This is a genomic window from Allobosea sp. RCC_152_1 (assembly GCF_041360765.1).
Lineage (GTDB): Bacteria > Pseudomonadota > Alphaproteobacteria > Rhizobiales > Beijerinckiaceae > Allobosea > Allobosea spartocytisi.
The window spans coordinates 389,831-503,346 of record NZ_JBFUPU010000003.1; the positions used below are offsets into that span (position 1 = coordinate 389,831).

A 113,516-nucleotide genomic window follows, 5' to 3' on the forward strand; every position below is an offset into this window, starting at 1 on the left:
GCGGGCATAGGCCGAGCGCGATTCGGCAGCGGCACCGAGCGCCGAGATCTGCACCAGCCGGTCGATTCCCGCCGCAGCGCAGGCCTGCGCCACAGTGCGCGCGCCATTGGCCTGGACGGCGGCGAAGCTCTGCCGGCCGCGCTCGTTCATGATGCCGACGAGGTTGACGACCGCATCCGCGCCCTTGACCGCCGCAGCGACCGAGGCGGGATAGCGCAGATTGGCCTGCACGGCATGGATCTGGCCGACCGTGCCGAGCGGCTGCAGGAAGCCTGCGAGATCGGGCCGGCGCACGGCGACGCGCACCCGGTAGCCGCGCTTGACCAGGGCACGCACCACATGGCGCCCGACGAAGCCGGAGCCGCCGAAGACCGTGACGAGTTGCTGAGCCGGGGCTTGAAGGGCCATCGGGAAAGCTCCGTTTAGAATGCTTCTGCCCTCCTAGATCATGTTCCGCGAAAGTGGAAATCCCTTTTGCGGCGATGCAGCGCAGAACGGCCATGCCGGCATGCGGATGCATGGTCCATCGCGGGCCTAGAGCCGGGAAAGCCGGCTTTCCGGCGGGTGCCGGGCCGCAGCGGACCGGCGATTTTCAACAGCCGCATGACGAAGCCGACACAATTCTTTCCGGATGCCGTTGACAGCGCGATCAGCCCCCCGTAAACGAGCCGCCGTTGCCCAGGTGGCGGAATTGGTAGACGCACCAGCTTCAGGTGCTGGCGCTCGCAAGGGCGTGGAGGTTCGAGTCCTCTCCTGGGCACCACTCATCTACCAGAGTGGTGGTTTGTCAGCACCTTAGCTGATATCAATGGCTTAGTGGACGCCCGAGTTATACGACCGGGTGATCCACATGGTCCTAGCAATGGCCAGGCCGTTCAAGCATCCCAAAACAGGCGTCTATTGGTTTCGCAGGGTCGTCCCAAAGGACCTGCGGGCGACCGTTGGAAACGCGAGGTTCTTCGTTCGCTCCGGACAAAGGACCATACCGAGGCCCGCGCTCTTCACGCGAATATCGCGGCCGAGGTTGAGAAGCACAGGGGAGCGCTCCGCTCGCCGGCTGAAGCCCTGCACAGAAGCAAGTCATCGCCCTTGCCGGCGTCTTCTATCTGGAGCTGACAACCGAACTATCCGACGAGCCCGGCAGTCCTTCCGTTCGGGAGCACTGTCTTAGGATCGAGCGGCAGGCTTGCGACGCTGGCAAGCTGGAGCAGTGGCTTGGTCCGGAGGTGGATAAGTTGCTGGCCCGACACGGCCTCAACATCGAAGCGGCCCCCGAGGGCGGCTCCTTGTCGCCATCAGCGAAGCATCCGAGCAAGCCGCCGCGCAACTCAAGCGGAATGCCGAGGACGACTATAGCCCCGCCCCGAGGGCTTCCCGGTTCCCCGAATCGAAACCAGCGGAGGAGCCTAAAACTACCAAGCCAGCCGGCAAGACCAGCCTGACAGGCATCCTTGCGGATTGGTGGGAGGAAGCGCAGGCGACTGGCCGGAAGCCGAGCACCTGTGAGAGCTACAGCAACACCGTGGACGGCTTCGTTGCCTTTCTCGGGCATGCCGCCGCGCTGGCAGAGCTGAAAGCCGGGGCATCTCCAATCTCCGGATAGGCGCTTCCCGTTGTCAGTCAGCCGGCTCCAACGGCGATTCCGCTCGGTGAGAGGGTCGTTGAAAAGACGATTGCCCCGAAGGCACAGGACATCCGGTTTTTCCTCGGGACGGCCAATCCTCCCAACGTGAAGGCCCGCAACGCCCTCGGTGCTGCACTCGATAGCGGTCGTTCACTTTGGGATGACGTTCACTTCGCCTTTACCGCGATCATGGCAACCTCTCCGATCACGCGAGCCGGGTTCCGGATTTTCGTTTCTGATTGGATCTATGAACTATTACAATGTCATAGGTTTGCTGAACACGAGTATGGCTGCGATATTCTGTATCGCACTGCTAACGATATGGCGAAACAATCGCGCCCTGAAATATATAGGGGTGCTCGGCCTATCCTATGGGATTCGGTCGCTGTGCTTCGGCATTTTCTACTTTGCCTTCTCCCTTGAAAATCCGGTTTTGCGATATTCGGCGAACATCTTCCTCCTGTTCGCGATCATGCTGCTCTCTATCGGCTTGTCCAATCGGCGCTTACGACAGCCTCGCTACGGCGCTCTCCTTGCTATCGCTGCGATCACGCTCGGACCGCTCTACTATTATCAGTTCATCGAACCGAACCTGCTCGCCCGCGTCATCATCCTCAATTCTGGGCTGGCCCTGCTCAGCCTCGTGATGTTGTGGGATGTCGCGAGGGCGCCGCGCCGCTCGCCGGTCGAGCAGGTGCTCCTCGGGTTGTTGCTCGTATCTTGCGCAGGCTATCTTCTTCGCCCGCTCTTCCTGATCGCGTCAGGGGCCTCCGGCGAGCGGTTCGAAGATTCCTACTGGCTTGTCGTTTCGATTTCCGATGCTCTTATCTGCGCGATGACTGCTGTTGGTGTGCTTGCGGTTATTGCAAGCGACGTGATGGATGAAATCAAGACTGATGCACTGATCGACACCCTGTCCGGATTGTTCAATCGCCGCGGCTTCGAACCGCGCGCACTAAGAGCATTAGCCGAGCGGACGGCCGGCAACCCGCCTGCCATGATCCTTACTGATCTCGACCACTTCAAATCGATCAACGATCTATTCGGCCATAGCGGCGGCGACCTGATCATTCGGAGGTTTTCCGAGGTTCTCAAGCAGAAGGCGCCCGGCGATGCGATCATGGCGCGTCTTGGTGGTGAAGAATTCGCAATCCTGTTGCCTTCGAACGCGAGCGCCTCTGCCTACCAATTGGCGGAAGAGATAAGAACAGCGTTTAAACAAATCGCATTTGATACCGTAGCGGGTGAGGCACACCCGACGGCCAGTTTTGGCGTCGCGATTGCGCGGGAGGATGAAGGCCTCCCGTCTTTAATCGAGCGAGCCGATCATGCCCTCTATAGGGCAAAGGGCAACGGTCGAGATCGCGTTCATCTTGCCGAGTAAGCCACACTAATATGCCATCTCAGAGGGCTACTGCAAACGCCGGACCGACTGTCCGCTATCGGGCGAAGCCGACATCGACCGGATCGATCTCGTCTTCGATCGCGCCGCACCTGGCCACGCCGGGCCTCAAATTGGGATGCTCGCTTCACGGAATGTCGAATCACGCCCGACACGATCCCATGCTTCCGTTCCCCGAGAGGTCGCCCACGCTCCCGCCCGGCGCGCCGTTATCGGCATCCCGACCAGCCAAACCCGCGGATAGGCCTATGCCCGTCCGGTTGCCGCGATAGGCTGCGGGACATGGCACGAGACCTGCCCTGCACGCGGCTCTGTGGGCTGACGGCGATGAGCATGGACATCTGATGGCGAAAATGCTCGAAAGAGCCGGGCATGGCCGCAGGGGCGCGGCGAGAGCCGTTTTTGTTCTGCTGGCCATCCTGCTGCCGTCGCAGGCGGCCTGGGCAGCCGATTGGCGCTACTGCTATGCCGGCTCGGATCGGGAGCAGCGCTTCTACCTGTCGCAGCCCTTCCAGACGGCGCGGAGCCTCGACGCCCTGGAGCGCGCCTGGGAAGGCTGGCTGACGCAGCAGGGCCTGCCGCATGAGACGACGGGTTGCCCGCGCAGCTCCGACCGCCCCGGCATCGAGGAGACGATCCAGGCCGCCATCCGCTACAACCGCACGGTCGGACGCAGCGCCGTCGAACTCAATTGGCGGGCCGACTGAATTTCGTCAGGCAAGCCCGAGGCTGCGCTGCTCGAACATGCTCCCCATCACCGCGCGATGCTCGACAGGTCGCGCAGCGAGGATACCGGCATGATCGGAAGGATGATCCGCGAGGCACGCTGCCCGTCGCAGAAGACCGTGTTGCAGGCGATCCGCCGCCGGCGCCCTCGCCCTTCCGGATCGAAGGTGTTGGGATTGACGTCGAATTTCGGGAAGTTCGAGGAGGAGATGTCGAGCCTGATCCGATGCCCGGCCTTGAACAGCGCCGCCGTGGCGAAAGGCTCGATGGCGATGCGGAACGGAACCTCCGTTTCGATCGGCTCCGGCTTCTCCCAGGAGTTGCGATAGCGGCAGCGGAAGATGCCGTCCGTCAGGTTGAGCGCGAAGCCGGTGGGGTAGTCCGCGGAGGGCGGATGCATGTCGACCAGCTTGGCGGTGAAGTCGGTATCGGGCGCGTCGGAGGCGACCCAGAGCTCGACCGTGATAGGCCCGATCACGGCCATGTCCTGCTCCAGAGGCAAGCTCTCGAAAGCGAGCACGTCGCGGCGCGCGATCAGCGGCATGCCGGCAGCGCGCGAGCCGAAGAAGCGCGGCCCCTCGCGCTGGTCGAAACCGCCGCCCTCGAAGATCGGCTGGCCGCTCGTCAGCGCGCCGCCGATGGTCGGCACCGGATCGGCCGGGTCGAAATCATAGCTCAGGGGCGGGGCGTCGTGAGCCGGCTGCTCTTGCGACAGCACGCCATTGCCGTGGAGATACCAATCCTGCAGCTGCGTGCCCAGCAGCGGCCAGGCCGAAGCCTCGATCCAGCGGCCGCCCTGCACGAGCCGCCCCTCGGCGTCCTTCTCGCCGGAGCCGCCGCCCATCAGGAACAGGCGCAAGGTGGGATCGGCCTCGAGGCCGTTGGGTTCGTCCCTGAGCCAGCGATCGAACCAGCGCCGGCGGAAATCGAGCCAGCTCGTGCCGACATTGCCGTCGAAGGGCGCGGCCTCGCCGAAGGATACGTCGCCGGCAAAGGTGGATTGGCGGTTCCCGTGCAGGCCGGGGCCCATGATGACGTTGACGTGGCGGCGGCCCGCTGCGCTCAAGCCGGCGAAATTGTCGAAAGTGGTCTTCACATAGACGTCGTACCAGCTCGACATCAGCATGATCGGGATGTCGGGAACCGCGTCGTAGAAGCCTTCAAGCCACAGCCCCGGCCGCTTCCATTCGGGGCCGAAGGTCCCGGCGCGCCACTGGTCGAGCAGATAGGTCTCGTATTCGGGCACCCAGCGCACCGGCGAGCGCCCCTCGCTCCATGGCATCACGCGGAACCAGGCATGCAGGTCCTCGGCCGCGAGGCCGGCGGCGACGACGGGGTCGGCGAGCGCGTCCGGGCTTTCCTGCGCCCGGTTATAGGCCCAGGTCGCCTGCTTGAGCTCGAAGGCACCACCCTGCCGGATGCCGCAGAGGAAGGCGTTCGAGAAGCCGCCGGAATCGAGGATCATGCAGGTAAGGCCGGGCGGCGTCAGCGAGGCCAGCGCCGCCTGGGTATGAGCGGCATAGGACAGGCCCATCGTGCCGATCTTGCCGTTGCACCAGGGTTGCGCGACGAGCCAGGCGCAGGTGTCGTAGCCATCCTCGGCATCGGAGATGTATTTGACGAACTCGCCCTCCGAGCCGTAGCGGCCGCGACAATCCTGATAGACCACCGCATAGCCGGCCCGGACGAAATGGGCGGCCACGTCGGAGCGCGCCATCGGGCTGGCCTCGCCGCGGCCGATCTCGGCGCGCGAGCGCTCGGCCTTGCCATAGGGCGTGCGCTCCATCACGACGGGAAAAGGACCCGGGAGAGCGCGGCCGTCCCGCGCCGGAAGATGGATGTCGGTGGCGAGCCGGACGCCGTCCCGCATCGTCACCATCACGTCCTTCAGCGTCACGACATCGCCGGCAGCTTCCGCCGCAGGCGAGCGTTCGGAAGCGGCCGAAGCACCGCCCTTCATCGACAGGGTGCTCATTTCGCCAGTCCCGCGCGCGCCGCCGAGGTGTCCTCGGCCATGTTTGGCTCATAGGTGATGTTGGCCTTCGAGGCCCAGGCGATCTTCTGCCAGTAGAGCGGGACCACCGGCAGCTCGGCGAAGACCATCTTCGTCGCGGCCTGGATCGAGGCGATCCGCTTGCCCTCGTCGAACTGCGTCAGCGCTTCCGCCAGCGCCTTGTCGAAGCCCGGATTGGAATAGCGCGCGCGGTTGAAGCCACCGGTTCCGGCCTTGGGGTCGGCGGTCATGAACAGGTTGCGCAGGCCGGGGCCGGCGGTCGGCGTCGTCGTGCCGAAGGAGAAGATGAAGGCGGAGAAGCTTTGGCGGCTCGCGGCGCCGGCATAGACATTGTAGGGCTGCGCCACGACGCCGTTCACCTTGATGCCGCCGCGCGCGAACATCTGGCCGATCGCCTGGGCGATGTCCTTGTCCCCGGCGAAGCGGTCGTTCGAGGAATGGATGGTGATGCCGAAACCGTCCTTCAGCCCGGCCTGCTGCAGCAGCGCCTTAGCCCCGGCGAGGTCGTAGGCGACGGGCTGGAGCGCGGGATCGAAGCCTGCCACGCCGCCCGGCACAAGCTGGCCGGCCGGGACTCCCGCCCCGTTGAGCAGCCGCTCGACGATCGCCGGCACGTTGATCAGCTTGGCAAGAGCCTGCCGCACCCGCAGATCGCGAAGCGGGTTCGGCTTCAGCGGCTTGCCCTCCTTGTCGGTGACGAAGGGGCTTTCCTCGCGCGCCGTGTCGAGGGCCAGATAGATCAGCCGGGCCGAGGGGATCGCATGGACCTTGAGCCCCGCCGTCTTCTCCAGCACGGGCAGATCGGCGGGCGGGACGCCGTCGATCAGGTCGACCGCGCCTGAGCGCAAGGCCGCGACGCGGGCGGCGTCATTGGCGATGAACCGGATCGTGACCGTCTCGAAGGCGGGTTTTTGTCCCCAATAGCCGTCATTGCGCGTGAGGACCACGCGGTCCCCCGGCACCCATTCCTTGAACCTGTAGGGGCCGGAGCCGACCAGCCCCTCACCCTTGTTGTAGTCCTGCAGGCTCTTGCCCTCGGCGGCGGCCCTTTCGAGGATGTAGACGAAGCCGATCCTCTCCATCAGGTCGGGCGTCGGGACATCGGTCTTCACCTCCAGCGTCGTCGCATCGAGCGCCTTGACCGAAGCCACGCCGGAGACGTTGTTGGAGAAGGGCGCCGGGCTGTTGGGGACATTCCGGGCGCGCTCCAGCGAGAACACGACATCGTCGGCCGTGACCGGCTTGCCGTCCTGGAAGCGGGCGTCCTTGCGCAGGCTGACCCGCCAGGTCGTCGGATCAAGCGCCGCCCAGCTCTCGGCGAGGCTGGGATGCATGCCCAGATGCGCATCCGTCTCGACGAGCCGGTCGAAGATCTGCATCGCGATGTTCTGGTTGGGCCCGGTGCGGGAAAACAGCGGGTCCATCGCCGAGGGTTCGCTCGCCGTGCCGATGACGAGGTCGGTGGCCCACGCCGATCCCGGCGAGGCGAGGCTTGCCAGCAGCGGGAGGAGCGCGGCGAGGCGGTGCTTGCGGGTCATCGAACTCTCCTCTTCAGGCGCCACCGGCCGGCAGCGGCACGGCCGGGGCGTCGTTGAGATGGCAGGCGCTGAGATGCCGTTCGGCGACCGGCTTCAGGAGCGGCCGGGCCTGCGCGCAAGGCGCGAAGACGCGCGGGCAGCGGGGGTGGAAGGTGCAGCCGGGCGGCGGATACAGCGGCGAGGGAATCTCGCCCCGGATCGGGGTGAAGCTGCGGCGCCGCTCCTTGACCGAGGGCAGTTCGCGCAGCAGCGCCGTCGCATAGGGGTGGTTCGGCGCGGCGAAGAACGCCTCGGCCGGCGCGGTCTCGACCACGCGGCCGAGATACATGATCGCAACCCGATCGCTGACGTGCTTCACCACGCTGAGATCATGGCTGATGAAGAGGTAGGTCAGGCCGAGCTCGGCGCGCAGATCCATGAACAGGTTGATGACCTGCGCCTGGATCGAGACGTCAAGGGCGGAGACCGATTCGTCGCAGACGATCATCCGCGGCTTCACCGCGAGCGCCCGGGCGATGCCGATGCGCTGGCGCTGGCCGCCGGAGAACTGATGCGGGTAGCGCTTGCGGTAGGAAGGGTCGAGGCCGACCTTCTCAAGCAGTTCGGCGACATAGTCGTCGACCTCGCCGTGCCGGATCAGGCCGTGGACGCGCGGCGCCTCGCCGACGAGATCGATGACACGCTTGCGCGGATTGAGCGATGACATCGGGTCCTGGAAGATGACCTGGACGGCCAGGCGCATCTCCAGAGCCTCGCTGCGCGACAGCGAGGCGACGTCCCTGCCCTGCCAGAGCAGGCTGCCCTCGGTGAGTGGCAGGAGCCCTGCCAGCAACCGGCCGAGCGTGGACTTGCCGCAGCCGGACTCGCCGACGAGACCGAGCACCTCGCCTTGCCGGATGGCGATGTCGACGCCCTCCACGGCATGGACGACCTCCTCGGAGACGTTGGCACCGAGAGCCCTGGCGAGCTTCTCCGCCGCATCCAGGCCACGGGAGAAGCGCCGAACCAGACCGCGCCCTTCGATCAGCACCTCGCTCATGCCGCAACTCCGGCCGGCAGCGGATGGTGGCAGCGGAAGCTGTGATCGCCGCCTTGCAACACGGGTTCCTGCTGGCAGATCTCCGTCGCGGCGAAGCAGCGGGTGCGGAAGGCGCATCCGCCCGGCCGTGCCAGCGGAGAGGGAGACAGGCCGGGGATCGGGCGCAGCTTCTCGCCCCGCGCCGCGTTGGCAGGCAAAGCATCCATCAGGCCGCGCGTATAGGGATGAGCCGGCCGGTCGAGCACGTCGTCGGTATAGCCGGTTTCGACGATGCGGCCGGCATACATCACCGCGATACGGTCGGCGAGACTGGCGACAACGCCAAGATCATGGCTGATCCAGATCAGCGCCATGCCGAATTCCGTCGCCAGCCGGCGCACCTCGAACAGGATCTGGCTCTGGATGGTGACGTCGAGCGCCGTCGTCGGCTCGTCGGCGATAATGAGGTCGGGCCGGTGGAGCAGCGCGATGGCGATGGCGACGCGCTGGCGCATGCCGCCGGAGAACTGGTGCGGATAGGCCTTCAGCCGCTCCTCCGGAGAGGGAATGCCGACGAGGCCGAGCGTGTCGCGGGCCCGCTCGCGCGCTTCCTTCCAGGGGACCGCGTCATGGGCGAGCACCGCCTCGACCATCTGCGTCTCGATGGAGAGCACGGGATTGAGCGTCATCATCGGGTCCTGGAAGATCATCGCGATCTTCTTGCCGCGCAGGCGCCGCAGGCGCTCGCTCGGCAACCCGACCAGATCCTCGCCCTGGAACAGGATGCGCCCGCCCGCGACCCGGCCGGGCGGCTCGATCAGGCCGAGGATCGAGAAGCCGGTGATCGACTTGCCCGAGCCGGATTCCCCGACGAGGCCGAGGATCTCGCCACGGTCGATGCTGAAGGAGACGCCGTCCACGGCGCGGACCAGGCCGGCGCCACTGCCGAACCGGGTTTCGAGATTGTCGACGACGAGCACCGGGGTCATGGCTCAGCGCTCCGCCAGACGGGGGTTCAGCACTTCGCGCAGGCGGTCGCCGACGATGTTGATGCTGAAGACGAGGATGAGCAGCAAAAGCCCGGGATAGACGCTGATCCAGTACTGGCCGGAGAGCAGCACCTGATAGCCATTGGCGATCAGCAGCCCGAGAGAGGGCTGCGTGATCGGCAGGCCGATGCCGAGGAAGGACAAAGTCGCCTCGGCCGAGATCGCATTCGCGACCTGGAGCGTGCCGATGACGATCAGCGGCGAGAGGCAGTTCGGCAGGAGGTGGCCGAAGAGCATGCGCGGCCGCGACAGGCCCAGCATGCGCGCCGCCTCGATATAGTCCTTGCCCTTCTCGACCAGCGCCGCAGCGCGAACGGCGCGCGCGAACATCGCCCATTGCACCAGCACGAGGGCGAAGATCACCTTGCCGACCCCCTGCCCGAGAATGGCGAGCAGCATCAGCGCGACGAGCAGCGTCGGAAAGCCCAGCATCAAATCGACCAACCGCATGATCAGGCTGTCGATCCGCCCGCCGAAATAGGCGGCCGAGAGGCCGAGCACGGTGCCGACAAGCAGCGCCACGAGACCGGCGAGGACACCGACGAGAAGCGAGGTCCGCAGGCCGTAGATCATCGCCGAGAGCATGTCGCGCCCCTGCACGTCGGTGCCGAACCAGTAGGCGGAACCGGTCATGCTCTCCGAGCCGGGAGGCAGCTTGGAATCCAGGATGTCGAGCGTCGACAAATCGTAGGGGTCCTGTGGCGCAAGGGCCGGGCCGAAGAGGGCGGCCAGGATGAGCGCGATGCAGACGCAGGCGGCGATCGTCGCCTTCGGGCTCTTCAGGATGCCCGCCAGCGAGCGGGCAAGCAGGCTGTCGGCGTCGGGGCGCAGCGCCGCGAACAGGGCAGGTTTCGCGAGAGCCATCAGTTCCGCCCCAGCCGGATGCGCGGATCGAGGATGGAATAGAGCACGTCGACCGCAAAGTTCAGCAGGATGAAGAGGCTGACGACGACGAGCAGATAGGCGACCACCACCGGGCGGTCGAGCCGCATGATCGAGTCGATCAGCAGCTTGCCGATGCCGGGCCAGGCGAAGATCGTCTCGGTGACGACGCCGAAGGCAATCAGCGAACCGATCTCCATGCCGATCACCGTGACGAGCGGGATCATGATCGTCTTCAGCACATGCACCAGCACGACCCGGCGCTCGGTGAGGCCCTTGGCCCGGGCGAATTTCACGAAATCGAGCGGCATGGTCTCGCGCACGCCGGTCCGCGTCAGACGGATGACGAGCGCCAGCTTGAACAGAGCGAGATTGATCGCCGGCAGGATGAGGTGGCGGATGCCTTCCCAGGAGGCGAAACTGGTCTCGATGCCGAAGATGTGCCCGGTCGGGCCGCGCCCGCTCGAGGGCAGCCAGCCCAGCCAGACCGAGAAGATCATCACCAGCATCATGCCCTGCCAGAAATTCGGCAGGCTGAAGCCGAGGATCGACCCGGTCATGATCGTCTCGTCGGTGACGGAGCGCGGCTTCAGGCCAGCGATCAGGCCGAGCGGAATGCCGAGCACCAGCGCGATCAGGATCGCGACCAGAGCGAGCTCCAGCGTCGCCGGTAGGCGTTCCAGGATCAGCGAGATCGAGGGCTGGTTGAACACGAAGGAGCGGCCTAGGTCGCCGTGCAGCGCATTGCCCAGGAAGGCGAGGAACTGGACGGGGAGCGGCTTGTCGAGGCCGAGCGAGGCCTCGACCTGCGCCCGCTCGGCCGCGGTCGCGTCGGGCGCGATCAGCATCTCCGCCGGGTCGCCGATGGCGTAGACGCCGATGAAGACGATGACGGCCGTCGCGGCCAGCACCAGAATGCTCTGCATCAATCGTCGGATGACGAAGACGGTCATCGAAGGCTCCCGGCGTCCGGCACGGCGGCGTGATCGCCGTTCACGTGTCCCGGCGACCATGGGCGGCGCCGGAAACGCGCGCAACCGTATGCGCAAAGCGCATCGGGCTATGCCGTCGCCTCCGCCTCCAGCCGGCTCTTCAGGATCTCGATGAAGGCCTCGGCAGAGCGCGACATCGGCGCGCCCTTGAGGGTGACGATGCCGTAGGCGCCGTGGATGCACGGGCTGAAGGGACGCTGCTCGATCGGCAGATGCCGATAGAGCCCGGCGATGAGCTCGGGCACCACGGCGACTCCGAGCCCGCGCGCGACCAGCCCGCAGGTGGCCTCGACCGAATGGACCTCGATACGCACGATCGGAAAGACGCCCGCGCGCCGCAATTGCCGCTCGAAGGCGAGACGCGCCGGCCGCTGGCGGCCGAGCATGATGATGCCGTGCCCGGACAGGTCGCGCGGCGTCAGGCTCGCCCTGGCGGCCAGCGGATGGCCTGCCGGCATGATGCAGACGGATTCGGAGCGCACGATCTCGCGGGCATCGAAGCCCTTGTCGCGCGGCGGCAGGCCGACGAAGCCGATATCGGCGACGCGCGCCAGGATCATCTGCTCGATGGCGTCGTAATGGCCGCCGATCAGCTCGATCGAGGCGTCGCGACGCTGCGACAGATAGGTCTCGATCACCTCCGGCATCAGCGTCGCGATGAAGGAATGCGGCACCGCCACCTTGAGGAAGCGCTGGCCGACGGTGCCCGCCCGCAGATCCTCGGTATAGCGCTTCAATCGCGCGACGAGAGAGGTCAATTCGCCGACCTCGTCCATCAGGGCGAAGGCCTCCGGCCGGGGAAGCAGGCGCCCCTTGCTGCGCTCGAAAAGCTCGAAGCCCAGCTCCTCCTCGAGCTGCGCGAGCTGGCGGCTGACCGCCGATTGCGACAGGCCGAGCGTCGCGGCGGCGGCGATGGTCGACCCGCCCGCCATCACGGAGCGGAATATCTCGATCTGCCGGATCTTCATGGGCTGGTGTTCACAGGCTGCGGCGGCACGAGGTCACGCGAAATCGTCTTGATCCGAAAGCGATGCCGGTGCTCGCCGGCCGATCAGCAAACCGGACAAATTGGGTTGGTGTCAAAGTCCGCGCTGCACGCCCGTTCCAGATGGGCCAGAACCGCGCGCCTATCGCACCTCATTGACATAGATATGGGCAGCCGTCGTGGCGCGATGCCAGCCGAGGATGGTGGGCACGCCCGCCTGGTCGTAGGCGACCTCGTCGATGGTCAGGATCGCCTCTCTGCCGCCGAGCTGGAGCAGCGCGATATCCTCGTCGCTGGCGAGATCGGCCGTGATCTGCTCGCGCACGGCGGAAATCCGGATGCCGTAGCGCTCCACCAGATGGAGATAGAGCAGCGGCGGCAGCTCGGCAGGATCGCGCGGCAAGCCGGGCAGCCTTTCCTCCGCCATCACCAGCTTGTCATGCATCACGGGGCGGCCATCGACCTGACGGATGCGATGGATCTTGAGCACGCCGCCGGTCCTGATCCGCAGTGCCTCGGCCTGCGCCTCCGTCGCCGGCTGCGCCTCGATGCTCAGGAACTGGCTCGTCGAGCGCACGAGGCTGCCATCGGCGCGGTGCAGGCGGAAATACTGGAAGAAGAAGCGCAGGCTGTGATGCGGCGTGCGCCCGGTCACGACCGTTCCGGTCTTGCGGCGGCGCGTGAGCAGGCCCTCCGCCACGAGATCGCTCATCGCCCGGCGGACCGTGCCGACAGCGATGCCGAAACCCTGGGCCAATGCGGTCTCGTTGGGCAGCACCATACCGGGCGGCCACTCGCCGACGAGGATGGCCTCCGACATGTGCCTCTTGACGCGCTCATAGAGCGGAGCGGCCTCGCCGGCACCGAAATTGGGCAGGATCGGCGGCCCATCGGCGCCGTTGCCTGTTCCGGCGGCAGCACGCGTCGGTTTTTTGGCATTGACAGAAGGCATGCCGTTCGGTCCTATTTCTATATAGTTTATATGAAAGAAGAGGATCCGCAAATGGCGCAGCCAACTGCGGCGTTTCAGTGGTTCCATCGCAGATCGTGCCAGCGCTGGACAAGCGCGGCGTGGCGGAGCTGAGGCATGTCAGGGACCACCTCCCCGCGGCAGGATGCGTCGGCGCTGGCCCAGGCCGGCGACTGGATTTCGGCCCATGCCGAAGGTGCCATCGCGGACCTCGGCCGGATGATCGCGGTCGACACCTCCTTCCCGCCCGGCCTGGGCTATGACGACTTCGCCGGGCTGATGGAAGAGCTCGTCGCGCCGCTCGGCTTCGCGACCGAGCGCGTCACCGTGCCGGAAGCGCTGTGGCAGGTTCCGCACGGCCCGGCCGCCGGCCCGCGCACCAATCTGATCGCCCGCCGCGCCAGCGGGCGGCCGGTCTGCGGCCTTTATTTCCACGTCGACACCGTGCCGGCCGCGGCCGGCTGGAAGACCGATCCGTTGCGGATGGAGCGCGAGGGCGAGTGCCTGATCGGCCTCGGCGCCGCCGACATGAAGGGCTGCGTCGCCGCGGTGCTGCTGGCCCTGCGGGCGGCCGAAGCCTGCAGCGTCCCGCTCGCCTACGACCCGATGCTGCTGCTTTGCACCGACGAGGAAGGCGGGCTGTACCCCGGCATCCGCTACCTCGCCGAGCAGGGCCGGCTCGAAGGCCACATCGTCAACTTCAACGGCAGCGCCGAGGCGCGGATCTGGGCCGGCTGCTTCGGGCTGTTCAACCTGCTGGTGCGAATCCATGGCGAGGCCGTTCATGCGGGCGAGGGTAACCGCCGCGGGCTCGGGCACAACGCGATGGACGGAGCGCTGCCCCTGCTCAATGCACTCGCCGCTCTGAAGGCACGGATCGCCTCGCGCGCATCGGCTCTGCCGCCGCCGCCCGGCAAGCCGCCGCTCACGGGACAGCTCAACGTCGCCACGATCAAGGGCGGCACCTCAGGCGGCCAGGTTCCCGCCCTTGTCGAGATGACGCTGAACCGCCGCTACGCGCCGGAAGAATCCTTCGAGGCCGCCCTGGCCGAAATCGAGGAGACCATCAGGCGCGCCATCGCCTCCGTCCCGGGCCTGACCGTCGAGACGGCCCTCGTCGGCCATCTCGCCCCGACGGACGATCCGGGCGGGCCGCACTGGCCGCGCTGGCAGGCGGCGGTTGGCTCCGGCTTCGGCTATGCGCCGGAGGAGTTCCGCCGCTGGGGCGCTGCCAGCGCCTCCGATTTCGGTTGGGTCCAGCGCGCCACCGGGCACAGGGAAGTCCTGCTCGGCGGCCTCGGCCGGCCCTCCCGCAATATCCATGCGCCGGGCGAGCACACCACCAGCGGCGACATCGTCTCGCTGGCGCAGGCCGTGTTGAATTACCTCGCCGCCGATTTCCGGCCCGACATCAATCCCGATCTGAGCCCGTCCCTGAGCTGAAGGAGCGTTCCATGCCGAGCATCCATCGTCGCGATTTCCTCGCCGCTTCCGCCGCTCTGAGCGGCCTCGCCCTGTCCGGCGTCCCGGCCTTCGCGCAGACGCCGCGCCGCGGCGGCACGCTGCGCGTCAGCGTCGACCAGGCGGTCTCCAAGCTGAACCCGCTCGTGACCCGCGTGAACCCGGAATATCTCGTCGCCGAATTGCTCTATTCGAGCCTGACGCGGCTGAAGGTCGATATGAGCGCGGAGCCCGACCTCGCGGAGTCCTGGACGAATTCGGCCGATCTCACCGAATGGACCTTCGTGCTCCGCAAGGGCCTGACCTTCCATGACGGCTCGCCTTGCACGGCCGCCGATGTGGTCGCAACCTTCGAGGCGATCCTCGACCCGAAGACGGCTTCGCCCGCCCGCCAGAATATCGGGCCTGTCGCGAAAGTCGCCGCCAAGGACGAGACGACGGTCGTCTTCACGCTCTCGGCGCCCTTCGCCGACCTGCCGGTGACGCTGGCCTATCTCAACGCCAAGATCGTTCCCGCCGCCGTCATCAAGGGCGGCCTTGAAAAGCTCGACCGCCAGGCGATCGGCACCGGCCCGTTCAAGCTCGTCTCCTTCGAGCCGGAGCGACAGGTCGTCGTCACCCGCAACGACGCCTATTACGACAAGGCCCGCCCCTATCTCGACAAGATCGAGGTCCTGGTCTTCCCGGATGTCAGCGCCGAGGCTTCCGCTCTGATCTCCGGCGACACCGACCTGCTCGGCACCACGCCGCCGACCGAGTTCGGCCGGCTGCAGAAGGCCTCCGGCGTCAAAGCGCTGCGCCTGGCCTCCGGCCAGTTCTGCAACGTCAATTTCGGCTGCGACCAGAAGCCCTTCAACGATGTCCGCGTGCGCCAGGCCCTGGCGCTCACCGTCGACCGCGCCGCGATGGTCGACTTCGTGACGGAAGGCTTCGGCTCGCCCGGCAACGACACGCCGCTCAACCCCGCCTACCGCTTCTATGCCGATTTGCCGGCCAAGAAGGCTGATATCGCCAGGGCCAAGGCACTGCTCGCCGAAGCCGGCTACCCCAAGGGGCTCGAAGCGACGCTGATCGCCTCCGACCGGCCGGGCCAGCGCACGCAGCTTGCCGTCGCGCTGCGCGAGATGGCCAAGCCCGCCGGCTTCGACATCAAGGTCGAGACCATGCCGCACGCGACCTATCTCGACCAGGTCTGGAAGAAGGGCTCGTTCTATGTCGGCTTCTACAACATGCAGGCGACGGCCGACGCCATCTTCTCGCTGCTCTACACCTCCAACGCCGCCTGGAACGAGACGCGCTGGAACAACGCCGCTTTCGACAAGCTGGTCTCCGAGGCCCGCACCACGATCGACGACGCCAAGCGCCGCACGCTCTACGCCGAGGCGCAGAAGCTGATGTATGAGGAGGTGCCCTCGATCATTCCGGCCTTCTTCGATCTGCTGGCGGGGCAGCGCGATTGGGTGGAGGGCTATGAGCTCCACCCGCGCGGCTCGGTCTACCGGCTCGATTTCGTCTCGCTCGGCGCCAACGCGCCGAAGCGCGGCTGAGCGGAAACGGGCAGCGGACGTGTCGCCGGCCTATATCCTCAAGCGGATCCTGCTGATCGGCTACACGCTTCTCGTCGTGTCGCTGATCGTCTTCGCGATCACCCAGATCCTGCCGGCCGATGCCGCCGTCATGATGCTGGGCGAGAATGCGACGCCGGACGCGCTGGCGGCGCTGCGTCTCAAGATGGGGCTGAACGACCCCATCTGGATGCAGTACCTGCACTGGCTCGGCGGGGTCGTGCGCGGCGATTTCGGCGTCTCGATGCGCACCGGCCAGCCGGTCGCACCGGCGATGATCGAGGCGCTCGGCCGCTCGCTGCTGCTCGCCCTGTTCTCGATCGGGCTGATGCTGGCGGTCGCGATCCCGCTCGGCATCGTCGCGGCGGTGCGCCGCGGCCGCGCGGCCGATCTCGGCGTCAGCTTCCTCTCCTATATCGGCGTCTCCTTGCCGGAATTCGTCACGGCGACGCTGGTCGTTCTGGTGCTGGCCGATTGGCTGCAATGGCTGCCAGCGACCGGCTATGTGCCGCTAACCGAAGACCCGCTGCGCGGGCTTAAGCATCTCGTCCTGCCGGTGCTGACGGTGTCGATGATCCTGATCGCCCATGTCTCGCGCATGGTGCGCTCCGAGCTCGTCGACGTCCTGCATTCCGACTACATCCGCGCCGCCCGGCTGAAGGGCCTCTCGAAGCGGCAGGTGCTTTTCAAGCATGCTTTGCGCAACGCGCTGCTGCCGACGATCACCATCGTCGCGCTCGATGTCGGCTACCTGCTCGGCGGCGTCATCGTGGTCGAGGAGATCTTCGCCCTGCCGGGGATCGGGCGCCAGCTCATCGTGGCGATCCAGGCGCGCGATCTGCCCTCGATCCAGGCCGGCGCGCTGATCATGGCGACGACCTATGCCGTCGCCAATTTCCTCGCCGACATCGCTTACGCCTGGCTCGACCGGAGGATCCAGTATGATTGAGATCCTCAAGCGCATGCTGCGCTCGCCGCAGGGCGCGCTCGGCATCGTCATCGTCGGGCTGATCCTGCTCGTCGTGATCGTCGGGCCGTGGTTCGCCCCTTACGACCCCGAGAAGATGGCACCGCTGATGCGCTACAAGCCGCCGAGCGCCCAGTTCTGGCTCGGCACCGACCAATATGGCCGCGACATCCTGAGCCGGCTGCTGCACGGCGCCCGCGCCACCGTCGTCCTGGCCATTCTGGCGACGGCGCTGGGCACGCTGGTCGGCGCCGTCATCGGCACCGTCTCGGCCTTTCTCGGCGGGCGCAGCGACGAGGCGATCATGCGCACCGTCGACGCGATCATGTCGATCCCGAGCCTGCTGCTGGCGCTGCTGATCGTGAACCTGCTCGGCAAGAGCAGCCTCAACGCGCTGCTCGCCATCGCGCTCGCCTTCGCGCCGGGCATGGCGCGGGTGACGCGTTCGGTCGCGCTTTCCGTGCGCAAGCAGGACTATGTCAATGCCGCCATCGCGCGCGGCGAGAGCGCGGCCTTCATCGTCGGGCGCGAGATGCTGCCGAATGTGGTGGCGCCGATCATCGTCGAGATGACCATCCGCGTCGCCTTCGCGGTGATGCTGTTCGCGACGCTCTCCTTCCTCGGGCTGGGGGCGCAGCCGCCGGCTTCCGAATGGGGGCTAATGGTCTCGGAGGCGCGCCGCTTCATGCATCTGAGCGCCTGGATGATCTTGTGGCCGAGCCTTGCCGTCGCGCTGGTCGCGATCGGCTTCAACCTGCTCGGCGACGGGCTGCGCGACGCGCTGAACCCGAGGAGCTGAGCGATGGGTGCGATTCTCGACATCGCCGGCTACGGCCTCGACTACGCGACGCCGGCCGGCTTCACCCGCGCCCTCGACGACGTATCCCTGTCGGTGGCCAAGGGCGAGGTGCTCGGCCTCGTCGGCGAATCCGGCTCCGGCAAGACCTCGCTCGCCTGGGCGATCATGCGCTATCTGCCCCAGAGCGCGCGCGAGGTGGGCAGCATCGCCCTGACGGGCCAAGACCTGCTCAAGGCGTCCGAGACCGAGATCGATGCGATCCGCGGCAAGCGCATCGGCATGGTCTTCCAGGACCCGAGCACCTCGCTCAACCCGACACTGCCGCTCGGCGAGCAACTGGCTGAAGTGCTGGTGCGCCATCGCGGTCTGACGCGGAAGCAGGCCTGGGCCGAGGGCGAGGAGCGCCTCGCCCATGTCGGCCTCAAGGTGCCCCGGCAGATGATGCGGCGCTATCCGCACGAAGCTTCCGGCGGCGAGAAGCAGCGCGTCGTTATCGCCACCGCCTTCGCCTGCCAGCCGGAATGCATCATTTTCGACGAGCCGACGACCGCGCTCGACGTCATCACCGCCCGGCAGATCCTCGACCTGTTCAAGGAATTGCAGGCCGAGACCGGCGTCGCCTCGCTCTACATCTCGCACGACCTCGCGCTGGTCTCGCAGATCGCCACCAAGGTCGCGGTGATCCATCGCGGCAGGATCGTCGAGCAGGGCGCGCTCAGTGAGGTCTTCGCCCGGCCGCAGGACGCCTATACGAAAAAGCTGCTCGCCGCCGTGCCGCGGCCGGACCATCGGCTGGTCGAAACGCAGACTCCTGAAGCCGGCAAGCCGCTGGTCGAGGTCGAGAAGGTCAGCGTGCTCTATGGCCGCAAGCCCTTCCTCGGCAGCCTGCTCGGCCGGGCGAATACGCAGTTTACCGGCAATCGCGAGGTCAGCCTGTCGGTGATGCCCGGCGAGATCCTCGGCATCGTCGGGGAGTCCGGCTCGGGCAAGTCGACGCTCGCCAAGGCGATGACGGGCCTGAACCGTTTCGAGGGAGAGATCCGCTTCGCCGGCCGCCGTATCACCGGCCTCTCCGACATGGACCGGAGCTATCGCCGCGACGTCCAGATCATCTTCCAGCACCCGGATTCCTCGCTCAATCCGCGCCAGCGCATCCGCGAGATCCTGTCGCGGCCGCTCGCGCTCTATGGCGAGCTGGGGGCGAGGCGGGATGCCGCGAGGATCGGCGAATTGCTGGAGCAGGTCCGGTTGCCGGCAGCTTACGCCGAGCGTTACCCGCACCAGCTCTCCGGCGGCGAGAAGCAGCGCGTCGCCATCGCACGGGCCTTCGCCTCGAAGCCGAAGCTCGTGATCTGCGACGAGATCACCTCGGCGCTCGACGTCTCCGTGCAGGCCTCCGTGGTCGAATTGCTGGTCGACCTGCAGAAGCGCTTCGGCACGGCCTATCTCTTCATCACTCATGACCTCAATCTGGTGCGCCAGATCGCCCATCGGATCGCGGTGATGTACCGCGGCGACCTCGTCGATCTCGTCGATATCGCCACGCTCTCGACCGGGCCCCTCCACCCCTACACCCAATCTCTGCTCGAAGCCGTGCCCGCCCCGGCCACGGCCGCCGCCTGACATCAGAGGCCACACGCATGAATCCGCGCGACCTGATCCATTCGCTCGACGAGAAGGCCTGCCTCGCGCTCCTCTCGGACTGGGCGAAGCACAAGAGCTATTCGGAGACCGAGGGCGAGAAGGCGCTGGTCCGCCACGTCGTCGGCCAGATGAAGGCGATGGGCATCGAGGCGGAAGAGCAGCCCTTCGACGAGGGGCGCCGCGCCAATGCCATTGGCCGCTGGAAGGGCACGGGCGGGGGCAAGAGCCTGCTGTTCAACGGCCATCTCGACACCAACCCGGCGACCGAGGGCTGGACCGTCGATCCCTGGGGCGGCCTCGTCGACGATGAGTTCATCTACGGCATCGGCGTCTCCAACATGAAGGCCGGCGATGCCGCCTCCTATTGCGCGGTCAAGACGCTGCTCGATGCCGGGGTGAAGCTGAAGGGCGACGTGATCCTGACCTATGTCGTCGGCGAATTGCAGGGCGGCGTCGGCACCGTCGCGGCGATCCGCAACGGCATCCGCGCCGACTATTTCGTCAACAGCGAGCCGACCGACGTGCAGGCCGTGACCATGCATGCCTGCGCCTTCTCTTTCGTGATCGAGCTCACGGGCAATACCCGCCACCTCTCCAAGCGCGAGCAGGCGGTCGACGCGATCATGGCCGCCTGCGACCTGATCCCGCGCCTCAACGCCATGACCTTCTCCGGCGCACCGTCGCCCGAGCATGAATCGATCAACCGCGTCCATGTCGGTGTCGTCCACGGCGCGCTCGGCAAGGAGCTGCACGAGTGGCGCGCGCCGCAGGTGGCGGATTATTGCAAGCTCAAGGGCTCCGGCCGCTATGCGCCCGGCCAGACGCAAGAAGGTGCGCTCGGCGACATGCAGCGCGAACTTGCCGCGCTGGAACAGCGCTTTCCGGGGCTGAAGACGTCGATCCGCATCGAGAAGAAGGAAGGGCATCAGTCGATGCCGGCCTTCGAAGTCGCCAAGGACGCCCGCATCGTCAGGACCGTCAACGCGGCCTATGAGGCGGTGCGCGGCGAGAAGCAGCCGACGGGCGCGATCAAGCCGCCGGGCTTCTTCGGCACCGATGCCGGCCATCTCTATGCCGAGGCCGGCATGGAGGGCATCGTCTGCGGGCCGGGCGGGCGCTACAACACCATGCCCGACGAACGTGTCGAGATCCGTGATTTCCTCGACATGGTCCGCATCTACATGCTGACCATCCTCGACATCTGCGAAGTCGCGTGAGCCCGCTCTTCCCGCGCGAGGAATTCGTCGCGCGGGTGGCCAAGGCCCGCGCGGCGATGGCGGAGGCCGGCGCGGAGCTTCTGCTGGTCGACCATGCCGAGTTCCTGGCATGGCTGACCGGCTACACCGTCTCGGAGACGATGTATCGCGCCGCCTTCCTGCCCCGCCAGGGCGAGCCCTGGTTCGTGCTGCGCGAGCTCGATGCCGGCCCTTGCCGCGACGCCTGCTGGTTTTCCGATGTCGTCGGCTTTCCGGACACGGCCGAGCCGCAGGCCGTGATGGTCGAGGAGCTCCGCCGTCGCGGCTTCGCGAAGGCCCGCATCGGCGCCGACCACGCCTCCTATGGTTTCACGGCCGCGGCGCGGGACCGCTTCGCGGCGCTGTTGCCGGATGTGCGCTTCATCGATCTGCCGCGGGCGAGCGACCTGCTCCGAGCGGTGAAGTCGCCGGCCGAGATCGCCCTGATCGCGGAAGCCGCCGGCATTGCCGACAAGGCGATGGCCGCCATCGCCGCGCAGGCCCGACCCGGGCTTTCGCCACGCGCGGCGGCGGCGATCGCAGCGGCCTCCTTTCTGGAGAACGGCGCCGATACCGGCGAGACGGGGCCGATCCTGCCGGGCGTCGGCGATCATGAATTCCTGCACGGCGTCATGACCGCCGATCCGCTGGCGGATGGCGATATCCTGCATGTCGAATTGATCCCGAAGCGCCGCAATTACGGCGCGAGGCTGATGCGGCCGGTGCTGATCGGTGCCGACCGGCGCGGGCTCTCGCCCCTCGCCGAGCGCCTCGTCGCCTTGCAGGACAGGCAGTTCGCGGCGATGCGGCCCGGCACCCTCGCCTGCGAGGTCGATGCGGTCCTGCGCGAGGCCGTGCTCGCCGAGGGCCTGCGCCCGGCCTATGACAACGTCACCGGTTACACGCTGGGCCTCTACGGCCGCACGCCCCGGACCAGCGACTTTTCGCGCGTCTTCCTGCCCAATGCCCGCTGGCGGCTGGAGGAGGGCATGGTCTTCCACATGTATGTCTCCGCCGCCGGCCTGGGCTTCAGCGAGACCGTCGTCGTCGAGGCCGAGGGCGGGAGGCGGTTGACCTCGACGCCCCGCGCGATGCTGACAAGCCGTCTGCGCTGAGGCGCGAACGTCACAGCCCCCCGAGATGGCGCGGCAGCCAGAGCGCAAGCTCGGGCCAGGCGAGCAGCAGCGCGATCAGCACGAAAGGCGCGACCAGGAACGGCAGGACCCCGCGATACATCGCGCCCAGGCCGATCTCCGGCGCCTGCGTGCGGATGACGAAGAGGTTCATCCCGACCGGCGGGTGGATGAGCCCGATTTCGACGACGATGACCAGCAGGACGCCGAACCAGATCGGATCGTAGCCCGTCGACAGCACGAGCGGCAGCAGCACCGGCACCGTCACCAGCACCATGCCGATCCCTTCGAGGAAGCAGCCGAGGAAGACGTAGAAGGCGACGAGCAGCAGCATGACCGCCAGCGGCGGCAGGCCGAGGGCATTGATGCCCCGGACCACGGATTGGGCCATGCCGGTCTGGACGACGAAGTAGGAAAAGATCGTCGAGCCCAGCACGATCAGGACGAGATTGGCGGTGATCCGCGTCGTCTCTGTGAAGGCCGTGCCGACATCGCCGGGCTTGAAGCCACGCCGCAGCAGCCCGAGCAGGAGCGCACCGAAAGCGCCGACGGCGGCGGCCTCGGTCGGGCTGAACCAGCCCAGATAGATGCCGCCGAAGGTGACCGCGAACAGCAGCACGACGTCCCAGATCGAGAGAACCAGGCGTAAGGACTGGGCCCGCCCGTCCGTCGGCAGGCGCGGTGCCGCCTCGGGCCTGAGCCTGACCCAGATCGCGACGGTGGCGAGGTACAGCGCGGTCAGAACGAGGCCGGGAATGAGCGCTGCGGCGAACAGCTTGATGATCGAGAGCTGCGCGATGATGCCGTAGATCATCAGGATCAGCGATGGCGGGATCAGGATGCCGAGCGTCCCGCCGGCGGCGACCACGCCCGCGGCGAGCGCAGGCGAATAGCCCGCTTTCAGCATCTGCGGGATCGAGATCCGGCTCATCGTCGCCGCCGTCGCCAGCGAAGAGCCGCAGACCGCGCCGAACGCCGCCGAGGCACCGACCGCCGCCATGGCGAGCGAACCGCGCATGCCGGCGAAGACGGCATTGCTGGCGCGGAAGAGATCGCCCGAAAGCCCGGCCATGGTCGCGAGCGCGCCCATCAGCGTGAACAGCGGCAGCACCGAGAGCGCATAGGCCGAGGAGAGTTCGAGCGGCACCGCGCCGAAGACGAGCCGCGCCTTGGCGAAACCGTCGATCGCGGCATAGCCGACGAAGCCGACGAGGCCGAGCGCGACCGCGACGGGGATGCGGGCGAGGATCATGCCGACGAGCGTCGCCATGCCGATCAGGCCGATCGAGGTCGCGCTCATGGGGTAGCCTCCTCGTGGCGGTGGAGGGTTGGGGCCTGCGTCTCGGCGCCCGGCGGCTGCAGGGCGGCCCTGATCTGCGCCCCGATCCGGCGCAGGACGACGAGCATGGACACGACGAGGGCCAACTCGATCGTCAGCAGCAAGGTCCAGATCGGAACCGGCAGATCGGGCTTCTGATCGCCGAAACGATAGGCATCCGCGAGCGGCTGCCACAGCGTGGCAGCCAGCAGGCCGAGGAAGGCCAAGGTCGCGATCTCCCCGATCAGGGTCATGCGCCCGAGCGTGCGCGGGCTCACCATCGTGTCGAAGAGATCGACCTTGATCAGTTCGTCGCGCCGGAAGCACTCCGGCAGCGCGAGAAAGGCGACGAGCACCAGCGTGACCTCGACGAGATCGAGCGTGCCGTGGATCGGCCGGTTGAAGGCGAGGCGCCCGCCGATGTCGAACATCGTCCAGAACAGCATCACGGCGAGGGCTATCGCGCCGCAAAGGGTGAGAAGGCGGGCGGGATCGAGCCGCGAACCCGCGCGACCGTTCACTGCGCCCTCCCCACGGCGGCGCGCAGCCGCTCGTAGAAGCCGCGCGCCTTCGGGTTCTTCGCTTCGGCCTTGGCCAGGAAGGTCGCGGCCAGCGGCTTGGTCTTCTCCTCGAAGGCGGCGCGCTCGGCCGGCGTCAGGTCGAGGATATCGACCTTGGCCGCACGCAAATAAGCCTCGCCCTCATCCTCCGCCGCGTCATAGAGCGCGCCGATCTTGCGGGCGGCTTCCGGGCCGGTGGTCTCGTCGATGAGCTTGCGCAGGTCCTCCGGCAGCGATTTGTAGCGTTCGGCGTTCATGACCAGCGCGAAAGTGCCGGCGGAAGCCTTGACCGGCGTCACCGACTTGATGCTCTCGGCCATCTGGAAGGATTTGGCGGCCTCGTAGTTGAACAGCATCCCCGCGATCGTGCCCTTGGCGAGCGCGTCCGAGAGTTCGGCCGGCGCGACGGCGGCGGGGCTACCGCCCCAGGCCTCGATGATCGCCGAGGCGATCGGCCCGTTGTGCCGGATGCGCAGGCCGCGCACGCCTGCGGGATCGCGCACCGCGCCCTTGTTGAAGAACAGGCTCACTGTCGGCGTCGCGATGAAATAGAGCAGCTTGGTGCCCTCGTGCTCGGCGGCGAGATCGTCGGCCATCCCCGTCACGATCGCGGATGCCTCTGCCGTGCTGATCGCCTTCGAGGCAGCGCCCTCACCCCGATTGAAGACATAAGGGAGCTGGGTGATCTCGGTCAGCGGGAAGCGGCCAGGCAGCGCGCCATGCAGGAAGAAGGCGATATCGGCGACGCCGGTGCGGGCGAGGTCGTATTGCCGCGGCATCGGCCCCATCTGCGCCGCCGGGAAGATGGTCAGCTTGAGCCGACCGTTCGAGCGCTTGGCGAGTTCCTCGCCCCATTCCTCCAGTTTCTTGTGAAGCTGATGGTTCGGCGGCAGGTAATGCGAGACCTTGAGCTCGATGGTTTGCGCGAATGCCGCCACCGACAAGGACAGGCTGAACAGCGCACCCAGCAGGGCGCCCACCACTCCTCGTATCATCGTTTCCTCCCCGGTTGTTTTATCGTTGGGTCTTCAGGCTGCCGTCGCGGATACCGGCGTGACGGCTCCCTTTTCGATGGTGCCGGTGACATGGGCGAGCAGCCCCGCCGCATCGGCCGGCAGGGCGTCGCCGCGCCAGGCGACGTGCTGGTCGGGCCGGATCAGGGCGAAACGCGCGCCATAACGCGCCGGCAGACGCCGGTCGGCCGGAGCGAGAACCGTCAGCGGGATGTCCAGAGCCGCGGCCCTGGCAGAGAAATCCGCCGCCTGCCCGGCCTCGCCCGCCGTGACCAGCAGCGTGAACCCATCTCCGAAATGGTCATAGAGCGACGAGTCGTCGGCCAGCCAGAGATGCGGGGCAAGGCAGCCGGGATGGGCCGAGGGCACATAGAGCATGAAATGCTCCGGTGGCGGCTCGCTGCCATCGGAAACGATGATCGGCGAATCCTCGTAGCGCGAGCCCAGCACGATGCCGAGCGTCCGGAATTCGCGCAGCTTGGTCGCCTCGATGATCTCGCCGACCTCGCGGCGCGTCGCCTCGCCGAGTGGCCCCGGATCCTCCAGCCCCGGCCGGACGAGCTGGTTGCTGAGCACGCCGTAATTGATCACCGCTTCCGCGATGGTGCGCTCATGCACCTTGCGCCGCTCGGCCTCGTAGCTCGCCAGCAGTTCCGGCCCGCCCCAGCCCTGGAGCGTGGCCGCGAGCTTCCAGCCGAGATCAACGGCATCGCCGATGCCCATATTCATCCCGAAGCCGCCGAAGGGCGGATGCAGATGGCAGGCATCGCCCGCCAGGAAGACGCGGCCCTTGTCGTAGCGATCGGCGACGAGCTTGTGCGCCACCCAGGGATCCTTGCCGACGATCTCGATTGCGAGGTCATGGAGGCCCGTGCCTTGCCTGATCAGCGCGACCGGGTCGACGCTCGCCGGATCGACATCGTTGGCGAGCTTGGTGACCATGAAGAACCACAAGCCCTCGCCGTCCATCGGGCCGAGCAGCGAGGGCAATTCCTCATTGACCATCCAGTACATGATCGCCTCGCCATGCGCGTGGCGGCGGGCGAGGTCGGGCGCGCGGAAGATGATGTTGTAGTTGCGCGAATAGGCCCGGTCGCCGGTCATCACCGCGCCGATCGCGTCGCGGACCAGGCTGCGCGCGCCATCGGCACCGATCAGGTAGGAACTCCTGACGCGGCGGACCGCCCCGGTCACGAGATCCTTCAGCTCACCCGTGACGCCGCTGCCGTCCTGCTCGAAGGCGGTCAGTTCGGTGCTGAAGCTGATCGTCACGCCGGGCAGCGAGGCGGCATGCTCACGCAGGACTTCTTCCAGCACATATTGCGGCACCCATTGCGCCGATTCCGAATAGAGGTCGTTGCGCGCCGGGCTGCCGTTCAACGCATTCTCGAAGCGCGCGAGCCCGGGGCCGGTCATCCGCGTGGCGAAGACGACGTTCGAGGGATAGTCGCGCGGGATCGGCGAGACCTCGCGCAGCCTGTCCGCGATGCCCCAGCGACGCAGATGCTCGCGCGTGCGGACATTCGTCGTCTTGGCGCGCGGCGCATAGCCGACGCGGTCGTTGCGCTCGACCACGAGGCAACGGATGCCGCGGCGGCCGAGCTCGATGGCGGCGGCCAGCCCCACCGGGCCGGCGCCAGCAATCAGCACGTCGACATCCCAACCGCTGTCTTTCACCGCGCGCTCCTTCTGTCCTGCGCCGCACCGCCCGCCCGTTCAGGCGGCGCTCCGCACGGCTTCTTCCTGGGCAATGGGGTTGACCAGCAGGCCGATGCCCTCGACCTCGACCTCGCAGACATCGCCCGGCTTCATGAAGAGCGGCGGCTTGCGCGCCACGCCGACGCCGGCCGGCGTCCCGGTGACGATGACGTCGCCCGGCTCCAGCGTGATCGCCTCGCTGATGATCGCAATCAGGCTCGCCACGTCGAAGACCATGCTGTCGGTCGAGGCGCTCTGGACGGTCTGGCCGTTGAGCCGGGTCTCGAGCTTCAATCCCCTGGCGCCCGGCGGCAATTCATCGGCCGTGACCAGGGCCGGTCCGAAGGCGCCGGTTCCGTCGAAGTTCTTGCCGACGGTCCATTGCGGCGCCTTGAACTGGTATTCGCGCACCGAGCCTTCGTTGAAAACGGCGTAGCCGGCGACATGGTCGAGCGCACGGGCCTTGGGAACATGCTTGGCGCGCCGGCCGATCACCGCCGCGATCTCGCCCTCGTAATCGAGCTGATCGGAGAGGTTCGGGCGGATCATCGGTGCGCGGTGGCCGATCAGCGTCGTCGAGAAGCGGCCGAACAGCGTCGGATAATCCGGCTGCTTGAAGCCGCTCTCGGCCGAATGGTCGGCATAGTTCAGGCCGACGCAGATGATCTTGCCGGGGCGGGGCAGCACCGGCAGGAAGGTCGTCCGCTCCGGGTCGAGCAGCGCCGATGAAGGCGCCTTGTCGAGCGCGGCGGCGATGGCCGCCCGCGCCACCTCCCCGCCCTCGACGAAAGCGAGCATGGTCTCCGGCAGGCCGGAACCGGCTTCCGAGAGATCGATGAGATCCTGGCCGCGATAAGCCGCGAGCCGGGCCTTGCCGTCGCGAAGAATGGTGGCGAGACGCATGAAGGCTCTCCTTCCAATGGGGTAAAAGGCATCGGTCGCCACTGCGGCCGGAGCGGAAGCGATCGGTGTCAGGCTTCGCCGAAAAGCACGGCGAGGCGTCGCTCGGCGAAGCGCCAGGCCCCGTCCGGCTCCTTGCGATAGCGGTCGGCGTATTCGCAGATCAGGAACGGCGCGGCCGCACCCGGCCCCGGCCCGTCATGGCGATAGAGCGTCAGCACGACGCAGCCGTGCGCCGCATCGGACGAGACCGGCTCGATCAGGATGTTGCTCTGGACATGGCGGGAGCGGCGCTCGCGCATTGCGGCACGTTCCGCACCCCATGTCGCGATGGCGGCACGCCCGAGCTTGTCCGGGCCGACGCCATAGAGCCCGGCATCCTCCGTGAAGAGCGCGCCGATGCGATCCGCCTCGCCATGGTCGATCAGCCAGGCATGGCGCTGGATCAGATCCTCGATCGCCGCACGATCCTCTGGGTTCAACGACAGCGTCATCGCGGACGAACCTCCGCCCGCCGTCAGACCGGCAGCCCGAGATCGGGCGGCGCGCCCGCCGGCTCGTAGTCGCCCTTGCGCATGCCGGCATGTAGCGCATCGAAGCCCGAACCCGCCCTATGGGCCTGGTAGACGCGCTCGGGGTCGAAGAAGGTGCCGATCGGATTGGCCTTGAAGTCCGTCGAGGTCCGCATCCACTCGCTGGACTGCTTCCAATCGCCGTAGGTATCGCATTGCAGCTCGACGAAATTGCCCTCGGGATCGCGGTAATAGATCGAGATCGTCATACCGTGGTCGAGGCTGAAGGCCGGCAGGATGCCCTCGTCGCGCAGCCGGGCATAGGACGACATCAAATCGTCGAAACTCTCATATTCGAAGGCGCTGTGATGCATGCCGTTATGGCTGCGCTTGTCGGGGTCGTCGCCGAGACCGGGCGCCGACAGGAAGGCGACGCGGTGATTGGCCGCGTCATTGGTGGTCCAGGCATTGTTCGCATCCTGGAAATTCGGCGTGACGCCGACGACTCGGCCATACCAGGCGACCATTTCGGCGAGCCGGCTGGTCTTGAAGGTGACGTGATGGAAGGCGGGCTTGATGATGTCCATGCGTTCCTCCTGCGGTGCCATTCTTCCCCGGAGGGCGCGGCGCCTGCGTTTTCGGTGGAACAGAGCTAGCGGAGGGAGATATACCTGAACAGATGACAAGAATGCCGGAGCGATAATCATCTGATATCGCTCGAGGCCCTTCGCGAGGGAGACGCGAGGATGAAGCTTCATCATTTCGAGGAGGTCGTCGCGATCGCCGAACGCGGCAGCGTCCGGGCGGCATCGCGCCATCTGCGCGTGGCGCAGCCGGCGCTGACGCGCAGCCTCGCGCTGCTCGAACGCGAGCTGGGCGCGCCGTTGTTCGAACGCCGCGCGCGTGGCGTCGTGGCCACCCCTTTCGGCCAGGCCTTCATCACGCGTGCGCGTTCGATCCTGTCGGAGATCCGGCGCACGCGCGAGGAGATGGAGCAGTTGCGCGGCGCCGGCGCCGGCACCGTGACGGTCGGGCTTTCGATCGCCGCGCATCTGGCGCTGCTGCCGTCGAGCCTGCGGCCCTTCCGCCAGCGCTATCCGAACATCAAGCTGCATATCATCGAGGGCTTCTATCCCACGCTCGAAACAAGGCTGCGGGACGGCTCCGTCGATTTCTACATCGGCCCGGAGGGAGGGGCGCAATCTGTCCCCGAGCTCAGCCTCGAAGTGCTGTTCCAGAACCGGCGCGTCGTGCTCTGCCGGACCGGGCATCCGCTGGCGGGCGCGACCTCGCTGCGCGATCTCGTCGGGCAGGATTGGGTGACGACATCGATCACGGCAGACGACAGCGCCGAGATCAACGCGTTCTTCGCGCGCCACGACCTGCCGGCGCCGCATCTGGCCGTGCGCAGCCAGTCCGCCCTGACCTTGCTGACCTGTCTCGCCAACACCGACCTGCTCGCGATGGTGCCGGGCCAATGGCAGGATTTCGAGATGACCGGACAGGCCCTGACCACGATCAAGATCGCCGAGACGCTGACGGCTCCGGCGCTCGTGGTCGTGCGCCGGGCCGATCTGCCGCTCACGCCAGCAGCGCTTCACCTTCTCGACCTGATGCGGCGGGCGACGTCCCGGCTCGAGCCACCCGGCAGGTTATCGCGCCCGACAGGAGACGCGGCGATCTAGAGCATTTCCGCGTTTCTCCGAATCGCAGAGATGCTCTATCGCATTTTCTTCACGCGAACCGGTGTCCACTTCGCTCGAAAATGCTCTAGCGGGCGAGCAGAAGTGCCGTCAGCTCCTCGGGCGTTGTCGCGAGCGCGCCCGCCTTCGCGGCCAGGAGCGCGTCGGGATGGGAAAGGCCCCACCCGACCGCGATGCAGTCGATGCCGGCGCGCCGGGCCGCCTCGACATCGCGAACCTCGTCGCCGACGGATATCGCCTGCACCGGCATCAGCTTCAGCTGCTTCAGCACGCGCTTGAATTTCGCCGACTTGCCGAAAAGCGACGCCCCGCTCTCATAGACATCGATCAATGCGGCCGATCGGCCGAGCAGGGCGCGGACATTCTCTTCGCTATTGGAGGTGACGATCGCCAGATGCAGCCCCTGCCCCTTCAACAAGGCCAGGAGGCCACCGACCCAGGCATAGAGCTCGATCTGATCCAGATTCTCGGAGGCCAGGCTGCGCATATGCCTCGCGATGATCGGCAGTTTCCATTTTGGAACGCCGAGCGTCTCCAGAATCTGCAACGGCGTCTGCCGCCGGAGCTGCTCGCGCTCCTCTTCCGTCGTTTGCCGAAAGCGATAGCGCTGAGCGACCTCGTTGAGGACGCCATAGAACCACTCCACGCTGCTCGCGAGGGTTCCATCGAAATCGAAGATGACCAAGGTCTTCGGCGTCATTCAGGCCGCTTAAATGCTGCAGTGCGACTTAGCAACAATCGATGTGACGCAGGTACCCGCCGCACCCTCGCCATCGCATCGTCGCTCGAGGCGCTCCGGCCTTCCCGCACGCCTGCGAGAAGCTGGATCATGCGCTCGTCGGTCGTACCGACAGCCGAACGATCTCCGGCTCCGGTTCCCGGTCGCTTTCGTCCTTGAGGCGCGTGCCGGTCACGTTCAGCGCGAAAGCGCGCTTCATCAGCCAGGCGATCTTGTAGGCCGCCGCTTCGCTGTCGAGGCCGCCCGGACGGATATTGGACACGCAGTTCCGGCTGGCGTCGCTCAAGCCCCGCCGCGGCGACAGGGTGAGATAGGCGCCCAGGCTGTCGGGCGCGGAAAGGCCGGGCCGCTCCCCGATCAGGACGAGGCTCATGCGTGCCGCCAGCCGCTCGCCGACCTCGTCTCCCAGGGCGACACGGGCGCCTTCCGCCAGCACGACCGGCGCGACGCTCAGCCCCAGATGCCTACAATAAGCCAGAAGATGCGCGACGAGAGGCGGCGCATTGCCGGCCACGGCACGTGAGGACAGGCCGTCCCCGATGACGATGACCAGATCGCAGCCATGCTCCCCCGCGCCGTCGAGCCGTGTCGCGCTGTCCTGATCCAGCCGCCGGCCGAGATCGGGACGCCGCAGATAGAGATCGCGCTGCGTCGCATCCGACCTGACCCGCAGGCAGCGGCTTCCGAGCGCCTTCACCTCGGCTTCGAGGGCGTCGATATCGAGGGCGATATGGACCGCGTCGCGCGCGGCCGCATGGGCCATCTGGAAGCGCAGAACCTCGCGGGTTGGCAGGCTCGCGCCGACGCGGCCGAGCGCGACCCGGGCCGGGGTCAGCTCGGCGAGCCGCGACCACAGGGCATCGGCCTTCTTTCCACGCTCCATCTCGCCACGGTCGCGCTCGCTCATGCCGCCAGACCGATCGAGCGGGAGAGCAGCGGCAGCGCCCCCGGCTCGGCACGCAGCCGGCCGGTCGCGTCGGTGATCCCGACCTGCTGCAGCCAGGCCTCGAACTCCGGGGCGCGGCCGAGCCCCAGCAGCTCCCGGACGTAAAGCTGGTCGTGGAAGGAGGTCGACTGGTAGTTCAGCATCACGTCGTCGGCACCCGGCACGGCCATGACGAAGTTGATCCCCGATGTCGCCAGCAGGGTCAGGAGCGTATCCATGTCGTCCTGATCGGCTTCGGCATGGTTGGTGTAGCAGATGTCGCAGCCCATCGGCAGGCCGAGCAGCTTGCCGCAGAAATGGTCCTCGAGCCCGGCCCGGATGATCTGCTTGCCGTCATAGAGATATTCCGGGCCGATGAAGCCGACGACGGTATTGACCAGGAGCGGCGAGAAGGCGCGCGCCACCGCATAGGCTCGCGCTTCCAGCGTCTGCTGGTCGACGCCGTGATGCGCCCCGGCCGAGAGCGCCGAGCCCTGCCCCGTCTCGAAATACATGACGTTGTCGCCGAGCGTGCCGCGCTTCAGCGCGAGGGCGGCCTCGCGCCCTTCGGCCAAGACGGCCAGATCGACGCCGAAGGAGCGGTTGGCCGCTTCGGTTCCCGCGATCGACTGAAAGACGAGGTCGATCGGCAGGCCCTTCTCGATCAGGCCGATCGTCGTCGTCACATGGGTCAGGATGCAGGATTGGGTCGGTATCTCCAGCTTCCCGATGATCTCCTCGAAGAGCCGCGCCAGATCGGCCATGACCTCCACCGAATCCGAGGCCGGGTTGACGCCGATGACCGCGTCGCCGCAGCCATACATCAGCCCGTCGACGACGGAAGCCGCGATGCCGCGCCGGTCATCGGTCGGGTGGTTGGGCTGCAGGCGGACGGAAAGCCTGCGGGGCAAGCCGATCGTGTTGCGGAACCGCGTGACCACCCGGCACTTGCTCGCCGCCAGGATGAGATCCTGATTGCGCATCAGCTTGGAGACGGCGGCCGCCATCTCCGGCGTGATGCCTTTCGCCAGCGCAGCCAGCATCCGGGTATCGGCGCTCTCGGAGAGCAGGAAGTCGCGGAAATCGCCGACCGTCATATGCGCGACCGGCGCGAAGGCCTGGGCATCGTGACGATCCAGGATCAACCGCGTGACCTCGTCGCTCTCATAGGGAACGAAGGTCTCGGTGAGAAAGGCCTTGAGCGGCACCTCGGCGAGGCAGAGCTTCGCCGCCACGCATTCCTCCGCCGAACCGGCGGCGATCCCGGCGAGCATGTCGCCGGAGCGCAGGGGCGTGGCTTTCGCCATCACCTCCTTCAGATCGGCGAAGGCCCAGTTCTGATTTCCGACCGCCATGCGGTAGGCCATGGCCTCACCTCGCTTCAGAGACGTCCGGACGCGGGCGGCCGAGCTGCGTTCTGGCCGGCATCCATCCTACATGAAGAGACTTAGCACGAAGAATGCCAGCTTTCGGCGGTGAGCGACCGGCCGCAACGCCCGATGCCGGGCCTTGCCCGCGGGACGGCTCAGGCTCCGGAAACGACCGCATAGGCCCGGAAGACGGCCCCGTAGAAGCAGCCGGAGGCCACGAGCACGAAGCCGTGCCAGATCGCATTCTGGAACGGCAGGCTTTCCCAGACGTGGAAGATGACGCCGATCGAGTAGAGCAGGCCGCCCGCGAGCATGAGCCACAGGCTGGTTGCCGGCAGCTCGGCGATGCTCTGCCACAGCAGGATGCCGCTCCAGCCGATGACGAGATAGAGCACGATCGAAAGCCGATCGAGACGGCCGGGAAAGGCGAGCTTCAGCACGACGCCCAGGACCGACGCGGCCCAGACCACGGCGAGCAGGATCTGCGCCATGAGGCTCGAGCCGAGCTTCATCAGGAAGGGCGTATAGGTTCCCGCGATCAGCACATAGATCGCCGAATGGTCGAAGCGCCGGATCAGCCACTTCATCGGCGAAACCGGCCATAGATTGTAGATCGCCGAAACGATCAGCACGGCCAGCAACGCGGCGCCGTAGATCGCGACAGGGACGAGATCGGCCGACGGCGCCGCCACGAGCACGCGCAGGATGAGTGCCGTCACCGCGGCGAGGCCAAGCGCGATCCCGAGCGCATGGACCACGCCATCGGCCCATAGCTCGGCGCGGCTGACATCGAAGCGCCCATGTCTCGGTTGCAGCAAATGATGCCCTTTCACGATCGCGCCATGCTGCGCGAATCCGGGGCAGAGCGCAAAGCGTCACTTTGACCTGTGTCGGCGCAGGCTTCGATCAGTCCAAAAGCGGGGCGAAATGCTCCAGCGACGGGCTTCGCGAGGCCCGGCTCGTCGCCACGCGCTCCTGCGACGGCTCGACGCTGTAGCGTTTCGCCATCTTCAGGATGTGGTTCGAGAGCGCCTCGAGCGCCGCCGGCAGATCATCCTCTTCCAGCCTGGCGATGATCTCGAAATGCTCGGCGCTCGCTTCGCCGCGGATCGCATCCGTGGAGCGGTGCGAGCGCAGCGCCGCGACCTTTCCCGAGACGAGCCGATAAGCATTGATCAGGTAGCTGTTGCCGCTGTTCTCGATCGACACGCCATGGAACGCCGTATCCCCGTGAGAGCTGCGCAGATGATCGCCGGCGAGGACGGCCTCCTGCATGCCCTGCGCGGCCGCCTTCAGCGCGGCGAGCGTCTCGTCACGCCGGCGCCGCATGGCCAGACGTAGCGCCTCCGCCTCGATCATCAGCCGGAACTCGCAGAGATTCTCGATGTCCTCCTTTGTCGGCAGGAAGACGAAGCTGCCGCGCTGCGGCTTGATGTCGATCAGCCCCTGCTGCTCCAGCGCCGTCAAGGCTTCGTGCACCGGGCTGCGGCTGACGCCGAGCCTGGTCGCGAGCTTGTCCTCCGAGAGCGCATCGCCCAGCTCGACCTCGCCGTCGACGATCGCCTGACGCAGGCGTTCGGTCACGCGCAAGGTCAGACCTCCCCGCTGTCTTGCACCCACCTCGCCACATCTCCTTCCTGGCCACTGGGGCCGGGCGATGCCCGGCCTGTCCCCGGCGGCACGCCTCGGCGCGCGGTATCCGCCGCTAGAGCCGGATGATTTCAAATGGGATCACGAGGTGATCCCATTTGAAATCTGAATCCGTCTCTCACCTAAGAGTTGGAGCAGGATAGTCGCGAAAAACCGGTTCCCACTTTTTCGCATCCTGCTCCGAACCTAAAGCGAATCGAGGAAATTGCGCGTTCCGGCGATGCCCCGGCGCGCCTTTTCCACAAAGCTCAGCGACGCGTCGCCGCGATGCGGCGTCTCGACGCTGATCGCGATGTCCGGCGGCAACTCCGCCATCAGTTCCCCCAGCCACAGGCCGCCCTCGCCCGGGATCATGCGCGCGCCCCGCGCCTCGGCGATGCAGCCGGCATCGTCGGAAGGCTGGCTCGCGGGAGCGTCACAGAGCTGGAGATAGAGCACCTTGTCCCGCAGCGCCGCGACCGCCGCCGGCCCGCCGCCGGAGCGCGACAGATGCAAGGCGTCGAGCAGGATGCCGACATTCTTGCGTCCTGACGCGGCGGCGAGCTGCGCCGCATCCTCGATGGTCGCCGCGGCGCGCCAGCGCATGAACTCGATCGCGATGGCGATGCCGTGCCCGCCGGCGACATCCGCGATCCGCCCGAGATTGTCGGAGGCCCGCGACAGATCGGGATCCTCCGAGGTGATCTGCATCAGCGGCATGCCGAATTCCGCCGCCGTCTCGATGACGGGCAGCCAGGACTCAATCGCTGTGTCCGCTCGGAGGGTGAAGACCTCGCCATCGAGAAAGCCGATCCCGAGATCGGCGGCCGTCGTCCGGATCTCGCGGATCAGCGCCTTGTCGCCGACGATGGGATGCGCAAGCTCGAGCCCGAGCGGCGCGATCAGCCTGAGGCCGGCCGCGTCGTAGCCGGCCACCGCGGCGCAGCGGACATGCTCGACCGGCGGGCAACCCTGGACGGTGAGATAAGCCAGCGACAGGCTGTGCTGCTTGTACATGCCGTCCTCAATAGGTCGCGCGGCCGCCCGAGACGTCGAAGACGGCGCCGGTCGAGAACGAGCACTCCTCCGACGCCAGCCAGCCCGCCAGCGCCGCCACCTCCTCCGCCTGCCCGAGTCGGCCGACCGGAATCTTGGACACGACATAGGCCCTGAATTCGGGCGTGAGCTGCTGGAGCATCTCGGTCTCGATCGCCGCCGGCGTCACGCAGTTCACCCGGATCTGCGTGGTCGCGAGCTCCTTGCCGATCGACTTGGTCAGGCCGATCACGCCGGCCTTGGAGGCGGAATAGGCGACCGCGTTGGGGTTGCCCTCCTTGCCGGCGATCGACGCCATGTTGACGATGCGGCCATAGCCGGTCTTGAGCATCTCGCGCACCGCCGCCTGGCAGCAATGGAAGACGGCGTCGAGATTGAGCGACATGACGAAGCGCCAGCCCTCGCTGGGATACTCCGCGAAGGGGGCCAGCGGCCCGTTATGGCCGGCGCAGGTGACGAGGATGCCGAGCGGGCCGAGTTCTCCGACGACGCGGGTCGTCGCATCCGCGACCGCCTTCTCGTCGGTCACGTCGACCGCATAGCCCCTGGCGCCCGGCAGCTTCGCGGCCGCAGCGACGGCGCGGTCGCCGTCAATGTCCCAGATCGCGACCTTGTGGCCTTTCGCGGCCAGGCGCGCAGCGATCGGAAAGCCCAGCCCGCCTGCCCCTCCCGTCACGATCGCGACGCGCGGTGTCTCGCTTCCCTGCATTTCATCCTCCCGGGAGCCGGGCCCTTCTGACAACGGGCACTTGACTCATTCGACATACTAACATTCTAGTAGGTTAGTTGGAGAGGAAACGAGCTCCTTGTCAAGCGGCCGATTGCAGAGCCCGCAGGCAGGAGCGTCTGAGAGACGGGTACGATGGGACTGAAGGGATCAGCTTTCCTCGCGATCTGGCACGATATCGCCGAGGGCGGACATGAAGCCTATATCGAGTGGCACACGCGCGAGCACATGCCGGAACGGCTGTCGATTCCCGGCTTTCGCACGGGCAAGCGCCTGCATGCGCCGCAGGCAGACCGCCATGTCTTCGGGACGATCTATGCGGCCGATGATGTCGAGGTCTTCCGCTCCCCGGCCTATCTCGAACGGCTGAACCATCCCACGCGCTGGACGGCGGAGATCGCGCCGAGCTTCCAGAATTTCCTGCGCGTCGCCTGCGACAGGGTCGCGTCGGCCGGGACCGGCGACGGCGGCAGCATGGCGACGCTGCGCTTTGATTTCGCGGAGGCCGGCAGCGGCGCAGTCCTGCGACAGGCGGCGCAGAGCCTCGTCGAGGCCATGCTCGCCCTGCCCGGCGTCGCCTGCGTCCATCTCGGGGTCGCCCGCAGCGAGGTTTCCGGCGTCCGCACCCGCGAGACGGAGCTGCGCAGCGCCATGGCGGAGAGAGGCTTCGACGCCGTGCTGCTGCTGGAAGGCGCTTCCCGGGCGGGGATCGAGGCGGCCCTGCCCGAGGCACAGCAATTGGCGACGATGACGGGAGCGCTCGTCGCGCCGCGTGTCGACGTCTACGAAACCGCCTTCAGCCTCACCAGCGAGGATATGCAGGCGCAATAACCGCGCACAGGCTCGCGCGGGATGAACGACCCCGAAAGCCGGATTCAGCTTCCAGGCTTTCGACGAGGGGGCAAGAGATCGAAGCGGCGACGCTTCGAGGTCAGGCAGCCGGCCCAAGAAGCCGGCGACATATCAGCACATCAGAGGAGGATTCATGTTGGGCGTTTCTTCACTTCGCGCCGCCGCATTTGCCTTGGTGGCAGGGCTCGGCTTCGTCGGCGCCACCGCGCAGGCCGACGCCCAGTCGCTCGAAAAGATCAAGAAGGCGGGCGTCATCCGCATCGGCGTGATGGGCGAGCAGGCTCCCTGGGGCTCGATCGACGCGAGCGGCCAGAACATCGGCTACGACGTCGATGTGGGCCGGCTGATCGGCGAGGAGCTCGGCGTCAAGGTCGAGTTCGTGCCGAACGCCGTGGCCGCCCGCATTCCCAACCTGCTGACCAACAAGGTCGATCTGCAGATGGCCGTGATGGGCATGTATCCCGACCGCGCCAAGGCCGTGCAGTTCTCGAAGCCCTATTCGGGCCTGAAGATCATCCTGCTCTCCAGCAAGAAGAACAAGATCGAGACCATCGAGGATGCCCGTAACCTGCGCATCGGCGTGCCGCGCGGCGCCGCGCAGGACAAGTCGATCACGACGCTGCTCGGCGACATCCCCAATATCCGCCGCTTCGACGACGACAGCTCGACGATGCAGGCCCTGGTCTCCGGCCAGGTCGATGCGATCGGCGGCAACACGACCTACAAGATCAATCTCGACAGGGCCTCGCCCGGCAACGACTACGAGCAGAAGCTGGTCTTCAACGAGCAATGGCAGGGCATCTGCACCAAGCTCGGCGATGCCGAGATCAATGCCTGGCTCAACCAGTTCATCGACAAGGTCGCGGCCGATGGCCGACTCGCGAAGATCAGCGAGAAATGGCTGGCCCAGCCCCTGCCGAGCTTCCCGGCTGCCGTCGAGGGCGTGCCCTTCACCGTGAAGTGACGGGCCGCACCGAGCGCCACCCGACCCCCTTGAGACGAGGCGCGACCGCATCCATGCGGCCGCGGCCGGCTGCCGATCTCGCCAGGAACCGCCATGCGAACGATCTTCATCCTGAACGGGCCGAACCTCAATCTGCTCGGCCAGCGCGAGCCTGAGATCTACGGCCGCACCACCCTCGACGAGATCCGGGGCTGGTGCGAGGCCGACGCGGCCGAGCTCGGTCTTGCCATCGACTTCCGCCAGTCGAATTTCGAGGGTGAGATCATCGAGGCGGTCCATGCCGCGCGGAAGGATGCCGCCGGCATCATCATCAATCCGGCGGGCTATACCTTCACCTCGATCGCCATACTCGACGCGCTCAAGATGTTCGATCGCCCGAAGATCGAACTGCACATCTCGAACATCCATCAGCGCGAGGCGATCTACCACAACTCGCTGGTCTCGAAGACGGCCACCGCCGTGATCGCCGGGCTCGGCGCCTATGGTTATCGGCTCGCATTGCGCGCCATGGCGGAGATGACGCGATGATCCGCATCGCCCTGCTTGGAGCGGGCCTCATCGGCCGCGAGCACGCGGACCTGATGGCGTCGCATCCCGACATCGCCATCGCCGCCATCTGCGACCCCTCCCCTGAGGCCGCGAAGCTGGCCGAGCGGCTGTCGGTGCCGTACCGGTCCGACTATGTCGCCATGCTCGACGAGTTGCGCCCAGACGGCGCGATCATCGCGCTGCCGAACCAGCTCCACGCCCCGGCAGCGCTGGCCTGCATCGAACGCGGCATCGCCTGCCTGATCGAGAAGCCCGTTGCGGAAAGCATCGCTTCCGCCGCCCGGATCGTCGAGGCGTCCGAACGCACCGGCGTGCCGGTGCTGGTCGGCCATCAACGCCGCCACAGCCCCGACATCCGCGCGGCGAAGCAGGCGATCGCGGCCGGCGAGCTCGGCGACATCGTCGCCGTCAACGGCATGACGCTGTTCGACAAGCCGGCCAACTATTTCGACGTCGCCTGGCGGAAGAGCGCCGGCGGGGGCGTGCTGCTCATCAACCTGATCCACGACATCGACATCCTGCGCCATCTGGTCGGCGAGATCGACAGCATCCGCGCCTTCACCTCCCATGCGCGCGGCTTCGCGGTCGAGGATGGAGCGAGCCTCTCGATCCGCTTCGCCAATGGCGCGCTGGGCAGCTTCATCATCTCCGACAACGCCGTCAGCCCCTGGGCCTGGGAATACAGCTCCGGCCAGGCGCTCTACCATCCCACGCAGCCGGAGCCTTGCCTGTTCCTGGCCGGGCGCAAGGCTGCCCTGTCGGTCTCGGACATGTATCTGTGGCGTCACGAGCGCGACGACGAACACTGGCAGCACCCGCTGGCGCGACATTACCGCGGCGCTGCCGGCCTGCCGACCTATGTCGCCCAGCTTACCCATTTCGCCGCCGTCGTCAGGCGGGAGCAGCAGCCGTTGATCACCGCCCGGGACGGCATGGCCACGCTGGCCGCGACGCTCGCGGTCGATCTTGCCGCCCGCGAAGACCGCACGGTCACGCTGGCGGAGATGCTCGCACAAGGAGGAACAGCCCCATGACCGGCACGATCGCAGCCACGACCAAGACGATCCAGGGCGAGGTCATTCCGGCTCTGGGGTTCGGAACCTTCGAGATCACCGGCCCTGCCGGCGAGGCGGCGATCCGTACCGCGATCGATCTCGGCTACCGGCAGATCGATACGGCGATCCGCTATGGCAACGAGGCCGAGGTCGGGCGGGCGATCCGCGCCTCCGGCGTACCGCGCGGCGAGCTCTTCGTCACGACCAAGATCTGGTTCAACGACCTCGCACCGGAGACCGTCCATCGCCGCGTCGACGAAAGCCTCGACCGGCTCGGGCTCGACCAGGTCGACCTGCTGCTCGTCCACTGGCCGGCGAAGGATGTTCCGCTGGCTGAGACGCTGGCAGCCTTCGCCGAGGAGAAGCGGAAGGGACGCACGCGATTGATCGGCGTCAGCAACTTCCCAGTCGCGCTGCTCGACGAGGCGCTGGAGATCCACAAGGCCGAATTGTTCTGCAATCAGGTCGAGTATCACCCCTTCCTGTCGCAGGAGAAGCTGCTGGCCCGGATGCGGCGCGCCGGCATGCTGCTGAACGCCTACCAGCCGATCGCGCGCGGCAAGGTCTTCGACAACGATCTGCTCAATGCGCTCGGCCGCAAATACGGGAAGTCGGCGGGACAGGTGACGCTGCGCTGGCTGGTCCAGCAGGATGGCGTCGGCGCGATCCCGCGCTCGTCCAAGCCCGAGAACATGCGGGCCAATCTCGAGATCTTCGATTTCGAGCTGTCGCCGGAAGACATGGCTGCGATCCACGGGCTTGCGCGCGGCCAGCGCTATTCCAGCTTCGAGTGGGCGCCCGCCTGGGATGACTGAGACAAAGCGCACCGCAAGGGAAGAACGATGACTCTCGACTTCAGCGTCGTGGCCGACGCCTGGAAATCGCTGCTGTTCGGAGCGCTGGGAACCTTGTTCCTGGCCTTTTCCGGCATGGTCATCGCCATGGTCGTCGGTGTCATGGGCGTGGTCATCCTGCGGATGCAGATGCGGATCCCCTCGCTGCTGGTGACGCTCTTCGTCGAGATCATCCGCAACACGCCGTTTCTGGTGCAGATCTTCTTTCTGTTCTTCGCGCTGCCGCTCGCGGGCGTCCGCCTGAATCCGACGGTCACGGCCATCCTGGCGCTCGGCGTCAATGGCGGCGCCTATGCGATCGAGATCATCCGCGGCGGCGTCGAGAGCATCCCGAAGGGGCAGACGGAAGCCGGCCTGGCGCTCGGCCTGCACAAGCATGAGGTCTTCCGGCTGATCGTGCTCATCCCGGCGCTGCGCGCGATCTACCCGTCGCTCGCCAGCCAGTTCATCCTGCTGACGCTGACCACGGCGATCTGCACCTCGATCTCCGCCTATGAACTGACCTCGGTCGGCCAGCGCATCGAGGCGGAAACCTTCCGCAGCTTCGAGGTCTATTTCACGCTGACCTCGATCTATCTGGTGATCTCGCTCGTGACGATGTGGCTGCTCGCGGCGCTGGGTCGCTGGGCCTTCAGCTATCCGCAGCGCTGAGGAGGCAGGACATGGGCATCCAGGAACTGACCTATCTGCTGCAAGGCCTGCTCTGGACCTTGTTCCTCACCGTCATCGGCTTCGTCGGCGGCATCCTGTTCGGCATCGTCGTCGCGGTGCTCAGGGTTTCGCCTTCGCCCTGGCTGCGGATTCCGATGATCTGCTGGATCGGGGTGTTCCAGGGCACGCCGCTGCTGATGCAGCTCTTCGTCGCCTATTTCGGCCTGCCGCTGCTCGGCTTCAACTTCCCGGCCTGGGCCGCCGTCTCGGTCGCGCTGACGGCGCATGCCTCGGCCTTCCTCGGCGAGATCTGGCGCGGCGCGATCCAGGCCGTGCCGTCAGGCCAGAGCGAGGCCGCCAATGCGCTCGGCCTGCCCGGCTGGAGCCGGATGGTCGACGTCGTCATGCCGCAGGCCTTCAAGCTCTCGCTGCCGGCGACCGTCGGCTTCCTCGTGCAATTGCTGAAGGGGACGTCGCTCGCCGCGATCGTCGGCTTCATCGAATTGACCAGGGCCGGCACCATCGTTTCCAACCAGATCTACAAGCCCTTGCTCGTCTTCGGCGTGGTGGGCGCGCTGTACTGCGCCATGTGCTGGCCGCTCTCGCTCTGGGGCCGCAGGCTCGAGCAGCGAATGGCGGCCGGGACGGCAAAATGAGGGAGATCGACGTGACCCGGACCCATGACAGCACCAGCCGTGCCGCCCAAGAAACCGCCGCTCCGATGATCGAGATGCGGCAGGTCGAGAAATTCTACGGCCCGTTCCATGCCCTCAAAGGCATCGACTTCTCGGTCACCAAGGGCGAGAAGATCGTGCTTTGCGGCCCCTCCGGCTCGGGCAAGTCGACGCTGATCCGCTGCATCAACCATCTCGAACCGATCGCGAGCGGAGAGATCGTGGTGGCAGGCCACCGGCTGAGCGACAGCCAGGACGCCGTCGATGCCGTACGCCGCGAGGTCGGCATGGTGTTCCAGCAGTTCAACCTGTTTCCGCACAAGACGGTGCTGGAAAACTGCATCCTCGCGCCGATGCGGGTGCGCAAGCTCTCGCGCGCCGAGGCGGAAGAGACGGCCCGGAAGTACCTGGAGCGGGTGCGCATCGGCGACCAGGCGGCGAAATACCCGGCCCAGCTCTCCGGCGGCCAGCAGCAGCGCGTCGCGATCGCGCGCGCCTTGTGCATGGAGCCCAAGGCCATGCTGTTCGACGAGCCGACCTCGGCACTCGATCCGGAAATGGTCAAGGAAGTGCTGGACACGATGGTGTCCCTGGCGCGCGACGGCATGACCATGATCTGCGTCACCCATGAAATGGGCTTCGCGCGCCAGGTGGCCGACCGCGTGATCTTCATGGCCGATGGCGAGATCGTCGAGGAGAACGCGCCGGACGCGTTCTTCTCGAACCCGCGACACGAGCGCTCACGTGCCTTTCTCGGGGAAATCCTCGCGCATCATTGAGCAGATGCGCCGGACATTGGCGGCCTGCCCGCATTCAGTCGCGGCTCGTTCCCGCATGGCGGCACTAGGCGCGCCGGGTGAGCGATGTTACAGCCCCGGTCACATTGGGCAGTCCGCTACCTGAATTCGGAAAGAACAAATGTTGCTTCGAGTCGGCACCCGCCGAAGCCCGCTGGCGATGGCTCAGACCAACTTCGTCATCGGTCTGATCAAGGCGGCATTCCCGGAGATCGAATTCGAGATCCGATCGGCTTCGACCGTCGCCGATCGCGACAGGGTGTCGGAATTCCACCAGTTTCGCATGGTCGGCGTCTTCACGACCGAGCATGAGGAGCAGCTTCTTCGCAACGAGGTGGACTTCGTCGTCCATTCCCTGAAGGACCTGCCGACGACCCTGCGCGACGGGCTCGTGCTCGCCGCCGTGCCCAAGCGCGAAGATCCGCGCGACGCTCTCTGCGGCGCGACGCTGGAAAGCCTGCGTCCCGGCGCACGGGTCGGCACCGGCTCCTTGCGCCGGCGCGCGCAGATCCTGAGCCTGCGGCCGGACGTGACGGTCGTGCCGATCCGCGGGAATGTCGGCCCCCGGCTGGCCAAGATCGAGGGGGACGACGCCCTCGATGCCGTGATTCTCGCCGAGGCCGGCCTGAGGCGCCTCGGCCTCGCCGATGCGACGACCGAGACGCTCGATCCCCATGCCTTCCCCTATGCCGTCGGCCAGGGCGCCCTCGGCATCGAGGCGCGCGCGCAGGACAGCGACATCCTCAAGGTGCTGCAGGCCATCCAGTGCCCGCAGACGCGCGCCGAAGTCGATGCCGAGCGCGCCATGATGCATACGCTGGGAGCAGGCTGCAGCCTGCCGGTCGGGGCCTGCGCCAACTGGAAGGACGGCCGGCTGACGCTGCAGGCTCAGGTCACCTCGCTCGACGGGCAGGAGCGCATCATCGCCACCGAGGAAGGGCCGGCGGAGACAGCGGCCGATCTCGGCGTGGCGACCGGCGAGACGCTGAAGACACAAGGCGGCACCAGGATCCTGGAAACCAGCTACCGGGAATTCAACAGCCACTTCAAGCTGTTCAAGTCCTGACACGACCCGCAGGCCCGTCCGGCCATCGGCATCGCAGCCTTTTCGAACCTCGCGATATCGCGCCATCCGCGTGATGCTGTCGATGGCGGCTGCCGCGAGCCCCCTCTTCCATAACCAATCAGAATACGCCCCACCCGATTTCGACTTGGACAGCCTGGGATCGCAGCGCCCAGACTGGAGCCAAGAAACAAAGTCGAGGGGATTGCATGATCAGGAACTCTGTCGTCGGGCTCGCCGGCCTGGTGCTCGCCGCCTGCCTGCCGGTCGCGGGCATGGCCCAGGAGACCGTGCTGCGCGTCGCCGGGGACGGCAACGTCTCGACGCTCGATGCGCACCGCGCCAGCTCCACCAGCGACAAGACCGTGATCGGCTGGATGTATAACGGCCTCGTCCGCTTCAAGCCCGGGAGCGCCGATCCGAAGGATATCGAGCCGGATCTGGCCGAGCGCTGGGAGCAGTCGCCGGACGGCAAGGTCTGGACCTTCCATCTCCGCCAGGGGGTCAAGTTCCATGGCGACTGGGGCACGCTCTCGGCGGACGATGTCGTCTATTCGTTGCAGCGCTCGGCCGACCCCAAGCGCTCGACCTTCTCCTCGGATTTCGCGGCGATCGAAAAGGTCGAGAAGCTCGACGACCTCACGGTTCGGGTCACGCTGAAATATACGGACGTCAATTTCCTCGGCCGCGTCACGAACTACCATGGCGGCAACATCGTCAGCCGCAAGGCGGCCGAGGAGCTGGGCGACAAATTCGGCACGAATCCCGTCGGCACCGGCCCCTTCACCTATGTCGAGCAGGTGACCCAGCAATACGTCAAGCTCGCCGCCAACCCGAACTATTTCCGCGGCAAGCCGAAGATCGACAGCATCGTGATCCGCGCCATCCCCTCCGACAGCGCCCGCGAGCTCGCCTTCACCTCCGGCGAGGTCGATCTGATCTATGCCAAGCGCGAGCAGCGCTGGGTCGATTCCGCCCGCAAGCGTGCGGGCTTCAATGTCGAGATCTTCCGGCCCGGCGAATACCGGCTGCTGCACCTCAACCAGAGCCAGCCGCCGCTGGACGACATCCGCGTGCGCCGCGCCATCGCCGCCGCGGTCAATGTCGACGATCTCGTGCGCTATGTCGGCAAGGATGTCGGCCCCAAGGGCTGCTCGATCGTGCCGCCCGGCTATCTCGGCGAGGACTGCTCGGTCCGCTACGACTTCAATCTCGCCAAGGCCAAGGAACTGCTCGCCGAGGCCGGCCACAAGGACGGCGTGACGATCAAGGCCATCGTCTCGAACATCTCGGCGCAGCAGCCGATCATGGAGATCATCCAGGCGCAGCTCGCCAAGGCCGGGATCAAGCTCGAGATGCAGGTCGTCGACCACGCCACCTATCAGAGCCAGACGCGCAAGGACCTGAGCGGCCTGGTCTTCTACGGCGCGGCGCGCTTCCCCATCGCCGACACCTATCTCAGCGAGTTCTTCCATTCGCGGGCGACGGTGGGCACGCCAACCGCCGCGACCAATTTCTCGCACTGCAAGGTCGCCGACAAGGAGATCGAGGAAGCACGCACCGCGCCGGATGCCGACACGCAGAAGGCCCTGTGGAAGGAGGCGCAGCGCAAGATCATGGAGGATGTCTGCGCCATCCCGCTCTTCGAGCTGCGGCAGGTCTGGGCGCGCAGCGACCGGCTCGATCTCGGCTACGAACTCAAGGGCGCGATGAACCTCGCCCCGCCGATCACCGAAGCCACCACGCTGAAGCCGCGCTGAGGCGTCCGAGCCGGGAGCTCCGCCGTGGAGATCGTGCGACACCTCGCGGCCTCTATCGGCGCCGCCCGCCGCGAGCCCCTGACGGCGGAACTGCGGGAGGCGGCCTGCCGCAGCGTGCTCGATCTCGTGGCGGCCGCGGCCGCCGGCATCGCGGCGCCAGGCCCGCGCGCGGTTCGGCAGGTCGCGCGGGTGACCATGGCCGGCGGCGCCCTGCCCGTCTGGTTCACGGGGCAGAGCTCAGGCCTTGCCGGCGCGATCTGGTGCAATGCCTCGGCTTCCGCCGCACTCGATCTCGACGACGGGCACCGGATCGCGCGCGGCCATCCCGGAGCCGCGATCATCCCGGCCGCCTTCGCAGCGGCACAGGAGGCAGGGGCCACGACGGACGAGCTGCTGCAGGCGATCGTCGTCGGCTACGAGGTCGGCGTCGCGGTCGGCGCGGCGCGACGCTTCTATGCCAATACCGGGATGTGGTCGGGCTACGGCGTTGTCGCGGCCCTCGGCTTCCTGAGGCGCACGCCGGCGGAGCAACTCGCGCATGGTTTTGCCATCGCCGGCATTAGCGCGCCCAACCAGCTCCATGCCGGGGCGGGGCCCGCCTTTCGCGTGCAGGAAGGCAGCGACGTCAAGGAAGGCATTCCCTGGTCGAGCGTGACGGCCGCGAACGCGCTGCTGCTGGCCGAGGCGGGACATACCGGCCCTCTGGCGCTCCTCGACAATGACGAGCATTTTTTGCTCGAAGGGCTGGCGGAGGGTCTTGGCCGACAGCATTACATCGCGCGCAACTACATGAAGTTCCATGCCTGCTGCCGGCATGTCCATGCGCCGGCCGAGGCACTGCTGGACCTCCTCGCCGAAAACCGCATCGACCCGCGCCGCATCAAGGCCATCGAGGTCGCGACCTATAGCGGCGCCCTGCGTCTGGCGAACCGGCCACGGCCCCAGAGCTTCACCGATATCCAGTTCTCGATTCCCTATTGCCTCGCCCTGCTCGCGATCGACGGGCCGGAGGCGCTGCTGCCGCTGACGGAAACGGCCGTCGACCGGCCCGAGATCGTCGCCCTCGCGGAAAAGGTCTCGCTGAGTCTCGACCCCGCACTCGACGCCCGCTTTCCGGCGCAGACGCTGTCCCGCGTCACCATCCACATCGAGGGACGCTCCTTCGCCTCGCCCGTCACCGCGCCGCGCGGCGAAGCCTCGGATCCGCCGTCCTGGGCCGATCTCGAGGCCAAGCTGGAACGGGCCTGCCGGCTCGTCGCCACATCGGCGCAACGACAGATGTTGCTTGCCGCGCTTCGCCGCCTGCGCGACGGCGATCACGCTCCGCTGCTGCAGGCCTTCGCGACCCTGAGGCTCAGCCCGGCGTAAGGATCGTCTGCGAAATCTCGGCCGCCACCTCGCGCGCACCCCGCAGAAAGGCATCGACCAGCCGGGCGTTGCGGCTGTCGCGGATGCGGCAGAGCTGGAAATGGAGCTGAACGCCCGGCTCGAAGCGCCGGATGGCAAGCTTGTCACGCAATCCGCCGACGATCAGCGGATGCACCAGCGAGACGCCCGTTCCCGCGGCGACGAATTCGCAGAGCGTGGGCGAGACGTTCGCCACCATGACGATGTTCGGCACGACGCCATGGGCATCCAGGACCCGGCCGATGCTCCGGCTGGTATGGCTTTCGGGATCGAAGGAGACGAAGGGAACGCCTTCGAGGTCGCGAGGCGTGATCACCTCCCGCGCCGCGAGCGGATGGTCGAGCGGCAGGATGCAGACGACCGGATGCGCCATGAGCGGCTCCGCCACGATATAGGGATTGTCGATCGGCGCGACGATCAGCCCGACATCGAGCTTGCGGGTGACGAGCCCGTCCGCGATCCATTGCGAGCTGCGCGACTGCACCGAACAGAACACCCCGGGCTGCGCCTCCAGGAAGCGCGAGGTCGCTTCCTGGATGAAGGAGCCCGACAGCGCCGGCATGACGCCGATCAGGAGCCGGCTCTGCTCGTCGCGGCGGATGGCCTCCACCGCATTCTCGACCTGGCGCACGCCCGCGAAGATGCGGTCGATCTCCTCATAGAGCCGCATGCCGCGCCGCGACGGCGCCAGCCGCCCCTTCACCCGATCGAAGAGCTGCAAGCCCGTATCGGCCTCGAGATGGGCGATCAGCTTGCTCATCGCGGGCTGCGAGATGTTCATCATCTCGGCAGCGCGGCTCACCGTGCCGTATTCGATGACCGCCTTGAAGGCTTCGACCTGACGCAGGTTGAGCCGCCGAACCATCGCATAACCCTGAAGAATAGGAACCAGCAAAAAACGACTTTGACGAAATACAAGATGGCTCCCTAACGTCTCAGCCGGCAAGGGAAATTCACATGCGGCCTGACATCGTCGTCATCGGAGGGGGAACGGTCGGGGCAGCCATCGCCTACGGCCTGGCGAAGCGGCGCCAGAACGTGCTGCTGCTCGACGGCGACGATGGCGACTTCCGCGCGGCCCGCGCCAATTTCGGCCTGGTCTGGCTGCAGGGCAAGGGGCTCGGCATGCCGGCCTATCAGGCCCTGACACGCCGGAGCATCGCGCTATGGCGCGGCTTTTCCGATGCGCTCGAAGCCGAGACGGGCGGCGATCTCGCTTACGAGCAGAATGGCGGCCTCGCCTTCTGCCTCGGGGAGGAGGCCTTCGAGAAGCGCCGCCTCGACCTGATGCGCCTGCACAACCAGCGCGGCGACGGCGAGCCGGACTGGGAGATGCTCGACCGTCCGGCGCTGGAGCGCCTGCTGCCCAAGGCCGGGCTCGGTCCCGACGTGACGGGCGCGAGCTTCGGCCGGCATGACGGCCACGCCAATCCGCTGCGGCTTCTGGCGGCGCTGCATGGCGGGCTGGTCCGCCTCGGCGGCAGCATCCGCCATCGCGCCCGCGTCGAGCGGATCGAGCGGGCCGGTGCGGATTTCCGTCTCGTGCTCGACGGCGAGACATTGACGGCGCCGCGCATCGTCATCGCCGCCGGGCTCGGCTCGGTGGCTCTCGGCCGGCAGGTCGGGCTCGACGTGCCGGTGCATCCGGAACGGGGCCAGGTGCTCGTCACCGAGCGGCTCGCCCCCTTCCTGCCCCTGCCCGCCAGCGGCCTGCGCCAGACCGCGGAAGGCACGGTAATGATCGGTGCGACCAAGGACGAGGTCGGCTTCGATGCCTCGACCACCACCGAAGCCGCCTCCTCGCTGAGCCGCAAGACGGTCCGGACCATTCCCGCGCTCGCGCATGTCGGGCTCGTCCGGCAATGGGCGGGCCTGCGGATCATGACGCCCGACGGCTACCCGATCTACGCGCAATCGGAGAGCCATCCCGGCGCCTTCGTCGCGCTCTGTCATTCCGGCGTGACGCTCGCGGCCTTCCACGCCGATCCCCTCGCCGAGGCGATCACGGCCGGTTCGCTCCCCGAAACCTTTTCTCCCTTCCACCAGAGACGCTTCGATGTTCCGCAAGCTGCATGATCCAGGGCCGTCCGCCGTCACGGTCCATATCGACGGGCGCCCGGTCCGGGCCGAAGCCGGAGAGAGCGTCGCCGCCGTGCTGCTGCGCCAGCCCGAAGGCTGGAACCGGACCACGCCGGTCTCGGAAAGCCGCCGCGCGCCTTATTGCATGATGGGCGTCTGTTTCGAATGCCTCGTCGAGGTCGATGGCCAGGGCTCCGTGCAGAGCTGCCTGACCCCGGTGCGGGACGGGATGTCCGTGACCCGCCAGCAGGGACGCCGGAGCCTCTCGGCATGAGCGATCAACACACCGATCTCCTGATCGTCGGCGCGGGGCCGGCCGGCATGGCCGCTGCCGTGACAGCCCGCCGCCATGGCTTGTCCGTGCGGGTGGTCGACGATCAGTCGGCGCCCGGCGGCCAGATCTGGCGCGCCATCGAGACTGTCGCTGCGACGCCGCGCCTGGCGCGGCTGGGAGAAGCCTATCGCGCCGGCGTCGACCGCGCCGCCGCCTTCCGCGCCTGCGGCGCCCTCTACGAGCCGCAGAGCCAGCTCTGGCAGATCGAGCCGGGGTTTCGCGCCTTCCTGACCCGCGACGGCCGGGCGCGCAGCGTGACGGCCGAGGCGATCATCCTCGCCACCGGCGCGCAGGAGCGCCCGGTGCCCTTCCCGGGCTGGACGCTGCCGGGCGTGCTGACGGTCGGCGCGGCGCAGATCCTGCTGAAGACCGCCGATTCCGTCCCGAACAAGCCGGTCTGGATCGCCGGCTGCGGGCCGCTGCCACTGCTCTACATGACGCAGCTTCTGGCGGCGGGCGGCAAGATCGCCGGCTTCCTCGACACCACGCCGCGCGGACGGGTCGGCGCTGCGCTGCGCCATCTGCCGCAGGGGCTCGGACGCTTCGGCGACCTCGTCAAGGGCCTGTCCTGGTCGCTGGCGCTGAAACGGGCCGGCTTCCCGATCATCCGCCATGTCGCGGAGCTGCGTGCCGAAGGCGACGGGCGTCTCGAAAGCCTGCATTACCGCACGCAGGACGGCCGGGAAGGCGATGTCGCCGCCGAGGTGCTGCTCGTCCATGAGGGCGTTGTGCCCAATATCCATGCCCCGCTCGCGCTGGGCTGCGCGGTCAGATGGGATGCCGGCCAGCATTGCCAGATCCCCGTGCTCGACACCTGGGGCGAAACCTCTCAGGCAAACGTCTTCGTCGCCGGCGACGGCGCCGGCATCGGCGGGGCCGAGGCGGCCGAGCCGCGTGGGCAGCTCGCGGCGCTGCGTGTCGCCACCAAGCTCGGAAAGCTGCGGGACGATGCGGCCGAGGCCGCCGCGCGCACGGAGCAAGCCGCGCTGTCACGCGCGCTCGCGCTGCGGCCTTTCCTCGATGCTCTCTACGCGCCGCGGCCGCAGGTCTTCGCGCCCGCCGACGAGACGCTGGTGTGCCGCTGCGAGGAGGTCACGGCCGGCGAATTGCGCATCCGCGCTGCGCAGGGGCGGCCCGGGCCGAACCAGCTCAAGGCCTTCACCCGCGCCGGCATGGGCCCCTGCCAGGGGCGGCAATGCGGCTACACCATGGCCCATATCGTCGCGGCGGTTCAGAACCGACCTGTCGAGGAGGTCGGCTTCTACCGGATCCGGCCGCCCTTGAAGCCCGTGACGCTCGGCGAACTCGCCAGCCTCGACGAGCAGGAGCCGGCGGCATGAGCATCGAGGCCTTCGATGTCGCGGTGGTGGGGGGCGGGCTGCACGGCCTGTCCGCCGCGCTGCATCTGGCCCGCGCCGGCCGCCGCGTCACGGTGATCGAGCGGCGCTGGACGGGCCGGCACGCCTCGGGCGCCACGGCTGCCGGGGTGCGCACCCTCAACCGCGACATCGCGGAGGTGCCGATCTCGCTCGAGGCCATGGCGATGTGGCATCGCATCGCCGAGATCGTCGGCGACGATTGCGGCTTTCACGCCCGTGGCCAGGTCAATGTCGCGGAACGCGACGAGCATATGCCGGCCCTGCTCCAGCGCGAGGCGAAGATGCGCGCGCTCGGGCATAGTCATGAGGAGCTGGTCGATGCGAAGGAGCTGCGCCGCCTCGTGCCGGCGCTGAGCCCGCATTGCGTCGGCGCGCTGGTCGCGCGACGCGACGGCGCGGCCGATCCGCACCGGACCATCCTCGCCTTCCGCCGTGCCTGCGAGGCCGAGGGCGTCGTCATCGCCGAGGGCTGCGGCGTCGAGGCGGTCGACCGGCAGGGCCCGGACTGGCTGCTCGCCTGCGGCGATCGCCGCTTCCGCGCGCCGGTCGTGGTCAATGCGAGCGGCGCCTGGGCGGCTCGGCTGGCGGCCTTGTTCGGCGACGACATCGCGCTCGGCGTGCGCGCCTCGATGATGATCGTGACCGAGCGCCTCGCGCCGCTGCTCGCCCCCGTGGTCAGCGTGGTCGGCCGGGCGCTCTCCTTCAAGCAGTCGGACCAGGGCACGCTGGTGATCGGCGGCGGCCTGCAAGGCGCGGCCGATCTCGACCGGGAAAGCAGCACGGTGAATTTCAGCGAGCTGGCCAAGGGCGCGCGCGCGTCGAGCGATCTCTTCCCGGCCGTGCACGGGGTCCGCATCGCCCGTTGCTGGACCGGAATCGAGGCGCAGACGCGCGACCGCCTGCCGGTGATCGGCGCCTCGCCGAATGCGCCCGGCCTCTTCCATGCCTTCGGCTTCTCCGGGCACGGCTTCCAGCTCGTCCCGGTCGTCGGCTCGATCCTGGCCGAGCTCGTCGTCGAAGGCCACACCCGGCGCGAGATCGCGGCCTTCGCGCCGCAACGCCTGATGCAGGAAAGGGCCGCGGCATGACGAGCTTCGTTGTCAGGCGCCTCCTGCTCGCCATTCCCACGCTGTTCGTGATGCTGACGGCGATCTTCGTGCTGGTCAGGCTCGTGCCGGGCGATGCCGCTTCCGTCATCCTCGGCGATCAGGCGAGCGCCGCCTCGCTCGCGGCGCTGCGCGAGAAGCTCGGCCTCGACCAGCCGGTCCATGTCCAGTACCTCGCCTTCATCGGCAAGGTGCTCACCGGCGATCTCGGCCAGTCCCTGAGCAGCGGCCGCAGCGTCATCCAGGAGGTGCTGCTCGTCCTGCCCTCGACCATCGAACTGACGGTCGCCGCCGTCGCCATCGGCCTCGTCTTCGGCCTGCCGCTCGGCGTCGCCGCCGCGCTCAGCCGCAATGGCTGGATCGACTATGTCGCGCGCGTCGTCTCGCTGGTCGGGCTCTCCTTCCCGGCCTTCGTCTCCGGCATCCTGATGCTGATCGTCTTCGCCATCCAGCTCGGCTGGTTCCCGGTGCTGGGCAATACCAGCGGCTCGGGCGACCTGACGGAGCGCCTGCGCGCGCTGGCGCTGCCGGCGCTCAATCTCGGCATCATCATGACGGCCTATGTGATGCGGGTGACGCGTGCGGCGATGCTCGGCGTCCTCACCGAGGACTATATCCGCACCGCCCGCGCCAAGGGGGTGAGCCCGACCCGGCTCGTCGTCACCCATGCGCTGCGCAACAGCCTGATCCCGATCATCACGGTGGTCGGGCTCTATTTCGGCACGCTGATCGGCAATTCGGTGCTGACCGAGATCATCTTCAACCGGCCGGGCCTGGGCAAGCTGATCATCGGCGCGCTCAACGCCCGCGACTACACGCTGCTGCAGGGGCTGATGATCATCTTCGCCATCTGCGTGATCATCGTGAACACCGTGACGGACATGGCCTATGGCCTCGTCGATCCGAGGGTGAAATACACATGAGCGCCGTCGCCTCCACGACCATCGAGATTCGGCCGGGCGGCCTCTGGCTCGCCTTCAGCCAGAACAAGCTCGCCTGGATCGGCCTCGTCCTGCTCGGCCTGATCGTCTTCGTCGCGGTTTTCGCGCCCTGGCTCGCGCCGCACGATCCGCTCGAGCAGAACATCGTCGCGCGGCTGGAGCCGCCTTCGGCCGAGTTCTGGCTCGGCACCGATTCCTATGGCCGCGACGTGCTCTCGCGCCTGATCTACGGGGCGCGCATCTCGCTCTTCGTCGGCTTCGTCGCGATCCTCATCGCCATGCTGATCGGCACGGCGATCGGCGTCATCGCCGGCTATATCGGCGGCCTCTTCGACCAGCTCGTCATGGGTGTGCTCGACGTGCTGCTGGCGTTCCCGACCCTGCTGCTCGGCCTGATGATCGCGGCGATGCTGGGGGCGAGCCTGGAGAACCTGATCATCGCCATCGCGGTCACCGAGATCGCGCCCTTCGCCCGCGTGGCCCGCGCCCCGACGATCACGCTGCGCCAGCGCGACTTCGTCGAGGCGAGCCGCTCCTATGGCTGCGGGCCGTTCCGGATCATGACGCGGCACATCCTGCCCAACATGCTGTCGGATGTGGTGGTGATGAGCTCGCTCTGGCTGGCATCGGCGATCCGCACGGAAGCCTCGCTGAGCTTCATCGGGCTCGGTGTGCCGCCACCGGCAGCGACCTGGGGTGGCATGATCCGGGAAGGCTTCGAGAACATCCTGGACGCCTGGTGGCTCGCGGTCTTTCCGAGCCTCGCGATCCTGGCAACGGTGCTCGCGCTCAACCTGCTCGGCGATGCCCTGCGCGACGCCTCGGACCCGCGCTCCCGCTCACGGTGAGGGCAACGGCTTCGCCGACTGGCGAACCACCTCCGATATCTCGCGGAGCTGGGGGGCCAGCGGGCTCGTCCTGCGCCAGACCATGCCGATCGTGCGGGAGGGCTGGGGCGCCTCGAAGCGGACGATGGAGACGGAAGCCGAGCGCGTCTCGACCGCCACGGCCATTTCCGGGATCAGGGTGACGCCGAGACCGGCGTCGACCATCTGGACCAGCGTCGACAGCGAACTCGCATCCAAAAGGTCACGCGGCTGCGCGGCACGCGGTCTGGTATTGCAGAAGGAGAGGGCCTGATCACGGAAGCAATGCCCCTCCTCGAGCAGCAGCAGCCTCATCTCGCGCAGCGCCTCGCGGCTCGGGGCGGGCTTCCCGTCATCCGCGCGCGGGCGGAGGAGGACGAAGCTCTCGGTGAAGAGCGCGACCTCGGTCAGGGACGGCTCCGACACCGGCAAGGCGACGATCGCCATGTCGAGGCGCCCCTCGTTCAATTCCTCGACCAGCTTCGGCGTCAGCGTCTCGCGCACATGGAGGTCGAGGCCGCCATGCAGACGGGTGAGATCGCCGATGAGGTTCGGCAGCAGATAGGGCGCGACCGTCGGGATCACGCCGATGCGCAACCGCGCGACCTGCCCGCCGCGGGAGGCGCGGGCATAGCCTTCCAGCTCGTCGAACGAGCGCAGGATCTCCCTCGCCCGCTCCGCGATTCCCTCGCCGAAACGCGTCAGGCGAACCTGGCGCCCGCCTCTCTCGAAGAGATCGGAGCCGAGCTCGCCCTCGAGAACCTTGATCTGCATCGACAGGGCCGGCTGCGAGATCGAGCACGCCTCGGCCGCGCGTCCGAAATGACCGTGCCGCGCCAGCGCCTCGAAATAGCGAAGCTGCTTGAGTGTCAGGTTCGTCATAATTTCAACTTATCGATGCAATCAGAAAATCGGAATTAAAATAATGAAACCGCTTTGCTAAGAGGCTAGCAGCGAAGAGGGGTGCAGCAGATGTCACGACCGCCACGCACCGCGAAGGCCAGCGCTGTTTCGGCCCCCGGCTTCCGCCGGCCCGCTCGCGTGCCGTGCCCCGCCTTCGCTCGGCAAGCCCGTCCGGTTCGGATGCCCCGATCGCCCGACGCCCTTTCGCCCCACTGATCCTGACAGGAGGAGCCGCTCCCCGAGGGCAAGGCTCCGATCGTCATGGAACCATGCCTTCAGCCCAGCCAAGCCCGGAGAGACACATGAACGCGAAGACTGAAGACAGCACGGGCAAATGCCCCGTCGCCCATGGCGGCGGCGCCCGGCAGAATCGCGACTGGTGGCCGAGCCAGCTGCCCGTCGACCTGCTGAACCAGCACTCGGCCAAGTCCGATCCGCTGGATCAGGCCTTCAGCTACCGCAAGGCGTTCGAGAAGCTCGACTATGAGGCGCTGAAGAACGACCTGCGCAAGCTGATGACCGAATCGCAGGATTGGTGGCCGGCCGATTTCGGCCATTACGGCCCGCAATTCATCCGCATGTCCTGGCACTCCGCCGGCACCTACCGCCTCGCGGACGGTCGCGGCGGCGGCGGCCGTGGCCAGCAGCGCTTCGCCCCGCTCAACAGCTGGCCGGACAATGTGAACATCGACAAGTCGCGCCGCCTGCTCTGGCCGATCAAGCAGAAATACGGCCAGGCCATCTCCTGGGCCGACCTGATGATCCTGACCGGCAATGTCGCGCTGGAGACCATGGGCTTCCGCACCTTCGGCTTCGCCGGCGGCCGCGAGGACACATGGGAGCCCGACAATGACGTGAACTGGGGCGCCGAGACCGCCTGGCTGACCCATCGCCCGCTCGACACATTCGACGCGCCGCTCAGCGCCACCGAGATGGGCCTGATCTACGTCAATCCGGAGGGCCCCGGCGCCAATGGCGATCCGGTCTCGGCCGCGCATTTCATCCGCGAGACCTTCGCCCGCATGGCGATGAACGACGAGGAGACCGTCGCGCTGATCGGCGGCGGCCACACCTTCGGCAAGACGCATGGCGCTGCGCCGGAATCCCACAAGGGTCCTGATCCCGAAGCCGCCGAGCTGGAGGCGCAGGGTCTCGGCTGGGCCAGCAATTACGGCACCGGCCATGGTGCCGATGCGGTCGGCAGCGGCCTCGAGGTCACCTGGACGCAGACCCCGGCGCAGTGGAGCAACCACTTCTTCGAGAACCTGTTCAAATACGAATGGGTTCAGACCCGCAGCCCCGGCGGCGCCATCCAGTGGGAGGCGAAGGATGCCGAGGCGGTCATCCCCGACGCCCATGACCCGTCGAAGAAGCACAAGCCGACGATGCTGACGACCGACCTGTCGCTGCGCTTCGACCCGGTCTACGAGAAGATCTCGCGCCGGTTCCTGGAGAACCCGCAGGCCTTCGCGGAAGCCTTCGCCCGCGCCTGGTTCAAGCTGACCCATCGCGATCTCGGCCCGCGCTCGCGCTATCTCGGCCCGGAAGTGCCGAAGGAAGAGCTGATCTGGCAGGATGTGGTGCCGGCCGTCGATCATCCGCTGGTTGGCGAGGCCGATATCGCCGCCCTCAAGGAGAAGATCCGGGCCTCCGGCCTCACCGTCTCCGAGCTGGTCGGCACGGCCTGGGCCTCGGCCGCGACCTTCCGCGGCGGCGACAAGCGCGGCGGCGCCAACGGTGCGCGTGTCCGGCTCAGCCCCCAGAAGGACTGGGAGGTCAACCGGCCTGCCCAGCTCGCCAAGGTGATCGAGGTGCTCGACGGCATCCGGCGCCAGTTCAACAAGGAGGCCGACGGCGACCAGAAAATCTCGCTGGCCGACCTCATCGTGCTGGCCGGGAATGTCGGCGTCGAGCAGGCGGCGAAGGCCGCCGGCCATGACGTCAGCGTGCCGTTCACGCCGGGCCGCACCGACGCCAAGCAGGAGCAGACGGACATCCATTCCTTCGCGGTGATGGAGCCTGTCCTGGACGGCTTCCGCAACTACCAGAAGGCCGGGGCGAAGGTGCCGGCCGAGGTGGCGCTGATCGACCGGGCACAGCTGCTGACGCTGACCGCGCCGGAGCTGACGGTGCTGATCGGTGGCCTGCGCGCGATCAACATCAACGCCGATGGCGGGACGCATGGTGTGCTGACCAACCGGCCGGGCGCGCTGACGAACGACTTCTTCGTCAACCTGCTCGACATGGGCACGCAGTGGAAGGCCGCCTCCGAGGCCAAGGACGTGTTCGAGGGCACCGATCGCAAGACCGGCGCCGCGAAATGGACCGGCACCCGCGCCGACCTCGTCTTCGGCTCGAACTCGATCCTGCGTGCGCTGGCGGAGGTCTATGCCAGCACGGACGCCAGGGAGAAGTTCGTGAAGGACTTCGTGGCGGCCTGGACGAAGGTGATGAATCTCGACCGTTTCGACATCGCCTGATGCAACGACGCCCGGCCGCCATCCTGCGGGCGGGCGCTCACGCGAACCGGTCCGTCATTCGCTGAACGGACCGGCCTCTCGCAGGATCGCGCCGTCGTCCCGGGCTTGCCCCGGTACGACGGCGTTTTCCTGAAAACGCCCCGGCCTTCCAAACGCGCCCCGGGGATGCAGCCCGCCGGCAAAGATTTTGCGCGGCCGGGGATGGACGGCGGGCACCGTCTGCGCGAAATTTCAGCATGCAGCCCTTGCAGATATTTTAAGCTTGAAACATTATGCTCCGGCGCGAGCCAAAGAAGTCCGAGGGAACCCGGCCGCGCCTCCTTTTTCGCTCGTTCGTCCCGGGAGGGCATCGATGACGACTCTCAAATTCGCACTCGCGCTCGGTTGTGGCGCGCTGGCCCTCTCCATGGCCTCGGCCCAGGCGCAGGAACCGATGAAGATCGGCGTGGTCAGCGTCCTGACCGGCCCCGGCGCCGCTCTCGGCCAGCAGGTCCGCGACGGTTTCCAGCTCGCGGTCGACAAGAATGGCGGCAAGCTCGGCGGCGTGCCGGTCAAGATCACCGTGATCGACGACGAATTGAAGCCCGACGTCGCAGTCGACCGGGTGCGCAGCTTCGTCGAGAGCGAGAAGCCGACCTTCGTCGTCGGCCCGGTCTTCTCGAACATCCTCGGCGCGATCGCCAAGCCCGTGCTCGATTCCGGCGCCTTCCTGATCAGCCCGAATGCCGGCCCGTCCACCATGGCGGGCAAGGCCTGCAACAAGAACTTCTTCGTCACCTCCTACCAGAACGACCAGGTGCACGAGGTCCTCGGCAAATACGCGCAGGACCAGAACTACAAGCGGGCCTATATCATCGCGCCGAACTATCAGGCGGGTAAGGACTCGCTCGCCGGCTTCAAGCGCTACTTCAAGGGCGAGATCGTCGATGAGGTCTACGCCCCGCTGAACGCGCTCGACTTCTCGGCCGACCTCGCCAAGATCGCCTCCACCAAGCCCGACGTCGTCTTCGCCTTCCTGCCCGGTGGGCTCGGTGTCAACTTCGTCAAGCAGTGGTCGCAGGCCGGCCTGCAAGGCAAGATCCCCTTCCTCTCCGCCTTCACGGTCGATGAATCGACCCTGCCGGCGCAGCAGGATGCGGCGGTCGGGCTCTATGGCGGGATGACCTGGGCGCCCAACATGGACAATCCGCAGACGAAGGACTTCGTGAAGGCCTATGAAGCCGCCTACAAGATCGTGCCGGGCTCCTACGCCCAGCAGGCCTATGATGCGGCGATGCTGATCGATTCCGCCGTGAAGGCGGCCGGCGGCACCGGCAATGCCGACAAGCTGCGCGACGCCATCAAGAAAGCCGACTTCACCTCGCTGCGCGGCAAGTTCAAGTTCAACACCAACGGCTTCCCGATCCAGGACTTCTATCTCGTCAAGGTCGCCAAGCGCGCGGACGGCAAGTTCCAGACCGAGATCGCCGAGAAGGTGTTCACCGACTACGCCGATCCGCACGCCAAGGATTGCGGGTTGAAATAAGGCGCCTCGGCGCCACATCCGCCACCGTCATCCCGGACAAGCCGCGAAGCGACGCCGATCCAGGATCCATCGAAGGGCAGAGTCCTGCAAGGAATGCGCTCTACGATGGATTCCGGGCCTTCGCTTCGCTACGCCCGGAATGACGGTCGAGGTTGATCGCGACGGCAGAGCGAGCCACCGATCCCATGACCACAAGCCTCCTGATCGTCCAGCTCCTCAACGGGCTCCAGTTCGGCATCCTGCTGTTCCTGGTCGCGGCCGGGCTGACGCTGGTCTTCGGCGTGATGGACTTCATCAACCTCGCCCATGGCGTCCAGTACATGCTCGGCGCCTATCTCGCCGTGACCTTCGTCGGCCTGACCGGCTCCTTCATGCTCGGACTCGCGCTTGCGCTCGCCGCCGCGCTGCTGCTGGGTCTGGTGCTGGAATTCCTCGTCTTCCGCCATCTCTACGAACGCGACCATCTCGACCAGGTGCTGGCGACCTTCGGCCTGATCCTGCTGTTCAACCAGGCGGTGAAGATGATCTGGGGCGCGGCGCCGCTTTCCGTGCCGGTGCCCGAATTCCTGTCGGGCAATGTCCGGCTGATGGACGGCATCCTCTATCCCGTCTACCGCTTCGCGCTGATCGGAGCAGGCCTGGGCGTCGGCGCGCTGCTCTGGTTCGTCGTCGAGAAGACGCGCACCGGCATGCTGCTCCGGGCCGGCGCCTCCAACGCGCCGATGGTCTCGGCGCTCGGCATCGATATCCGCAAGCTGTTCATGATCGTCTTCGCCTTCGGCACCATGCTCGCGGGCTTCGCCGGGGCGATGGCGGCGCCGATCCTCTCGGTCGAGCCCGGCATGGGCGACACGGTGCTGATCCTGGCCTTCGTCGTCATCGTCGTCGGCGGCATCGGCTCGATCCGCGGCGCCTTTGTCGGCGCGCTGATCGTCGGGCTGGTCGACACGCTCGGCCGCTCCTTCATGAACGACCTGCTGCGGCTGTTCATGGCGCCCGCCTCGGCCCGCGCAACGGGAGCCGCCCTCTCCTCCATGCTGATCTATCTCGTCATGGCGGCGGTGCTGTTCGTGCGGCCCGAGGGGCTGCTGCCGGCCAAGGGGCGCTCGTGAGCGCGGTCACGACATCCGCGGCCATCGGGCGCCCGGCGCTGCCCGCTGCCCGCCGGCTCGCGCCGCTCGTCATCCTCGGCCTGCTCGCGCTGCTGCCGCTGGCGACTGCGCTCGGCCTGCCCGCGCATTGGCTGACATTGGTGACGCGGGCGATGATCTTCGCCATCGCGGCGCTCTCGCTCGACCTCATCCTCGGCGTCGGCGGCCTCGTCTCCTTCGGCCATGCCGCCTTCATCGGGATCGGGGCCTATGGCGCCGGCATCCTGATCACCGAGGGCCAGACCGAGCTCCTGATCGCGCTGCCGGCCATCCTGCTCGTCTGTGCCGCCTTCGCGGCGGTGACCGGCTACGTCTCGCTGCGCACGCGCGGCGTCGCCTTCATCATGATCACGCTCGCCTTCGGGCAGATGGCCTTCTATTTCGCGCAGGCGCTCTCCGCCTATGGCGGCGATGACGGGCTGACGCTCTACGAGAAGAGCACGCTGCTGGGCCGGGAAATCTTCGCCAACCGTACCGGCTTCTACTACATCGCGCTCGGCACGCTGGCCTTCTGCTACTGGCTGGCGCGGCGGCTGGTGGCCTCGCGCTTCGGCCGCGTGCTGCGGGCCGCGCGCGAGAACGCCGTGCGCGTCACCGTCACCGGCTACGATGTCGACCATGTCCGGCTCGGCGCCTATGTGATCAGCGGCATGATGGCGGGGCTGTCCGGCTTCCTGCTCGCCAACCAGACCGATTTCGTCAGCCCTGCCTTCATGTCCTGGCAGCGCTCGGGCGAATTGATCTTCATGGTCGTGCTCGGCGGCGTCGGCTCTCTCCACGGAGCCATCGTCGGGGCGCTGGCCTTCCTGATCGCCGAGGATGTGCTTTCGGCGTGGACCCAGAACTGGAAGGCGATCTTCGGGCCGCTGATCGTGCTCTTCGTGCTGTTCACCCGGGGCGGCATCGCCGGCCTCATGACCAAGCTCAGAGGGCGCCGCGATGGCTGAGCCGGCGCTCGCACTGAAGGGGCTCGCCAAATCCTTCGGCGCGCTCAAGGTCACCGACGGGGTCGACCTGTCGATCGCGCCGGGCGAGCTTCACGCTCTGATCGGCCCCAATGGCGCGGGCAAGACGACGCTGGTGCACCAGATCTCCGGAACGCTGCGGCCGGATTCCGGCGCGATCCTGTTCGGAGGCACGGACATCACCCATCTGCCGCCGCAGAAGCGGGCGCGAGCGGGACTCGCCCGCACCTTCCAGATCACCTCGACCATCGCCTCGCTTTCGGCGCTGGAGAATGTCGCGCTCGGCGTGCAGGCGCATAGCGCTCACCCGCTCTCCCTCTTCCGCGACGCGGCGCGCGACGAGGCGCTCAATGCGCCCGCCTGGGAGGCGCTGGAGGCGGTCGGCCTGACCGAGCGCGCCCATGCTCCCGCCGGCAGCCTCTCGCATGGCGAGAAGCGCGCGCTGGAGATCGCGATGGCGCTGACCCTCAAGCCAAAGCTCATCCTGCTCGACGAGCCCCTGGCCGGCGTCGGGCATGAGGAGGGCGAACGATTGATCGCGCTTTTGAAGAGCCTTAAGGGCCGCTTCGCCATGCTGCTGGTCGAGCACGATATGAGCGCCGTCTTCGCGCTCGCCGACCGCGTCACGGTGCTGGTCTATGGTGGCGTCATCGCCTCGGGCGAGCCGGCGACAGTGCGGGCCGATCCGGCCGTGCGGCAGGCCTATCTCGGCGAGGAGGTCTAGCGATGCTCCACGTCGAAGGGCTCGATGCCGGCTATGGCGAGGCGCAGATCCTGTTCGGGGTCGATCTCTCCGTCGGCGAGGGCGAGGTGGTGACTCTGCTCGGCCGCAACGGCATGGGCAAGACCACGACGGTGCGCGCCATCATGGGCCTCTTGCCGGCCAAGGCCGGACGCATCGCCTTCGGCGGCCGCGACCTGACCGGCGCCCCGCCCTTCCGCGTCGCTCAGGCCGGCATCGGCCTGGTGCCGGAAGGCCGGCAGATCTTTCCAACGCTTTCGGTCGAGGAGAATCTGATTGCGACCGCAGCAGATCGTTCCGGCAAGAAGCGCTGGGACTTGGAGCGGATCTATGCCTTCTTCCCGCGTCTCAGGGAAAGGCGAGAGAATCGCGGCAACCAGCTCTCCGGCGGCGAGCAGCAGATGCTGGCGATCGGCCGGGCGCTGATGACCAATCCCAAGCTGATCATCCTCGACGAGGCGACAGAGGGGCTCGCGCCCCTGATCCGCGAGGAGATCTGGAACTGCCTGACGGCTTTGAAGGCGGAAGGCGAATCCATTCTCGTCATCGACAAGAACGTCGATGCGCTGGTCCGGATCGCCGACCGCCATGTCGTGCTGGAGAAGGGGCGCGTCGTCTGGCGCGGCACCAGCGCCGAACTGCGCAGCGACAGCGCCGTGAAGGACCGCTTCCTGCATTTTTAGCAGCAGCGACCGCCAACCGCCGCCCGGTCCGCTGGCCGGCTTGATGAGGAGAGCAAGATCATGAAGCCGCTGACTGCCGGCGTGACACGCGCCAATGAAGGCCTGGACGCGATTTCCTGGAACATCCTCGGCCAGACCTATGTACCGAAGACGCTGTCGCAGGACAGCTTCTCCTGGCACGCGACCTTCCCGCCGGGCACCTTCGTGCCGCCGCATATCCACACGACGCAGGACGAGTTCGTCTACATGCTGGAGGGAAGGCTCGATCTCGTGCTCGACGGGCAGGAGAGCTTCGCCACCGCCGGAGACCTGATCCGCCTGCCCCGCAATGTGCCGCATGGCCTGTTCAACAAGAGCGACGCGACGGTGAAGTGCCTGTTCTGGGTTTCGCCGACCGGCCGGCTCTACGATCTGTTCTGGGGCATCCATTCCATGGCGGAGCAGAAGCCGGCGGATGTCGTCGCGCTCTCGGCCAAGCACGAGGTCGATTTCCTGCCGCCGCCGCCCGAAGGCGCCTGAGCCGGCACATTCCCGTGAAAAGCATCGCCTCGCCGGCCGATCGCCCCCTGGCCGGCGATGGCCCGTTAAGGATAATCAATCGTTAAGCGTGAGCGCGCGGATCTGATCTGCTTAACTGCCCCTGCAACCTTGGGTCGTTGTCTTTCGGGGAACGCAACAGCGATGGATACCGAACGTCGTCGCGCGCCGCGCCAGCGCACGCTGCTCGGCGGGATCGTGGCCTTCAACGGCCGGCGCTCGACACTCGATTGCACGATCCGGAACCTGTCCGGCAGCGGCGCGCTGATGGCCGTGCCGGATGCCGTTGCGCTGCCGCCGTCCTTCGAGCTCGAAATCCCTTCGCGGCAGCGTCAGTATTCGGCACGCACGGTCTGGCGCAGCGGCGAGCGGATCGGCATCGTCTTCACCGATCCGGCCGAGGCCGTGCCGCTCGACCTGATGCGCCGGCTCAAGGCTTGCGAAACGGCGAATGCCAGTCTGAAGACCCGCATCCGCCAGCTGACCGAGGCCGGTTGATCAACCCTTGCGGGTTGCCAGTTGCTCGGCCGAGAAGCCGGCCTTGCCGGCATAGGACTTCACGATCTGCTCGCGCCTCGCGTAGCTCAGCACACGCTCGACATCGTCGAAACCGTTCGGAGCCAGCGCCTCGACCGCGTCGATCACCCGCTCCGGCCCGCCGACCCGGTTCATCGCCACCACCTCCGCCGTCGCCGGCAAGCGCTCAGCCTCATAGGCCGCGAGTGCCTGGCGCGGATGCTCGGCCCTGGCCAGCCGGTCGGCGAGGCAGCGCGCATCGAGGATCGCCTGCGAAGCGCCGTTCGAGCCGACCGGATACATCGGATGGGCGGCATCGCCGAGCAGCGTGACGCGGCCATGGGTCCAGCGCGGCAGCGGGTCGCGGTCGCACATCGGGTACTCCCAGAAGGTCGCAGTCGCCCGGATCAGGCCGAGGATGTCGAAGCCCGGCACGCTGAAACGGCGCGCGAAGGGCAGCACGTCCTCGAGGCGGCCCGACTTCGACCAGGCCTCCTTCGGCGGCGGCCGCTCGGGATCGCCATTGCGGATGTTGACGACCCAGTTGGTCAATCGCGTCTGTGGCGTCGCCCCCTTGCCGATCGGGTAGAGCACAAGCTTGCCGGCCATGCCGCCGGCGATGATCATGCTCTCGCCGTCGAGGAAGATCGGCCAGTCGCAGGCGCCGCGCCACATCTGCACGCCCTGCCAGCACGGCGGCCCCTGGTTCGGGAAGTAGAAAGCCCTGACCGCCGAATGGATGCCGTCGGCGCCCACCAGGATGTCGCCGCGCGCCGTCTCGCCAGCCTCACCGAAGCGGGCATCGCTGAAATGCGCGGTGACACCGCCCTCATCCTGCAGGAAGCCAAGCAGGCGCCGGCCGGTGCGGATCGCATCCTCGCCAAGCCGCTCGGCGACCGCGTCGCGGATGAGGCGCTGAAGCCTCCCGCGATGGATCGAGAATTGCGGCACCGGCGCGCCGGCATGCAGGCCGCGCGGCTCGCGCCAGACCGCCTGTCCGAAGCGGTTCATATAGATGAGTTCGCGCGTGCGAATCCCGGCCTCGTCGAGCGCCGGCAGCAGGCCGAGCTCGGTGAGCTCGCGGATCGCGTGCGGCAGCGTGTTGATCCCGACACCGACCTCGCGGATTTCCCCCGCCTGTTCGTAGACAGTCGCGCCGATGCCCCGTGCATGCAGCATCAGCGCCAAGGTTAACCCGCCGATGCCGCCGCCAACGATGATAACCCGCATGCACCGTTCCCTGATGTGCCCATTGTCCTGGGTCTGATATTTTAAGTTTGAAATATCTCTTTTCGATTTGTCAATTGCCGCCGGGCGCGGCGTTTCCGATCCACAGCCGCAATCGGCATCGACCGAAATCGGACAGCGAAGACGGAACAACGCCCCGGCGCTCCGACGTTGTTTTTCATCGAATTGTCACGTCGGCCACAGATAAAGCCGATGTTGGCTGGACGATGGCTCGGACTGTGTCCCGGCGGCTGTCGGTCGAACCGCGCGCCGTCTTCTTTCAACCCGTCACGCATAGAGTTGACAGCATGTCTCCCGACAATCTGGACCGCATCAAGGACGAGATTCTCGACAGCTTCGACGAGGAGCTGGAATTGCAGCTCGAAGATGACCGCCTCGACGAGCTCGTTGCGGAAGGGCTGGAAGGCTCGGGCGGCAATACGCTCGACCGCAAGGTCTATTTCCGTGAGCTCTTCCGCCTGCAGCACGAGCTCGTGCGCCTGCAGGATTGGATCCAGTACAAGAAGCTCAAGGTCGTCGTGCTGTTCGAAGGGCGCGACTCCGCCGGCAAGGGCGGCGCGATCAAGCGCGTGACGCAGCGTCTCAACCCGCGCATCTGCCGCGTCGTCGCCCTGCCCGCCCCGACCGAGCGCGAGCGCAACCAGTGGTATTTCCAGCGCTATGTTCCGCATCTGCCGAGCGCCGGCGAAATGGTGCTGTTCGACCGCTCCTGGTACAACCGCGCCGGCGTCGAGCGGGTGATGGGCTTCTGCACCCCCGAGGAGCTGGAGGAGTTCTTCCGCTCGGTTCCGGATTTCGAGCACATGCTCGTGCGCTCCGGCATCATCCTGATCAAGTACTGGTTCTCGATCACCGACGAGGAGCAGGAATTCCGCTTCCGCATGCGCATCGAGGATCCGTTGAAGCAGTGGAAGCTCTCGCCGATGGATCTGGAGAGCCGCGTCCACTGGGAGGACTACACCCGCGCCAAGGAAGAGATGCTGGAGCGGACCCATACGGAGCATGCGCCGTGGTCGGTCGTGCAGGCGGTCGACAAGAAGCGCGCCCGCCTCAACATGATCTCGCATCTGCTCGGCCAGATTCCCTATGAGAACGTGCCGAAGCCCGAGATCGTGCTGCCCGCGCGCGTGCGCAATCCGGATTATCTGCGCCATCCGGTGCCGCCGGAAATGTATGTGCCCGAGGTTTTTTGAGGAAGCGCGCCGGCTGCGCACCGACTAGCCCGGTACGCGAACCGTCATGGCGAGGAGCAAAGCGACGAAGCAATCCAGGGCAGCCAGGTGAAACCTCTCACTCGGTCCTGCTGGATTGCTTCGCTCCGCTCGCAATGACGGGCGTGTAAGCTCGCGACGCCCTTACTCGCTGAGAACCGCCTCAGCCCTTCGGGAAGGTCAGCGGCGAATAGTCGGTGACGGGGCGCTTGGCCCAATCATATTCCGGCGCGGCGGCCTCGGTGCGCTTCTGCGCCTCGTGCAGGCGGCGGGCGGCATCGGGGTAGTCCATCGTCAGCACCGTGCCGTCGGCCACGACCAGCCGACCATCGACATAGACGCGGTCGACGGCACGCTCAGCGGCCGCATAGACCATGCTGCGCACGGGGTCGCGGCGCGGCTGCATCATCGGATGGGCGAGATCGACCATGACGAGGTCCGCCTTGCAGCCGGCTTCCAGCCGCCCGATGTCGTCGCGGCCGAGCGCGGCGGCGCCGGCCGTGGTCGCAGCTTCGAAGATATCGGTTGTGGTGAGCGTGCGCGGGCTCTCCGCCATCAGCCGGGCGACATAGCCGGCATGGCGCATCTCCTCGAGCATGTTGTGCGGATAGGTGTCGGTGCCGAGCCCGATGCGGACGCCGGCCCGGCGGTAGCGCCCGAAATCGTCGAGCGCGATGCCACGGCGCATGAAGACCGTGGGGCAATGGGCGACGGTCGTGCCGGTCTCGGCGAGCAGTGCGAGGTCGCGCCGGCTGTGCCAGGCGACGCGCGGATAGTCGTCAAGGAAGATGGCGTGGCCGACGATGCTGGTATCGCCGAGCACGCCGAGCTTCTCGAGCCACTGGATCGGCGAGACGCCGTGGCGGCGGGTGATCTCGTGGAACTCCACCGTCGATTGCGCGGCATGGATCTGCCAGCGCAGCCCGCGGCGCCCGGCTTCGGCATGGCTTTCCTTGATCAGCCCCTCGCTGCAAGTGTCGATCTGGGCGGGGCAGACCATGCCGAAGAGCCGGCCGGAGGGATGGTTCTGCGCCTGCTCGATCACGTCGAGGGCCTGGGCCATGGCTGCCTGCCCGGCCTTCTCGTCCCATTCGTATTCGACGACATGGCCGTTCCTGGTGAACCAGCGGGCCGAGCGGAACATCGGCGACAGGCAGACGCGCAGGCCGCTATTGGCCGCGAGGTCGAGCCAGCCGGGATGGGCGACCGACAGGTCCGCGACCGTGGTGACGCCCGACAGCAGCAATTCCGAATAGGCAACCTCGACGCAGGCCGGCACCGCCTCGGCATCCGGCCGCAGGATCGGCATGAACTCGTAGAGCGAGGAGTTGTAGAGGGCGGGCGAGCCGAGCTCGTCGAGGAAGCCCTTGTTGAGCGGCTCGCTCGACGGGTGCGAATGGATGTTGACGAGGCCCGGCATGACCATACGCCCGCGCCCATCGACGGTTTCGTCGGCCTGCCCCTCATAGCGCTTGCCGACGAAGCTGATCGCGCCATCCGCGAAGGCGACATCGGCATCGTGCAGATAGACGTGGCGGGACGCTTCCGCATCCCAGGCGACAACGATGTCGGCGTTCTTGATGACCGTGATCGTCATGGTGTTCTCCTCCGCTCCCAAAGGCATGGCGCAGGCTGGTTTTACGGAACGGCGCCGTCATTCCGGACAAGCCGCGACAGCGGCGCCGATCCGGAATCCATCGTCAAGCGCAGCGCCCTTCGATGGATTCCGGGTCAAGCCCGGAATGACGGCTCGTTTCCGCGGAGAATCAGCCTGCGCTCGAAAAAAACTCAGCGCTTCAGCTTGATGTCGAGGCCCTTGTAGAGCCCGGCACCGTAGATGCCGTGGGCGCGGACGCCCTCGACCCGGTCACCCGCCACGACCCAGAGCGGCTGCGAGGCCAGCGGCACCCAGACATTGGCGTCGGTGAGCTGCATCTGGACGGCGCCGATCGCCTCCTTGCGCTTGGCCGGATCGACGGCGGTCGCGGCTGCCTTGAGCAGCTCGTCCGTCTTCGGGTCCTTCCAGTTCATGCGGTTCGGCGTCGGCACCTGCCGGCTGGCGAAGTAGAGGTTCAGCGCCTCCGTCGCCGTGACATATGGGTAGGACATGTAGAAGGCGTCGAACTCCTGCGTCGCCAGCTTGCCCCAGGCGACGGTGGCGTCCCAGAGCTGGATCTTGAGGTCGATGCCGATCTTGCGCAGATCGGCCTGCATCGCCTCGGAGATGCGCGGGTTCACGTCGTTGCGGATGCCGTAGACGATGAAGGTGGCCTTCTGGCCGTCCTTCTCGCGGATACCGTCGGCGCCCGGCTTCCAGCCGGCTTCGTCGAGAAGCTTCGCCGCCGCCGCCGGATCGTGCTTCGGCATCTTCGCGGCCGTGTCCTTGTCGTAGTCGAGCACGGCCGGATTCAGCAGCGATGGCAGCGCGGTGCCCTTGCCGAAGAAGATCGCCTTGGCGATGGCCTGCTTGTCGGTGGCCATGTTGACGGCCTCGCGGATCGCCTTGTCCTTCGAGACGGGCTTGTCGACCTTGAAGCCCATGAAGACGTCGTAGATGTAGTTTTCCTGGCGCTGCACGGTCATGCCGGGGATGCGCTGCATCGTATCGAGCGCGATATAGGGCATGTAGTAGGTCACGTCGGCCTGCTTGGCCTGGATCGCGGCCATCAGCGTATTCGGCTCGGGAATGACCTTCCAGACGATGTCCTCGATCTGCGGCTTCGGGTCCTTGTAGATCGACGGACCCCAATTGTAATAGTGGTTCTTCTTCAGCACGATTTCCTGGCGCGGCGTCCACTTCACCCAGCAATAGGGGCCGGTGGCGTTGAAGCCCTGCACGCCGAAATTCGCCCCGAGCTTCTCGACCGCGTTCTTGTCGACGACCGAGGCGAAGGACAGCGCCATTTGGAAGAGCAGGTCGCTATAGGGCTCCTTGAGCTCATAGATCAGCGTGGAATCGCCCTCGGCACGGATGTCCTGAACCGGGCCGCCGCGGAAGGAGACCGGCGACTTGTTGGCCGGATCGACCCAGCGCTTCAGTGAATAGACCACGTCGTCGATGGTCATCGGCCGGCCGTCGCAGAACTTGACGTCCTTGCGGATCTTAAAGGTGTAGGTCTTGCCGTCCGGCGACACCGTCCAGCTCTCGGCGAGGCCGGGCTTGATCGTCTTCATGTCGAAATCGACCGTCACCAGCGTGTCGGCCATCATGTAGATGACCTCGGCCGCCGCCGTCGCCGTGGTGCGGATCGGGTCGTAATTATCGGCGTCGATCACGCGCAGGATCGAGAGCGGCGCCTTCTGCTGTGCGATGGCGGGCGCAGCGGCCAGAACCGCACCGGCGGCGCCGGCGAGAAGCAGAGCGGAAAACTTGATCATCGAGCAGGTCCCCTTTTTTTGATGGTGTCGGATTCTATTTGCGCAGCTTCGGGTCGAGGGCGTCGCGCAGCGCATCGCCGAGCACGTTGAAGGCGAGCACGACCACGAAGATCGCCAGGCTCGGCAGCACCGAGACATGCGGCGCGAAGAACAGGAAGTTGCGCCCGTCGGCGGCCATCGCGCCGAGCTCCGCCGTCGGCGGCTGGGCGCCGAGCCCGAGGAAGGAGAGCGCCGCGCCGAGCAGGATCACCTGCCCGAAGCGCAGCGTGACGAAGACGAAGATCGCCGAGAGGCAGTTGGGCAGCACGTAGCGCAGGATGATGTGCAGATCCCGCAAGCCGAGCGAGCGCGCGGCCTCGATATAGCCCTGCTGCAGCACGACCAGCGCCGAGCCGCGCACGACGCGCGCCATCAGCGGCACCGTGGCGATGGCGAGCGCGATGATGACCGAAGGCAGGCCCGGCCCGAAGATCGCGGCGATGGCGAGGCCGAACAGGATGGCCGGGAAGGACAGGAGCACATCCATCAGCCGCATCAGCACGCCGGAAATCTTCGGGTAATAGGCGGCTGCGAAGCCGATGACGCCGCCAATGGAGCCGCCGATGATGACGGAGGCGAGCCCCATCACCAGCGTCGTCCTGAGGCCGAAGAGCAAACGCGTGATCATGTCGCGCCCCTGCCCGTCGGTCCCGAGGAGGCCGAGCTCGCCCGGGGCCTTCAGCGTGTTGGCGAGATCGTTGCCATAGGGATCGGTGGGGGCGAGCCAGGGCGCGAAGACGGCACCGAGGATCGACAGCACGACCAGAGCCAGCGCGATGCAGGCTCCGACATCCGACAGCAGCATCCTGAGCACCGTCTTCCGGCGGACGGGCGCGGCGGCGGCTACGCCGATGGCGGCTTCCACCGCCTTGGCGCCCGGCTGGAGCGGACTGGTCGAGGAACTCATCAGGCGCCCCTCACACGCGGGTCGAGCACGGCATAGAGGACGTCCACGGCAAGATTGACCAGGATGAAGCCGAGCGAGAGCACGATGATCGTGCCCTGCGCCATCGGCAAATCGCTCGACAGGATGGCGCCGACCGCGAGCCGGCCGATGCCGGGCCAGGAAAACACCGTCTCGGTGACGACCGCGCCGCCGAGGAGGAAGCCGATCTGCAGGCCGATCAGCGTGACCACCGGCACCAGCGCGTTGCGCAGCGTGTGGCGCAACAGGACCGTGCGCTCGCCGAGCCCCTTGGCACGGGCGGTGCGGACATGGTCGGCGCCGAGCTCGTCGAGCACCGAAGTCCGCGTCATCCGCGCGACCGGGCCGACGAAGACGCCGCCGAGCGTGATGGCCGGCAGGATGATCCCCTGCAACCCTTCCCAGGTCCAGAGCGGGCCGGTGCGGCCGGTGAAGGGCAGGATCGGATATTTGAAGCCGAAGAGCCAGATCAGCCCCAGTCCAAGGAAGAAGACCGGCAGCGAGACGCCGGCGACCGAGACCGCCATGATGGCGCGGTCGAGCAGGGAACCGCGGAAATAGGCGCCGACCGTGCCGAGCAGCATCCCGAGCGGGATCGCCCAGACGAGCGATGCGAACATCAGCTCCAGCGTCGGGCCGATGGTGTTGGCGAGTTCCTGTGAAACCGGGACATTGTTGATGATCGAGACGCCGAGATCGCCCTGCGCGAGACGGCCGATATAGATCGCAAACTGCTTCCAGAGCGGCTGATTGAGGCCGAGCTCCTGACGGATGGCCTCGACCACGTCCTGCGTCGCGGTCGGCCCCGCGCGCACCTGGGCCGGATCGGTCGGCACGACCTGCATCAGCAGGAAGCCGACGAGCAGCACACCGAGCAGGACGGGCAGAACCAGCAGAAGCCGTTGCAGCGTATGGCGCAGCATGAAGACCTATCCCGCCCTACTGCGCGGCGGCGGCGAGCTGACCGTGACGATCGAAGACGACCTCACCGCCCAGCAGGGTCAGATCGCAGCGCACCTCGTTCTCGAGCGCTTCCACCGGGATCGAGAAGATGTCCTGGGAGAGCACGGCGATATCGGCGAACTGGCCCGCAACGAGCCGGCCCATCCGATCCTCGGCAAACTGAGTGTAAGCACCGAGCGCGGTATAGGCGTGCACGGCCTCCTCCATCGACAAGCGCTCGGCCCCGCCGATCACGGTGCCACGCTTGGTCCGGCGCGTCACCATGCTGAAGAGGTTCTTGAACGGATCGGTGGCGCAGACCGGCGCATCGGAGCTCGCGGCGGCGTGCATGCCGGCATCCAGCCATTTGCGCATCGGATAGGAGGCATTTGCCCGCTCCTGGCCGAGATTGGTGACGTAGAGATCGCCGAACTCGTAGATGAAGATCGGCTGCGGCAAGGGGTCGATGCCGGCAGCGGCCATGCGGGCGAGCTGGCCGTCGGTCAGGAAGCCGCAATGCTCGATGCGGTGGCGGCGGCCCTTGATCGGATGCTCGGGACTGTCGGCCTTCTCCATGCCCGACAGCACCTGCTCGATCGCAGCATCGCCGATCGCGTGAATCGCGAGCTGGTAGCCGAGCTCGTGGTAATACCGGAGATAGCGGTGCATGTCGGCATCGGAATAGATGAAGATGCCGCGATTATCGGGATCGCCGACAAGGTAGGGCTCGCTCATCGCGGCGGTCAGCCCGCCGGCGCTGCCGTCGCCGAAGACCTTCATCGCGCCGTAGCGCAGCAGCCCGACCTCGCGGCCGAAACGGTAGCCGGCACGATGGGCCTCGTCGCCGATGCCGTCGGCATTGCCGTAGATGCAGACCCATGTACGGACCGGCAGCGTCCCAGTCCGGGCGACCTCCTCATAGGCCGCGATCTCGGCCATACCGGCGGTCATGCCGACACCGGCATCCATCACGCTGGTGAAGCCCTGCGACAGCATATAATGCCCGGCCTTCTCGATCGCGGCCTTGAGTTCGGCAACGCTCGGCTGTGGCATCGCCTCGACGATCAGGCGCATCGCGCTTTCGGCCAGCAAACCGGTGAGCTTGTTGTCGCGTCGCTCGATCAGGCCGCCGGCCGGGCTCGGCGTGTTGTGGCCGATGCCGGCCGCGGCCATCGCCCGGCTGTTGACGACGCCGACATGGCCGCAGGTGCGCTTGATGTAGACGGGGTTGTCGGGCGCGACGCGATCGAGTTCCTCGGCGGTCGGATGGCGCAGCTCGGCGAACTCGTTGTGATCATAGCCGCGGCCCAGCACCCATTCGCCCGGCTTCTTGCCCCTGGCGGCCACCGCGATGCGGCGCAGCGCCTCGTCGATGCTGTTGACCCCTTCCTCGGGCCGCAGATTGACCTCGCTCATGCCGAGGCCGAGCGGCAGCAGATGCATATGCGCGTCGTTGAGGCCGGGGATGGCGACCCGCCCGGCAAGGTCGACGACCTTCGTGCCTGGGCCTTGCAGCCCGGCAATCTCGGTGGCAGACCCCGCCGCCAGAACCTTTCCATCCGCGATTGCCAGCGCCTCGGCGAAGCCGTCCGCCAGGCCGCAAAAGATGCGGCCGTTCAATAATACGGTATCGGCCTTAGTCATGATGCGCGCTCACCCTGCTTTCAACCCGGTTTCCCGCAGGGCACAGAACGAGACGATAGCATTCGAAAAACAACAACCGATACGCGAAGAGAGTATTCGCCTCCGCGCGGCCCTATTGGACAAAATTGGGCATCCTGATCTAAACGGTCGCTTCGATCGAAAAAACTATTCCGCTACGCCTGTTCCCCGCGACATGATTTTCTTGTTGGCTTTCCGTCAGCATTGCTCAGAATATTGAGCAACGCAAGAGGCGCCGGGCAGACGCCCACTGCATGGCGCGCGGGTTTAACGAATATGGGCGGCATGGGGAGGAAAGGCAGAAATGAGCTTCGATGTCGGGGGCAGACTGCGCGAAATCCGACTGGCTGCCGGGCTTTCCCAGCGGGAACTGGCCGGCCGCTCCGGCGTGACGCATAGCCTGATCTCGCTGATCGAGCAGAATCGGAACAGCCCGTCGGTCGCATCGCTGCGGAAGATCCTCGACGGCATCCCGATGAGCATGGTCAATTTTTTCGACGAAGCGCGCACGCCGCGCGACAAGGTCTTCTTCGAAGCCGACGACCTCATCGACCTGACCTCGCGCCTGCATCAGGTCAATGGCGGGGAGAGCCGGGGCAGGATGTCGTTCCGCCAGGTCGGAGACGCCAAGGCCCACAATCTCCAGATCCTGCACGAATATTACGAGCCCGGCGCCGATACCGGCGTCGCCATGCTCAAGCACAACTCGCATGAGGGCGGCGTCATCCTCTCGGGCGAACTCGAGATCACCGTCGGCGACCAGATCAAGGTGCTGAGTCCGGGCGAAGCCTACCTCTTCGACAGCCGCGTCCCGCATCGGTTCCGCAATATCGGCACGGAACGCTGCGTCGTGGTCAGCGCCTGCACGCCGCCCTATCTGTAGGCGCCCGGCGCCGGCCGACGCAGTGCCGGTACGCGGCCGACGCCTCGGCCACCGTCAGTGCTTGGAGACGTGCTCGGGCTTGCCCTTGCGCTTGGTGGAAGCCATCTTCTCCAGCTCGCTCTCGCTCATCGATTTCTCCATCGACTTCGAGGCGCCCTGGAGCTTGCTCTTCTTCATGTCGCCGCGCTTGGCCGCAAGCGCGGCTCCGGCGGCCTTCTGCTGGGCAGCGGATTTGGCTGGCATCTCGTCCTCCTTCATCCGTCACAGCGGATGAACCCGCTGATCCGGCCAGGAGTTCCGCGAAGGACTCGCTTCGAGCCGCTCTCCAAAGGGCAAGACTTGGTCGACGCAGCCTCGCAAACTCAGGCGCGAGCGCCCGGTCCCGCCGGCCCGGACCGCATCGTCAGCCAGGCGGCGCAGACAAAGCCCACGAGAAGGAGCGCGCTGATCAACCCGACCACGCCGCCCCAGCCCGCCTGCGCCCAGAAGACACCGCCGAGCGTGCCGACCGCACTCGAACCGAGATAGTAGGCGAAGAGATAGAGCGAGGAGGCCTGGGCCCTGGCGTGCTGAGCCTTCGCGCCGACCCAGCCCGATGCGGTGGCGTGCGCCCCGAAGAAGCCGCCGGTCAGCACGGCCATGCCGAGCACGATCACCGGGAGGGAGGAAGACAACGTGGCCAGCACGCCAAGGAGCATCAGGCCGAGCGACAGGCACAACATCGGTCCCCGGCCGAGCCGCCCCGCCAGATCGCCGATCCAGGCCGAGGACAGGATGCCGACGAGATAGACCGCGAAGATGAAGCTGACGGCCACCTGGCTCAGCGAGAAGGGCGGCTGCATCAGCCGGTAGCCGGTGTAGTTGTAGACGCAGACGAAGCTGCCGAGCAGGAGGAAGCCTTCCAGGAACAGAAGGCGCAGGCGCCCGTCGCGCAGATGCACCGCGAAGGAGCCGGCGAGTGCCCTGACGGAGGGCGCGACGCGCCGGAAATGCCGCGAGGCCGGCAAGGTGCGCCAGAGCACCAGCCCGCAGACGACGCCGACGAGGCCGACGGCGAAAAGACCGATGCGCCAGGACGAAAAATCCGCGATGACGCCGGTGATGGCGCGGCCGCCAAGCCCGCCGAGGCCGCTGCCGCCGATATAGAGCCCCATGGCGAGGCCGGCCGACTCGGCATGCATCTCCTCGCTGACATAGGCCATGGCCACCGCCGGCAAACCGCTGAAGGTGATGCCCGCCAGCGCGCGCAGCAGCACGAGGTCGTGCCAGTTGCGCGCGAAGGCGCTCAGCATCATCAGCACGGCCGAGGCCAGGAGCGAGGCCACCATCACGGGCTTGCGCCCGACGATCTCCGAGAGCGAGCTCGCGACCAGCATGGCGAAAGCGAGCGTGCCGGTGGTCGCCGACAGCGCCAGGCTGCTCTGGGCCGGGGTGATGCCGAATTCCTGCGAGAACACCGGCATCAGCGGCTGCACGCAATAGACCAGCGCGAAGGTGGAGAAACCGGCGGAGAACAAGGCAAGGTTGGTCAGGCGGAAGCCGCGCGTGCCCCGGCGAATCCGGCTGTCGGCCTCGGGCTCCGCGATGTCGAGCGCGACAGGCGTCTCGATGCGCAGCGACTGAGGGGAGGTCATTTCGGTCATGATTGTCAGTTCCGCAGCGCAGGTCACGCTGCGCGCGTTGGTTGAGATGGAAGTTGGGCCCGATATTGTCCAATATCGATTTGGTTCCGATCGATAGGTTTTGCGAATGGATCTCCGCCATCTCCGCTATTTCGCCGTGCTCGCGGAAGAGCTGCATTTCGGCCGTGCCGCGCAGCGTCTCGGCATCTCGCAGCCACCGCTGAGCCAGCAGATCCACGCGCTCGAACGGGAGCTCGACGCCGAGCTCTTCGCCCGCACCAGCCGCCGGGTCGAGCTCACTGCGGCCGGCCGGATCTTCCTGCCCGAGGCGCGCGCCGTGCTGGCGCGGGCGGAACTGGCACTGACCATCGGCCGCCGGGCCGGGCGCGGCGAGATCGGCGAATTGCGCATCGGCTTCACTGCGTCCGCGCCGCTCGCGACGATCATGCCGACGCTGATCCACAGCTTCCGCGAGCAGCGGCCGGACGTGCATCTGACGCTGCGGGAAATGAACAGCCATGTGCAGATGCAGGAGCTTCTGGACGGCGGGCTCGACCTCGCCTTCCTGCGCATGCCGGACGATCCGGCGCTCGCCGATCCGCGGCTTGCGACGCTGGAGATGCAGCGCGAGGAACTCCTGCTCTTCCTGCCACGCAGCCACCGCCTCGGCGGTTCCCCTGCCCGGCAGCGCGTCGCGCTTGCCGAGCTCGAGCGCGATGCCTTCGTGCATTTCTCGCGGGAAGCGGCGACCAGCACCTACGACCAGTTCATCGAGCTGTGCCGCCAGGCCGGCTTCCGGCCACGTATCGCGCAGGAGGCGCGGGAGCCGGCCACCATCATCGGCCTCGTCGCCGCCGGCGTCGGGCTGACGGTGATGGCCTCCTCCTTCGCCAATATCCGCTTCGACAATGTGGTGACGCGGCGGCTGACGGAGCCGGCGCCCTCGCTCGCCACCTGGCTCGCGCATCGCCCCGACCGAGCCTCTCCCGCCATCGAGGCGTTCCTGGCGCTCGGCGCAGCGACGCGGCCGGCGTGAAATTCGTTTGGAAAGCCGAGCCCTCATCCTGAGGAGGCCAGCGCGAATGTCCAGGCAGGTTCCCGGCCGATTTATCCGGCCTCGCCCTGCACCCGTTTATGCGCCGTTAACCCTGCCCGGTTAGGCCAGAAGACCGAGTTGGCCAGTAGTAGTGTTCGCTGTCTCCGATGTATAAACGCGACCGTCATCAGCGAACCAACAGCTTCGCACCCGGCGATTATCAGGCTGATCCTGCAGACGAATCCCTGCGAAGTTCAGGCGCGCCTCACACGCCCGGCGTCGCGACGAATCGCGGCCCCGCCGCTGAGCCGTCCGCACCGGTCTATGTCCGCTCGACGCGCAAGGCGCGGCAGGCGCCGACGGAGCAGGCAACCGAGAGGCAGAGCCCTCCGCTGATGTTCAGCGGCGGCCACCCCCACGCCGTGACCCTGGCCGATTCGACGCGTGTCCGCTTCTGGCGCACGCCCAAGCATCTGATGCGGGAGATCTGGGGCACGCCCGACAGCGAGACCTATCTGCAAGCCGCAGCGCCGGTCGAGACAATGCCCGAGCCCGATCTCGCATCGATCGAGGATATCGCGCCCGAACTCTGGCCCGAGGATGATGCCCCGGAACGCGACGAGGCCGCCTTCGCGAACGCGCGCCAGTCGACGGAGATCCCGGCGGAGCCGCGCTCGACGCCCTTCGCCTTCCTCTCGGACCACGCCTTCTGGGATCTCGTGCCCGAGATTGGCCGCGACGAGAGCGAGGTGACCGCTCCCGTTCCCAGGACCATGGAGACGATGGCGTGGGAAGACGATTCCATCGCCGATGAACCGTGGGAGGCGGAGGAACCGATCTTGCCGGTGGTCGAAGCCGCTGCACCCGTTCAAGCGATGGCCAATCCGGGCGTCCGCTCGCTGTGGTCGGGCTATTCGGTGAATCTGCGCATCTCGATGGCGCCTCAGCCGGCCGCGCTGCCGTTCGCCCCACCGGTCGTCGCGGAAGCGTCCGAGGCGCTTGCGAAAGCCGCGACCGACCTCATGACGACCGAAGCCGTCGAAGCCCCCGTTCGGCCCGTCGCCCCAGCCGCTCGGGTGCGGAAGGCGCCCGCCCGCCAAGCGGAGCAGCCGATCGGCTTCCAGCTTCCGCCGATCGAATTCCTGGCCGAGCCTCCGCAGACGCCAGAGGAGACCATGCCGGTCGAGGTGCTGCAGCAGAATGCCGGCCTCCTCGAAGGCGTGCTCGAAGACTTCAACGTCAGGGGCGAGATCGTCCAGGCCTGCCCCGGCCCTGTGGTGACGCTTTACGAGCTTGAGCCTGCGCCTGGCACGAAGTCGTCGCGGGTGATTTCGCTGGCGGACGACATCGCGCGTTCGATGAGCGCGGTCTCGGCGCGCGTGGCGGTGGTGCAGGGCAAGAACGCCATCGGCATCGAACTGCCCAACGCCAAGCGCGAGACCGTCTTCCTGCGCGAGCTTCTGGCCAGCCAGGATTTCGAAGCGACCAAGCACAAGCTCGCGCTCTGCCTCGGCAAGACCATCGGCGGCGAGCCGGTCATCGCCGATCTCGCCCGCATGCCGCACCTGCTCGTCGCCGGCACCACCGGCTCGGGCAAGTCGGTCGCGATCAACACCATGATCCTGTCGATCCTCTACCGGCTGAAGCCGGAGGAATGCCGTCTGATCATGGTCGATCCCAAGATGCTGGAGCTCTCCGTCTATGACGGCATCCCGCATCTGCTCACCCCCGTCGTCACCGACCCCAAGAAGGCGGTCGTCGCGCTGAAATGGGCGGTGCGCGAGATGGAGGAGCGCTACAAGAAGATGTCGAAGCTCTCGGTGCGCAACATCGACGGCTTCAATGCCAGGGTCGGCGAGGCCAAGGCGGCCGGCGAGGTCATCACCCGCGCCGTCCAGACCGGCTTCGACAAGCATTCCGGCGAGGCGATCTACGAGGAGGAGGTCATGGACCTCGAGCCTCTGCCCTATATCGTCGTCATCGTCGACGAGATGGCCGACCTGATGATGGTCGCCGGCAAGGAGATCGAGGGCACGATCCAGCGCCTCGCCCAGATGGCCCGCGCCGCCGGCATCCATGTCGTGCTCGCGACACAGCGCCCCTCGGTCGACGTCATCACCGGCACGATCAAGGCGAACTTCCCGACCCGGATCTCCTTCCAGGTCACCAGCAAGATCGACTCGCGCACGATTCTCGGCGAGATGGGCGCCGAGCAGCTTCTGGGCCAGGGCGACATGCTCTACATGGCCGGCGGCGGGCGCATCACCCGCGTCCACGGCCCCTTCGTCTCGGACAACGAGGTCGAGAAGGTCGTCGCCCATCTCAAGACGCAAGGCCGGCCGCAATATCTCGACGCCGTCACCTCCGAGGAGGAGGAAGCGGCCGAGGACGAGGACGGCGCCGTCTTCGACAAGACCGGCATGGGCTCGCTCGACTCCGACGACCCCTACGAGCAGGCGGTCGCGGTCGTGCTGCGCGACAAGAAGGCCTCGACCTCCTACATCCAGCGCCGCCTCCAGATCGGCTACAACCGCGCCGCATCCATCATGGAGCGCATGGAAAACGAGGGCATCGTCGGGCCCGCCAATCACGCCGGGAAACGCGAGATTCTCGGGGAAGGCCCCCGCCCGCGCGACGACGAGGAAGAGTAACGCCCGTCATTGCGAGGAGCACGGCGACGAAGCAAACCAGGAGCAGCAGGGCTGAACCGTTCGCCTTAGCCCCCTGGATTGCTTCGCTACGCTCGCAATGACGACACAGGCGCAAACGCGCGAAGCGTTCAGCGCCTATCACCCCGCGATGACGCCCTTCCTGAGCAGGAAGCAGCCATAGGGGCGGGCATCGCCGACCTGCACGACGCCGAAAGCCTTGCGGGCCGCCTCGTAGAAGGCGAAGCGCTCGATGCCGGGCAACGGCGTCGGTGCCGCTGCCGCCTGCGCCACCACGGCTTCGACCTCCTTCTGCACCGCCGGCACGGCCGCAGCATCGCCGACGACGAGCATGCGGCGGATCGGATCGGGCTCGAAATCGTCGATCGGCAGCACAGTGAGGACGGCGCGCACGACCTCCGCCATGGCGAGGCCCGGCAGGCGGACGATGCGTCCCGAGGTGGTCGCCCGCGCGATCGTCTCGGCCGGATGGTTGGCGTCGACCACCGCGAGATCGTCGCCATGGCCCATCGCTGCGAGCAGCCAGAGCAGGTCGGGACCGAGGATCGGGTCGATGGTCTTCAGCATGCCGGCACCGGGGCGTGATCGGGGATGAGCTTTTCGGCCTTGAGATCCACCCAGAGAGCGTTCGGCACGGGGCGAGCCACGAGGTCGAGATTGCGCGCGACCTCGTCCGGCGTCACGGCGCCGAGCACGACGGTCGCGACCGCGGGATGGGCGGCGGCAAAGGCGAGTGCCGCTTGCGGCAATGCCACGCCATGGGCGGCGCAGACCGCCTCGATCCGCGCGACCCTGGCGAGGATCTCGGGCGGGGCGGGCTTGTAGTTGTAATAGGCGCCTTCGCGGGCGCCGGTCGCGAGGATGCCGGAATTGAAGACGCCGGCCAGCATCACCGCGATGTTCTTTTCCAGCGCCAATGGCAGGAAGCCGTCGAGCGCGCCCTGCTCCAGCAGCGAATAACGCCCAGCCAGCATTATCACGTCGAAATCGCCGGCGCGGGCGAAGCGCTCGCACATCTCGGCTTCGTTCACCCCGACGCCGATCGCCTTCACCGCGCCGGAGGCCCGTAAGCGATCCAAGGCGCGGTAGGCGCCGTCCATGGCCTCGGCAAAGCGCTGCTCCATTCGCTCGCCATGAGTCCAGACGTCGACATCATGGATCAGCAGGATATCGACATGATCGGTGCCGAGCCTGAGCAGGGACTGGTCCAACGAACGCATTGCGCCGTCATAGGAATAGTCGATCACCGCCGGATGCGGCAGGCCGCCGCGATAGCCGGAACGGTCCGTCTTCGCCTCGCCCGGCTTCATCCAGCGACCCACCTTGGTCGAGAGGATCACGCTCTCGCGCGGAACGCTTCGCAAGGCCGCGCCGATGCGGTGCTCGGAAAGGCCATGGCCGTAGAGCGGCGAGGTATCGACCAGATTGATGCCGGCCTTGAGCGCGGCGACCACCGTCGCCTGCGCCACCCCTTCGTCGAGATGCTGGTAGAGATCGCCGAGCGGCGCGCCGCCGAAGCCGATCAGGCTGGGCTTCATGCCGGCGATCGGCCGGCCCATTGTCGTTGCGCCCAAATCCGTATGACTCCCCAAAGCCCCGCGATGTCCGGCATGCCCGCATAGCGAAGGCGATTCCGCTTTCGCGCCGATGCATGTCCGTCGGGCGGCGCAGCAAACCATGTCCGTAGCGGAAATCAATCGCCCGTCCAGCGGGACTCTGCTAGGCGTCGAGCCTCGAACCGACCGACCTGGCACCACGGCGAGCTGACGATGACCGAGACCCTTTCCGCCCTGCAGCACGCGCTTTCCACTGGCCGCACGACCTCCGAGGCCCTGACGGAAGCCGCTCTCGCCCGCGGCGGCACGGGCGAAGGTCCGCGCGTGTTCACCCGTCTCTATGGCGAGCGGGCGCTGGCTGCGGCGCGCGCTTCCGATCTGATGCGCAAGGCCGGCTTCGCCCGTTCGGCACTCGAAGGGCTGCCGATCTCGATCAAGGATTTGTTCGACGTCGCCGGCGAGACGACCAAGGCCGGCAGCGTCGCATTGGACGATGCACCGGCTGCAACGGCGAATGCGCCGATCGCGGACCGGCTTCTGGCAGCGGGCGCCGTGCTGGTCGGCCGGACCAATATGACCGAATTCGCCTTCTCGGGGCTCGGCATCAACCCGCATTACGGCACGCCGCTCAATCCCTTCGACCGCGCCGGCGCGCGCATTCCCGGCGGCTCGTCCTCGGGTGCGGCGGTGTCCGTGACGGACGGCATGGCGGCCGCCGCCATCGGCACCGACACGGGCGGCTCGGTGCGCATCCCCGCCGCGCTCTGCGGCATCGCCGGCTTCAAGCCGACGGCGCGCCGCGTGCCGCGCGAGGGTTGCGTGCCGCTCTCGACCAGCCTCGATTCGATCGGCCCGCTGGCGCCGAGCCTCGCCTGCTGCTCCTTGCTTGATGCCGTGCTGTCCGGCTCAGGCGAGAGCGTCCCGGCCCCGGCCGAACTCGCCGGACTGCGCCTTGCCGTGCCGACGACGCTGGCGCTCGACGGTCTGGACGACACCGTGGCAGCGGCCTTCCGCCGCGCACTCGACACGCTGTCGCGCGCCGGGGCGCATATCAGCGAGATCGCCGTGCCGGAATTCGCCACGCTCGGCAGCCTTCAGGCCAAGGGCAGCTTTGCCGGTGCCGAGGCCTGGCACTGGCACCGTGCGCTGATCGCCAGGGCCGGCGACCGCTACGACCCACGCGTGCTGGGCCGTATCCAGCGCGGCGCCGAGATGGCGCTGGCGGATTATCTCGATCTGGTCGCGGCGCGCAAAGCCTGGATCGCCGCGGTCGAGCAGCGCCTCGCGGATTTCGATGCGCTGGTGATGCCGACCGTGCCGGTGATCGCGCCGCGCATCGCCGATCTCGCGGAGGAGGCCGCCTATGGCGCGACGAATCTGCTGATCCTGCGCAACCCGACGCTGATCAATTTCCTCGACGGCTGCGCGGCGAGCCTGCCCTGCCATCGCCAAAGCGAGGCGCCGGTGGGCTTAATGGTGGCCGGCGCCGGCGGGCAGGATCGCCGCATCCTCGCCATCGGGCAAGCGATCGAGGCGGCGCTCGCCCCCTCCCGCGCCGCCTGAGGCTTCGACCAGAAACGCCGGCCGGACCTTCTGGTCCGACCGGCGCATCGTGATACCCGAAGAACCGCCGTGCCTTATTCGGCCGGCAGCGGCAGCGGCGCGCCATCCTCGCTGGTGACGACCGCGCCGCTCAGCGCCGCGTGCAGGCGGTTCTGGTCGAGCTCGCCTTCCCAGCGCGCCACGACGATGGTCGCCACCGCGTTGCCGATGAAGTTGGTCACCGCGCGGCATTCCGACATGAAGCGGTCGATGCCGAGGATCAGCGCCATGCCGGCCACCGGGACGGCAGGGACGACCGAGAGCGTCGCGGCCAGCGTGATGAAGCCCGCGCCGGTGATGCCGGCCGCGCCTTTCGAGCTGAGCATCGCGACGAGCAGCAGCAGCACCTGGTCGCCGAGCGGCAGGTGGATGTCCATGGCCTGCGCGATGAACAAGGCCGCCAGCGTCATGTAGATGTTGGTGCCGTCGAGATTGAAGGAATAGCCGGTCGGAATGACGAGGCCGACGACGGAGCGCTTGCAGCCGGCCGCCTCCATCTTCTCCATCAGGCTCGGCAGTGCCGCCTCCGAGGAGCTGGTGCCGACGACGAGGAGGATCTCCTCCTTGATGTAGCGGATCAGGGCGAAGATCGAGAAGCCGTTGTAGCGGGCGACTGCGCCGAGCACGACGAGGATGAAGATCGCCGCCGTGAGGTAGAAGGTCAGGATCAGCATCGCGAGATTGGCGACGGAACCGATGCCGTAGCGGCCGATGGTGAAGGCCATCGCGCCGAAGGCGCCGATCGGGGCCGCCTTCATCAGGATCGCGACCAGCTTGAAGATCGGCGAGGTCAGCGCCTGCAGGAAATCGAGCACCGGCTTGCCGCGCTCGCCCACCATCGAGAGCGCAAGACCGAAGAGGACCGAGAAGAACAGCACCTGCAGGATGTCGCCCGAGGCGAAGGCGCCGACGATCGTATCCGGGATGATGTTCTGCAGGAAGCCGACGACGCTGGAATCATGCGCCTTGGCCGCATAGCTCTGAACGGCCTTGGCATCGAGGCTGGCGGGGCTGATGTGAAGCCCGGTTCCCGGCTGGATGAGGTTGCCGACGATCAGGCCGACGATCAGCGCCAGCGTCGAGAAGACGAGGAAGTAGATCATCGCCTTGCCGGCGACGCGCCCGACCTTCTGCATGTCGGTCATCCCGGCGATGCCGGTCGAAACCGTCAGGAAGATCACCGGCGCGATGATCATCTTCACCAGCTTGATGAAGGCATCGCCGAGCGGCTTCATCGAGGCGCCGGTTTCCGGCCAGAAATGGCCGAGCGCGATGCCGAGCGCGATCGCGACGAGCACCTGGACATAGAGCTGCTGGTAAAGCTTCTTCGGGCGCGCCGGCGCAGCCGTCGCGGGTTCAAAATGGGCAGCCATCGCTTCCTCCGGTGGGCTTTTGTTTGGCTTGATCTAAGCGAGCGGTTTTTCGCAAGCCGCGTGCCAGCCGGACAGAAATCAAAAAATATAACGATATCAGATACGTATATTCTTCTTCGCTTTTGCCACCGCGCCATCTATGCGAAAATCCGCACAATCTTTTGTTGCGTAATGCGGAAATCCGCTCATGATCGGGCATGGGCTTCATGCAGCGCACCCCACCGCAAGCAGGAACCGCCGCTTCACCGGGCGGCTGGAGCTGGCTGGCCTTCGGGCTCGCGGCGGCGATCCTGCTCGCCATCGGGCTGATCGCCGCCGGCGATCTCGGCCGAAGCCGCGCCATCGAGGCCGTGAATGCGCGCGCGGAGGACGGCACCACGCTGGCCATCGCGGTCCTGCGCGGCGAGCTGGAGAAGCAACGCGCCCTGCCGATGATCCTCGCCCGCGATCCCGATGTCCGCAGCGCGCTTTCGGGCAACAGCCGTCATGCGCTCGACCTCAAATTCGCGAGCATCGCGCGGGAGACGCGCACGGCCGTGATCTACCTGCTCGACGTGACCGGGCTGACCATCGCGGCGAGCAACTGGGACGAGCCGACGAGCTTCATCGGCAACGACTATGCCTTCCGCGACTATTATCTCGGCGCGATCCTGAAGGGGTCGGCCGAGCAGTTCGCGCTCGGCACGGTCAGCCAGCGCCCGGGCCTCTACATCACCAGCCGGATCAATGACGGCGACAGGCTGCTCGGCGTCATCGTGGCCAAGGTCGAATTCGACCGGGTCGAGGCCGATTGGCGGGCGCTCGGCGGCCAGATCTACGTCGCCGACGAGCGCGGCGTGGTGCTGCTCTCGACGGTCCCCGAATGGCGCTTCCATGTCGAGGCCCCGCTCGACGAGGACACACAGAAGGACATCCGCCGCTCGCTGCAATTCGGCGAGGCACCGCTCAAGCCGCTGCCGCTGGCGCCGGATGACGACCTCGTCCAGAGCACCGCCCCGACGCGCGGCCTCAACGTGATGACCCGTCGCGACGTGCCGACCACCAGTTGGCACATCGACATGCTGCTGCCGGTCGACCAGGCCATTCGCGCCGAGCAATCGCGCTTGCAGACGCTCGTCGCGCTCGTCCTGCTGCTCGGGCTGCTGCTGGCCGCGTTCCTGCTGCGCCGCCGCCAGCAGGCGGCGATGCGGATGCTGGCGGCGGCACAGGCGAAAGCGGAGCTCGAACGGCGCGTCGCGGAACGCACGGCGGAACTCGCGGGCAGCAACCGCAAGCTCGTGGAGGAGATGGCCGAGCGCGCCCGCGCCCAGGAGCGGCTCGCGGATACGCGCGAGGAACTCGCCAAGGCGAACCGGCTGGCGACGCTCGGCCAGGTCACGGCCGGCGTCGCCCATGAGATCAATCAGCCGCTCGCGGCCTTGCGCACCTATGCCGAGAACGCCCGCGCCTTTGTCGCCGGGCGCGACGAGAGCGCCGCGACAGGCGCGCTCGGCAAGGTCATCGGACTGACCGAACGGATCGGCACCATCACAGAGACCCTGCGCGGCTTCGCCCGGCGTGGCAACGGCAGGCTCGAACCGGTCCTGCTGAGCGAGGCGGTCGCAGGTGCGCTGATGATCCTCGATGCGCCCCTGCGGCAGGCCGGCATCGCGCCGCAGGTCGATGCGAGCCCGCCAGGGTTGCGGGTGCTCGCCCGGCATGTCGAGCTGGAGCAGGTGCTGGTCAACCTGCTGCGCAATGCCGTCGAGGCCGTCGAGAGCGCCGACCCTCGACCAGCACCGCCGTTGCTCTCGCTCGGCATCCGCGACGCGGGCGAGGAGGTTGCGATCACCGTCGCCGATCGCGGCCCCGGCCTCGACGAAGCGGCGCTTGCGGCGCTGTTCACCCCGTTCCGCAGCTCGAAGCCGCGCGGCCTCGGCCTCGGCCTCGTCATCTCGCACGACATCGTCACCGCCTTCGGCGGCACGCTGACGGCGTCGTCGCGACCGGGGGACGGCTGCGTCTTCACCATCACCCTCCGGAAAGCCTCGTCCGGCTCCAACCCATGACCCCAGCTTCGATGACACGCGCGCCCGATCTCGCCGGCCTCGACATCGCCTTCGTCGACGACGACGAGGATCTGCGCGAGGCCAATGTGCAAGCCCTGCAGATCGCCGGCTTCAAGGCCGCCGCCTTCGCCTCGGCGGGCGCGCTGCTGGCCGAGATCGGGCCCGGCTTCGCCGGCGCGGTCGTCAGCGACGTCCGCATGCCCGGCATGGACGGCATCGAGCTGTTCCGCCGCCTCAAGGCCCTCGACGCCGATATCCCGGTCGTGCTGATTTCCGGCCATGCCGACATCGCCATGGCCGTCGCCGCGATGAACGAGGGCGCCTATGATTTCATCGCCAAGCCCTATGCCGGCGAGCGGCTGAGCGAGACCTTGCGGCGTGCCGTCGAGAAACGGGCACTGGTCCTCGAAAATCGCAGGCTGCGCGCGCTGACGGCATCGGCCGAGAAGGACGAGGGGCTGATCGGCGAGACGCCGGCGATCTCGCGGCTGCGCCAGACCATCCACGACCTCGCCGATGTCGAGGTCGACGTGCTCGTGCTGGGCGAAACCGGCACCGGCAAGGAGGTCGTCGCCAATCTGCTGCACCGGCTCGGCCGGCGCCGCGACAAGCCGTTCGTCGCGCTGAACTGCGGCGCCCTGCCCGACAGCGTCATCGAAGGCGAACTCTTCGGCTACGAGCCCGGCGCCTTCACCGGCGCGCAGAAGAAGCGCATCGGCCGGATCGAGCATGCCAGCGGCGGCACGCTCTTCCTCGACGAATTGGAGAGCATGCCGACGAGCGCACAGGTCAAGCTCCTGCGCGTGCTGGAGATGCGCGAGATCACGCCGCTCGGCTCCAACGACACGCGCAAGGTCGATCTCAGGGTGGTGGCCGCCACCAAGGTCGATCTCGGCGACCCCGCCCAGCGCGGCGATTTCCGCGAGGATCTCTATTACCGGCTGAACATCGTCACGCTGCGTCTTCCGCCGCTGCGCGAGCGGCGCCGCGACATCCCGCTGCTCTTCGCGCATTTCCTCGGCCGCGCCGCGCGCAAATACGGGCGGGAGGTTCCCCGGCTCGACCGCTCGGTCGAGCGCCACCTCGTCGAGAACGACTGGCCGGGCAATGTCCGCGAACTCGTGCATTTCGCCGAGCGCGTCGCGCTCGGCCTTGCCGGCGACCTGCCGATCACGGCGGCGCGCGAGGATGCGGGCGCGCTCAGCCTGCCCGAACGCCTCAACGCCATCGAGGCGAACCTGATCCGCGAGGCGCTCGAGGCCCATCGCGGCGATGTCAGGGCGACGCTGGAAGCGCTGGGGATTCCGCGCAAGACCTTCTACGACAAGCTCGCGCGCTACGGCATCACCCGCGCCGCCTATGAGAGCGAATGACGGACGGACGCAACGGCTTCAGATAGCACAACGCTGTCGTTTACTGTCATTCCCGGAGAATTTCCTCCCACCTTTAGAACGACTGTTCCCGACCCTTTTCTTTCAATAAGCTGTGAACAAGGCGGCCCGGGGAATTCCGCCCACGGAGCTTCCGATGCAACGGGGCCATAACCTCGCCTGACAGAGGCGGGGAAGGGTTGAGGAGAGTTTCACATGAAGAAATTGCTGTTGGCGACGCTGTCGGCGTCCGCCCTCATGGCGGCGCAGCCGCTCATGGCCAAGACGCTGGTCTATTGCTCGGAAGGAAGTCCCGAGAATTTCGCGCCGAGCGTCAACACGACCGGCACCTCCTTCGACGCCGGCACGCAGATCTACGACACGATCGTCCAGTTCGAGCGCGGCGGCACCAAGGTGCAGCCGGCGCTTGCCGAGACATGGGACATCTCGGCCGATGGCCTGACCTACACCTTCCACCTGCGCAAGGGCGTGAAGTGGCAGTCCAACAAGGGCTTCAAGCCGACCCGCGATTTCAATGCCGACGACGTGATGTTCATGATCGAGCGGCAGTGGAAAGAGGACAACCCGTTCTTCAAGGTCACCAGCTCGAACCACTCCTACTTCAACGACATGGGCATGCCGAAGCTGCTCAAATCGGTCGAGAAGGTCGACGACTACACCGTCAAGGTGACGCTGAACCAGCCTGAGGCGCCCTTCCTCGCCGACCTCGCCATGCAATATGCCGGCGTGCAGTCGAAGGAATATGCCGATGCCATGCTCAAGGCCGGCACGCCCGAGAAGCTCGACCAGGACCCGCTCGGCACCGGGCCGTTCTATCTGGTCCAGTACCAGAAGGACGCGATCATCCGCTACAAGGCGTTCCCGGAATACTGGGGCGGCAAGGCCAAGATCGACGACCTGATCTTCGCGATCACGCCGGATGCGTCGGTGCGCTGGGCCAAGCTCCAGAAGGGCGAATGCCATGTCATGCCCTATCCGAACCCGGCCGATCTCGAGGCGATGAAGAAGGACGCCAATGTCCAGATCCTCGAGCAGCCCGGCCTGAACATCGGCTATCTCGCCTACAACACCACCAAGAAGCCGTTCGACAACGTCAAGGTGCGCCACGCCGTCAACAAGGCGATCAACAAGAAGGCGATCATCGACGCGGTCTATCTCTCCAGCGGCATCCCGGCGATCAACCCGATCCCGCCCTCGATGTGGTCCTATAACGAGACCATCAAGGACGACCCCTACGATCCGGAGGCGGCCAAGAAGGAGCTCGCCGAGGCCGGCTACCCGAACGGGCTGGAGATCGACCTCTGGGCCATGCCGGTGCAGCGCCCCTACAACCCCAACGCCAAGCGCATCGCCGAATTGATGCAGGCGGACCTCGCCAAGGTCGGCGTCAAGGCCGAGATCAAGACCTATGAATGGGGCGAGTACCGCAAGCGCATGCAAGCGGGCGAGCACCAGACCGGCATGCTGGGCTGGACCGGCGACAATGGCGACCCGGACAACTTCCTGCACACGCTGCTCGGCTGCGACTCGGCCAAGACCAACGGCTCGAACGTCGCCAAATTCTGCTACCAGCCCTTCGAGGAGCTGGTGACGAAGGCGAAGACGGTCACCGACCAGGCCGAGCGCGAGAAGCTCTACCGGCAGGCGCAGGTGATCTTCAAGGAGCAGTCCCCCTGGTTCACCATCGCCCATGCGATCCAGCTCAAGCCGGTCCGCAAGGAAGTGAAGGACTTCAAGCTCTCGCCCTTCGGCCGCCACACCTTCTACGGCGTCGATATCGCGAACTGAGCTGGCGCAAGTCATGCATCAATGACGGATGCGGCCCGGCGGGCCGCATCCTTTTTCGGGCGGGAGACGACGGGGCGAGCGCCCTGCGCCAGATCCCGCCCTTTTCCATCGAGAGAAACCGCCATGGCCGTTCGCGCTTGTACAGCCGCCCTTACCCTCGGGCTCAGCGCCCTCCTGCTTCCCGCCGCCGCCCGCGCGCAGGCGCTGGTCGTCTGCACCGAGGCCAGCCCCGACTTCCTCAATCCGCAGTTCAGCAGCCAGAACACCGCCTACGACGTGGCGGCGCAAGTCTATGAGCGGCTGACGGCGACGGAGCGCGGCGGCTCGCAGATCATCCCCAGCCTCGCCGAATCCTGGACGATCTCGGATGACGCGCTGACCTACACCTTCAAGCTGCGCAAGGGCGTGAAGTGGCATGCGAACAAGGCCTTCACGCCGAGCCGCGACTTCAACGCCGACGACGTGGTGTTCTCCTTCGGCCGGATGCTCGACCCCGCCAATCCCTACAACAAGGTCAGCAACGGCAACTACCAGTTCTTCGACGAGATCGTGAAGCCAAGCCTCGCCTCAGTCGAGAAGGTCGACGACTACACCGTCAAGCTCACGCTGAAGAAGCCGAACTCGCCGCTGCTCAGCGCGCTCTCCGTCGAGCCCATGTCGATCCTTTCGGCCGAATATGCCGCCGCGATGAGCAAGGCCGGCACGCCCGAGCAGGTCGATTTCGCTCCGATCGGCACGGGCCCCTTCTCGCTGCTCTCCTATCAGAAGGACGCGACGATCCGCTTCAAGGCGGTGCCGGACCATTGGACCAAGGCCGCCGGCAACCGCGACCGCATGGCGCTGGTCAGCGACCTGATCTTCGTCATCACGCCGGACGCCGCCGTGCGCTTCGCCAAGGTCAGGTCCGGCGAATGCCAGATCGCGCGTTATCCCAATCCCGGCGATCTGCCGGCGATGAAGGCGGACCCCAACCTCACCATCGCGCAGGGCAGCATCGCCGACCAGAGCTTCCTCGCCTTCAACGAGCGCAAGAAGCCCTTCGACGACCGGCGTGTGCGCGAGGCGCTGGCCTATGCCACCAACATCCCGGCGATCATCGACGCGGTCTATCAGGGCACCGGCAAGGCGACCGCGGCGGCCGTGCCGCCGGCATTGTGGTCGCATGACGACGATCTGAAGCCGCGCGCCTACGATCCCGAAAAGGCCAAGGCGCTGCTCAAGGAGGCGGGCCTGCCGAACGGCTTCGAGACGACGCTCTGGGCCATCCCCGTCGTGCGCGCCTATATGCCGAACGGGCGCCGCGCCGCCGAGCTGATCCAGGCCGACTGGGCCAAGATCGGCGTCAAGGCGACGATCCAGACCTTCGAATGGGGCGAGTACCTCAAGCGCGGCCGGGCCGGCGAGCACGAGGTCGGCATGTTCGGCTACACCTGGGACTATCCCGACCCGAGCCAGATCCTGCTCACCGGCTGGACCTGCGAGGGCGTGAAGACCGGCGCCAACCGCGCCGGCTGGTGCAACCAGGAGGCTTCCGACGCCCTCGCCAAGGCGAGCACGATCACCGACCAGGGCGAGCGCGCCAAGCTCTACAAGCGCTTCCAGGAGTTGTTCCACCAGGACGTGGCCGGGCTGCTCTTCGCCAATGCGCAGGCCTTCACGCCGGTGCGCAAGGAGGTGAAGGATTACAAGATCCACTTCTTTGGCGGCCAACCTTTCTACGGTGTGTCGATCGCGAAATGAGGCGCCGCGCCGCTTGGCGGCGCCTGTCCTCACAGATCGTGCCGGCGCCGCATTCATTGCCGCGCCGGCACAAGACTCGATCATATTATTGCGTACGCACGGCCATATCTTCGCAAGTCTTGCATTCCGACCGCCGCGACGTACCGCGCGGTACTAAGAGTGCCCGCGATTCTTCAACAAGGCCGGCTTGATCTTTCGTCCAATCTGGTGTTTGCGCTGCGCCGGATTTCGAACTTGAATAAAACGACAAGACAAAACGCCGCGCACCGCGACCGTGCCGGCCGATAAGGCTGGAAGAACCATGCTCCGCTTCATCCTGACCCGGGTCAGCCTCGTGATACCGACCTTCATCGGGATCACTTTGCTCGCCTTCTTCCTTGTCCGGCTCGTCCCCGGCGACCCGATCGAGACCATGGCGGGCGAGCGCGGCATCGACCCGGCCCGCCATGCCCAGCTCGTCAAGGAATACGGCTTGGACAAGCCGCTGCTGACCCAGTACGGCGTCTATATCGAGCGCGTCGTCCAGGGCGATCTCGGCAAGTCGATCGTGACACGCGAGAACGTGCTCTCCGAATTCGGGCAGCTTTTCCCGGCCACCATCGAGCTCGCGCTCTGCGCCATCCTGATCGCGCTGCTCCTCGGGCTGCCGGCCGGCATCATCGCGGCGGTGAAGCGGAACTCGATCTTCGACCATGGCGTGATGGGTATCTCGCTCACCGGCTATTCGATGCCGATCTTCTGGTGGGGTCTGCTGCTGATCCTGCTGTTTTCGGTGCAACTCGGCATCACCCCGGTCTCCGGCCGGATCGCGGTGCAGTACTTCATCGAGCCGGTCACCGGTTTCCTCACCATCGACAGCCTGCTGGCCGGCGACACCGACGCCTTCTGGTCGGCGCTGTCGCATCTCGTCCTGCCGGCGATCGTGCTGGGCACCGTGCCGCTCGCCGTCATCGCCCGCATGACCCGCTCGGCGATGCTGGAGGTGCTCGGCGAGGATTATATCCGCACGGCCCGCGCCAAGGGCATGGCACCGATCCGCGTGGTCGCCCTGCATGCGCTGCGCAATGCGCTGATCCCGGTCGTCACCGTCATCGGCCTGCAGGTCGGCACGCTCTTCACCGGCGCGATCCTGACCGAGACGATCTTCTCCTGGCCCGGCGTCGGCAAATGGCTGATCGAGGCGATCAGCCGGCGCGACTATCCGGTCCTGCAAGGCGGAACCTTGCTTCTTGGAATGGTGGTGATGAGCGTCAACCTGCTGGTCGACCTGCTCTACGGCCTGATCAACCCGCGCATCAGGCACGCCAAATGACCCGCACTCCATTCGAGTCCCGCGCCCGCCGGAGCCGTCGCCCAAGGAATTTTCGCCCATGAGCGCCGAAACCCTCGAAGTCCCTGCCGTCGCTGCGCCAAGCGGCGCACCGCCGCATCCCGTCCGCGAGTTCTGGAGCTATTTCAGCGCCAACCGCGGCGCGGTCGCCGGGCTCGTCGTCATCGTGCTGGTGCTGCTCTGCGCGCTGTTCGCCCCGCTGATCGCCCCGCACAACCCGGACCTGACCAATAATACGGTCTTCCTGAAGCCGCCGTTCTGGCAAGAGGGCGGCTCGCTGTCCTACCCGCTCGGCACCGACGCAATCGGCCGCGACATCCTTTCGCGCCTCATCTTCGGGGCTCGGCTCTCGCTGGTCATCGGCATCGCCGTGGTGGCGCTCGCGATCGTCGTCGGCGTGGTGCTCGGCCTGATCGCCGGCTATTTCAAGGGCGTCGCCGACATCGTCATCATGCGCTTCATGGACATCCTGATGACGATGCCGAGCCTGCTGCTCGCCATCGTCATCGTCGCAATCCTCGGCCCCGGCCTGATGAACGCCATGCTCGCCGTCGCCATCGTCGTGCTGCCGCATTACGTCCGCATCACCCGCGCCGCCGTCATCACCGAGGCGAGCAAGGATTATGTCGTCGCCGCCAAGGTCAGCGGCGCGCAGACAGTCCGGCTGATGTTCTCCGAGATCCTGCCGAACTGCGCCGCCCCACTCATCGTGCAGGCAACGCTCGGCGTCTCCACCGCGATCCTCGATGCCGCCGCACTCGGCTTCCTGGGCTTAGGCGCCCAGCCCCCGACACCGGAATGGGGCACGATGCTCGCCGACGCGCGCGAATTCGTGCTGCGCGCCTGGTGGGTCGTCACCTTCCCGGGCCTTGCCATCCTCATCACCGTGCTCGCCTTCAACCTTCTCGGTGACGGCCTGCGCGATGCGCTCGACCCCAAGCTGAAGCGCTGATCCCATGCCCCTGCTCGAAATCGAAAACCTCAGCGTCGAATTCCCGACCTCCCAGGGAACGCTGCGCGCCGTCGACCGCATCGACCTGACCCTCGACGAAGGCGAGGTGCTCGGCGTCGTCGGCGAATCCGGCTCCGGCAAATCAGTCACCATGCTCGCGCTGATGGGCCTCGTCGGCTATCCCGGCCGCGTCCGCGCCGACAAGCTGCGCTTCGACGGCCAGGACCTGCTCACCATGTCCGCCCGCCAGCGCCGCCAGCTCACCGGCAAGGACGTGGCGATGATCTTCCAGGAGCCCACCACCAGCCTGAACCCCTGCTTCACCATCGGCTTCCAGCTCGCCGAGACGCTCCGGAAGCATGAGGGCATGGACGGCAAGGCGGCGAAGCACCGGGCGATCGAGCTTCTGGAACAGGTCGGAATTCCCGCCCCGGAAAGCCGCCTCAAGGCCTTTCCGCACCAGCTCTCGGGCGGCATGAACCAGCGCGTCATGATCGCCATGGCGATCGCCTGCAATCCGCGCCTGCTGATCGCCGACGAGCCGACGACGGCGCTCGACGTCACCATCCAGGCGCAGATCCTCGAATTGCTGATGTCGCTGCAGCGCGAGCGCGGCATGGCACTGGTGCTGATCACCCATAATATGGGCGTCGTCGCCGAGACGGCGCAGCGCATCATGGTGATGTATGCCGGGCAGATCATGGAGGAGCGCAAGGTCGACGCGCTGTTCGCCGATCCGCAGCATCCCTATTCCGCCGCCCTGCTCGCCGCCTTGCCGGAGCGCAGCGAGCATGCGAGCCGCCTCGCCACCATTCCCGGCATGGTGCCAGGCCTGAACGACCGGCCGAAAGGCTGCCTGTTCAGCCCGCGCTGCGCCTATGCGACCGACCACTCGCGCGCTGTCCAGCCGGAGCTCCGGAACTGGGCGGACGGGCGCGTGCGCTGCCACTATCCGCTCGGCGACCCGAACCGGGATGCGGAGCGCGCCCGCGACGACCGCTCGACGACGGAGGCGACGCGATGAGCAACCCCGTCATCGAAGCCCGCGAACTCACGCAGACCTACCCGGTCAAGCAAGGGTTCTTCCGTCCGCCGGCGCAGTTGCAGGCAGTGAACAAGGTGTCGTTCTCCGTCGAGGCCGGGCGCACGCTGGCCGTCGTCGGCGAATCCGGCTGCGGAAAATCGACGCTGGCCCGCATGGCGACGCTGATCGAGGCCCCGACCTCGGGCACGCTGATGCTGGACGGGCTCGACGCGGTGCACCCACCCGCGAGCGAGCGCAAGCGCCTGCGCCGCACCGTGCAGTTCGTCTTCCAGAACCCCTATGGCTCGCTCAACCCGCGCAAGAAGATCGGCACGATCCTGGAAGAGCCGCTCAAGATCAACACGGACCTCTCCAAGGCCGAGCGGACCGAGAAGGCGCGTGCGATCATGGCCAAGGTCGGGCTCAGGCCCGAGCACTACGCCCGCTATCCGCATATGTTCTCAGGCGGCCAGCGCCAGCGCATCGCGATCGCGCGCGCGCTGATCCTCTCGCCCAAGCTGGTGGTGGCGGACGAGCCGGTCTCGGCGCTCGATATCTCGATCCAGGCGCAGGTGCTGAACCTGCTCGCCGACCTGCAGGACGAGTTGAAGCTCGCCTATCTCTTCATCTCGCACGATCTCAGCGTCGTCCGGCACATCGCCCATGACGTGATGGTGATGTATCTCGGCAATGCCATCGAGCATGGCCCGAAGGAGCGCATCTACGCCCGGCCGCTGCATCCCTATACGCAGGCGCTGCTCGCCTCGACGCCACGCGTCGGCGGGGCCAAGCGCGAGCGCATCGTGCTGCGCGGCGAACTGCCCTCCCCGCTCAACCCGCCGAAAGGCTGCGTATTCTCGACGCGCTGCCCCTTCGTGACCGATCGCTGCCGGGCCGAGCGCCCGGAGAAGCGCGAGATCGACGGACGGCAGGTCGCCTGCCACTTCGCCGAGGATTTTTTGGCGAAAGCGGCGTAACTCCGCAGAACACTGTCATTCCGGGAGAGGCCGAAGGCCTGGGCCTGGAATGACGGCGGAGCAAAAGAACCCGCTCAAATCCCCTTGGTCACGCCACCGTCGATCCGGATGTTCTGACCGGTGATGTAGCCGGCATCGGGCGAGAGCAGGAAGGCGACGGTGCCGGCGATCTCGTCGGCGCTGCCATAACGCTGCATCGGCACGCTGGCGCGCCGCGCATCGGTTGCCGGCAGGCTGTCGATCCAGCCCGGCTGGACGTTGTTGATGCGGATGTTGTCGGCCGCGTATTTGTCCGCATAGATCTTGGTGAAGGTCGCAAGCCCCGCGCGGGCCATGGCCGAGGTGGGGAACATGTCGCTCGGCTCGAAGGCCCAGGCGGTCGAGATGTTGACGATCGCGCCGGATTTCTGCTGCTGCATCACCGGCGTGACCAGCCGGATCGGCCTGACCGCGCTGAGGAAATAGACGTCGAGGCCCTTTTGCCAATCCTCGTCGGTGAGATCGAGGATCGGCGCTCGCGGGCCATGGCCGGCGCTGTTGACCAGCGCGTCGATCCGGCCCCAGCGGTCGAGCGTGGCGTCGACCAGTCGCTTCACATCATCGTTGGACTGGTTCGAGCCGGTGACGCCGATGCCGCCCAGTTCAGCGGCCAGCGCCTCGCCCTTGCCCGAGGAGGACAGGATCGCGACGCGATAGCCGTCCTTCGCCAGCCGCCGCGCCGCGCTCGCGCCCATGCCGCTGCCGCCTGCGGTGACGATCGCTACCTTGTCCATGTCCTGCTCCCGCGCCTGATCGCTGCGAATAGGCGGCTATTCTTGGACGGTGCGTCCGCATAGCGCCACAGCAAAGCTGCATGAGCCGGTTCGCGAAGCCGCATGGCCGCGGCCGACGGACGTGGCGCAGCGGTCCAACACGATGAAACTCCGCGTCATCCCGGACAAGCCGCGAAGCGGCGTCGATCCGGGATCCATCGTAAGGCAGTGCGCTCTAAGATGGATCCCGGATCTCCGCTTCGCTGCGTCCGGAATGACGGAGTGTTTCCGATCGACCTCAGCGCGGGCCGACCGCCTCGCCGATCTGCCGGATGGCGATCCGGTCGACGAAGGGAGCGTCCGCCCCCTCCTGCTCGATCGCGATCTCGCCGCCGCGCACGCGGAAGCGGATGACCGTTCCGCCGGCGCCGCGCCAATCGACCGTCTCGCCGTCGTCCTCGTAGAGTTCGCCGGTCGCGCCCTCGACGAGACCGCAGACGAGCACCTCGCGCTGGTCGTCGATGCCCTCGGGATTGCCGAGCGGGATCAGCGCGCCGGCGCGCACGAAGACCGGCAGGCGACCGAGCGGAGCCGCCACGGTCGCGACCGCGCCGCCGGCAAAATGCTTGCCGTCATGCCAATCATACCAGCCGCCTTCGTGCTTCGGCAGATAGATGCTGCGCTCGCGCGCGCCCTCCTCCAGCACCGGCGCGACCAGCACGTCCGGGCCTAGCATGAAGGCGTCGTCGGCCTTCGCCGCTATAGCGTCCTTCGGGAAATCCCAGAGCAGCGGGCGGATCGCCGGGGTGCCGTCGCGGCTGGCGCGCCACATCAGCGTGTAGAGATAGGGCATCAGCCGGTAGCGCAGCGAGATCGCCTCACGCACCTGCGGCACCATTTCCGGATACATCCAGGGCAGGTTGACGACGCCGTCGTCGTTCCAGGAGTTCATCACCATGCGCGGCCAGAGCGAGCAGAACTCGTTGAAGCGCACGAAGAGCTCGGGGCCGGGAGTCGGGCCATGGAAGCCGCCGACATCATGGCCGATCGAGAACATGCCCGACAGGCTCATATTGAGCCCTTGCGTCAGGTTGTAGCGCAGCGTCTTCCAGGCGGTCTCGTTATCGCCCGACCAGGTCTGGGCGTAGCGCGAGATGCCGGCGCAGCCACCACGCGTCACCGAGTACTGGCGCTTGGCCGGCTGGCGCGCGACCTGAGCCTCATAGGAGAGCTTGGTCATCAGCAGCGGCTGGGCCGGACGCGCCAGCGCCTGGCGGAAGGGGCGGCCGTCGCCGTCGCAGACGGCATCCTCATCCCAGATTTCGTATTCGTTGTTGTCGTTCCAGACCGTGGTGAAGCCATAGTCGAGCAGCGCGGTCTCGATGCCGTCGCGCCACCAGGCCCGGCCCTTCGGGTTCGTGTAGTCGAGATGGAAGCCGAGCCCGTCCCAGAACTGGGCCACCGCCGGCTCGCCCGTCTTGCCGTCCTTGACCAGGAAGCCGCCGTCGAGCGTCTCCTTCAGGCGCGGATGGTCGTCGAGCAGGCAGGGCTTGAGATTGGCGACGGTGAAGATACCGGCGTCGTTCAGCCGCTGCATCGTCGCCTTCGGATCGGGGAACTTGTCGCGGTTCCAGTTGAAGGCGTAGCGGCGATGGCCGATCTGCGTGTAGCCCGAGCCGAAATGGAAGCTGTCGCAGGGGATGCGGTGCGTCTCCAGCTTGCCGACGAAGTCGCTGATGCGGGCATCGGCATCGGGCGCGTCGGCAATCGCCATGGAGGTGACGCCGAAGCCGAAGGACCAGAGCGGCGCAAAGGCCTGTCCGCCGGTCAGCCAGGAGAAACGGCGAACGACGTCGGGAACGGTCGGGCCGGCCATGACGTAATAGTCGAGATCGCCGTCATCGCCTTTCCAGGAGCGGAACAGGCCGTGATAATTGTCGAGCGTGCAGCCGAAATCGACGCTGCCGGTGGCAAGGTTGTCGTAGTACAGCCCGTGCGCGCCCGCCGGCCCATCGACGATGAAGAAGGGCAGCATCTTGTAAAGCGGGTCGGACAGTTCGGCGTCGAAGCCGCAAGGGTCGACCGCATCGATGGCGAAGCGGCGGCCGGTGCGATCGAGCGGACCGGCCTTGTCGCCGAGGCCGTAATGCCGCTCGGTGTAGTCGCGGGCCATGAAATGCGCGACCGCGCCGGTGCGCGGCGAGACCAGATAGGCCTGCGTTGTGCGGTCCTGCAGGAAGGGCTTGTCCTCGCCGGCCCGGCGCCAGGCGATGCCGAAGGGCGAGAGCGTGACCTCGGCGGCGAGACCGCCGGCCGACAGCGTGACCGTGCCGTTCTCTTCGCTGACGCTCGCCTTCGGGCAGGAGAAGCCCTCGAGGCTGTCGCGCAGACGGCCCTCATAGGCCGGCTCCAATCCGCCGGGCGCGATCGACCAGCCGCGGTCGAGGCGGTAGCCATCCTGCGGCTTCAGCGTCACCCGGCCGATATCGCCTTCGAGGATGCGCACAATGAGGGTGTGGCCGAGCCCGACATCGAACAGGGCAGCTTCGCCATCGCGGCCGAGATAACGGCCTTGCGTGAGGGCTTTCATGGAATCTCTCTCGGCAGTCTTAGGGTCGGATCGCCTGGCCGGCTTCGTCGAACAGGTGCAGCTTCTGCTGCGGGAAGGCGAGCGGGACCGAATGGCCCCGTTCATGCTCGCTCTGGCCATCAAGCTTGAGCGTGAGCTGGGGCAAGCCGGCGGCCGAGCCATAGAGATAGCTCTCACCGCCGAGACGCTCGACGAGCTCGATGGTCAGCGGCAGGCCCTGCCCTTCCGGCGCCAGTTCCAGATGCTCGGGCCGGATGCCCGCCGTCACGGGCGCGCCGGGGGCAAGGCCGCCGGTGGCGCAGGCAATCTCATGACCGCCCTCGCCCAGCGCGACCTTGCCCGCAGCCGTCACGCGGCCCGGCAGCAGGTTCATGCGCGGCGAGCCGATGAAGCCGGCGACGAAGAGGTTGTCGGGGCGGTTATAGAGTTCGAGCGGCGTGCCGATCTGCTCGATGCGACCAGCGCGCAGGACCACGATGCGATCGGCCAGCGTCATCGCCTCGACCTGATCATGGGTGACGTAGATCATCGTGCCGCCGATCTCGCCATGGAGCGCGGCGAGCTCCTTGCGGGTGGCAACACGCAACTCCGCGTCGAGATTCGAAAGCGGCTCGTCGAACAGGAAGATCTTCGGATCGCGCACGATGGCGCGGCCGATGGCGACGCGCTGGCGCTGGCCGCCCGAGAGCGCCCTGGGCTTGCGCTCGAGATAGTCCGTCAGCCGCAGCATCTCGGCCGCGCGCCTCACGCGCTTGTCGATCTCGTCGCGCTTGAACCCCATATTCTCCAGCGCGAAGGCCATGTTCGCGTAGACGCTCATATGCGGATAGAGCGCATAGGACTGGAACACCATCGCGAGCCCGCGCTCCGACGCCGGCAGATGCGTGACATCGGCCCCGTCGATGGCGATCGCGCCCCCGGTGATCTCCTCCAGCCCGGCGATCGAGCGCAGCAGCGTCGATTTTCCGCAGCCGGAGGGACCGACGAAGACGACGAACTCGCCATCCGCGACATCGAGATCGATGCCGTGGAGCACGGTCGTGGCGCCATAGGCCTTGCGGACCGCGGAGAGCTTCAGCCCGGCCATGCGGAACCCTTTTCGCTCATTTCATACCCGTATTGGCAATGCCGGTGGTGATGAAGCGCTGCAGGAAGACGAAGACGAGCGCGACCGGCAGCAGCGTCACCACGGTCATCGCGAGCAAATAGTGCCACTGCGTCTGCAACTCGCCCTGGAAGGCGTTGAGGCCGATCTGCAGCGTGTAGGATTCGGTCTTGGTCAGCACCGCCAGCGGCCAGAGGAACTCGTTCCAGCGCCACATGATCGAGAAGATCGCGAGCACGGCCAGCGCCGGCATGGCGAGCGGCATGACGATGCGCCAGTAGATCTGCCACTCCGAGGCCTTGTCCATGCGCGCCGCCTCGATCAGGTCGCGCGGCAGGGTCAGCATGTACTGGCGCAGCAGGAAGACGCCGGTGGGGGTGGCCGCGCCGGGCAGGATCACCGCCCAGAGCGAATTGACCAGCCCGAGCTTGGTGATAACGAGATAGACCGGCACCAGGATGATCGTGATCGGGATCATCAGCGTGCCGACCACCATCAGCATCACCGCCGTCTTGCCACGGAATTCGTAGATCGAGAGCGCATAGGCCGCCATCGAGTTGATGATCAGCGTGATGATCGTCGCGATCAGCGTGACGAAGACCGAGTTCCAGAGGAAGCGCGTGAAGGCGAAGCGCTCCAGCGGCTCGGTGTAGTTCTCGGTCGCGAGCTTGAACTCGCGCACCGGCACACGGCCCTCGATCGGCACGCGGATCGTCTCGCCGGGATTGGCGGGGTCGATCATCTGCGCCTGGATGCCGATGCGGCGGACCTGCGCCAGCACGCGCTTCGTGCCGTCCGGCATCGTCACCTCGAAGAGCGGCAGCGGCTGGGACTGGCCGGGAACCGTCACCTCCTTCTGCGACATCGGCAGCAGCGAAGGCGGGAATTCGAGCAGGCCGGCCTGCGTCTTGAACGAAGACATGCCGAGCCAGAGGACGGGGCCGAACATCAGCACGACGCCGAGCGCGAGATAGGCATAGGCCGCGATATCGGTCCAATGCCAGCGGCCGGGCTTGCGGCGGGCGGTGGCGAGCTTGGTCACGAGGCTCATGCTGCCCCCTTGCGGCGGCTCGCCGCGAGCTGGGCCAGCGTCAGCGCGAAGAGCACCACGCCGAGCACGACCGAGGCGGCGGCGGCCAGCCCGAAATTCTGGACCTGATTGGCGAAGGCCGTCTCGTAGATGTAGTGCACGATCATCAGCGTCGCGGTGCCGGGTCCGCCGCCGGTCAGGACGAAGACCTCGTCGAAGGTCTGCACGCCCTTGATCAGCGCGAGCACGATCACGACGATCATGTTCGGCCAGAGCAGCGGCAGGGTGATGCGCCAGAACATCCGCCAGCGCGGCGTCGCATCCATCTCGGCCGCCTCATAGAGATCGGCGGGGATCGCCTGCAGACCGGCGAGCAGGATCAGCGTGTAGAAGCCCATATGGGCCCAGACCGAGACGAAGACGATCCAGAACATCGCCCAGCTCGGATCGACCAGGAAGAGGATGCGCTCGCCGCCGAGGGAGGTCAGCGCGGCGTTGAGCAGGCCGTCGCGCTGGAGGATCCATTTCCAGGTCAGCGCGACCACCACCGGCGAGAGCAGCACGGGGAAAAAATAGACGGCGCGGAAGAAGCCGCGTCCGCGGATCTTCATGTTCAGCACGACCGCCGTCAGCAGCGAGAACAGCACCATCGCCGTCACCTGGAAGACGGTGAAACGCGCGGTGTTGTAGACGCCGCGCCAGAAATGGTCCTCGCGGCAGGAAGAGGGATCGAGGAAGGAGCCGCAATCGAAGAGATAGGCGTATTGCTGCGCCCCGACATAGGGGCGCTCGCTCGGGAACAGCCCCGCCCCGCCCGTCACCGAGAAGACGAAGTTGATGACGAGCGGCAGGAAGACGAAGAGCGAGAAGAAGGCGAGGTTGGGCAGGATGAAGACATAGGCCATCCGCCGCTCGCCGATCAGGCGCTGGAGCGCCCGCATCGGCCAGTCGACGAGCCGCATGACGAGCGCGAGCGGCGCGGCGAGAGTGCCTGCGGCGCCCGCGCCATCCCGGCGCGGATTTGTTTCGGCAGAGGCCATAAGTCTTACTTCTTGCGCTCGGCGATCTGCTGGGCGACGTCGGATTCGATGCGCTTATAGGCATCGTCGAGGCTGCCCTCGCCCGAGATCGCCTGACCGAGCCGGCTGATCACCGCGTTAAAGATCACGCGGTTGTTGGCATAGCCCTGCAGCTTGTAGGCCGCCGGTGAGATCTGCGCGACCTGATCCGAGAAGACCTTGAGCGCGGCCTTGCCCTGCGGCGTCGCGCCGGCATAGTCGAGCCCCTTGGCGGCGATGCCGAGATGGCCGGGCACGAAGAGCGAGCGGGCGTAGAACTCGCTCAGCACCGGCTCGCTCGCCAGATAGTCCATCACCTTGGCGACGGCTTCCGGGCTCTTGGTCGTCTTGATCGCGACGAGGCCGGCGCCGCCCGGCATGGGCGAGCAGCCGCCCGCCCCGCAAGGCGAGGGCACCGCGACCCAGTCGAAGGCGTCGCCCACCGTCTTGTCGAACTGGGCGATCTGCCAGGAGCCGGACTGGTACATCACGACCTGGGCGTTCTTGAACTCGTCATTGGCGCCGCGATAGGCGGTGCCGGAGACCGAGCCCCAGAGCTCCTTGGCCATGGTGCCGTTCTGGTGCCAGTCATAGACGAGCTTGGCGCCGCGCTTGAAGCCCTCGTCGATCACGGCCGGCTCGCCCTTGTCGTTGAAGACCTTGGCGCCTTCCGAGACCGCGACCGAGAAGAAGCGGTGGCCGGAACGGTCCATGGCGAGCGGGAACGGCGCCTTGACCTTGGCCGCCACCTCCTTCACCGCCTTGCCCCACTCCTCCCAGGTCGCCTTCGGACCCGGCAGCGGCGTGCCGGCCTGCTCAAACAGGGTCTTGTTGACGAAGGGGCCGGTGACGGTGAGCTGCGTCATGAAGCCGGTGATCGCGCTGGAATCGCCCTCGGGGCGCATCCAGGGCAGGAACGGCCCGAAATTCTTATCCCAGTAGGAGGCGTCCTTGAGATAGGGACGCATGTCGAGCGCGTAGCGGGCGACGCCGCCGAGATCGACGACGCGGGCGATGTCCGGCCCCTGCCCCGAGGCGAGCTGGACGGGCAGGTTCTCGGTGATCGCCTTGTAGGGCACCTGGTCAAGCACGACCTTGATGTCCTTGTTCTCAGCCTCGAAGCGCTTCAGCAGATCGGCGAGGACCTCGCCCTCGTTGCCGTCGGAATACCAGGCGATGCGCACCGTGGTCTGGGCGAATGCGGTCGAGGCCATGAGGCCGATCGCGAAGCCGGCCGTCGCGGCAACGGCGGAAATCCAGTGTTTCCTCTGCATGGGCTCCATCCCCTGAGCAATCGCGACGCCTCAACGAGCGTCTTGACATCTACTAAGGCAAACGTTTGCCTAGCTTGTCAACGGGGAGATGCGTCAGCATTGCTGCGTAGGCCGGCTTTCCACCGGTGCGTAGCGGGAACCCCCATGGAAGGGCTGGCAGGGAAATGACGGCCAGGACGACGGCGAAACCGGGGAAGATCCGGCATGAGACGGCCTCGCTCGCGACAGTGGCGCGCGAGACCGGCGTCTCGGTCGCGACCGTCTCGCGCATCGTCAACGGCAAGAGCGGGCGTGCCTCGAGCGAGACCGTCGCGCGCGTCGCGGAGGCGATCGAGCGGCTCGGCTATCGCCCCAACCCCATCGGACGGGCGCTGCGCCGCCGGGCCAGCCGCGTCGTGGCGATGCTCTCGCCCAATCTCGACAACCCCGCCATGGCCGCGATCGCCGTCTCGACCGAAGCCGCGCTGCGCGATGCCGGCTACGTCATGATCCTCTGCGATACGCATGACCGCCCGGAGCTGCAGGACGACTATCTGCTGGCGATGCGCGACCAGCTCGTCGCCGGCTACATCATGGTCAGCGCCGTGCGCAGCCAGGGGCTGGAACAGGCGCTCGGGCGCGGCGATCCGATCGTCTTCGTGGCGCGGCGCAACCCCCTCGGCGGCGGCGCCTTCGTCGGAATCGACGACCGCGGCGCCGGCGCCGATGCGGCCGACTTCATGCTCGCGCGCGGGATCGAGCGCCCCGCCGTGCTGATGGCGGCCCAGAACATTTCGAGCACCGCCGAGCGCGCCGCCGGCTTCATCGAGCGGCTCGTCGCGCGCGGCGTTCCGGCGGACGCGATCCGCCGGGCAAGCGCGCCCGGCCTGTCGCATATCGAGATCGGTTATGCGGCGGCCCAGGCCCTCGTTCGGGATGGCGGCTGGCCGCAAGGCGCGCTCTGCGTCAGCGACCTGATCGCCTATGGCGCCTATCGGCTGGCGGCCGAGTCGGGCGTGGCGATCCCGCGCGACTGCATGCTGGTCGGCGTCGACGGCAACGCGATCAACAACTGGATCGCCCCCTGGCTGACCTCGATCCGGATTCCCTACGAGATCTTCGGCCGGCATGTGCTGGAGCAGTTGCGGCTGCAATGGAGCGGCGCGGCGACATCCGAGATCCACGTGCCGCATGAGCCGCTGGCGGCAAAGCCATAGAGCAAGCGAGCACCGGCTTCAGAACGCGATCCCGCCGATCCCAACGATACGCCGTTCGGCTTTCGGGCGGCCGCTCCTGTCGACCCTCAAAAGTGCGGGGATGGCGGCGGCTTCACCGCCCCCTTCTGCAACGACTGCCGCAAGAGGGGATGAGTGGTTTCGTGGAACGGCAGGTACTCATGCCTCCAGCCCGAGGCATTCAATGCCGAGCGGTTCATGAGGATGATCTTGTACAGGACGCCGGAGCGCGTATAGCCGTCCTTCGGCGATGGCTCCACGATGCCATCAGCGACGAAGAAGCGTCGATGGAGCTTCTGATCATCCTCGAAAGCGACGATCATGCGCTTGGTCTGAGGCCCGAAATAGCCATCGACAGCAATCTCGGCACTCCTTTCGACAGGCCCCAAAGCGGGCGTGAAGCGCACGAAATTTGCCAGCTTCAAGAGCGTCTGCACCAGCAGGACATCGTCACGGGCGTTCGGCATCCTCGGCCCGACAGGGAACGAGACATTGTAGACCTGATGCATGCCCGTCAGGTCTGTCTGCATCGTATAAGCCATCAGACGTCCCCGCATGTGCCCCTTCATCAGGCTAGACGCATGCGAGAGAGCGCCACATCCACCAGATGAATGAAAAGCGCCCGATCAGGCGCTCCGATCGGCCTGATATGGCGACGCCTCCTCGATCGCCGCGCGGGTCGCGGCCGAACCGGCAGGCAGCCGCGCGACATATTGAATGCCCCCATCGGTTGACCGCCGAACGGATTGCCCCGTACAAAGTCAGACAGGTCTGTCTCGCTTGATGGATCTGGGGAGAAAAGCCCGAAAAAATCGGGAGGAAACGGTGCAAGGAAGCGGGCCGAAGATCGACGCGCCGTCGATGCGCGAGCGGATTCTCGCTGTCGCGGGCGAGCTCTTCTATGGCCGCGGCATCCGCGCCGTCGGGGTCGACGAGATCATCGCCAAGACGGGTATCGCCAAGGCGACCTTCTACCGCCACTTTCCGAGCAAGGAGGACCTGATCGTCTCCTATCTCGACGCGAGGCGGGAACGGCTGCAGGCCGCGTTCATCGACTGCGCCGAAGGCCCCGCCACGCGCTGGCAGGACAGGGTCCTCAACGTCTTCGACGGCCTCATGCGCAATCTTCGCATGCCCGGCTTTCGCGGCTGCGCCTTCGTCATGGCCGTCGCCGAGCATGGCGATCTGCCGCGCGTGCGTGAAGCGGCCCGTGTCTACAAGCATTTCCTGCGGGACGGGCTCTGCGCCCTGATCGACGGTCACGTGCCGGAGCCGCTGCGCCTGTCGGAACAACTGATGCTCATCTACGAGGGCGCGATCGCGACCGCTGCCATCCGGCCCGAGAGCGACCCCGGGCTGCATGCGAAGAGCTGCGCCGCGACCCTGCTCGCAACGGCTTGAAACTTAATGCCGGCGCGAGACCGGCAAACGAAAACAGCGACCGGGGAACAGGATCTTGCAGCACGACACCACGTACCGGCCGCTGGGCGCCGCCTGCATCGCGCTGGGCCTGCTCGCGATCTGGATCGCATCGGATTATCCCTATGGCAGCGTCACCGCGATGGGGCCGGGCTTCGTCCCCACGGCCGTCGCGGCCCTTCTCGCGCTGCTCGGCGCCCTGATCCTGCTCGACGGCGGCAAGGACCTTTCCCCGCAACCCGAGGGGGAGGAACCGGCCTCCGCTCCGGCCGACTCTCTCGGGCGCCTGCGGGCGATGCTCTCGATCGGGGTGGCGATCATGCTCTTCGGGCTTGCAGTGAAGCCGCTCGGCCTCGGGCTGACGGTCTTTCTCACGGTGATCGTCGCGAGCCTCGGCCATCCCGGCACGCGGCTGTTGCCGACGCTGCTCCTCGCCGCCGCGCTGGCCATCGCATCCTGCCTGATCTTCGTCGTGCTGCTGAGCCAGTCGATCCCGATGTTCCCGAGGATCGACTGATGGATTTCGCTTCGCTCTTCTCGGGTCTCGGCATCGGCTTCGGCGTCGCGCTAGACCCGGTCAATATCCTGTTCGCCTTCATCGGTTGCCTCGTCGGCACGCTCGTCGGCGTCCTGCCCGGCCTGGGGCCCACAGCGACGATCGCCATCCTGCTGCCGATGACGACGAGCCTCTCGCCGGCCACGGGCCTGATCACGCTCGCGGGCATCTATTACGGCGCACAATATGGCGGCTCGACCACCTCGATCCTGCTGCGCCTGCCGGGGGAAGCCTCGTCGGTGGTCACCGTGCTCGACGGGCACGGCATGACCCGCAAGGGCCGAGGCGGCGCGGCACTCGCCATCGCCGCCTGGGGTTCGTTCTTCGCGGGCACGGTCGGCACGCTGTTCATCGCGGTGCTGGGGCCGGCGGTTTCGGCCTTGGTGCTGAAATTCGGCGCGCCCGAATATTTCATGCTGATGGTGCTCGGGCTCGTCGCCTCCGTCGTGCTGGCACAAGGTTCGGTGATACGGGCGCTGGCGATGGTGGCGCTGGGGCTGCTGCTTGGGCTGGTCGGCACTGACCCGAATTCCGGCCAGTACCGCTTCACCTTCGGCGCGCTGGAACTGCTCAACGGCATTCCCTTCGTGCCGCTCGTCGTCGGCCTGTTCGGCATCGCCGACATCCTGGTCGCGCTCGAGAAGGCGACGAAGTCCGAGGAGGAGGTGCGCCCGGCCGCGATCGGCAGCCTGTGGCCGACGCGGCAGGAAGCCCGTCGTGCCGCGCCCGCTGCTGCCCGCGGCACGCTCATCGGCCTCATCCTCGGCCTGCTGCCGGGCGGCGGCGCGCTGATGAGCTCCTTCGTCGCCTATTCGGTCGAGAAACGCGTCTCCGGCAAGGACGGCGATTTTGGCAATGGCGACCCGGCCGGGGTCGCGGCGCCCGAAGCCGCCAACAATGCCGGCGCGCAGACCTCGTTCCTGCCGCTGCTGACGCTCGGCATCCCCTCGAACGCCGTGATGGCGCTGATGACGGGCGCCATGCTGCTGCAAGGTATCGTGCCGGGTCCGAAGATCATGACCAACCAGCCGCAGCTGTTCTGGGGCCTGATCGTCTCGATGTGGATCGGCAACCTGATGCTGCTCGTCATCAACCTGCCGCTCGTCGGCCTCTGGGTGAAGATGCTGAAGATCAGGTACACCATCCTCTATCCGATCATCCTCATCGTCAGCCTCGTCGGCATCTACAGCGTCGATTACTCAACCTTCGATGTCTTCCTGACGGCGCTCTTCGGCCTGCTCGGCTACCTGCTCCAGCGCTGGAGATGCGAGTCGGCGCCGCTGGTGCTCGCCGTCGTGCTCGGGCCGATGATGGAGGAGTATTTCCGCCGCGCGATGCTGATCGCGCGCGGCGATGCGGGCATTTTCGTCTCGCGCCCGCTCGGCCTCGGCCTGCTCGTCATCACCCTGGCCATGCTGGCGAGCATTCTGGCGCCGAATGTCCGCAGGTTCAGATCGAAGGCCTTTCAGGAATAACCGCAAACAGCCGCCAGAAGCATCGCAGGGAGAAGCAGTCATGAAGAGCGTGATCCATCGCAGGGCGTTCCTGGCCGGAGCCGCCGGACTCGGCTCCGTCGCGCTGTCCGCGCGGAACGGTTTCGCGCAGCAGGCCTGGCCGGCGCGCGACATCACCTATGTCATCCCCTATGCGCCCGGCGGCATGAGCGACAACATCTCCCGCCTGCTCAGCGACAAGCTCGGCGGGATGCTGGGCCGCCAATTGCTGAACGATTACCGGGCGGGCGCGGGCGGCGCGATCGGGGCCAACTACTACATGGCGCAGAAGCCGGACGGCCATTCGCTCCTCCAGGCAACGAACAGCTTCTTCGGGGTCATTCCGAACGTCACCAAGGTCGAGTACGATCCGAAGACCGACCTGACGCCGCTCGTCCTGGTCGGCGATGCGCCGATGGCGATCGCCTGCAATCCGGCGGTTCCGGCCAAGAGTCTCGAGGAATTCGTCGCGCTCGCCAAGAAGAACCCCGGCAAGTTCGCCTATGGCACCTCCGGCCATGGCACCGTCGGGCATCTCTGCGGAATCTGGCTGGCGAAGCGGGCCGGGATCGAGATCCTGCACGTGCCCTATCGCGGCGCAAGCCAGGCCCTCCAGTCGACGCTCGCCGGCGAAACGCAACTCTTCTTCGGGCCCGAGGCGGCGGAGCAGATCTCCGGGAAGGCCCTGACGGGGCTCGGCGTCATGGGTTCCGAGCGCTGGAGCGCGATGCCCGACCTGCCGACGACGGCGGAATCCGGGCTGGCGGGCTGGGCGCCACGGAGCTGGCACACCGTCGTCATCCACAGCAAGGCGCCGGAGGAGATCCGGCTGAAGCTCGCGAAAATGCTGAACGACATCCTCGCCATGCCGGAGGTGAAGCAGCGACTGATCATGTTCGGGCTGATCCCCGGCTTCGAGGACCTGGCCGGCATGCGCAAGCGCGCCGATGACGACTATGCCGAATTCCGCGTCCTGCTCGTCGAAGCCGGACTCGCCCTGAAGAAATAGCCTGCGAGCGGGATCGGCTTTCCGGCCCCGCAACGACTGACGGAGTTATCGATGCGGATAGTAGCCTGCGGCGACGCGTTGTTTTCCTCGAGCAATCTGGCGCGGCGGCTCGATCCGCGGCTGGTCGGGCTGCTGAAGGAGGCCGACGGCACCTTCGCCAATGCCGAGTTCGTCTGCCCGAAGCCATCGACGCCGCCGGCGCCGCGGCGCTTCGTCACCGCGGTCAAGCCGGCCGCGATCGACGAACTCGCCGCGATCGGCGTCAACATGTTCTCCTTCGCCAACAACCATACCGGCGATTTCGGGCCGCAGGGCGTGGTCGACACCATCGAGGCGGCCGAGGCCCGCGGCATCCTCTGGAGCGGCATCGGCCGCAGCCTGGAAGAGGCGCGGATGGCGAAGTTCCGCGACACGCCGAACGGGCGCATCGGGCTGGTGTCGGCAAGCTCGACCCGCTCGGCCGAGTTCGCCGCGAGCTCGCCCGGCCGCGGCATCGAGCCCAGGCCCGGCCTCAACCCGCTGCGCTGGGGCCGCGCCTATGTCCTGCCCGATGCCGATTTCAAGGAGCTCCAGCGCATCGAGGCCTCGCTCGGCATTGCGGACAGCCGCAAGGAGGTGCTGCGCGTCGAGGTGGTCAAGGATCCCGGGCCGGACCGCTTCGGCTTCGGCTCCTTCTTCGAGGGCTCGCTCCAGATCGAGCGCGGCAGCCACGCCCATGTCCGCTATTACAGCAACGACAGGGACCGCAAGGCTATCCTCGACAACATCCGCGACGCCAAGAACCGGGCCGAATGCGCGCTCGTCAGCCTCCACACCCATGAGGGCACGCACGAGAACTGGTATACCCCGCGCGTCGCCTCCTTCATCGAGGAGTTCGCCCATCAGGCGATCGAGGCCGGCGCCGACGCGGTGCTCTGCCACGGCGCCCATATGCTGCGCGGCATCGAGTTCCATCGCGGCCGGCCGATCTTCTACTCGCTCAACAGTCTGTTCATGGAGTTCGAGGCCGGCGAGCAGCGCATGACGCCGGAGATGTACGAGGCCTACGGCTTCACCAAAGACCATCTGCCGTCCGACCTGCACATGTCGCGCATCCACGACGCCAACGGCAACAAGCAGGGCTTCTATGCCGAGCCGCGCTTCTCCCGCTCCATCGTCGCGATCTGCGACTATGCCGAGGACGGCGTCACGGTGAAGCTCGTCCCGCTCGATCTCGACCTCAACCGCAAGCGCGTCAGCGACCGCGGCGTGCCGGCGATCGCAGGCCGCGAGGAAGCCCAGGCCATCGCCAACGACATGACCAGGCTCAGCAGCTATTACGGCACACGCTACCAGCTCAACGAAGACGGCCTTATCGCGGTCACGCCGGGGCCTGCCCAGTGAGCGCCCCGCCCCTCGTCATCGCGAGCAGCCTCACCGACCAGCAGAACGAGCGGCTGGCGGCGCATCCGAGCGCCCCGGTCATCGTCAAGGTGAGCGAGCCATGGCAGGCCCCGGCCCAAGCTCAGGCCCTGTTCACCTATCAGACCCAGTGGCGCAACGCTCCGGCGAAGCCGCCGGCCGGCTGGCCCGGCACGCTGGCCTGGGCGCAAATCGCCTCGGCCGGCGTCGATACCTTCCCGCACTGGTTCTTCGAGGTGCCGCTCGTCAGCCGCGGACGCGGCGTGCAGGCGCCGGCTATCGCCGAATATGTCATCGCCGCCGTGATGGCGCATGAGAAGCGCTTCTGGGACGTCCGCGTCGATGCCGCCGTCCACTGGCGAGCCCGCTCCCTCGGCAGCGTCGCGGGCAAGACGCTGGGGATCGCCGGGATGGGCGCGATCGGCGAGGAGGTCGGCAAGCGCGCGCTCGCCCTCGGGATGCGGGTGATCGGCCTGGCGCGGTCGCGGAGCTTCCCGATCGACGGCGTCGAGCGAGCCAATAGTTTCGATGATCTGCTGGCCGACAGCGATCACGTGGTCCTCGCCATGCCCTTGACCGAGCAGACGCGCGGGATCGTCAACCGGAAGAGCCTCCAGGCCGCGCGCCGGGGCCTGCATCTCATCAATGTCGCGCGCGGTGCGCTGATCGACGACACCGCCCTGGCGGAGGCCTTGGATTCGGGCCGGCTGGCCGCGGCGACGCTGGACGTCACAAATCCCGAACCCTTGCCGGCCGACCACCCCTTCTACCGCCACCCGCTGGTCCGACTGACCCCGCATATATCGGGAAGCTGCGAGGATGGCGAAGAACGCCTCTCGGCGTTCCTTGCCCTGAACCTGTCGCGTTTCACCCGAGGCGAACAAGTCGAAGGCGTTGTCGACCCGGTACGGGCCTATTAGAGCGCCGCCGAAATGACATGCTCGACATCAGGAAACACGATTGGCAATCTCGATTATTGCGTTTAATAATTCATTCAAATAAAATAATTTGACACTGGAATGCAACGATACTCACGCCTCCCGGAGAACCGAATACAATAATCAACCAACTACCGGTTCTGAATTTCGGTTAATTGTAATTATAAATTTTATTGCCGCGGCATATTTCCGACCCCTACTTGTTTTAAGCGGCCCTGAACGTTGGAATTAAGATAGAAAAACTCGAAATGCAGAGCTTCAAGAACCAATAATACCAACCAATACGGGACGAGACGCGGAGAGACAATGCCAAATCAACAGATTGCGCGCGGGGTCTTTCTGGCCGCCGTCGCGTTGTTCTTTGCCGTGAACGCGCTGCGCTATCCGATCGGCACCCTCGCCCATGCCGGTCCCGGGCTCTTCCCGCTCCTGATCTGCGCGCCGCTGCTGATCATAGCCTTGGCGACGATCGTGCAGGCACGCCTCGCCGATCCGGAGCCTCTCCAGTTCAGCCCGCGGAACATCGCGCTGATCATGGCGAGCCTCATCGGCTTCGTCATCGCTTCCGAATATGTGAACGTGACCGTCGGCATCATCGTGCTGGTCTTCGTTGCCGGCTTCGCCGCCAACAGCTATTCTTGGGTGCGAAATCTCAAGATCGCCATCGGCCTGATCGTCGTGGCCTTCATCTTCCAGCGCTTCCTCGGCCTGAATCTGAGGCTGCTGTGATGGAGGTGCTCAACAACCTCGCCTTCGGCTTCGGCCATGCGCTGACGCCCGAGAACCTGCTCTACTGCGCCATCGGCTGCGTCGTCGGCACGCTGGTCGGGCTGCTGCCGGGCCTCGGCCCACTGGCCACGATCAGCCTGCTCCTGCCGCTGACCTACTCGATCCCGACCGGCGGCGCGCTGATCATGCTCGCCGGCATCTATTACGGCGCGCAATATGGCGACAGCGTCAGCGCGATCACCATGAAGATCCCGCATGCCTCGAGCATCGTGGCATGCATCGACGGCTATCAGATGACGCTCAAGGGCAAGACGGGGCTCGCCCTGTTCACCGCTGGCGTGTCGAGCTTCATCGGCGGCACCGTCGCGATCGTGGTGCTGGCCTCGCTTGCGCCGACGCTCGGCACCATCGCCCTGAAATTCGGCCCGACCGACTACTGCGCGCTGATGCTGTTCGGCTTCTTCTGCGTCAGTTTCGTCACCACCGGCAGCCTGCTGAACGGGATGGCGATGTGCCTGCTCGGCGTGCTGCTCGGGCAGGTCGGCACCGATCTGGAGACCGGCCTCGAGCGCTTCACCATGGGCCTGCCCTCGCTCGTCGACGGCGTCAGCCTGGTCAGCCTCGCGCTCGGCTGCTTCGGCATCGCCGAGATCACCAAGAACCTCGATGCGAAAGAGGAACGCACGCCGTTCAACGGCAAGATCAAGCTGATGCCGACCTGGCCGGAGTTCAAGCGCATCATCCCGAGCGCCCTGCGCGGCAGCGTGGTCGGCTCCTTCCTCGGCATCCTGCCGGGCGGCGGGCCGACGATCGCCCAGTTCGCGGCCTACGGTCTCGACAAGAAGGTCAGCAAATACAAGGACGAGATCGGCTCTGGCGCGATCGAGGGCGTCGCCGGGCAGGCTGCGGCCGACGAGGCGGCGGCGCGCACCAGCTTCATCCCGCTGATGAGCATCGGAATTCCCGAGAACGCGGTGATGGCGCTGATGATGGCCGCCTTCATCATCAAGGGCATCCAGCCCGGACCGAACATGATCGCCAAGCATCCGGACCTGTTCTGGGGGCTGGTTGCCAGCATGTGGATCGGCAACTGCTTCCTCTTGCTGCTGAACGTGCCGCTGGTCCGCTTCTGGCTCTCGGTCTTCAAGATTCCCTATAACGTGCTGTTCCCGTCGATCCTGTTCTTCTGCTGCATCGGCACCTTCAGCATCAACAACAGCCTGCACGACATCTACACCACCGCCGCCTTCGGCCTGATCGGCTACATCATGATGCGGCTGTCCCTGGATCCGGCGCCGCTGATGCTCGGCTTCATCCTCGGGCCGATGCTGGAGGAGTATTTCAGGCGCTCCATGCTGCTCAGCCGCGGCAGTTTCCTGACCTTCTTCGAACACCCGATCAGCGCGACGCTGCTCAGCATCCTCGGGCTGTTCATCGCCTGGCAGATCTACGCCACGCTGAAGGGGCGGCGCACCACGCTCGCCCCCGCCGATCCGCACGCCGCGTCGGGCTGACCAGAGCCGCCAACCCTGGAGCATTTCCGCATTTCTCCGAAACGCGGAAATGCTCCATCTCTTTGTTTATCGCATTTTATTCACGCGAATCGGTATCCGTTTCGCTCGAAAATGCTCTAGCCGCGCTTCTGATTGTAGACGTCGAGGCAGACGGCACCGAGCAGCACCAGGCCCTTGATGACCTGCTGATAGTCGATGCCGATGCCCAGGATCGACATGCCGTTGTTCATCACGCCCATGATCAGCGCGCCGATCACGGCGCCCGAGACGCGGCCCACGCCGCCATAGGCCGAGGCGCCGCCGATGAAGCAGGCGGCGATGACGTCGAGCTCGAAGCCGAGGCCGGCCTTGGGCGTCGCGGTGTTGAGGCGCGCGGCGAAGATGAGCCCCGCCAGCGCCGCCAGCACGCCCATATTGACGAAGGCGAGGAAGGTCAGCCGCTCGGTCCTGACGCCCGAGAGCTTGGCGGCACGCGCATTGCCGCCGACGGCGTAGATCTGGCGGCCGATCGTCGTGCGCGTCGTGACGAAGGCGTAGAGCGCGATCAGCACCCCCATCACGACGAGAACATTAGGCAGGCCGCGATAGGAGGCGAGCAGATAGCTGGCGTAGAGGACGATCCCCGCGAAGATCGCGGTCTTGGCGATGAAGAAGCTCCAGGGCTCGACGGGAATGTCGTGGTCCTGCTGGCGCCTGCGGCTCTTCAGGTTGAGGACGACGAGCAGCAGGGCCAGCGCCACGCCCAGCAGCATCGAGGTCGGCTGCAGGCCCTGAATCTTGTCGAACAGATCGACGATGAAACCGGAAGAGAGCTTCTGGAACTCGGCCGGGAACGGCCCCACCGACTGGCCCTGCAGGATCGCCAGCGCCAGCCCCTTGAAGACGAGCATGCCGGCCAGCGTGACGATGAAGGACGGTATCTTGAAATAGGCGACCCAGTAGCCCTGCGCGGCCCCGATCAGGCCGCCCAGCGCCAGGCAGATCAGCGTCGCCGGGACGAAATGCATGCCGTACTGCACCATCAGGACGGCGGCGACCGCGCCGACCGCGC

The 113,516-nt window shown here is 66.8% G+C and carries 101 protein-coding genes and 1 tRNA gene (2 of these 102 running past the window's edge); 58 read left to right on the forward strand and 44 right to left on the reverse strand.

Going from position 1 to position 113,516, the window contains the following annotated elements; translation table 11 throughout:
• A protein-coding gene (locus AB6806_RS13690; protein ID WP_038357720.1) for a complex I NDUFA9 subunit family protein crosses the window boundary here: on the reverse strand, positions 1 to 408 show its beginning. Its footprint begins 597 nt before the window's first position; the window shows 408 of its 1,005 coding nt (coding positions 1-408); the start codon lies at positions 406 to 408; the stop codon falls past the left edge of the window.
• A 268-nt stretch (positions 409 to 676) separates the two neighbouring features.
• Between AB6806_RS13690 and AB6806_RS13695 the strand changes: the two genes are divergently transcribed.
• The 3 genes from AB6806_RS13695 (at position 677) to AB6806_RS13705 (ending at position 3,733) form a co-directional block, all read left to right on the forward strand.
• Positions 677 to 763: transfer RNA gene (locus AB6806_RS13695), tRNA-Leu, on the forward strand.
• A gap of 1,108 nt (positions 764 to 1,871) precedes the next feature.
• Positions 1,872 to 3,008, forward strand: coding sequence for a GGDEF domain-containing protein (locus AB6806_RS13700; protein ID WP_370954757.1), 1,137 nt, complete (start codon positions 1,872 to 1,874; stop codon positions 3,006 to 3,008).
• 371 nt (positions 3,009 to 3,379) lie between these two features.
• Positions 3,380 to 3,733, forward strand: a complete 354-nt coding sequence (locus AB6806_RS13705) for a hypothetical protein (protein WP_370954758.1) — start codon at positions 3,380 to 3,382, stop codon at positions 3,731 to 3,733.
• A gap of 47 nt (positions 3,734 to 3,780) precedes the next feature.
• On the opposite strand, the gene AB6806_RS13710 is transcribed toward AB6806_RS13705, so the two are convergent.
• From AB6806_RS13710 to AB6806_RS13745, 8 genes are all read right to left on the reverse strand, one after another.
• Complete coding sequence (locus AB6806_RS13710) at positions 3,781 to 5,727, reverse strand: CocE/NonD family hydrolase (RefSeq protein WP_370954759.1); 1,947 nt, start codon at positions 5,725 to 5,727, stop codon at positions 3,781 to 3,783.
• Positions 5,724 to 7,304 (reverse strand): ABC transporter substrate-binding protein, encoded by a 1,581-nt coding sequence (locus AB6806_RS13715; RefSeq protein ID WP_370954760.1) that lies wholly within the window; start codon positions 7,302 to 7,304, stop codon positions 5,724 to 5,726. Before AB6806_RS13715 ends, AB6806_RS13710 begins: the two co-directional genes overlap by 4 nt.
• Positions 7,305 to 7,317: 13 nt before the next feature.
• The gene (locus tag AB6806_RS13720) at positions 7,318 to 8,343 is read right to left on the reverse strand and encodes an ABC transporter ATP-binding protein (protein ID WP_142023367.1); all 1,026 of its coding nucleotides are present in this window, start codon (positions 8,341 to 8,343) and stop codon (positions 7,318 to 7,320) included.
• A complete protein-coding gene (locus AB6806_RS13725; RefSeq protein WP_142023366.1) occupies positions 8,340 to 9,311 on the reverse strand; it encodes an ABC transporter ATP-binding protein in 972 nt (323 codons plus the stop codon). The genes AB6806_RS13720 and AB6806_RS13725 overlap by 4 nt, the downstream gene beginning before the upstream one ends.
• Positions 9,312 to 9,314: 3 nt before the next feature.
• A complete protein-coding gene (locus AB6806_RS13730) occupies positions 9,315 to 10,235 on the reverse strand; it encodes an ABC transporter permease (protein ID WP_142023365.1) in 921 nt (306 codons plus the stop codon).
• The gene (locus AB6806_RS13735; protein WP_038357710.1) at positions 10,235 to 11,206 is read right to left on the reverse strand and encodes an ABC transporter permease; all 972 of its coding nucleotides are present in this window, start codon (positions 11,204 to 11,206) and stop codon (positions 10,235 to 10,237) included. Before AB6806_RS13735 ends, AB6806_RS13730 begins: the two co-directional genes overlap by 1 nt.
• A 107-nt stretch (positions 11,207 to 11,313) precedes the next feature.
• The gene (locus tag AB6806_RS13740; protein ID WP_038357708.1) at positions 11,314 to 12,213 is read right to left on the reverse strand and encodes a LysR substrate-binding domain-containing protein; all 900 of its coding nucleotides are present in this window, start codon (positions 12,211 to 12,213) and stop codon (positions 11,314 to 11,316) included.
• A gap of 159 nt (positions 12,214 to 12,372) precedes the next feature.
• Positions 12,373 to 13,182 (reverse strand): GntR family transcriptional regulator, encoded by an 810-nt coding sequence (locus AB6806_RS13745; protein ID WP_081925032.1) that lies wholly within the window; start codon positions 13,180 to 13,182, stop codon positions 12,373 to 12,375.
• 135 nt (positions 13,183 to 13,317) lie between these two features.
• Between AB6806_RS13745 and AB6806_RS13750 the strand changes: the two genes are divergently transcribed.
• The 7 genes from AB6806_RS13750 to AB6806_RS13780 are packed head-to-tail and all read left to right on the forward strand — an operon-like array spanning position 13,318 to position 21,986.
• Positions 13,318 to 14,643, forward strand: a complete 1,326-nt coding sequence (locus AB6806_RS13750; protein ID WP_185748072.1) for a M20 family metallopeptidase — start codon at positions 13,318 to 13,320, stop codon at positions 14,641 to 14,643.
• Positions 14,644 to 14,654: 11 nt separating this feature from the next.
• The gene (locus AB6806_RS13755; RefSeq protein WP_370954761.1) at positions 14,655 to 16,208 is read left to right on the forward strand and encodes an ABC transporter substrate-binding protein; all 1,554 of its coding nucleotides are present in this window, start codon (positions 14,655 to 14,657) and stop codon (positions 16,206 to 16,208) included.
• A gap of 19 nt (positions 16,209 to 16,227) precedes the next feature.
• Complete coding sequence (locus tag AB6806_RS13760) at positions 16,228 to 17,175, forward strand: ABC transporter permease (protein ID WP_133565843.1); 948 nt, start codon at positions 16,228 to 16,230, stop codon at positions 17,173 to 17,175.
• The gene (locus AB6806_RS13765) at positions 17,168 to 17,992 is read left to right on the forward strand and encodes an ABC transporter permease (protein WP_370954762.1); all 825 of its coding nucleotides are present in this window, start codon (positions 17,168 to 17,170) and stop codon (positions 17,990 to 17,992) included. The genes AB6806_RS13760 and AB6806_RS13765 overlap by 8 nt, the downstream gene beginning before the upstream one ends.
• Positions 17,993 to 17,995: 3 nt before the next feature.
• On the forward strand, positions 17,996 to 19,615 hold the full coding sequence (locus tag AB6806_RS13770; protein WP_370954763.1) for a dipeptide ABC transporter ATP-binding protein: 1,620 nt from the start codon (positions 17,996 to 17,998) through the stop codon (positions 19,613 to 19,615).
• 17 nt (positions 19,616 to 19,632) lie between these two features.
• Positions 19,633 to 20,853 carry a M20 family metallopeptidase gene (locus tag AB6806_RS13775; RefSeq protein WP_370954764.1) on the forward strand — a complete coding sequence of 407 codons (1,221 nt, stop codon included), beginning with the start codon at positions 19,633 to 19,635 and terminating at the stop codon, positions 20,851 to 20,853.
• The gene (locus AB6806_RS13780) at positions 20,850 to 21,986 is read left to right on the forward strand and encodes a M24 family metallopeptidase (RefSeq protein WP_142023361.1); all 1,137 of its coding nucleotides are present in this window, start codon (positions 20,850 to 20,852) and stop codon (positions 21,984 to 21,986) included. The genes AB6806_RS13775 and AB6806_RS13780 overlap by 4 nt, the downstream gene beginning before the upstream one ends.
• Positions 21,987 to 21,996: 10 nt before the next feature.
• Here the strand turns inward: AB6806_RS13780 and AB6806_RS13785 are convergent, their stop codons facing one another.
• The 7 genes from AB6806_RS13785 to AB6806_RS13815 all read right to left on the reverse strand — a co-directional run bounded on the left by AB6806_RS13785 (position 21,997) and on the right by AB6806_RS13815 (position 28,592).
• On the reverse strand, positions 21,997 to 23,304 hold the full coding sequence (locus AB6806_RS13785) for a TRAP transporter large permease (RefSeq protein ID WP_038357693.1): 1,308 nt from the start codon (positions 23,302 to 23,304) through the stop codon (positions 21,997 to 21,999).
• Positions 23,301 to 23,843: a TRAP transporter small permease gene (locus tag AB6806_RS13790; protein WP_038357691.1), complete on the reverse strand. Its 543-nt coding sequence runs from the start codon at positions 23,841 to 23,843 to the stop codon at positions 23,301 to 23,303. Before AB6806_RS13790 ends, AB6806_RS13785 begins: the two co-directional genes overlap by 4 nt.
• Positions 23,840 to 24,877, reverse strand: coding sequence for a TRAP transporter substrate-binding protein (locus tag AB6806_RS13795; protein ID WP_081925031.1), 1,038 nt, complete (start codon positions 24,875 to 24,877; stop codon positions 23,840 to 23,842). The genes AB6806_RS13790 and AB6806_RS13795 overlap by 4 nt, the downstream gene beginning before the upstream one ends.
• A gap of 33 nt (positions 24,878 to 24,910) precedes the next feature.
• Positions 24,911 to 26,572, reverse strand: a complete 1,662-nt coding sequence (locus tag AB6806_RS13800) for an FAD-dependent monooxygenase (RefSeq protein ID WP_142023360.1) — start codon at positions 26,570 to 26,572, stop codon at positions 24,911 to 24,913.
• A 39-nt stretch (positions 26,573 to 26,611) separates the two neighbouring features.
• Complete coding sequence (locus AB6806_RS13805) at positions 26,612 to 27,496, reverse strand: fumarylacetoacetate hydrolase family protein (protein ID WP_142023359.1); 885 nt, start codon at positions 27,494 to 27,496, stop codon at positions 26,612 to 26,614.
• 68 nt (positions 27,497 to 27,564) lie between these two features.
• Positions 27,565 to 27,987: a nuclear transport factor 2 family protein gene (locus AB6806_RS13810; protein WP_051987371.1), complete on the reverse strand. Its 423-nt coding sequence runs from the start codon at positions 27,985 to 27,987 to the stop codon at positions 27,565 to 27,567.
• A 23-nt stretch (positions 27,988 to 28,010) separates the two neighbouring features.
• Positions 28,011 to 28,592, reverse strand: a complete 582-nt coding sequence (locus AB6806_RS13815; RefSeq protein WP_370954765.1) for a VOC family protein — start codon at positions 28,590 to 28,592, stop codon at positions 28,011 to 28,013.
• Positions 28,593 to 28,751: 159 nt separating this feature from the next.
• On the opposite strand from AB6806_RS13815, the gene AB6806_RS13820 reads away from it, so the two are divergent.
• Positions 28,752 to 29,690 (forward strand): LysR substrate-binding domain-containing protein, encoded by a 939-nt coding sequence (locus tag AB6806_RS13820; RefSeq protein WP_370954766.1) that lies wholly within the window; start codon positions 28,752 to 28,754, stop codon positions 29,688 to 29,690.
• A gap of 85 nt (positions 29,691 to 29,775) precedes the next feature.
• Here the strand turns inward: AB6806_RS13820 and AB6806_RS13825 are convergent, their stop codons facing one another.
• The 7 genes from AB6806_RS13825 to AB6806_RS13855 all read right to left on the reverse strand — a co-directional run bounded on the left by AB6806_RS13825 (position 29,776) and on the right by AB6806_RS13855 (position 36,136).
• Positions 29,776 to 30,408, reverse strand: a complete 633-nt coding sequence (locus AB6806_RS13825) for an HAD-IA family hydrolase (protein WP_113252888.1) — start codon at positions 30,406 to 30,408, stop codon at positions 29,776 to 29,778.
• Between the two features lie 127 nt (positions 30,409 to 30,535).
• Positions 30,536 to 31,354 (reverse strand): ethanolamine ammonia-lyase subunit EutC, encoded by an 819-nt coding sequence (gene eutC, locus AB6806_RS13830; protein WP_370954767.1) that lies wholly within the window; start codon positions 31,352 to 31,354, stop codon positions 30,536 to 30,538.
• Entirely contained in the window at positions 31,351 to 32,739 is a 1,389-nt protein-coding gene (locus AB6806_RS13835) for an ethanolamine ammonia-lyase subunit EutB (RefSeq protein ID WP_370954768.1), read from the reverse strand. Before AB6806_RS13835 ends, eutC begins: the two co-directional genes overlap by 4 nt.
• A gap of 158 nt (positions 32,740 to 32,897) precedes the next feature.
• Positions 32,898 to 33,560, reverse strand: coding sequence for a PAQR family membrane homeostasis protein TrhA (gene trhA, locus AB6806_RS13840; protein ID WP_210323712.1), 663 nt, complete (start codon positions 33,558 to 33,560; stop codon positions 32,898 to 32,900).
• An 88-nt stretch (positions 33,561 to 33,648) separates the two neighbouring features.
• Entirely contained in the window at positions 33,649 to 34,326 is a 678-nt protein-coding gene (locus AB6806_RS13845) for a GntR family transcriptional regulator (RefSeq protein WP_260368461.1), read from the reverse strand.
• A 252-nt stretch (positions 34,327 to 34,578) separates the two neighbouring features.
• Complete coding sequence (locus AB6806_RS13850; protein WP_370954769.1) at positions 34,579 to 35,388, reverse strand: sugar phosphate isomerase/epimerase family protein; 810 nt, start codon at positions 35,386 to 35,388, stop codon at positions 34,579 to 34,581.
• 7 nt (positions 35,389 to 35,395) lie between these two features.
• Entirely contained in the window at positions 35,396 to 36,136 is a 741-nt protein-coding gene (locus AB6806_RS13855; RefSeq protein WP_038357675.1) for an SDR family NAD(P)-dependent oxidoreductase, read from the reverse strand.
• 153 nt (positions 36,137 to 36,289) lie between these two features.
• On the opposite strand from AB6806_RS13855, the gene AB6806_RS13860 reads away from it, so the two are divergent.
• The 11 genes from AB6806_RS13860 (at position 36,290) to AB6806_RS13910 (ending at position 46,741) form a co-directional block, all read left to right on the forward strand.
• Positions 36,290 to 36,985 carry a hypothetical protein gene (locus tag AB6806_RS13860; protein WP_370954770.1) on the forward strand — a complete coding sequence of 232 codons (696 nt, stop codon included), beginning with the start codon at positions 36,290 to 36,292 and terminating at the stop codon, positions 36,983 to 36,985.
• Between the two features lie 154 nt (positions 36,986 to 37,139).
• The gene (locus tag AB6806_RS13865; protein WP_370954771.1) at positions 37,140 to 37,970 is read left to right on the forward strand and encodes a transporter substrate-binding domain-containing protein; all 831 of its coding nucleotides are present in this window, start codon (positions 37,140 to 37,142) and stop codon (positions 37,968 to 37,970) included.
• 93 nt (positions 37,971 to 38,063) lie between these two features.
• Complete coding sequence (gene aroQ, locus AB6806_RS13870) at positions 38,064 to 38,498, forward strand: type II 3-dehydroquinate dehydratase (RefSeq protein ID WP_370954772.1); 435 nt, start codon at positions 38,064 to 38,066, stop codon at positions 38,496 to 38,498.
• Positions 38,495 to 39,553, forward strand: a complete 1,059-nt coding sequence (locus AB6806_RS13875; RefSeq protein ID WP_370954773.1) for a Gfo/Idh/MocA family protein — start codon at positions 38,495 to 38,497, stop codon at positions 39,551 to 39,553. Before aroQ ends, AB6806_RS13875 begins: the two co-directional genes overlap by 4 nt.
• Positions 39,550 to 40,389, forward strand: coding sequence for an aldo/keto reductase (locus AB6806_RS13880; protein WP_051987366.1), 840 nt, complete (start codon positions 39,550 to 39,552; stop codon positions 40,387 to 40,389). Before AB6806_RS13875 ends, AB6806_RS13880 begins: the two co-directional genes overlap by 4 nt.
• A gap of 27 nt (positions 40,390 to 40,416) precedes the next feature.
• The gene (locus AB6806_RS13885; RefSeq protein ID WP_370954774.1) at positions 40,417 to 41,079 is read left to right on the forward strand and encodes an amino acid ABC transporter permease; all 663 of its coding nucleotides are present in this window, start codon (positions 40,417 to 40,419) and stop codon (positions 41,077 to 41,079) included.
• Between the two features lie 11 nt (positions 41,080 to 41,090).
• Positions 41,091 to 41,735 (forward strand): amino acid ABC transporter permease, encoded by a 645-nt coding sequence (locus AB6806_RS13890; RefSeq protein ID WP_370954775.1) that lies wholly within the window; start codon positions 41,091 to 41,093, stop codon positions 41,733 to 41,735.
• Positions 41,736 to 41,800: 65 nt separating this feature from the next.
• The gene (locus AB6806_RS13895; protein WP_038357780.1) at positions 41,801 to 42,532 is read left to right on the forward strand and encodes an amino acid ABC transporter ATP-binding protein; all 732 of its coding nucleotides are present in this window, start codon (positions 41,801 to 41,803) and stop codon (positions 42,530 to 42,532) included.
• 139 nt (positions 42,533 to 42,671) lie between these two features.
• Complete coding sequence (gene hemC / locus AB6806_RS13900; protein WP_112764772.1) at positions 42,672 to 43,616, forward strand: hydroxymethylbilane synthase; 945 nt, start codon at positions 42,672 to 42,674, stop codon at positions 43,614 to 43,616.
• A 206-nt stretch (positions 43,617 to 43,822) separates the two neighbouring features.
• Entirely contained in the window at positions 43,823 to 45,373 is a 1,551-nt protein-coding gene (locus AB6806_RS13905) for an ABC transporter substrate-binding protein (protein WP_133565823.1), read from the forward strand.
• A gap of 24 nt (positions 45,374 to 45,397) precedes the next feature.
• Entirely contained in the window at positions 45,398 to 46,741 is a 1,344-nt protein-coding gene (locus tag AB6806_RS13910; RefSeq protein WP_370954776.1) for an MmgE/PrpD family protein, read from the forward strand.
• Here the strand turns inward: AB6806_RS13910 and AB6806_RS13915 are convergent.
• On the reverse strand, positions 46,728 to 47,645 hold the full coding sequence (locus tag AB6806_RS13915) for a LysR substrate-binding domain-containing protein (protein WP_142023344.1): 918 nt from the start codon (positions 47,643 to 47,645) through the stop codon (positions 46,728 to 46,730). The genes AB6806_RS13910 and AB6806_RS13915 overlap by 14 nt on opposite strands.
• A 92-nt stretch (positions 47,646 to 47,737) precedes the next feature.
• Between AB6806_RS13915 and AB6806_RS13920 the strand changes: the two genes are divergently transcribed.
• Genes AB6806_RS13920 through AB6806_RS13945 form a run of 6 tightly spaced genes read left to right on the forward strand, consistent with a single transcriptional unit; the run spans position 47,738 to position 53,467 of the window.
• Positions 47,738 to 48,856: an NAD(P)/FAD-dependent oxidoreductase gene (locus AB6806_RS13920; RefSeq protein WP_142023343.1), complete on the forward strand. Its 1,119-nt coding sequence runs from the start codon at positions 47,738 to 47,740 to the stop codon at positions 48,854 to 48,856.
• Complete coding sequence (locus AB6806_RS13925) at positions 48,837 to 49,133, forward strand: (2Fe-2S)-binding protein (protein WP_112764767.1); 297 nt, start codon at positions 48,837 to 48,839, stop codon at positions 49,131 to 49,133. The genes AB6806_RS13920 and AB6806_RS13925 overlap by 20 nt, the downstream gene beginning before the upstream one ends.
• Positions 49,130 to 50,533, forward strand: coding sequence for an FAD/NAD(P)-dependent oxidoreductase (locus AB6806_RS13930; protein ID WP_370954777.1), 1,404 nt, complete (start codon positions 49,130 to 49,132; stop codon positions 50,531 to 50,533). The genes AB6806_RS13925 and AB6806_RS13930 overlap by 4 nt, the downstream gene beginning before the upstream one ends.
• Entirely contained in the window at positions 50,530 to 51,660 is a 1,131-nt protein-coding gene (locus AB6806_RS13935; RefSeq protein WP_142023341.1) for an NAD(P)/FAD-dependent oxidoreductase, read from the forward strand. Before AB6806_RS13930 ends, AB6806_RS13935 begins: the two co-directional genes overlap by 4 nt.
• Positions 51,657 to 52,601, forward strand: a complete 945-nt coding sequence (locus AB6806_RS13940; protein ID WP_038357652.1) for an ABC transporter permease — start codon at positions 51,657 to 51,659, stop codon at positions 52,599 to 52,601. Before AB6806_RS13935 ends, AB6806_RS13940 begins: the two co-directional genes overlap by 4 nt.
• Complete coding sequence (locus tag AB6806_RS13945; protein WP_112764763.1) at positions 52,598 to 53,467, forward strand: ABC transporter permease; 870 nt, start codon at positions 52,598 to 52,600, stop codon at positions 53,465 to 53,467. The genes AB6806_RS13940 and AB6806_RS13945 overlap by 4 nt, the downstream gene beginning before the upstream one ends.
• Here the strand turns inward: AB6806_RS13945 and AB6806_RS13950 are convergent.
• Positions 53,459 to 54,367 (reverse strand): hydrogen peroxide-inducible genes activator, encoded by a 909-nt coding sequence (locus tag AB6806_RS13950; protein WP_142023340.1) that lies wholly within the window; start codon positions 54,365 to 54,367, stop codon positions 53,459 to 53,461. The two genes, AB6806_RS13945 and AB6806_RS13950, sit on opposite strands and share 9 nt — an antisense overlap.
• A 323-nt stretch (positions 54,368 to 54,690) precedes the next feature.
• Between AB6806_RS13950 and katG the strand changes: the two genes are divergently transcribed.
• From katG to AB6806_RS13990, 8 genes are all read left to right on the forward strand, one after another.
• Positions 54,691 to 56,868, forward strand: coding sequence for a catalase/peroxidase HPI (gene katG / locus AB6806_RS13955; protein ID WP_142023339.1), 2,178 nt, complete (start codon positions 54,691 to 54,693; stop codon positions 56,866 to 56,868).
• 352 nt (positions 56,869 to 57,220) lie between these two features.
• The gene (locus AB6806_RS13960; protein ID WP_038357646.1) at positions 57,221 to 58,393 is read left to right on the forward strand and encodes an ABC transporter substrate-binding protein; all 1,173 of its coding nucleotides are present in this window, start codon (positions 57,221 to 57,223) and stop codon (positions 58,391 to 58,393) included.
• A gap of 185 nt (positions 58,394 to 58,578) precedes the next feature.
• The gene (locus tag AB6806_RS13965) at positions 58,579 to 59,505 is read left to right on the forward strand and encodes a branched-chain amino acid ABC transporter permease (protein ID WP_112764760.1); all 927 of its coding nucleotides are present in this window, start codon (positions 58,579 to 58,581) and stop codon (positions 59,503 to 59,505) included.
• Complete coding sequence (locus AB6806_RS13970; RefSeq protein WP_370954778.1) at positions 59,502 to 60,491, forward strand: branched-chain amino acid ABC transporter permease; 990 nt, start codon at positions 59,502 to 59,504, stop codon at positions 60,489 to 60,491. Before AB6806_RS13965 ends, AB6806_RS13970 begins: the two co-directional genes overlap by 4 nt.
• Positions 60,484 to 61,233, forward strand: coding sequence for an ABC transporter ATP-binding protein (locus AB6806_RS13975; RefSeq protein WP_142023338.1), 750 nt, complete (start codon positions 60,484 to 60,486; stop codon positions 61,231 to 61,233). The genes AB6806_RS13970 and AB6806_RS13975 overlap by 8 nt, the downstream gene beginning before the upstream one ends.
• A gap of 2 nt (positions 61,234 to 61,235) precedes the next feature.
• Positions 61,236 to 61,934, forward strand: a complete 699-nt coding sequence (locus AB6806_RS13980) for an ABC transporter ATP-binding protein (RefSeq protein WP_142023337.1) — start codon at positions 61,236 to 61,238, stop codon at positions 61,932 to 61,934.
• A 60-nt stretch (positions 61,935 to 61,994) separates the two neighbouring features.
• Positions 61,995 to 62,453: a cupin domain-containing protein gene (locus AB6806_RS13985; protein ID WP_142023336.1), complete on the forward strand. Its 459-nt coding sequence runs from the start codon at positions 61,995 to 61,997 to the stop codon at positions 62,451 to 62,453.
• 162 nt (positions 62,454 to 62,615) lie between these two features.
• The gene (locus tag AB6806_RS13990; RefSeq protein WP_370954779.1) at positions 62,616 to 62,969 is read left to right on the forward strand and encodes a PilZ domain-containing protein; all 354 of its coding nucleotides are present in this window, start codon (positions 62,616 to 62,618) and stop codon (positions 62,967 to 62,969) included.
• Here AB6806_RS13990 and AB6806_RS13995 read toward each other — a convergent pair whose 3' ends face one another.
• Positions 62,970 to 64,217 (reverse strand): flavin-dependent oxidoreductase, encoded by a 1,248-nt coding sequence (locus AB6806_RS13995; RefSeq protein ID WP_142023334.1) that lies wholly within the window; start codon positions 64,215 to 64,217, stop codon positions 62,970 to 62,972.
• A gap of 305 nt (positions 64,218 to 64,522) precedes the next feature.
• Between AB6806_RS13995 and ppk2 the strand changes: the two genes are divergently transcribed.
• Positions 64,523 to 65,428, forward strand: a complete 906-nt coding sequence (gene ppk2, locus AB6806_RS14000; protein ID WP_142023333.1) for a polyphosphate kinase 2 — start codon at positions 64,523 to 64,525, stop codon at positions 65,426 to 65,428.
• Between the two features lie 181 nt (positions 65,429 to 65,609).
• On the opposite strand, the gene AB6806_RS14005 is transcribed toward ppk2, so the two are convergent.
• The 5 genes from AB6806_RS14005 to AB6806_RS14025 all read right to left on the reverse strand — a co-directional run bounded on the left by AB6806_RS14005 (position 65,610) and on the right by AB6806_RS14025 (position 72,374).
• Positions 65,610 to 67,043: an amidohydrolase family protein gene (locus AB6806_RS14005; protein ID WP_142023332.1), complete on the reverse strand. Its 1,434-nt coding sequence runs from the start codon at positions 67,041 to 67,043 to the stop codon at positions 65,610 to 65,612.
• A 191-nt stretch (positions 67,044 to 67,234) separates the two neighbouring features.
• Positions 67,235 to 68,824, reverse strand: coding sequence for an ABC transporter substrate-binding protein (locus AB6806_RS14010; protein WP_142023331.1), 1,590 nt, complete (start codon positions 68,822 to 68,824; stop codon positions 67,235 to 67,237).
• 34 nt (positions 68,825 to 68,858) lie between these two features.
• Positions 68,859 to 69,770, reverse strand: coding sequence for an ABC transporter permease (locus AB6806_RS14015; RefSeq protein ID WP_112764752.1), 912 nt, complete (start codon positions 69,768 to 69,770; stop codon positions 68,859 to 68,861).
• Positions 69,770 to 70,711 carry an ABC transporter permease gene (locus AB6806_RS14020; RefSeq protein WP_112764751.1) on the reverse strand — a complete coding sequence of 314 codons (942 nt, stop codon included), beginning with the start codon at positions 70,709 to 70,711 and terminating at the stop codon, positions 69,770 to 69,772. The genes AB6806_RS14015 and AB6806_RS14020 overlap by 1 nt, the downstream gene beginning before the upstream one ends.
• 16 nt (positions 70,712 to 70,727) lie before the next feature.
• The gene (locus AB6806_RS14025; RefSeq protein ID WP_370954780.1) at positions 70,728 to 72,374 is read right to left on the reverse strand and encodes an amidohydrolase; all 1,647 of its coding nucleotides are present in this window, start codon (positions 72,372 to 72,374) and stop codon (positions 70,728 to 70,730) included.
• A 322-nt stretch (positions 72,375 to 72,696) separates the two neighbouring features.
• On the opposite strand from AB6806_RS14025, the gene AB6806_RS14030 reads away from it, so the two are divergent.
• Entirely contained in the window at positions 72,697 to 73,275 is a 579-nt protein-coding gene (locus AB6806_RS14030) for a cupin domain-containing protein (RefSeq protein ID WP_038357621.1), read from the forward strand.
• Positions 73,276 to 73,329: 54 nt separating this feature from the next.
• Here the strand turns inward: AB6806_RS14030 and AB6806_RS14035 are convergent, their stop codons facing one another.
• Both AB6806_RS14035 and AB6806_RS14040 read right to left on the reverse strand, forming a co-directional pair.
• Positions 73,330 to 73,518, reverse strand: coding sequence for a DUF3008 family protein (locus AB6806_RS14035; protein WP_113252918.1), 189 nt, complete (start codon positions 73,516 to 73,518; stop codon positions 73,330 to 73,332).
• A gap of 119 nt (positions 73,519 to 73,637) precedes the next feature.
• Entirely contained in the window at positions 73,638 to 74,918 is a 1,281-nt protein-coding gene (locus AB6806_RS14040; protein WP_370954781.1) for an MFS transporter, read from the reverse strand.
• A 106-nt stretch (positions 74,919 to 75,024) separates the two neighbouring features.
• Between AB6806_RS14040 and AB6806_RS14045 the strand changes: the two genes are divergently transcribed.
• Both AB6806_RS14045 and AB6806_RS14050 read left to right on the forward strand, forming a co-directional pair.
• Positions 75,025 to 75,933, forward strand: a complete 909-nt coding sequence (locus AB6806_RS14045; RefSeq protein WP_113252914.1) for a LysR substrate-binding domain-containing protein — start codon at positions 75,025 to 75,027, stop codon at positions 75,931 to 75,933.
• Positions 75,934 to 76,328: 395 nt separating this feature from the next.
• Positions 76,329 to 78,584: a DNA translocase FtsK gene (locus AB6806_RS14050; protein WP_429068597.1), complete on the forward strand. Its 2,256-nt coding sequence runs from the start codon at positions 76,329 to 76,331 to the stop codon at positions 78,582 to 78,584.
• Between the two features lie 138 nt (positions 78,585 to 78,722).
• On the opposite strand, the gene AB6806_RS14055 is transcribed toward AB6806_RS14050, so the two are convergent.
• Complete coding sequence (locus AB6806_RS14055) at positions 78,723 to 79,169, reverse strand: RbsD/FucU family protein (RefSeq protein WP_133565805.1); 447 nt, start codon at positions 79,167 to 79,169, stop codon at positions 78,723 to 78,725.
• A complete protein-coding gene (locus AB6806_RS14060; protein WP_210245712.1) occupies positions 79,163 to 80,161 on the reverse strand; it encodes an aldo/keto reductase in 999 nt (332 codons plus the stop codon). Before AB6806_RS14060 ends, AB6806_RS14055 begins: the two co-directional genes overlap by 7 nt.
• Before the next feature lie 210 nt (positions 80,162 to 80,371).
• Here AB6806_RS14060 and AB6806_RS14065 point away from each other — a divergent pair, with 210 nt between their 5' ends.
• Positions 80,372 to 81,721 carry an amidase gene (locus AB6806_RS14065; protein WP_370954782.1) on the forward strand — a complete coding sequence of 450 codons (1,350 nt, stop codon included), beginning with the start codon at positions 80,372 to 80,374 and terminating at the stop codon, positions 81,719 to 81,721.
• Between the two features lie 74 nt (positions 81,722 to 81,795).
• Here AB6806_RS14065 and AB6806_RS14070 read toward each other — a convergent pair whose 3' ends face one another.
• Positions 81,796 to 83,133, reverse strand: a complete 1,338-nt coding sequence (locus AB6806_RS14070; protein ID WP_142023318.1) for a dicarboxylate/amino acid:cation symporter — start codon at positions 83,131 to 83,133, stop codon at positions 81,796 to 81,798.
• A gap of 206 nt (positions 83,134 to 83,339) precedes the next feature.
• Here AB6806_RS14070 and AB6806_RS14075 point away from each other — a divergent pair, with 206 nt between their 5' ends.
• The 8 genes from AB6806_RS14075 to AB6806_RS14110 all read left to right on the forward strand — a co-directional run bounded on the left by AB6806_RS14075 (position 83,340) and on the right by AB6806_RS14110 (position 94,383).
• Positions 83,340 to 85,181 carry a sensor histidine kinase gene (locus AB6806_RS14075; protein ID WP_370954783.1) on the forward strand — a complete coding sequence of 614 codons (1,842 nt, stop codon included), beginning with the start codon at positions 83,340 to 83,342 and terminating at the stop codon, positions 85,179 to 85,181.
• Positions 85,182 to 85,192: 11 nt separating this feature from the next.
• Positions 85,193 to 86,554 (forward strand): sigma-54-dependent transcriptional regulator, encoded by a 1,362-nt coding sequence (locus tag AB6806_RS14080; protein ID WP_370954784.1) that lies wholly within the window; start codon positions 85,193 to 85,195, stop codon positions 86,552 to 86,554.
• Positions 86,555 to 86,767: 213 nt separating this feature from the next.
• A complete protein-coding gene (locus AB6806_RS14085) occupies positions 86,768 to 88,360 on the forward strand; it encodes an ABC transporter substrate-binding protein (RefSeq protein WP_038367241.1) in 1,593 nt (530 codons plus the stop codon).
• A 123-nt stretch (positions 88,361 to 88,483) separates the two neighbouring features.
• The gene (locus AB6806_RS14090; RefSeq protein ID WP_370954785.1) at positions 88,484 to 90,100 is read left to right on the forward strand and encodes an ABC transporter substrate-binding protein; all 1,617 of its coding nucleotides are present in this window, start codon (positions 88,484 to 88,486) and stop codon (positions 90,098 to 90,100) included.
• A 301-nt stretch (positions 90,101 to 90,401) separates the two neighbouring features.
• A complete protein-coding gene (locus tag AB6806_RS14095) occupies positions 90,402 to 91,412 on the forward strand; it encodes an ABC transporter permease subunit (protein ID WP_038367236.1) in 1,011 nt (336 codons plus the stop codon).
• A gap of 58 nt (positions 91,413 to 91,470) precedes the next feature.
• Positions 91,471 to 92,382 (forward strand): ABC transporter permease subunit, encoded by a 912-nt coding sequence (locus AB6806_RS14100; protein WP_038367235.1) that lies wholly within the window; start codon positions 91,471 to 91,473, stop codon positions 92,380 to 92,382.
• Positions 92,383 to 92,386: 4 nt separating this feature from the next.
• Positions 92,387 to 93,406, forward strand: a complete 1,020-nt coding sequence (locus AB6806_RS14105; RefSeq protein WP_038367232.1) for an ABC transporter ATP-binding protein — start codon at positions 92,387 to 92,389, stop codon at positions 93,404 to 93,406.
• On the forward strand, positions 93,403 to 94,383 hold the full coding sequence (locus AB6806_RS14110) for a peptide ABC transporter ATP-binding protein (RefSeq protein WP_112762568.1): 981 nt from the start codon (positions 93,403 to 93,405) through the stop codon (positions 94,381 to 94,383). The genes AB6806_RS14105 and AB6806_RS14110 overlap by 4 nt, the downstream gene beginning before the upstream one ends.
• Before the next feature lie 74 nt (positions 94,384 to 94,457).
• On the opposite strand, the gene AB6806_RS14115 is transcribed toward AB6806_RS14110, so the two are convergent.
• The 6 genes from AB6806_RS14115 to AB6806_RS14140 all read right to left on the reverse strand — a co-directional run bounded on the left by AB6806_RS14115 (position 94,458) and on the right by AB6806_RS14140 (position 102,192).
• Positions 94,458 to 95,156: an SDR family oxidoreductase gene (locus tag AB6806_RS14115; protein ID WP_142023314.1), complete on the reverse strand. Its 699-nt coding sequence runs from the start codon at positions 95,154 to 95,156 to the stop codon at positions 94,458 to 94,460.
• A gap of 277 nt (positions 95,157 to 95,433) precedes the next feature.
• Positions 95,434 to 97,725, reverse strand: coding sequence for a glycoside hydrolase family 31 protein (locus AB6806_RS14120; RefSeq protein ID WP_370954786.1), 2,292 nt, complete (start codon positions 97,723 to 97,725; stop codon positions 95,434 to 95,436).
• A 19-nt stretch (positions 97,726 to 97,744) separates the two neighbouring features.
• Positions 97,745 to 98,812 carry an ABC transporter ATP-binding protein gene (locus tag AB6806_RS14125; RefSeq protein ID WP_370954787.1) on the reverse strand — a complete coding sequence of 356 codons (1,068 nt, stop codon included), beginning with the start codon at positions 98,810 to 98,812 and terminating at the stop codon, positions 97,745 to 97,747.
• A gap of 16 nt (positions 98,813 to 98,828) precedes the next feature.
• Complete coding sequence (locus tag AB6806_RS14130; RefSeq protein ID WP_112762571.1) at positions 98,829 to 99,881, reverse strand: carbohydrate ABC transporter permease; 1,053 nt, start codon at positions 99,879 to 99,881, stop codon at positions 98,829 to 98,831.
• Positions 99,878 to 100,900 carry a carbohydrate ABC transporter permease gene (locus tag AB6806_RS14135; protein WP_038367217.1) on the reverse strand — a complete coding sequence of 341 codons (1,023 nt, stop codon included), beginning with the start codon at positions 100,898 to 100,900 and terminating at the stop codon, positions 99,878 to 99,880. Before AB6806_RS14135 ends, AB6806_RS14130 begins: the two co-directional genes overlap by 4 nt.
• Positions 100,901 to 100,905: 5 nt before the next feature.
• On the reverse strand, positions 100,906 to 102,192 hold the full coding sequence (locus tag AB6806_RS14140) for an ABC transporter substrate-binding protein (protein WP_142023311.1): 1,287 nt from the start codon (positions 102,190 to 102,192) through the stop codon (positions 100,906 to 100,908).
• Between the two features lie 164 nt (positions 102,193 to 102,356).
• Between AB6806_RS14140 and AB6806_RS14145 the strand changes: the two genes are divergently transcribed.
• On the forward strand, positions 102,357 to 103,388 hold the full coding sequence (locus AB6806_RS14145) for a LacI family DNA-binding transcriptional regulator (protein WP_051988423.1): 1,032 nt from the start codon (positions 102,357 to 102,359) through the stop codon (positions 103,386 to 103,388).
• Positions 103,389 to 103,474: 86 nt separating this feature from the next.
• On the opposite strand, the gene AB6806_RS14150 is transcribed toward AB6806_RS14145, so the two are convergent.
• A complete protein-coding gene (locus AB6806_RS14150; protein ID WP_142023310.1) occupies positions 103,475 to 103,948 on the reverse strand; it encodes a peptidoglycan-binding domain-containing protein in 474 nt (157 codons plus the stop codon).
• Between the two features lie 283 nt (positions 103,949 to 104,231).
• Here AB6806_RS14150 and AB6806_RS14155 point away from each other — a divergent pair, with 283 nt between their 5' ends.
• The 8 genes from AB6806_RS14155 (at position 104,232) to AB6806_RS14190 (ending at position 112,465) form a co-directional block, all read left to right on the forward strand.
• A complete protein-coding gene (locus AB6806_RS14155; RefSeq protein ID WP_185748069.1) occupies positions 104,232 to 104,807 on the forward strand; it encodes a TetR/AcrR family transcriptional regulator in 576 nt (191 codons plus the stop codon).
• Between the two features lie 55 nt (positions 104,808 to 104,862).
• Positions 104,863 to 105,342: a tripartite tricarboxylate transporter TctB family protein gene (locus AB6806_RS14160; RefSeq protein ID WP_185748068.1), complete on the forward strand. Its 480-nt coding sequence runs from the start codon at positions 104,863 to 104,865 to the stop codon at positions 105,340 to 105,342.
• Complete coding sequence (locus AB6806_RS14165; protein ID WP_142023308.1) at positions 105,342 to 106,856, forward strand: tripartite tricarboxylate transporter permease; 1,515 nt, start codon at positions 105,342 to 105,344, stop codon at positions 106,854 to 106,856. Before AB6806_RS14160 ends, AB6806_RS14165 begins: the two co-directional genes overlap by 1 nt.
• Positions 106,857 to 106,896: 40 nt before the next feature.
• Complete coding sequence (locus AB6806_RS14170) at positions 106,897 to 107,883, forward strand: Bug family tripartite tricarboxylate transporter substrate binding protein (protein WP_142023307.1); 987 nt, start codon at positions 106,897 to 106,899, stop codon at positions 107,881 to 107,883.
• Between the two features lie 51 nt (positions 107,884 to 107,934).
• Entirely contained in the window at positions 107,935 to 109,266 is a 1,332-nt protein-coding gene (locus AB6806_RS14175; protein WP_142023306.1) for a CapA family protein, read from the forward strand.
• Entirely contained in the window at positions 109,263 to 110,204 is a 942-nt protein-coding gene (locus AB6806_RS14180; RefSeq protein ID WP_142023305.1) for an NAD(P)-dependent oxidoreductase, read from the forward strand. Before AB6806_RS14175 ends, AB6806_RS14180 begins: the two co-directional genes overlap by 4 nt.
• A gap of 324 nt (positions 110,205 to 110,528) precedes the next feature.
• Positions 110,529 to 110,951, forward strand: a complete 423-nt coding sequence (locus tag AB6806_RS14185; protein ID WP_038367199.1) for a tripartite tricarboxylate transporter TctB family protein — start codon at positions 110,529 to 110,531, stop codon at positions 110,949 to 110,951.
• On the forward strand, positions 110,951 to 112,465 hold the full coding sequence (locus AB6806_RS14190; RefSeq protein ID WP_038367197.1) for a tripartite tricarboxylate transporter permease: 1,515 nt from the start codon (positions 110,951 to 110,953) through the stop codon (positions 112,463 to 112,465). Before AB6806_RS14185 ends, AB6806_RS14190 begins: the two co-directional genes overlap by 1 nt.
• 116 nt (positions 112,466 to 112,581) lie before the next feature.
• Here the strand turns inward: AB6806_RS14190 and mmsB are convergent, their stop codons facing one another.
• Positions 112,582 to 113,516, reverse strand: partial view of a multiple monosaccharide ABC transporter permease gene (mmsB, locus tag AB6806_RS14195; RefSeq protein WP_142023329.1) — the 3' portion only. The gene runs 181 nt beyond the window's last position; 935 of the gene's 1,116 nt are visible here — the last part of the coding sequence; its start codon lies off the right edge, out of view; the stop codon is at positions 112,582 to 112,584.

Coding starts and splice junctions, on each gene's coding strand:
- AB6806_RS13700 (WP_370954757.1), top strand. CDS start 1,872: ATGAACTATTACAATGTCATAGGTTTGCTGAACACGAGTATGGCTGCG.
- AB6806_RS13705 (WP_370954758.1), top strand. CDS start 3,380: ATGCTCGAAAGAGCCGGGCATGGCCGCAGGGGCGCGGCGAGAGCCGTT.
- AB6806_RS13710 (WP_370954759.1), bottom strand. CDS start 5,727: ATGAGCACCCTGTCGATGAAGGGCGGTGCTTCGGCCGCTTCCGAACGC.
- AB6806_RS13715 (WP_370954760.1), bottom strand. CDS start 7,304: ATGACCCGCAAGCACCGCCTCGCCGCGCTCCTCCCGCTGCTGGCAAGC.
- AB6806_RS13720 (WP_142023367.1), bottom strand. CDS start 8,343: ATGAGCGAGGTGCTGATCGAAGGGCGCGGTCTGGTTCGGCGCTTCTCC.
- AB6806_RS13725 (WP_142023366.1), bottom strand. CDS start 9,311: ATGACCCCGGTGCTCGTCGTCGACAATCTCGAAACCCGGTTCGGCAGT.
- AB6806_RS13730 (WP_142023365.1), bottom strand. CDS start 10,235: ATGGCTCTCGCGAAACCTGCCCTGTTCGCGGCGCTGCGCCCCGACGCC.
- AB6806_RS13735 (WP_038357710.1), bottom strand. CDS start 11,206: ATGACCGTCTTCGTCATCCGACGATTGATGCAGAGCATTCTGGTGCTG.
- AB6806_RS13740 (WP_038357708.1), bottom strand. CDS start 12,213: ATGAAGATCCGGCAGATCGAGATATTCCGCTCCGTGATGGCGGGCGGG.
- AB6806_RS13745 (WP_081925032.1), bottom strand. CDS start 13,182: ATGCCTTCTGTCAATGCCAAAAAACCGACGCGTGCTGCCGCCGGAACA.
- AB6806_RS13750 (WP_185748072.1), top strand. CDS start 13,318: ATGTCAGGGACCACCTCCCCGCGGCAGGATGCGTCGGCGCTGGCCCAG.
- AB6806_RS13755 (WP_370954761.1), top strand. CDS start 14,655: ATGCCGAGCATCCATCGTCGCGATTTCCTCGCCGCTTCCGCCGCTCTG.
- AB6806_RS13765 (WP_370954762.1), top strand. CDS start 17,168: ATGATTGAGATCCTCAAGCGCATGCTGCGCTCGCCGCAGGGCGCGCTC.
- AB6806_RS13770 (WP_370954763.1), top strand. CDS start 17,996: ATGGGTGCGATTCTCGACATCGCCGGCTACGGCCTCGACTACGCGACG.
- AB6806_RS13775 (WP_370954764.1), top strand. CDS start 19,633: ATGAATCCGCGCGACCTGATCCATTCGCTCGACGAGAAGGCCTGCCTC.
- AB6806_RS13785 (WP_038357693.1), bottom strand. CDS start 23,304: ATGAGCGCGACCTCGATCGGCCTGATCGGCATGGCGACGCTCGTCGGC.
- AB6806_RS13795 (WP_081925031.1), bottom strand. CDS start 24,877: ATGATACGAGGAGTGGTGGGCGCCCTGCTGGGTGCGCTGTTCAGCCTG.
- AB6806_RS13805 (WP_142023359.1), bottom strand. CDS start 27,496: ATGCGTCTCGCCACCATTCTTCGCGACGGCAAGGCCCGGCTCGCGGCT.
- AB6806_RS13810 (WP_051987371.1), bottom strand. CDS start 27,987: ATGACGCTGTCGTTGAACCCAGAGGATCGTGCGGCGATCGAGGATCTG.
- AB6806_RS13815 (WP_370954765.1), bottom strand. CDS start 28,592: ATGGACATCATCAAGCCCGCCTTCCATCACGTCACCTTCAAGACCAGC.
- AB6806_RS13820 (WP_370954766.1), top strand. CDS start 28,752: ATGAAGCTTCATCATTTCGAGGAGGTCGTCGCGATCGCCGAACGCGGC.
- AB6806_RS13825 (WP_113252888.1), bottom strand. CDS start 30,408: ATGACGCCGAAGACCTTGGTCATCTTCGATTTCGATGGAACCCTCGCG.
- eutC (WP_370954767.1), bottom strand. CDS start 31,354: ATGAGCGAGCGCGACCGTGGCGAGATGGAGCGTGGAAAGAAGGCCGAT.
- AB6806_RS13835 (WP_370954768.1), bottom strand. CDS start 32,739: ATGGCCTACCGCATGGCGGTCGGAAATCAGAACTGGGCCTTCGCCGAT.
- AB6806_RS13850 (WP_370954769.1), bottom strand. CDS start 35,388: ATGTACAAGCAGCACAGCCTGTCGCTGGCTTATCTCACCGTCCAGGGT.
- AB6806_RS13855 (WP_038357675.1), bottom strand. CDS start 36,136: ATGCAGGGAAGCGAGACACCGCGCGTCGCGATCGTGACGGGAGGGGCA.
- AB6806_RS13860 (WP_370954770.1), top strand. CDS start 36,290: ATGGGACTGAAGGGATCAGCTTTCCTCGCGATCTGGCACGATATCGCC.
- AB6806_RS13865 (WP_370954771.1), top strand. CDS start 37,140: ATGTTGGGCGTTTCTTCACTTCGCGCCGCCGCATTTGCCTTGGTGGCA.
- aroQ (WP_370954772.1), top strand. CDS start 38,064: ATGCGAACGATCTTCATCCTGAACGGGCCGAACCTCAATCTGCTCGGC.
- AB6806_RS13875 (WP_370954773.1), top strand. CDS start 38,495: ATGATCCGCATCGCCCTGCTTGGAGCGGGCCTCATCGGCCGCGAGCAC.
- AB6806_RS13880 (WP_051987366.1), top strand. CDS start 39,550: ATGACCGGCACGATCGCAGCCACGACCAAGACGATCCAGGGCGAGGTC.
- AB6806_RS13885 (WP_370954774.1), top strand. CDS start 40,417: ATGACTCTCGACTTCAGCGTCGTGGCCGACGCCTGGAAATCGCTGCTG.
- AB6806_RS13890 (WP_370954775.1), top strand. CDS start 41,091: ATGGGCATCCAGGAACTGACCTATCTGCTGCAAGGCCTGCTCTGGACC.
- AB6806_RS13895 (WP_038357780.1), top strand. CDS start 41,801: ATGATCGAGATGCGGCAGGTCGAGAAATTCTACGGCCCGTTCCATGCC.
- hemC (WP_112764772.1), top strand. CDS start 42,672: ATGTTGCTTCGAGTCGGCACCCGCCGAAGCCCGCTGGCGATGGCTCAG.
- AB6806_RS13905 (WP_133565823.1), top strand. CDS start 43,823: ATGATCAGGAACTCTGTCGTCGGGCTCGCCGGCCTGGTGCTCGCCGCC.
- AB6806_RS13915 (WP_142023344.1), bottom strand. CDS start 47,645: ATGGTTCGGCGGCTCAACCTGCGTCAGGTCGAAGCCTTCAAGGCGGTC.
- AB6806_RS13920 (WP_142023343.1), top strand. CDS start 47,738: ATGCGGCCTGACATCGTCGTCATCGGAGGGGGAACGGTCGGGGCAGCC.
- AB6806_RS13925 (WP_112764767.1), top strand. CDS start 48,837: ATGTTCCGCAAGCTGCATGATCCAGGGCCGTCCGCCGTCACGGTCCAT.
- AB6806_RS13930 (WP_370954777.1), top strand. CDS start 49,130: ATGAGCGATCAACACACCGATCTCCTGATCGTCGGCGCGGGGCCGGCC.
- AB6806_RS13935 (WP_142023341.1), top strand. CDS start 50,530: ATGAGCATCGAGGCCTTCGATGTCGCGGTGGTGGGGGGCGGGCTGCAC.
- AB6806_RS13940 (WP_038357652.1), top strand. CDS start 51,657: ATGACGAGCTTCGTTGTCAGGCGCCTCCTGCTCGCCATTCCCACGCTG.
- AB6806_RS13945 (WP_112764763.1), top strand. CDS start 52,598: ATGAGCGCCGTCGCCTCCACGACCATCGAGATTCGGCCGGGCGGCCTC.
- AB6806_RS13950 (WP_142023340.1), bottom strand. CDS start 54,367: ATGACGAACCTGACACTCAAGCAGCTTCGCTATTTCGAGGCGCTGGCG.
- katG (WP_142023339.1), top strand. CDS start 54,691: ATGAACGCGAAGACTGAAGACAGCACGGGCAAATGCCCCGTCGCCCAT.
- AB6806_RS13960 (WP_038357646.1), top strand. CDS start 57,221: ATGACGACTCTCAAATTCGCACTCGCGCTCGGTTGTGGCGCGCTGGCC.
- AB6806_RS13965 (WP_112764760.1), top strand. CDS start 58,579: ATGACCACAAGCCTCCTGATCGTCCAGCTCCTCAACGGGCTCCAGTTC.
- AB6806_RS13975 (WP_142023338.1), top strand. CDS start 60,484: ATGGCTGAGCCGGCGCTCGCACTGAAGGGGCTCGCCAAATCCTTCGGC.
- AB6806_RS13980 (WP_142023337.1), top strand. CDS start 61,236: ATGCTCCACGTCGAAGGGCTCGATGCCGGCTATGGCGAGGCGCAGATC.
- AB6806_RS13985 (WP_142023336.1), top strand. CDS start 61,995: ATGAAGCCGCTGACTGCCGGCGTGACACGCGCCAATGAAGGCCTGGAC.
- AB6806_RS13990 (WP_370954779.1), top strand. CDS start 62,616: ATGGATACCGAACGTCGTCGCGCGCCGCGCCAGCGCACGCTGCTCGGC.
- AB6806_RS13995 (WP_142023334.1), bottom strand. CDS start 64,217: ATGCGGGTTATCATCGTTGGCGGCGGCATCGGCGGGTTAACCTTGGCG.
- ppk2 (WP_142023333.1), top strand. CDS start 64,523: ATGTCTCCCGACAATCTGGACCGCATCAAGGACGAGATTCTCGACAGC.
- AB6806_RS14005 (WP_142023332.1), bottom strand. CDS start 67,043: ATGACGATCACGGTCATCAAGAACGCCGACATCGTTGTCGCCTGGGAT.
- AB6806_RS14010 (WP_142023331.1), bottom strand. CDS start 68,824: ATGATCAAGTTTTCCGCTCTGCTTCTCGCCGGCGCCGCCGGTGCGGTT.
- AB6806_RS14015 (WP_112764752.1), bottom strand. CDS start 69,770: ATGAGTTCCTCGACCAGTCCGCTCCAGCCGGGCGCCAAGGCGGTGGAA.
- AB6806_RS14020 (WP_112764751.1), bottom strand. CDS start 70,711: ATGCTGCGCCATACGCTGCAACGGCTTCTGCTGGTTCTGCCCGTCCTG.
- AB6806_RS14025 (WP_370954780.1), bottom strand. CDS start 72,374: ATGACTAAGGCCGATACCGTATTATTGAACGGCCGCATCTTTTGCGGC.
- AB6806_RS14030 (WP_038357621.1), top strand. CDS start 72,697: ATGAGCTTCGATGTCGGGGGCAGACTGCGCGAAATCCGACTGGCTGCC.
- AB6806_RS14035 (WP_113252918.1), bottom strand. CDS start 73,518: ATGCCAGCCAAATCCGCTGCCCAGCAGAAGGCCGCCGGAGCCGCGCTT.
- AB6806_RS14040 (WP_370954781.1), bottom strand. CDS start 74,918: ATGACCGAAATGACCTCCCCTCAGTCGCTGCGCATCGAGACGCCTGTC.
- AB6806_RS14045 (WP_113252914.1), top strand. CDS start 75,025: ATGGATCTCCGCCATCTCCGCTATTTCGCCGTGCTCGCGGAAGAGCTG.
- AB6806_RS14050 (WP_429068597.1), top strand. CDS start 76,329: ATGTTCAGCGGCGGCCACCCCCACGCCGTGACCCTGGCCGATTCGACG.
- AB6806_RS14055 (WP_133565805.1), bottom strand. CDS start 79,169: ATGCTGAAGACCATCGACCCGATCCTCGGTCCCGACCTGCTCTGGCTG.
- AB6806_RS14060 (WP_210245712.1), bottom strand. CDS start 80,161: ATGGGCCGGCCGATCGCCGGCATGAAGCCCAGCCTGATCGGCTTCGGC.
- AB6806_RS14065 (WP_370954782.1), top strand. CDS start 80,372: ATGACCGAGACCCTTTCCGCCCTGCAGCACGCGCTTTCCACTGGCCGC.
- AB6806_RS14070 (WP_142023318.1), bottom strand. CDS start 83,133: ATGGCTGCCCATTTTGAACCCGCGACGGCTGCGCCGGCGCGCCCGAAG.
- AB6806_RS14075 (WP_370954783.1), top strand. CDS start 83,340: ATGCAGCGCACCCCACCGCAAGCAGGAACCGCCGCTTCACCGGGCGGC.
- AB6806_RS14080 (WP_370954784.1), top strand. CDS start 85,193: ATGACACGCGCGCCCGATCTCGCCGGCCTCGACATCGCCTTCGTCGAC.
- AB6806_RS14085 (WP_038367241.1), top strand. CDS start 86,768: ATGAAGAAATTGCTGTTGGCGACGCTGTCGGCGTCCGCCCTCATGGCG.
- AB6806_RS14090 (WP_370954785.1), top strand. CDS start 88,484: ATGGCCGTTCGCGCTTGTACAGCCGCCCTTACCCTCGGGCTCAGCGCC.
- AB6806_RS14095 (WP_038367236.1), top strand. CDS start 90,402: ATGCTCCGCTTCATCCTGACCCGGGTCAGCCTCGTGATACCGACCTTC.
- AB6806_RS14100 (WP_038367235.1), top strand. CDS start 91,471: ATGAGCGCCGAAACCCTCGAAGTCCCTGCCGTCGCTGCGCCAAGCGGC.
- AB6806_RS14105 (WP_038367232.1), top strand. CDS start 92,387: ATGCCCCTGCTCGAAATCGAAAACCTCAGCGTCGAATTCCCGACCTCC.
- AB6806_RS14110 (WP_112762568.1), top strand. CDS start 93,403: ATGAGCAACCCCGTCATCGAAGCCCGCGAACTCACGCAGACCTACCCG.
- AB6806_RS14115 (WP_142023314.1), bottom strand. CDS start 95,156: ATGGACAAGGTAGCGATCGTCACCGCAGGCGGCAGCGGCATGGGCGCG.
- AB6806_RS14120 (WP_370954786.1), bottom strand. CDS start 97,725: ATGAAAGCCCTCACGCAAGGCCGTTATCTCGGCCGCGATGGCGAAGCT.
- AB6806_RS14125 (WP_370954787.1), bottom strand. CDS start 98,812: ATGGCCGGGCTGAAGCTCTCCGCGGTCCGCAAGGCCTATGGCGCCACG.
- AB6806_RS14130 (WP_112762571.1), bottom strand. CDS start 99,881: ATGAGCCTCGTGACCAAGCTCGCCACCGCCCGCCGCAAGCCCGGCCGC.
- AB6806_RS14135 (WP_038367217.1), bottom strand. CDS start 100,900: ATGGCCTCTGCCGAAACAAATCCGCGCCGGGATGGCGCGGGCGCCGCA.
- AB6806_RS14140 (WP_142023311.1), bottom strand. CDS start 102,192: ATGCAGAGGAAACACTGGATTTCCGCCGTTGCCGCGACGGCCGGCTTC.
- AB6806_RS14145 (WP_051988423.1), top strand. CDS start 102,357: ATGACGGCCAGGACGACGGCGAAACCGGGGAAGATCCGGCATGAGACG.
- AB6806_RS14150 (WP_142023310.1), bottom strand. CDS start 103,948: ATGGCTTATACGATGCAGACAGACCTGACGGGCATGCATCAGGTCTAC.
- AB6806_RS14165 (WP_142023308.1), top strand. CDS start 105,342: ATGGATTTCGCTTCGCTCTTCTCGGGTCTCGGCATCGGCTTCGGCGTC.
- AB6806_RS14170 (WP_142023307.1), top strand. CDS start 106,897: ATGAAGAGCGTGATCCATCGCAGGGCGTTCCTGGCCGGAGCCGCCGGA.
- AB6806_RS14175 (WP_142023306.1), top strand. CDS start 107,935: ATGCGGATAGTAGCCTGCGGCGACGCGTTGTTTTCCTCGAGCAATCTG.
- AB6806_RS14185 (WP_038367199.1), top strand. CDS start 110,529: ATGCCAAATCAACAGATTGCGCGCGGGGTCTTTCTGGCCGCCGTCGCG.
- AB6806_RS14190 (WP_038367197.1), top strand. CDS start 110,951: ATGGAGGTGCTCAACAACCTCGCCTTCGGCTTCGGCCATGCGCTGACG.